The organism is Marilutibacter penaei, from assembly GCF_014145395.1.
Taxonomy (GTDB): Bacteria; Pseudomonadota; Gammaproteobacteria; order Xanthomonadales; family Xanthomonadaceae; genus Marilutibacter; species Marilutibacter penaei.
This window is the reverse complement of record NZ_JACHTE010000002.1, coordinates 113,289-228,631: the sequence shown is the minus strand read 5'-3', so window position 1 is coordinate 228,631 and position 115,343 is coordinate 113,289. Positions and strand designations below refer to the sequence as shown.

At 68.4% G+C, this 115,343-nt stretch carries 95 protein-coding genes, 3 tRNA genes and 1 pseudogene (2 of these 99 cut by a window edge); 35 read left to right on the top strand and 64 right to left on the bottom strand.

Features of this window, described 5'->3' with window-relative positions; translation table 11 throughout:
* Window positions 1-3,148, bottom strand: the 5' portion of a protein-coding gene (locus H4F99_RS03340; protein WP_182668306.1) for a PAS-domain containing protein. Its footprint begins 182 nt before the window's first position; the window shows 3,148 of its 3,330 coding nt (coding positions 1-3,148); the start codon lies at window positions 3,146-3,148; its stop codon lies off the left edge, out of view.
* 78 nt (window positions 3,149-3,226) lie between these two features.
* Window positions 3,227-5,608, bottom strand: coding sequence for an arylsulfatase (locus H4F99_RS03335; RefSeq protein WP_220481012.1), 2,382 nt, complete (start codon window positions 5,606-5,608; stop codon window positions 3,227-3,229).
* Window positions 5,609-5,973: 365 nt separating this feature from the next.
* Between H4F99_RS03335 and H4F99_RS03330 the strand changes: the two genes are divergently transcribed.
* The gene (locus H4F99_RS03330; RefSeq protein WP_182668305.1) at window positions 5,974-6,387 is read left to right on the top strand and encodes a hypothetical protein; all 414 of its coding nucleotides are present in this window, start codon (window positions 5,974-5,976) and stop codon (window positions 6,385-6,387) included.
* Window positions 6,388-6,926: 539 nt separating this feature from the next.
* A complete protein-coding gene (locus H4F99_RS03325) occupies window positions 6,927-10,106 on the top strand; it encodes an arylsulfatase (protein ID WP_220481011.1) in 3,180 nt (1,059 codons plus the stop codon).
* Window positions 10,107-10,287: 181 nt separating this feature from the next.
* Here the strand turns inward: H4F99_RS03325 and H4F99_RS03320 are convergent, their stop codons facing one another.
* Entirely contained in the window at window positions 10,288-10,968 is a 681-nt protein-coding gene (locus tag H4F99_RS03320) for a hypothetical protein (protein WP_182668304.1), read from the bottom strand.
* Window positions 10,969-11,978: 1,010 nt separating this feature from the next.
* Complete coding sequence (locus H4F99_RS03315) at window positions 11,979-14,192, bottom strand: TonB-dependent receptor (RefSeq protein WP_182668303.1); 2,214 nt, start codon at window positions 14,190-14,192, stop codon at window positions 11,979-11,981.
* A gap of 203 nt (window positions 14,193-14,395) precedes the next feature.
* Between H4F99_RS03315 and H4F99_RS03310 the strand changes: the two genes are divergently transcribed.
* Entirely contained in the window at window positions 14,396-15,799 is a 1,404-nt protein-coding gene (locus H4F99_RS03310) for a GntP family permease (RefSeq protein ID WP_182668302.1), read from the top strand.
* A gap of 538 nt (window positions 15,800-16,337) precedes the next feature.
* On the opposite strand, the gene H4F99_RS03305 is transcribed toward H4F99_RS03310, so the two are convergent.
* On the bottom strand, window positions 16,338-18,500 hold the full coding sequence (locus tag H4F99_RS03305) for a TonB-dependent receptor domain-containing protein (RefSeq protein WP_182668301.1): 2,163 nt from the start codon (window positions 18,498-18,500) through the stop codon (window positions 16,338-16,340).
* Between the two features lie 265 nt (window positions 18,501-18,765).
* On the opposite strand from H4F99_RS03305, the gene dinB reads away from it, so the two are divergent.
* The gene (gene dinB, locus H4F99_RS03300) at window positions 18,766-19,872 is read left to right on the top strand and encodes a DNA polymerase IV (RefSeq protein WP_182668300.1); all 1,107 of its coding nucleotides are present in this window, start codon (window positions 18,766-18,768) and stop codon (window positions 19,870-19,872) included.
* Window positions 19,873-19,884: 12 nt separating this feature from the next.
* On the opposite strand, the gene H4F99_RS03295 is transcribed toward dinB, so the two are convergent.
* The 5 genes from H4F99_RS03295 to H4F99_RS03275 all read right to left on the bottom strand — a co-directional run bounded on the left by H4F99_RS03295 (window position 19,885) and on the right by H4F99_RS03275 (window position 27,883).
* Window positions 19,885-20,991 (bottom strand): serine hydrolase domain-containing protein, encoded by a 1,107-nt coding sequence (locus H4F99_RS03295; protein ID WP_246371217.1) that lies wholly within the window; start codon window positions 20,989-20,991, stop codon window positions 19,885-19,887.
* A gap of 49 nt (window positions 20,992-21,040) precedes the next feature.
* On the bottom strand, window positions 21,041-21,691 hold the full coding sequence (locus H4F99_RS03290) for a M15 family metallopeptidase (protein WP_182668472.1): 651 nt from the start codon (window positions 21,689-21,691) through the stop codon (window positions 21,041-21,043).
* Between the two features lie 67 nt (window positions 21,692-21,758).
* Complete coding sequence (locus H4F99_RS03285; protein WP_182668299.1) at window positions 21,759-23,354, bottom strand: serine hydrolase domain-containing protein; 1,596 nt, start codon at window positions 23,352-23,354, stop codon at window positions 21,759-21,761.
* Window positions 23,355-23,357: 3 nt separating this feature from the next.
* Window positions 23,358-26,393 (bottom strand): TonB-dependent receptor, encoded by a 3,036-nt coding sequence (locus H4F99_RS03280; RefSeq protein WP_182668298.1) that lies wholly within the window; start codon window positions 26,391-26,393, stop codon window positions 23,358-23,360.
* 50 nt (window positions 26,394-26,443) lie between these two features.
* Entirely contained in the window at window positions 26,444-27,883 is a 1,440-nt protein-coding gene (locus tag H4F99_RS03275) for a transglutaminase-like domain-containing protein (protein WP_246371216.1), read from the bottom strand.
* A gap of 172 nt (window positions 27,884-28,055) precedes the next feature.
* On the opposite strand from H4F99_RS03275, the gene H4F99_RS03270 reads away from it, so the two are divergent.
* The 5 genes from H4F99_RS03270 to H4F99_RS03250 are packed head-to-tail and all read left to right on the top strand — an operon-like array spanning window position 28,056 to window position 33,685.
* On the top strand, window positions 28,056-29,522 hold the full coding sequence (locus H4F99_RS03270; RefSeq protein WP_182668297.1) for a C40 family peptidase: 1,467 nt from the start codon (window positions 28,056-28,058) through the stop codon (window positions 29,520-29,522).
* Window positions 29,519-30,616: a dipeptide epimerase gene (locus H4F99_RS03265; protein WP_182668296.1), complete on the top strand. Its 1,098-nt coding sequence runs from the start codon at window positions 29,519-29,521 to the stop codon at window positions 30,614-30,616. Before H4F99_RS03270 ends, H4F99_RS03265 begins: the two co-directional genes overlap by 4 nt.
* Window positions 30,613-31,506 carry a MurR/RpiR family transcriptional regulator gene (locus tag H4F99_RS03260; RefSeq protein ID WP_343064124.1) on the top strand — a complete coding sequence of 298 codons (894 nt, stop codon included), beginning with the start codon at window positions 30,613-30,615 and terminating at the stop codon, window positions 31,504-31,506. Before H4F99_RS03265 ends, H4F99_RS03260 begins: the two co-directional genes overlap by 4 nt.
* A gap of 17 nt (window positions 31,507-31,523) precedes the next feature.
* Window positions 31,524-32,339, top strand: coding sequence for a L,D-transpeptidase family protein (locus tag H4F99_RS03255; RefSeq protein ID WP_182668295.1), 816 nt, complete (start codon window positions 31,524-31,526; stop codon window positions 32,337-32,339).
* The gene (locus H4F99_RS03250; RefSeq protein ID WP_182668294.1) at window positions 32,336-33,685 is read left to right on the top strand and encodes an APC family permease; all 1,350 of its coding nucleotides are present in this window, start codon (window positions 32,336-32,338) and stop codon (window positions 33,683-33,685) included. The genes H4F99_RS03255 and H4F99_RS03250 overlap by 4 nt, the downstream gene beginning before the upstream one ends.
* Window positions 33,686-33,761: 76 nt before the next feature.
* Here the strand turns inward: H4F99_RS03250 and pnp are convergent, their stop codons facing one another.
* The 25 genes from pnp to tpiA form a co-directional block, all read right to left on the bottom strand.
* Window positions 33,762-35,870, bottom strand: a complete 2,109-nt coding sequence (gene pnp, locus H4F99_RS03245) for a polyribonucleotide nucleotidyltransferase (protein WP_182668293.1) — start codon at window positions 35,868-35,870, stop codon at window positions 33,762-33,764.
* A 150-nt stretch (window positions 35,871-36,020) separates the two neighbouring features.
* Window positions 36,021-36,281, bottom strand: a complete 261-nt coding sequence (gene rpsO, locus H4F99_RS03240; protein WP_182668292.1) for a 30S ribosomal protein S15 — start codon at window positions 36,279-36,281, stop codon at window positions 36,021-36,023.
* A 218-nt stretch (window positions 36,282-36,499) separates the two neighbouring features.
* Window positions 36,500-37,444, bottom strand: a complete 945-nt coding sequence (gene truB / locus H4F99_RS03235) for a tRNA pseudouridine(55) synthase TruB (RefSeq protein ID WP_182668291.1) — start codon at window positions 37,442-37,444, stop codon at window positions 36,500-36,502.
* A 22-nt stretch (window positions 37,445-37,466) separates the two neighbouring features.
* The gene (gene rbfA, locus H4F99_RS03230) at window positions 37,467-37,874 is read right to left on the bottom strand and encodes a 30S ribosome-binding factor RbfA (protein ID WP_182668290.1); all 408 of its coding nucleotides are present in this window, start codon (window positions 37,872-37,874) and stop codon (window positions 37,467-37,469) included.
* Between the two features lie 5 nt (window positions 37,875-37,879).
* Window positions 37,880-40,450, bottom strand: a complete 2,571-nt coding sequence (infB, locus tag H4F99_RS03225) for a translation initiation factor IF-2 (RefSeq protein ID WP_182668289.1) — start codon at window positions 40,448-40,450, stop codon at window positions 37,880-37,882.
* Between the two features lie 210 nt (window positions 40,451-40,660).
* Complete coding sequence (nusA, locus tag H4F99_RS03220) at window positions 40,661-42,148, bottom strand: transcription termination factor NusA (RefSeq protein WP_182668288.1); 1,488 nt, start codon at window positions 42,146-42,148, stop codon at window positions 40,661-40,663.
* 6 nt (window positions 42,149-42,154) lie between these two features.
* Window positions 42,155-42,751 carry a ribosome maturation factor RimP gene (locus tag H4F99_RS03215; protein ID WP_182668287.1) on the bottom strand — a complete coding sequence of 199 codons (597 nt, stop codon included), beginning with the start codon at window positions 42,749-42,751 and terminating at the stop codon, window positions 42,155-42,157.
* A 229-nt stretch (window positions 42,752-42,980) separates the two neighbouring features.
* Window positions 42,981-43,057: transfer RNA gene (locus H4F99_RS03210), tRNA-Met, on the bottom strand.
* Window positions 43,058-43,140: 83 nt separating this feature from the next.
* The gene (nuoN, locus tag H4F99_RS03205; protein WP_182668286.1) at window positions 43,141-44,586 is read right to left on the bottom strand and encodes an NADH-quinone oxidoreductase subunit NuoN; all 1,446 of its coding nucleotides are present in this window, start codon (window positions 44,584-44,586) and stop codon (window positions 43,141-43,143) included.
* A gap of 11 nt (window positions 44,587-44,597) precedes the next feature.
* Complete coding sequence (locus H4F99_RS03200; RefSeq protein WP_182668469.1) at window positions 44,598-46,094, bottom strand: NADH-quinone oxidoreductase subunit M; 1,497 nt, start codon at window positions 46,092-46,094, stop codon at window positions 44,598-44,600.
* 46 nt (window positions 46,095-46,140) lie between these two features.
* The gene (gene nuoL, locus H4F99_RS03195; protein WP_182668285.1) at window positions 46,141-48,210 is read right to left on the bottom strand and encodes an NADH-quinone oxidoreductase subunit L; all 2,070 of its coding nucleotides are present in this window, start codon (window positions 48,208-48,210) and stop codon (window positions 46,141-46,143) included.
* A 13-nt stretch (window positions 48,211-48,223) separates the two neighbouring features.
* The gene (nuoK, locus tag H4F99_RS03190) at window positions 48,224-48,538 is read right to left on the bottom strand and encodes an NADH-quinone oxidoreductase subunit NuoK (RefSeq protein WP_182668468.1); all 315 of its coding nucleotides are present in this window, start codon (window positions 48,536-48,538) and stop codon (window positions 48,224-48,226) included.
* Window positions 48,538-49,185: an NADH-quinone oxidoreductase subunit J gene (locus tag H4F99_RS03185; protein ID WP_182668284.1), complete on the bottom strand. Its 648-nt coding sequence runs from the start codon at window positions 49,183-49,185 to the stop codon at window positions 48,538-48,540. Before H4F99_RS03185 ends, nuoK begins: the two co-directional genes overlap by 1 nt.
* Window positions 49,186-49,194: 9 nt before the next feature.
* Complete coding sequence (nuoI, locus tag H4F99_RS03180) at window positions 49,195-49,683, bottom strand: NADH-quinone oxidoreductase subunit NuoI (protein ID WP_182668283.1); 489 nt, start codon at window positions 49,681-49,683, stop codon at window positions 49,195-49,197.
* Between the two features lie 7 nt (window positions 49,684-49,690).
* On the bottom strand, window positions 49,691-50,752 hold the full coding sequence (gene nuoH / locus H4F99_RS03175; RefSeq protein ID WP_182668282.1) for an NADH-quinone oxidoreductase subunit NuoH: 1,062 nt from the start codon (window positions 50,750-50,752) through the stop codon (window positions 49,691-49,693).
* 1 nt (window position 50,753) lies between these two features.
* Window positions 50,754-52,997 (bottom strand): NADH-quinone oxidoreductase subunit NuoG, encoded by a 2,244-nt coding sequence (gene nuoG, locus H4F99_RS03170; RefSeq protein ID WP_182668281.1) that lies wholly within the window; start codon window positions 52,995-52,997, stop codon window positions 50,754-50,756.
* Complete coding sequence (gene nuoF, locus H4F99_RS03165; protein ID WP_182668280.1) at window positions 52,994-54,349, bottom strand: NADH-quinone oxidoreductase subunit NuoF; 1,356 nt, start codon at window positions 54,347-54,349, stop codon at window positions 52,994-52,996. Before nuoF ends, nuoG begins: the two co-directional genes overlap by 4 nt.
* 10 nt (window positions 54,350-54,359) lie before the next feature.
* The gene (gene nuoE, locus H4F99_RS03160) at window positions 54,360-54,887 is read right to left on the bottom strand and encodes an NADH-quinone oxidoreductase subunit NuoE (protein WP_182668279.1); all 528 of its coding nucleotides are present in this window, start codon (window positions 54,885-54,887) and stop codon (window positions 54,360-54,362) included.
* Window positions 54,888-54,914: 27 nt separating this feature from the next.
* Window positions 54,915-56,204, bottom strand: a complete 1,290-nt coding sequence (locus tag H4F99_RS03155; protein WP_343064123.1) for an NADH-quinone oxidoreductase subunit D — start codon at window positions 56,202-56,204, stop codon at window positions 54,915-54,917.
* Between the two features lie 5 nt (window positions 56,205-56,209).
* Window positions 56,210-56,935, bottom strand: coding sequence for an NADH-quinone oxidoreductase subunit C (locus tag H4F99_RS03150; protein WP_182668277.1), 726 nt, complete (start codon window positions 56,933-56,935; stop codon window positions 56,210-56,212).
* The gene (locus tag H4F99_RS03145; RefSeq protein WP_182668276.1) at window positions 56,932-57,525 is read right to left on the bottom strand and encodes a NuoB/complex I 20 kDa subunit family protein; all 594 of its coding nucleotides are present in this window, start codon (window positions 57,523-57,525) and stop codon (window positions 56,932-56,934) included. Before H4F99_RS03145 ends, H4F99_RS03150 begins: the two co-directional genes overlap by 4 nt.
* Entirely contained in the window at window positions 57,516-57,872 is a 357-nt protein-coding gene (locus H4F99_RS03140; protein WP_182668275.1) for an NADH-quinone oxidoreductase subunit A, read from the bottom strand. The genes H4F99_RS03145 and H4F99_RS03140 overlap by 10 nt, the downstream gene beginning before the upstream one ends.
* Before the next feature lie 117 nt (window positions 57,873-57,989).
* Window positions 57,990-58,074: transfer RNA gene (locus H4F99_RS03135), tRNA-Leu, on the bottom strand.
* A gap of 112 nt (window positions 58,075-58,186) precedes the next feature.
* Complete coding sequence (gene secG, locus H4F99_RS03130) at window positions 58,187-58,600, bottom strand: preprotein translocase subunit SecG (protein WP_182668274.1); 414 nt, start codon at window positions 58,598-58,600, stop codon at window positions 58,187-58,189.
* Window positions 58,601-58,602: 2 nt separating this feature from the next.
* Window positions 58,603-59,373 carry a triose-phosphate isomerase gene (gene tpiA / locus H4F99_RS03125; protein WP_182668273.1) on the bottom strand — a complete coding sequence of 257 codons (771 nt, stop codon included), beginning with the start codon at window positions 59,371-59,373 and terminating at the stop codon, window positions 58,603-58,605.
* Window positions 59,374-59,489: 116 nt separating this feature from the next.
* Between tpiA and H4F99_RS03120 the strand changes: the two genes are divergently transcribed.
* On the top strand, window positions 59,490-59,996 hold the full coding sequence (locus tag H4F99_RS03120) for a DNA-deoxyinosine glycosylase (RefSeq protein ID WP_246371215.1): 507 nt from the start codon (window positions 59,490-59,492) through the stop codon (window positions 59,994-59,996).
* Window positions 59,997-60,025: 29 nt separating this feature from the next.
* Here H4F99_RS03120 and H4F99_RS03115 read toward each other — a convergent pair whose 3' ends face one another.
* The 11 genes from H4F99_RS03115 to prmB all read right to left on the bottom strand — a co-directional run bounded on the left by H4F99_RS03115 (window position 60,026) and on the right by prmB (window position 72,333).
* A complete protein-coding gene (locus H4F99_RS03115) occupies window positions 60,026-60,976 on the bottom strand; it encodes an isopenicillin N synthase family dioxygenase (protein WP_182668271.1) in 951 nt (316 codons plus the stop codon).
* Between the two features lie 64 nt (window positions 60,977-61,040).
* Window positions 61,041-62,390 (bottom strand): phosphoglucosamine mutase, encoded by a 1,350-nt coding sequence (glmM, locus tag H4F99_RS03110; protein WP_182668270.1) that lies wholly within the window; start codon window positions 62,388-62,390, stop codon window positions 61,041-61,043.
* A 67-nt stretch (window positions 62,391-62,457) separates the two neighbouring features.
* Window positions 62,458-63,345, bottom strand: coding sequence for an acetyl-CoA carboxylase, carboxyltransferase subunit beta (gene accD, locus H4F99_RS03105; protein WP_182668269.1), 888 nt, complete (start codon window positions 63,343-63,345; stop codon window positions 62,458-62,460).
* Between the two features lie 89 nt (window positions 63,346-63,434).
* Entirely contained in the window at window positions 63,435-64,244 is an 810-nt protein-coding gene (gene trpA, locus H4F99_RS03100) for a tryptophan synthase subunit alpha (protein WP_182668268.1), read from the bottom strand.
* A complete protein-coding gene (trpB, locus tag H4F99_RS03095) occupies window positions 64,241-65,458 on the bottom strand; it encodes a tryptophan synthase subunit beta (protein ID WP_182668267.1) in 1,218 nt (405 codons plus the stop codon). Before trpB ends, trpA begins: the two co-directional genes overlap by 4 nt.
* Before the next feature lie 84 nt (window positions 65,459-65,542).
* Window positions 65,543-66,211, bottom strand: a complete 669-nt coding sequence (locus H4F99_RS03090; RefSeq protein WP_182668266.1) for a phosphoribosylanthranilate isomerase — start codon at window positions 66,209-66,211, stop codon at window positions 65,543-65,545.
* 4 nt (window positions 66,212-66,215) lie between these two features.
* Window positions 66,216-67,016: a tRNA pseudouridine(38-40) synthase TruA gene (truA, locus tag H4F99_RS03085; RefSeq protein ID WP_182668467.1), complete on the bottom strand. Its 801-nt coding sequence runs from the start codon at window positions 67,014-67,016 to the stop codon at window positions 66,216-66,218.
* A 61-nt stretch (window positions 67,017-67,077) separates the two neighbouring features.
* Entirely contained in the window at window positions 67,078-69,042 is a 1,965-nt protein-coding gene (locus tag H4F99_RS03080; protein WP_182668265.1) for a FimV/HubP family polar landmark protein, read from the bottom strand.
* A gap of 82 nt (window positions 69,043-69,124) precedes the next feature.
* Entirely contained in the window at window positions 69,125-70,141 is a 1,017-nt protein-coding gene (locus tag H4F99_RS03075; protein WP_425487985.1) for an aspartate-semialdehyde dehydrogenase, read from the bottom strand.
* Between the two features lie 139 nt (window positions 70,142-70,280).
* The gene (gene aroC / locus H4F99_RS03070; RefSeq protein WP_182668264.1) at window positions 70,281-71,381 is read right to left on the bottom strand and encodes a chorismate synthase; all 1,101 of its coding nucleotides are present in this window, start codon (window positions 71,379-71,381) and stop codon (window positions 70,281-70,283) included.
* A 13-nt stretch (window positions 71,382-71,394) separates the two neighbouring features.
* Window positions 71,395-72,333: a 50S ribosomal protein L3 N(5)-glutamine methyltransferase gene (prmB, locus tag H4F99_RS03065; RefSeq protein WP_182668263.1), complete on the bottom strand. Its 939-nt coding sequence runs from the start codon at window positions 72,331-72,333 to the stop codon at window positions 71,395-71,397.
* A 98-nt stretch (window positions 72,334-72,431) separates the two neighbouring features.
* On the opposite strand from prmB, the gene H4F99_RS03060 reads away from it, so the two are divergent.
* Together H4F99_RS03060 and asd are read left to right on the top strand one after the other, a co-directional pair.
* Window positions 72,432-73,082 (top strand): SCO family protein, encoded by a 651-nt coding sequence (locus H4F99_RS03060; protein ID WP_182668262.1) that lies wholly within the window; start codon window positions 72,432-72,434, stop codon window positions 73,080-73,082.
* The gene (gene asd / locus H4F99_RS03055) at window positions 73,079-73,924 is read left to right on the top strand and encodes an archaetidylserine decarboxylase (protein WP_182668261.1); all 846 of its coding nucleotides are present in this window, start codon (window positions 73,079-73,081) and stop codon (window positions 73,922-73,924) included. Before H4F99_RS03060 ends, asd begins: the two co-directional genes overlap by 4 nt.
* An 18-nt stretch (window positions 73,925-73,942) precedes the next feature.
* On the opposite strand, the gene H4F99_RS03050 is transcribed toward asd, so the two are convergent.
* The gene (locus H4F99_RS03050; RefSeq protein WP_182668260.1) at window positions 73,943-75,481 is read right to left on the bottom strand and encodes a transglycosylase SLT domain-containing protein; all 1,539 of its coding nucleotides are present in this window, start codon (window positions 75,479-75,481) and stop codon (window positions 73,943-73,945) included.
* A gap of 158 nt (window positions 75,482-75,639) precedes the next feature.
* On the opposite strand from H4F99_RS03050, the gene H4F99_RS03045 reads away from it, so the two are divergent.
* From H4F99_RS03045 to greB, 3 genes are all read left to right on the top strand, one after another.
* Window positions 75,640-77,166 (top strand): helicase HerA-like domain-containing protein, encoded by a 1,527-nt coding sequence (locus tag H4F99_RS03045; RefSeq protein ID WP_182668259.1) that lies wholly within the window; start codon window positions 75,640-75,642, stop codon window positions 77,164-77,166.
* A gap of 106 nt (window positions 77,167-77,272) precedes the next feature.
* Window positions 77,273-78,811, top strand: a complete 1,539-nt coding sequence (locus H4F99_RS03040) for an AbgT family transporter (protein ID WP_182668258.1) — start codon at window positions 77,273-77,275, stop codon at window positions 78,809-78,811.
* A 3-nt stretch (window positions 78,812-78,814) separates the two neighbouring features.
* On the top strand, window positions 78,815-79,318 hold the full coding sequence (gene greB, locus H4F99_RS03035; RefSeq protein WP_182668257.1) for a transcription elongation factor GreB: 504 nt from the start codon (window positions 78,815-78,817) through the stop codon (window positions 79,316-79,318).
* Between the two features lie 322 nt (window positions 79,319-79,640).
* Here the strand turns inward: greB and rimO are convergent, their stop codons facing one another.
* Window positions 79,641-80,972 (bottom strand): 30S ribosomal protein S12 methylthiotransferase RimO, encoded by a 1,332-nt coding sequence (rimO, locus tag H4F99_RS03030; protein WP_182668256.1) that lies wholly within the window; start codon window positions 80,970-80,972, stop codon window positions 79,641-79,643.
* Window positions 80,973-81,324: 352 nt separating this feature from the next.
* Between rimO and H4F99_RS03025 the strand changes: the two genes are divergently transcribed.
* The 9 genes from H4F99_RS03025 to H4F99_RS02985 are packed head-to-tail and all read left to right on the top strand — an operon-like array spanning window position 81,325 to window position 86,983.
* Window positions 81,325-81,477 (top strand): hypothetical protein, encoded by a 153-nt coding sequence (locus H4F99_RS03025; RefSeq protein WP_182668255.1) that lies wholly within the window; start codon window positions 81,325-81,327, stop codon window positions 81,475-81,477.
* Window positions 81,474-81,896, top strand: coding sequence for an HIT domain-containing protein (locus tag H4F99_RS03020; RefSeq protein ID WP_182668254.1), 423 nt, complete (start codon window positions 81,474-81,476; stop codon window positions 81,894-81,896). Before H4F99_RS03025 ends, H4F99_RS03020 begins: the two co-directional genes overlap by 4 nt.
* Complete coding sequence (gene pxpB, locus H4F99_RS03015) at window positions 81,889-82,593, top strand: 5-oxoprolinase subunit PxpB (RefSeq protein WP_182668253.1); 705 nt, start codon at window positions 81,889-81,891, stop codon at window positions 82,591-82,593. Before H4F99_RS03020 ends, pxpB begins: the two co-directional genes overlap by 8 nt.
* Entirely contained in the window at window positions 82,590-83,561 is a 972-nt protein-coding gene (locus tag H4F99_RS03010; protein ID WP_182668252.1) for a 5-oxoprolinase subunit C family protein, read from the top strand. Before pxpB ends, H4F99_RS03010 begins: the two co-directional genes overlap by 4 nt.
* A 29-nt stretch (window positions 83,562-83,590) precedes the next feature.
* Window positions 83,591-84,343 (top strand): 5-oxoprolinase subunit PxpA, encoded by a 753-nt coding sequence (locus H4F99_RS03005; RefSeq protein ID WP_182668251.1) that lies wholly within the window; start codon window positions 83,591-83,593, stop codon window positions 84,341-84,343.
* Window positions 84,340-85,044, top strand: coding sequence for a 5-oxoproline transporter, DUF969 family subunit (locus H4F99_RS03000; RefSeq protein ID WP_182668250.1), 705 nt, complete (start codon window positions 84,340-84,342; stop codon window positions 85,042-85,044). Before H4F99_RS03005 ends, H4F99_RS03000 begins: the two co-directional genes overlap by 4 nt.
* Window positions 85,031-85,999 carry a DUF979 domain-containing protein gene (locus H4F99_RS02995; protein WP_182668249.1) on the top strand — a complete coding sequence of 323 codons (969 nt, stop codon included), beginning with the start codon at window positions 85,031-85,033 and terminating at the stop codon, window positions 85,997-85,999. The genes H4F99_RS03000 and H4F99_RS02995 overlap by 14 nt, the downstream gene beginning before the upstream one ends.
* 17 nt (window positions 86,000-86,016) lie before the next feature.
* Window positions 86,017-86,676 (top strand): pyroglutamyl-peptidase I, encoded by a 660-nt coding sequence (pcp, locus tag H4F99_RS02990; protein WP_182668248.1) that lies wholly within the window; start codon window positions 86,017-86,019, stop codon window positions 86,674-86,676.
* 13 nt (window positions 86,677-86,689) lie between these two features.
* Window positions 86,690-86,983 (top strand): hypothetical protein, encoded by a 294-nt coding sequence (locus H4F99_RS02985; protein ID WP_182668247.1) that lies wholly within the window; start codon window positions 86,690-86,692, stop codon window positions 86,981-86,983.
* A 57-nt stretch (window positions 86,984-87,040) separates the two neighbouring features.
* Here the strand turns inward: H4F99_RS02985 and dcd are convergent, their stop codons facing one another.
* Both dcd and apbC read right to left on the bottom strand, forming a co-directional pair.
* Entirely contained in the window at window positions 87,041-87,607 is a 567-nt protein-coding gene (gene dcd, locus H4F99_RS02980) for a dCTP deaminase (protein WP_182668246.1), read from the bottom strand.
* Window positions 87,608-87,691: 84 nt separating this feature from the next.
* Window positions 87,692-88,591 carry an iron-sulfur cluster carrier protein ApbC gene (gene apbC / locus H4F99_RS02975; protein WP_182668245.1) on the bottom strand — a complete coding sequence of 300 codons (900 nt, stop codon included), beginning with the start codon at window positions 88,589-88,591 and terminating at the stop codon, window positions 87,692-87,694.
* Between the two features lie 294 nt (window positions 88,592-88,885).
* Between apbC and H4F99_RS02970 the strand changes: the two genes are divergently transcribed.
* The 5 genes from H4F99_RS02970 (at window position 88,886) to rnfB (ending at window position 97,293) form a co-directional block, all read left to right on the top strand.
* Window positions 88,886-90,919: an alpha/beta hydrolase family protein gene (locus H4F99_RS02970; protein ID WP_182668244.1), complete on the top strand. Its 2,034-nt coding sequence runs from the start codon at window positions 88,886-88,888 to the stop codon at window positions 90,917-90,919.
* Window positions 90,920-91,174: 255 nt separating this feature from the next.
* Window positions 91,175-94,078, top strand: coding sequence for a TonB-dependent receptor domain-containing protein (locus H4F99_RS02965; RefSeq protein ID WP_246371213.1), 2,904 nt, complete (start codon window positions 91,175-91,177; stop codon window positions 94,076-94,078).
* Window positions 94,079-94,224: 146 nt separating this feature from the next.
* Window positions 94,225-94,668 (top strand): DUF2147 domain-containing protein, encoded by a 444-nt coding sequence (locus tag H4F99_RS02960; protein ID WP_182668242.1) that lies wholly within the window; start codon window positions 94,225-94,227, stop codon window positions 94,666-94,668.
* Between the two features lie 128 nt (window positions 94,669-94,796).
* The gene (gene metG, locus H4F99_RS02955) at window positions 94,797-96,842 is read left to right on the top strand and encodes a methionine--tRNA ligase (RefSeq protein WP_182668241.1); all 2,046 of its coding nucleotides are present in this window, start codon (window positions 94,797-94,799) and stop codon (window positions 96,840-96,842) included.
* Between the two features lie 37 nt (window positions 96,843-96,879).
* On the top strand, window positions 96,880-97,293 hold the full coding sequence (gene rnfB, locus H4F99_RS02950; RefSeq protein ID WP_182668240.1) for an Rnf electron transport complex subunit RnfB: 414 nt from the start codon (window positions 96,880-96,882) through the stop codon (window positions 97,291-97,293).
* Window positions 97,294-97,347: 54 nt separating this feature from the next.
* Here the strand turns inward: rnfB and H4F99_RS02945 are convergent, their stop codons facing one another.
* The 6 genes from H4F99_RS02945 to H4F99_RS02920 all read right to left on the bottom strand — a co-directional run bounded on the left by H4F99_RS02945 (window position 97,348) and on the right by H4F99_RS02920 (window position 104,747).
* Window positions 97,348-98,283, bottom strand: coding sequence for a TraB/GumN family protein (locus tag H4F99_RS02945; RefSeq protein ID WP_182668239.1), 936 nt, complete (start codon window positions 98,281-98,283; stop codon window positions 97,348-97,350).
* A gap of 18 nt (window positions 98,284-98,301) precedes the next feature.
* The gene (locus H4F99_RS02940) at window positions 98,302-99,240 is read right to left on the bottom strand and encodes a DUF1684 domain-containing protein (RefSeq protein ID WP_246371212.1); all 939 of its coding nucleotides are present in this window, start codon (window positions 99,238-99,240) and stop codon (window positions 98,302-98,304) included.
* Between the two features lie 16 nt (window positions 99,241-99,256).
* Window positions 99,257-101,083 (bottom strand): DNA mismatch repair endonuclease MutL, encoded by a 1,827-nt coding sequence (gene mutL, locus H4F99_RS02935; RefSeq protein ID WP_182668237.1) that lies wholly within the window; start codon window positions 101,081-101,083, stop codon window positions 99,257-99,259.
* Between the two features lie 94 nt (window positions 101,084-101,177).
* Window positions 101,178-102,626 carry an N-acetylmuramoyl-L-alanine amidase gene (locus H4F99_RS02930; protein ID WP_246371211.1) on the bottom strand — a complete coding sequence of 483 codons (1,449 nt, stop codon included), beginning with the start codon at window positions 102,624-102,626 and terminating at the stop codon, window positions 101,178-101,180.
* A 124-nt stretch (window positions 102,627-102,750) separates the two neighbouring features.
* Complete coding sequence (tsaE, locus tag H4F99_RS02925; protein WP_220481008.1) at window positions 102,751-103,248, bottom strand: tRNA (adenosine(37)-N6)-threonylcarbamoyltransferase complex ATPase subunit type 1 TsaE; 498 nt, start codon at window positions 103,246-103,248, stop codon at window positions 102,751-102,753.
* Window positions 103,245-104,747, bottom strand: a complete 1,503-nt coding sequence (locus H4F99_RS02920; RefSeq protein WP_182668235.1) for an NAD(P)H-hydrate dehydratase — start codon at window positions 104,745-104,747, stop codon at window positions 103,245-103,247. Before H4F99_RS02920 ends, tsaE begins: the two co-directional genes overlap by 4 nt.
* A gap of 25 nt (window positions 104,748-104,772) precedes the next feature.
* Here H4F99_RS02920 and queG point away from each other — a divergent pair, with 25 nt between their 5' ends.
* Complete coding sequence (queG, locus tag H4F99_RS02915) at window positions 104,773-105,837, top strand: tRNA epoxyqueuosine(34) reductase QueG (protein WP_182668234.1); 1,065 nt, start codon at window positions 104,773-104,775, stop codon at window positions 105,835-105,837.
* 18 nt (window positions 105,838-105,855) lie between these two features.
* Here queG and pgi read toward each other — a convergent pair whose 3' ends face one another.
* The 6 genes and pseudogenes from pgi to pcnB form a co-directional block, all read right to left on the bottom strand.
* Window positions 105,856-107,373: a glucose-6-phosphate isomerase gene (gene pgi / locus H4F99_RS02910; RefSeq protein WP_182668233.1), complete on the bottom strand. Its 1,518-nt coding sequence runs from the start codon at window positions 107,371-107,373 to the stop codon at window positions 105,856-105,858.
* 18 nt (window positions 107,374-107,391) lie between these two features.
* Entirely contained in the window at window positions 107,392-107,772 is a 381-nt protein-coding gene (panD, locus tag H4F99_RS02905; RefSeq protein WP_182668232.1) for an aspartate 1-decarboxylase, read from the bottom strand.
* A gap of 156 nt (window positions 107,773-107,928) precedes the next feature.
* On the bottom strand, window positions 107,929-108,774 hold the full coding sequence (gene panC, locus H4F99_RS02900) for a pantoate--beta-alanine ligase (protein WP_182668231.1): 846 nt from the start codon (window positions 108,772-108,774) through the stop codon (window positions 107,929-107,931).
* Between the two features lie 5 nt (window positions 108,775-108,779).
* Entirely contained in the window at window positions 108,780-109,613 is an 834-nt protein-coding gene (gene panB / locus H4F99_RS02895) for a 3-methyl-2-oxobutanoate hydroxymethyltransferase (protein ID WP_182668230.1), read from the bottom strand.
* 4 nt (window positions 109,614-109,617) lie between these two features.
* The gene (gene folK, locus H4F99_RS02890) at window positions 109,618-110,112 is read right to left on the bottom strand and encodes a 2-amino-4-hydroxy-6-hydroxymethyldihydropteridine diphosphokinase (protein ID WP_182668229.1); all 495 of its coding nucleotides are present in this window, start codon (window positions 110,110-110,112) and stop codon (window positions 109,618-109,620) included.
* Window positions 110,112-111,410: pseudogene (pcnB, locus tag H4F99_RS02885) on the bottom strand (polynucleotide adenylyltransferase PcnB); the annotation flags it as partial. The pseudogene pcnB and the gene folK, both read right to left, overlap by 1 nt.
* Window positions 111,411-111,579: 169 nt before the next feature.
* Between pcnB and H4F99_RS02880 the strand changes: the two are divergent.
* Together H4F99_RS02880 and fdxA are read left to right on the top strand one after the other, a co-directional pair.
* Window positions 111,580-111,655, top strand: a tRNA-Glu gene (locus H4F99_RS02880).
* Between the two features lie 135 nt (window positions 111,656-111,790).
* Window positions 111,791-112,114: a ferredoxin FdxA gene (gene fdxA / locus H4F99_RS02875; protein WP_182668227.1), complete on the top strand. Its 324-nt coding sequence runs from the start codon at window positions 111,791-111,793 to the stop codon at window positions 112,112-112,114.
* 97 nt (window positions 112,115-112,211) lie between these two features.
* Here fdxA and H4F99_RS02870 read toward each other — a convergent pair whose 3' ends face one another.
* Together H4F99_RS02870 and dapA are read right to left on the bottom strand one after the other, a co-directional pair.
* Window positions 112,212-112,730 carry a hypothetical protein gene (locus H4F99_RS02870; protein WP_246371210.1) on the bottom strand — a complete coding sequence of 173 codons (519 nt, stop codon included), beginning with the start codon at window positions 112,728-112,730 and terminating at the stop codon, window positions 112,212-112,214.
* Window positions 112,731-112,760: 30 nt separating this feature from the next.
* Window positions 112,761-113,666, bottom strand: coding sequence for a 4-hydroxy-tetrahydrodipicolinate synthase (gene dapA, locus H4F99_RS02865; protein ID WP_182668226.1), 906 nt, complete (start codon window positions 113,664-113,666; stop codon window positions 112,761-112,763).
* Window positions 113,667-113,810: 144 nt separating this feature from the next.
* Between dapA and H4F99_RS02860 the strand changes: the two genes are divergently transcribed.
* From H4F99_RS02860 to H4F99_RS02850, 3 genes are all read left to right on the top strand, one after another.
* Window positions 113,811-114,431: a glycine cleavage system transcriptional repressor gene (locus tag H4F99_RS02860; protein ID WP_246371209.1), complete on the top strand. Its 621-nt coding sequence runs from the start codon at window positions 113,811-113,813 to the stop codon at window positions 114,429-114,431.
* A gap of 2 nt (window positions 114,432-114,433) precedes the next feature.
* Window positions 114,434-114,916, top strand: coding sequence for a peroxiredoxin (locus H4F99_RS02855; RefSeq protein ID WP_182668224.1), 483 nt, complete (start codon window positions 114,434-114,436; stop codon window positions 114,914-114,916).
* Window positions 114,917-115,031: 115 nt separating this feature from the next.
* On the top strand, window positions 115,032-115,343 hold the 5' portion of the coding sequence (locus H4F99_RS02850) for a PhoH family protein (protein ID WP_182668223.1). It continues 1,092 nt past the right edge of the window; only the first 312 of its 1,404 coding nucleotides appear in the window; the start codon lies at window positions 115,032-115,034; its stop codon lies beyond the right edge, outside the window.

The window sequence follows — 115,343 nt, the reverse complement described above, 5'->3', positions numbered from 1 at the left end:
CGACGCCGGTGTCGCCATCGTCGAGGTGGTAGTCGAACAGCCAGAGGAAGGCATCCTCGCGCTCGAGGGTGCGCGCGGCTTCGTCGCCCGTGGTCGCGGAGGCGACGCGGTAGCCCCAGCGTTCCAGCAGGCCCACGAGCGCGGCCAGCGCCTGAGGGTCGTTGTCGAGCACCAGCGCGCTGCGGGCCGGGGTGGCCAGTGCGCCGGCCGGTGACGGCACCGCGTCGGGCGCACGGGCACGTGGCACGCGGACGCTGAACACCGTGCCGCGGCCGGGCGTGCTGCGCAGGCCCAATGGCGTGCCCAGCAACTGCGCGATGCGGTCGGCGATCCACAGGCCGAGGCCCAGGCCCTGCCCCGGCGCGCGGTCGCCGCGGCGGAATTCCTCGAAGATCACCTGGCGTTGTGCCTCGTCGATGCCCGGCCCGGTGTCCAGCACTTCGATGCGCAGGCCATCGCCATCGCGACGCACGCCGAGCAACACCGTGCCGGCCGGCGTGTAACGCACCGCATTGGCGAGGAAGTTCTGCAGCACGCGCCGCAACAGCTGCGGGTCCGAGCGCACCCACGCCGCGGTTGGCACGCAGCGGAAGCGCAGCCCGCGTGCCGCCGCGATCGCCCCGAACTCCGAGGCCAGCGGCTCCAGCACGTCGGACAGCGGGAAGTCGCGCGGCTGAGGCACCAGCCCGCCCGCCTCGATCCGCGACATGTCCAGCAGCCCCGACAGCAGGTCATGGGTCGAATCCAGCGCACCGCTGATCTGGTCGACCACCTCGCGCTGCGGCGTGCCCACCTGTGGTCCCAGCGCGTCGGCGAACAGCTGCGCGGCATGCAGCGGCTGCATCAGATCATGGCCGATCGCGGCGAGGAAGCGGCTCTTGGCCTCGTTGGCGCGCTCGGCCTCGCGCGTCGCCGCCTGCAGGTCGGTGGTGCGCGCGACCACGCGCTGCTCCAGCGTCTCGTTGGCCTGGATCAGCCCCGCCTCGGCCCGTCGGAACTCGGTGACGTCGGTGAAGGTGGCGACGAAGCCGCCGCCCGGCATTGGATTGCCGCGGATCTCGACGATGCTGCCATCCGGCAGCACGCGCTCGCTCAGGTGCACGGTGCCGGCCCGCATGTAGGCCAGCCGGCGCTCCAGCGCGCGCTCCAGGTCGCCGTCCGGCGGCACCTGGCGCATCGCCCAGCGCGCGAGGTCGGCGATCGGCCGCCCGACCTGCAACAGCTCGTCGGGGAAGCCGAACAGCTCCACATAGCGCCGGTTCCATGCCACCAGTCGCAGGTCGGCGTCGACCACGCTGATGCCCTGGCTCATGTTGTGCAGTGCCGCCTCCAGCACGCGCTGGTTGAAGCGCAGGTCGGCCGAGGCCTCGCCGACGATCTGGGCGACGGTGTCGAGCCCGCTGCCGGCCTCGCGGCGCGCGGCGTCCAGCAGCACGCGCGCCGAGGCCGAGCCCAGCACCGCCGCCAGCTCGCGCTCGATGCGCGCCTCGGTCTCCGGCGCGACCGGTCCGCTGTCCGGCGCGCCCTGCAGCAGTTGCAGCACCCGTTCGCGCGACAGGAAGCGCAGGCCGGCGTCACGCAGCGCGCGCGCGTCCAGCCCGCGCATTGCCCGCCGCGGCGATTCACGGCGCCAGGCCGACACCAGCACCGTGACCAGGGTGCCGACGAACAGGCTGGCGCCCACCGCCCGGCCCAGCCGGCTCCAGCCGGTCAGTCCGAACAGGCCGTCCGGCGACAGCCACTGCCAGCCGAACGGGCCCGCGCTTCGCCAGCCCGCGGCCGGCTCACCGCCAAGCATCGGCACCAGCAGCACCCAGGCCCACACCGCGAAGGCGGCGACCACGCCGGCCACCGCCGCGCGTGGCGGCGTCTGCGGCCGCCAGACCGCGAAGGCCAGCGCCGGGGTCAACGTCGCCAGCGCGGAGAACGACACCGCGCCGACATCGGCCAGCACGTCGCTGCCGGCCACCACGCGGCTGTACAGCCAGGCCAGCAGCATGATCACGACGATGCCCGCGCGTCGCAGCGCCAGCACCCGGCCGCGCAGGTCGCTGCCGTCGTTGCGCGCCCAGGCGCCGCGCAGCAGCCCGGGCGCGAACCAGTGGTTGCCGATCATCAGGCTGAGGGTCAGCGTGCTGACGACCACCATGCCGGTCGCCGCGCTCAGGCCACCGAGGAAGGCGACCAGCGCCAGGCCTTCATGGCCTTGCGACATCGGCAGCGCCAGCACGTACAGGTCCGACGGCACCTGGTCACCCAGCAGCACAGTGCCGGCCTTCGCCAGCGGCAGCACCGGCAGCGCAATCAGCACCAGGTACAGCGGGAACAGCCAGCGCGCGGTGGCGACGTCACGCTCGCTGCGGCACTCCACCACGCCGACATGGAACTGGTGCGGCAGGATGAACATCGCCAGCGCGCCCAGGAACACCAGCGGCATGAACCCCGCCCCCGGCACCGGTGTTGGCGGCGTCACCGGCGCCGTGGCCGGCAGCGCCACATCGCCCAGCCCCCACCAGACGAAGGCGCCGATGGCCAACATCGCCAGCAGCTTGAACACCGACTCCAGCGCCATCGCCAGCACCAGCCCGCGGTTGTGCTCGGCGGCGCTGGCATGGCGCGCGCCGAACAGCATCGCGAACACCGCCATGGCCAGCGCCACGTACAGCGCGCCATCGCGCCACGGGGCATCCCCGGCCACGGCGACGCGCCCGGCGGTCAGCATCGCGAAACTCATCGCCACCGCCTTGAGCTGCAGCGCGATGTAGGGCACCAGGCCCAGCGCGGCGACCAGGGTGACCGTCGCGGCCAGCCACGCGTCCTTGCCCAGCCGCGTCGCGATCAGGTCGGCCAGCGACGTGGCGTTGGTCTCGCGCGCCAGCCGCACCAGCCGCACCATGAAGGCAACTGCGAGGGCGTAGAACAGGATCGCGCCGAGGAAGGTCGGCGGCAGCGGCCAGCCGTGGCGTGCCGCCTGGGTGACCGTGCCGTAGAAGGTCCACGAGGTGCAGTGCACCGCCAGCGACAGCGCGTAGACATGGCGCCAGTGCCGCGCCCACACGGTCGGCACCCGCTCGGCATACAGCGCAGCACCGAACATCAGCGCCAGCCACGCCAGGCTGGCCAGTGCGACGACGGTCAGCCCGAGCATTGAAGGGACGAAGGCGGCATCGGCGCAGGATAGCGCAGCAGCCCCCGGTGCCGGCCAGGGGATGCCGCAGGATGACGCTTATTCCAGGTACTTCACGTCCAGCCGGTCGATCCGGCCATTGAAGGCGAATGGCTTGCGGTCGAAGTAGGCCAGCGACACCGGCGAGTAGCTGTCGCGGCCGACGTCGAACGCGTCGTTGGCGGTGAACGCGAGCGGCGCGTGCCGGGGCACCCGTCCGCTGGCCACCGCCTGTCCGTTGACGCGCACCTCGACGTCCATCGGACCGGCATGGCCGGTGTCCGCCTTGCGGGTCTCGACCTCGATCGTGACCTTGCCCGTCGGCAGCGGCGAGGAGGACGCCAGGTGCGTCCGCTCGATCTCGAACAGGTTGTACTCGTAGTTCAGCGTGCCGTTGTCCACCCACAGCGCCACGCCACCCGAGAACGCGCCCAGGGCGTACAGGACGCCCTGCGAGTCGGACGCAAGCTCGGCCTGGATGGTGACCAGGCTGTTGCGGGCGCCGATCTTCGGTGCCGCGAACTCCGGGACGCCGACGACTTCCTGGGTGTACTGGAACGAGGTCGCCGGATTGGACGGTGCGTCCTCGGGATGGAAGACCACCGACCACAGGCCGCCGCCGACCGGCCAGACCTTGTTCTCGCGGGCCACCTTGTCGAAGTCGGCCTTCAGGGCTTCGAGCCGGTCCGGATGCGCGGCCGCGACATCGTTCGCCTGCGAGTAGTCCGCGCCCAGGTCATGCAGTTCCCACGCATCCGCGTCCGGCGACCACTTGAAGATCGCCGGATCCAGGCCACTGCTCCAGGGCGTCCGCGGCCCGAACACCGAGGCGATCCAGCCGTCTTGGTAGAAGGCACGGCTGCCCATGATCTCGAAGTACTGACTGGTCTTGCGGCCGGGCTCGGTCGCCGAATTGAACGAGTACGCCATGCTCACGCCATCCAGCGGGTCCTGGCTGATGCCGTCGACCAGCCTGGGCGCGGTGATGTCGAGGACGTCGTAGATCGTCGGCACGATGTCGTTGACGTGGTGGAACTGCGGGCGCGGGGTGTCGTCAGGGGTGATCTTCCCCGGCCACGACACCACCAGCGGCGTGCGCGTGCCACCGAAGTGCGCGGCGACCAGCTTGGTGGAACGGTGCGGGGTGGAGCCCGCCCAGGCCCAGCCGGCGTGGTACATGTTGTCGGCCTTGGGCGAGCCGAGCACGTCCAGGCCGCCCAGCTCGTTCATGGCCCGGATGTGGTCCTTGATCTCGGTCTGGATGCCGTTCTGCGCCAGCAGCTCGCTGATGGTGCCGTTCTGCCCTTCCGCGCTCGAGCCGTTGTCGCCCCACACGTAGAAGATCAGCGTGTTGTCCCGCACGCCCATCTCGTCCAGGGCCGCGAGCAGGCGGCCGGCCTGGGTGTCCGCGTGCTCGGTGTAGCCGGCGAACACTTCCATCAGGCGACGCTGGAAGGGCTTCTCGTCCTCCGGGATGTCCGCCCACGCGGCGAGCGAGTCGGGCCGCGGCGTCAGCTCGGTGTCCGCCGGGATCCAGCCCAGCGCCTTCTGGCGCGCGAAGATGTCCTCGCGCATCTGGTCCCAGCCGCCATCGAACTTGCCCGCGTACTTGTCCGCCCATTCCTTGAAGATGTGGTGCGGACCGTGCGACGCACCCGGCGCCCAGTACATGAAGAAGGGCCGGTCGGGCGTGAGTGCATGCACCTGCTTCATCCACGACACCGCCTTGTCGGTCATGTCCTCCGTGAAGTGGTAGCCCTCCCGGCCGTGCGAGGGATCCAGGCGCACGGTGTTCTCGACCACCGCGGGCTCCCACTGCGAGGACTCGCCGGCGAGGAAGCCGTAGAAATAGTCAAAGCCGATGCCCTCGCCCGCCGGCCAGTCGGTGTACGGGCCGACGGCGGTGGTTTCATTGGCCGGCGTGTTGTGCCACTTGCCGAACGCCGCGGTGGCGTAGCCGTAGTAGCCGAGCACCTTGGCGACCGTGGCCGACGTGCGCGGGATGCGGCCCGAGTAGCCGTCCCAGTCGTTCGCCAGTTCGGCGATCTGGCCGTTGCCGACCCGGTGGTGGTTGCGACCGGTCAGCAGCGAGGCGCGCGTGGGCGAGCACATCGCCGCATTGTGGAAGCGGTTGTAGGACACCCCCTCCTGCGCCAGTTTCCCGAGGGTCGGCGTGTGGATGACGCCGCCATAGACATCCGGCAACGCGGGACCGACGTCGTCGAGCATGATCACGACGATGTTGGGGGCGTTGTCCGGCAGCGGCGAACTCGCCGCCCGCGGGCTGTAGTTCGACTGGGCGATGGTCGGCCCTGCCGTGCTGCCCGAGGGCGTGGGCGGGAACGGCAGCGACTCCTGGGCGGTGGCGGGCAGGGCCAGCATCAGCCCGGTCGCCACCAGCATGGCGACGCCACCCGCGATACGGGGGAACCTGGTGTTCACGGAATCTCCTGGTCAGTTCAGGGGGCCTGACATCGACCCGCGTGGCTACTCCCCAGCCCAGGTCGCGTGTTCATGCTCGGTCGCGGAATGTCGAGGGTTTGTGAAAAGCGCCCTGCCGCACCACGGCATGCACTGCCCCGATGGCATGACGCCCCTCCCGGGGTCCGCGAGGATATCGGAGGAGATGCCGAGGGTCTTCGCCTCCACCTGCTCCCGCTTGGCCGCTACGGCGGCACGCGCCTGCGTTCGCATCGACCGGGGTTCGCCAGCACGCGGGGACGCTTGTTCGTCCACGCGAAGTCGCCCAGGATGGGATTGCCGACGGGGACGCGCCATGCGGGCGCGGGTCGGCCAGGGGAAGACACATGTCGACGGAGAATCCGTACATCGCGCCCACCGCCGAGGTGGGCACCGCGCCGGCCCCGGTGCCGGCGGAGGTGCTGAAGAAGATCAAGCACGCCTGGATCGCCGGCGCCGTCTCCGGCAGCATCACCCTTGCACTGGTGCTGGCCTCCATGGCCGGCATCGAGGCCCTCGGTTTCACCGCCTGGGAGTTGCTCGACGTCGCCCTCATCGCCGGGCTGGTGTTCGGCATCCATCGCAAGAGCCGGACCTGCGCGGTCGCCATGCTCGTGTACTTCATCCTGTCGAAGATCCTGATCATGATCGAGGGCGGGCGACCGACCGGCCTGCTGATCTCCTTCATCTTCATCTACTTCTATTGGGGCGGCATCACCGGCACCTTCCAGTACCACCGGCTGCAGAAGCGGGGTGCTTGAACCCGGCCCGTCGGGCGCGGGCATGCGGTAGCGGGAGCCTGTTCGAGGCGCCGGGGACGGCGGTCAACGGCGGGCATCGGCAGGCTCGCGGTCGGGCGAGCCGATGCCCGCGGCCGGGTGCCGACCCGCTCGCGCACGAGCACTCCCATGCTCGCGGTTGGGCGCCGCCCTGCTCGTCGCCGGGCAGGGGAATGCCCGACCGCGAGCATCCGGCGGCTCGCTTGCGAGGCCCCTGCTGCCCGCGCGCGAGGGGTGGAGTGCTCGCTGTCGGGCGGTGGGGTGCCCACCGTCGAGGGGTGTGGTACCCACCGTTGAGAGGTCGGGTGCCCGCCGTCGGGCGTACCGACGGGGTCGCGCGAGCAGTTAAGGGCTCGTGCGACCCCATGCCGATGCGCGTGCGCGAGCAGGTGGACGCTCGCGCACACGCCTGCCGGGGCCCTCGCGCGAGCATTGCCGTGCCCACGAACAGGGTGCGCCGCTTCCATACGCCACCGGTTTGCCGGTACGGGCCGGCGTGCCCTACCCTCGACACGCCGGCCATGAAGGCCGGTGCCGGTCATGACGACCGATTGGAAACCCCACGCACCCAAGGAGAAAGGAATATGGGTCAGAACCTGGTGGATACCCACCTCACGCCCGACGACTGGGCGATCGTCGACGAAGCCATCGCCCGCATCCAGGCCACCATCGAACCGCTGATGGTCCCGGTCACGCCCACGGACAAGAAGTTCATGGTCAAGATGGGGAACGGTTCGGAGGTGTTCTGCCGCACCGCGCTGGAGGTGATGGGCGAGAACGTCGCGCTGATGCCGCGCAGTTTCGACCTCGAGGAGATGCGCCGCGACCTTACCTCGCATGATGCGCTCAACGCCCGCATCGTCAAGCTCATGCGGCTGTTGGAGAAGATGCGGAATACCGAGATGGCGCTGGGCAGCGACGTGATGGTGGCGTCGCTGGAGGGCTATGCGGTGCTGAAGGCGGTCGGCAAGGGCGAAGGTGTCCGGGCCTTGCGGAAGATGCTGTCGCGACGCTTCGCCGGCAGCGGCCGCGCCGCGATGCGCCGGACGACACGCCGGACGAGAGGCCGGAACCGGCGGGCTGAGCCGGGGCCTCTGCAGGCAGGAAAGCCCCGCGCATGCGGGGCTTTCTCTTGCCGACCTTTCACTGCCCAGGCCTCAATCCCTGTTCACGAACCTTTTACGCGGGCGCCGGCACCCTGCCCAGTGTCTGGACGCGAGGGGACGCGCAGGCACAATCCATATCACTCGAGCGCCGCGACAGCATCCATGGTCGCCCGGCGCATGTGTGTTCCGAGGGCCGCTGCCATGACCAGGATGCATCCGATGAAGCCATGCCTTTCCATGCTGTCGCTCCTGCTGGGCGCCGCCCTGACCATCGCCATGCCGCAGGCATCGGCCCAGACGTCGGGAGCATCAGGACTTTCGTCCATTCCGGACCGGCGTCCCGGAGAATTCAACGGGCATATCAGCGAGTACTTCAAGGACTCCGAACGGGACTTCCCGTTGAACCCGACACCGCCGGCCGGGGCACCCAACGTGATCCTCATCCTGCTCGACGACGTCGGCTTCGGTGCGACCTCGACCTTCGGCGGTCCCGTGGCCACGCCTGCGCTGGACAAGCTGGCGGCACGTGGGTTGCGCTATACGCAGTGGCACACGACCGCTCTGTGTGCGCCGACCCGCGCGGCGATCCTCACGGGCCAGAACCATCACGAGGCCGGCTTTGGCGGCATTCCCGAGGTAGCCACCGGCTTTCCGGGCTACAACGGCATCCTGCCGGACACATCGGTGACCGTGGGCCAGATCCTCCGCGACAACGGGTACAACACCGCGTGGTTCGGCAAGAACCACAACACACCGGATTACGAGACGAGCCAGGCGGGCCCATTCCGCCAGTGGCCCAACGCAATGGGCTTCGAGTATTTCTATGGTTTCATCGGCGGTGACACCAACCAGTGGGCGCCCGCGCTGACGGAGAACACGCGTCCGGTCGAGCCGCCTGCGGACGATCCGGACTATCACCTGACGACCGATCTCGCCGACCGCGCGATTTCGTGGATTCGCAACCAGCAATCGACGGCGCCGAACAAGCCGTTCTTCGTGTACTTCGCGCCGGGTGCCACCCATGCCCCGCACCACGCTCCGAAAGCATGGATAGACCGTTTCAAAGGTCAGTTCGACCAGGGCTGGAATGCCGTCAGCCGGGAGACGTTTGAGCGGATGCGGGAACAGGGCATCATTCCGGCAAGTGCCCGCCATAATCCGCTGCCTGGCGAAGTAACGGACTGGGACGCGCTGGAAGCGGACCGCAAGAAGGTCTATGCCCGCATGATGGAAGTCTATGCCGGTTTCCTCGCCCATACCGATCACGAGATCGGCCGGATGCTGGATGCCGTGGAAGACCTCGGGGCGGCGGACGACACCCTGGTGATCTACGCCGTCGGCGACAACGGCGCCAGCGCCGAGGGGGGGTTCACGGGGACGCTCAACGAGATTGCCGCGGACTTCAACAGTTACCGCCCCGACGTGGTTGCCGACGCGATGGGCCGTCTCGATGAGATCGGCGGCCCGACCACCTACAACCATTATCCGGTGGGCTGGGCCATGGCCATGAATTCGCCGATGCGACTCGCCAAGCGCCAGGCTTCGCACTTTGGCGGTACCCGCAATGGGCTGGTCATCGCCTGGCCGGGCCACATCGACGACGAAGGAGCCCTGCGTACGCAGTTCCATCACGCGGTCGACATCACCCCGACGATCCTGCAGGCCACCGGCATCCAGGCCCCGCGAACGGCGAACGGTATCGAACAGAAGCCCATGGCGGGCGTCAGCATGGCCTACACATTCGATGCAGCGGGCAAGGATGCGCCCAGTCGGCGGACCACGCAGTACTTCGAGATCGGCGGAACGCGTGCCATCTACGACAACGGGTGGATCGCTGCGACCACCCATGGCCTGCTTCCCTGGTCGGACGAAGCCTCGGAGTTCGACTTCGAGAACGATCCGTGGGAGCTGTACGACCTGAGCCAGGACTTCACCGAGTTCGAGGACGTTGCGCGCCAGCATCCGGAGAAGCTGGCCGAACTGAAGGCGAAGTTCATGGACGAAGCCCGGAAACGACAGGTCCTGCCGCTCAATGACCAGAATGCTGCCCTGTTCAACGCGCGGGTTGCAGGGCGTCCAGCAGGGCCCGTGGAAGGCCTGGATACCCTGACCTATTACCCGGGCATGGTCCGGCTACCCGAGGGCAGCGCACCCGATGTAAAGAACCGCTCCTACACGCTCACGGCCGATATCGAAATCCCGGCGGGCGGAGCCAACGGGATTCTTGTCACCCAGGGTGGCCTGTTCTCGGGGTGGGCCCTGATGCTGCAGGACAGCCGTCCGGCCTTCGTCTACAACTGGATGCAGGAGGACTTCACCACGATCTCGGGCGACCCTCTCCCTCCGGGCAAGCACACCGTGGCATTCGACTTCACCTACGACGGTGGCGGCCTGGGCAAGGGAGGTACCGGCGTGCTCACCGTCGATGGCAGGCAGGTGGCCCAGCAGCGCATCGAACGAACGGTTCCCAATCGCTTCTCGCTCGACGAAACGATGGACGTGGGGCAGGACACGGGCACCGCCGTCAGTCCGGACTACCGGGTTCCGAATGCCTTCACGGGCACCCTCGAGAAAGTCGTTGTGGAACTGAAGTAACCCATCCCTGGGGCCAGGGCGGGCTGGCCTCCTGGAAGGGCCCTTGGCAACGACCCAACGAAAACGGCGAGCCTGAGCAGGGGGGCCAAGGAAGCCCCGCGCATTCGGGGCCTCCAGCATGAGGGGTGCGAAAGAAGCAATCGCAAGAGCCAGGGATTGCGCGGAACATACGTGTGTCCAGCTACCCCTCCATGCATGCGGACGCCTTTATAGGCCGCGCGCCTCCTCGCCCCAAGAGCGTCACCGGAGGTGGCTCGTCAAGCACGGGGCGCTTCCAGCGCCGCCACATTTCCTGCGCCTCTCGTTCGGCCATCGAGATCTCACCGGACGTCGCCATCACACGCAACTCGCCCAGGCGACGTTGAATCAATGCACTGACGTTGGTCCACTCAGGCTGGCTTGCAACAGGCGCAATCACGTTCTGCGCGTGAAGGTAGAGCGCCATCGATGCCTCGACATCCTGTCCCGCAGCCGGGGCAAGGAGGGTCGGGAAGTGCTCGTGCGAACGGGGCGAGTACGCTGCGGCGAGTGCGAGGAGTGCCACAAGGTCCCCCTCAGCCGCTGCTCGCCGTGCAAATTCCGGAGCCTCGCCCCGATAGGCGATCATGGCTTCCGCTTCACCCAGCATGTTTGCGCCGTTCAGTCCATTCCCGAGCGCGTAGTTCCGCATCGAAGGCACATGACCTGACTGGGCAGCCATCCTCCAGAGCTTTGCGACCTCACCCGGCGGCGCCGGCAGAACCCCATCGCAGTGTTCGGCATCGGCCAGGATGCGGCCGGCGCTCGGCGGCAGCGTTACCTGGATAGTCACCTCACCCGGAGAGGGCGAGTCGGCCTGTTGGCCGGCTGCGGCGCCATCCATGGACGCAATATTGGAAGCTGCGCGTTCACACGCAGCGTACTCCAGAGCCAGCCTGCAGGCCGCGCGTCCATCCCCTGCATACGCGCGCGCAACCAGCTCGTCCAATGTCGCCCGCAAGGGGCGGCCCAAGGGTGGAAGGGGCTTCACCGATGGAAGTGATCCAACGTCATCCCGCCCACCACTTGGCTCCGACAAGTCGTCTGAATGCTGGTGTTGAGCTGATGCCAGAGCACTGTCGGCTCGAGACCGCTCGTTATCCTTTCGCCAGTCGCGCAACACCAACATCGAGGCCAAGCCAATCGAGAGCAGCCCTAGGAAAGCCCAGCGTTTACGCACCCCGCACCTCCAAGTGAGAAGGGCGCCGACGGACCACTCCGCCGGCGCCCATAATCGAGTGCCACCTTTACTCGTAGTTGATCGTGCAGACCTTCTGACCCGCACTGTCTGAACATACGACTCCAACTGCGTGGTTCTGCCCCGATGGCGGACCTGGGTCCACGACGGTGACGGAGAACATATCAACCCGACTCAAGAAAGAAGCGAGATTCACATCGGTTCGGCCCCAGAATGAGTACCGTCGCGCCGTGTTCGCTCCTCCTGTGACGTCATCGGCAGATTCTGGTATGAGATTACCGTTGTTATCTCGTGCGGAATCTTCGACACGCTCCCACTCTTCCGTGGCACCGTCATACCGGTATTCCGCTCTAGTCCCGTCGACAGATTGGCTCCTCCTTGAACATCTGCCGGTCCCGAGCGCCAACTTAGTAGCTGGATATCCGGAAACTAGTCCATAGGCGCCGTATCTCGCTTTGCCGAAGATGTCGAAAGCCACTCTGTGCGAGCGTCTCCATGGCGAAGTGCGACAGAAGTGCGAGACAAGAAAGCTATCGATGTAAAGGAAGACCAGAAGGGAGGGATCTAATCAAGGCCTTTGACTGAAGGGATTCGTCGGCGTCAAACGAAAACGGCGGGCATGTGCCCGCCGCCTCCGTCCAACCGCTTCGGGCCGGTCAGAACTCGTAACGCGCGCTCAGGCTGATCTCGCGCGGTGCACCGTAGAACCCGGTCAGGATGCCGAGCACCGGGATGTTGTAGCCCGTGGTGCGGTACTCCTCGTCCAGCAGGTTCTTGCCCTGCAGCGCGAAGCTCAGGTCCTCGTTGGCGTTCCAGATCACGCCCGCGCTGAGCAGGCCGTAGCCGTCCTGCTTGATCGCCTCCGACAGGTCGGTGGTCGGGTAGACCTCGCTCTGGTAGCTGTAACCGACGCGCGTCGCGATGTCGCCGCCATTGGACAGCGGGATCCGGTACTCGACGTTGATCGCGCCGGAGAACTCGGGGGCGTTGGTGAACTTCTGGTCGTCGGCCACGTTGACGCCGCTGGTGATGAACTCGTCGTAGCCGGTGTCCAGCCATGCGAGGTTGCCGTTGATCGACCAGTTGCTGGTCGGCAGCCACTGGTACTCGACCTCCACGCCGTTGACCGTGCCCTCGCCCGCGTTGGTGAAGTCGCCGAAGAACGCGTCGTCGACGCCGTCGCCGTTGGAGTCGTAGGCGGTGAACACCGACAGCTGGATGTCCTTGTAGCGGTTGTGGAAGGCCGCCAGGTTCAGGAACAGCGACTGGTCGAGGAAGGCCATCTTGCTGCCGATCTCGTAGCTGTCGACGACCTCGTCGTCGAACGGCTCCGCCGAGCTCGGCACCGCGACCGCGTTGGCGCGGATGTTGTAGCCGCCCGACTTGAAGCCACGCGAGGCCGAGCCGTACACCATGATGTCCGGCGTCACGTCGTAGTTCAGCGCCACCTTCGGCGAGGTGTTCTTGAAGTTGATGGTCTTGTCGAAGTCCGACACCGTGGCGATCGGCGTGGTGAAGGTCGCGTCGCTGTAGGCGCGGTTCAGCACGTCGGCGCGCTTCTCCTCGTCGGTGTAGCGGGCGCCGACGTCGAGATGCAGGCGGTCGGTCAGGTCGAAGGTCCAGTCGGCATACAGCGCCACGCTGTTGGTATAGACCGTGCCCTGGGTGTCGCCGAAGGACGCATTGAGGAAGTTGTTGAGCACCTGGCCGCCGGCCTCGCCGTCGAACCAGTACAGGCCCATCACGCCGCGCGCGCGGCCGCCGGCATCGTAGTTGACCTGAAGTTCGTTGCTGACCTGCTCGTCGCTGTAGAACGCCTTGACGTCGGTGATCGGCGCGGTGGTCAGGTCGAAGTCGATGTTGGTCTCGGTGTCGGACTCGCGCTTGGCGATGACGTACTTCAGCGAGAAGTCGTCGTTGATGCGCCAGTTGGCGGCCGCCGAGATGCCCTTCATCGAAGTGTCGTTGATGTTCGGCATGCCGTTGCGGACGTCGTAGCGGTCGTCCAGCGGCGGGAACGCGCCGTACTGCGGGAACAGCAGTGTGTTGAACGGGTTGGGCGCCAGCATCTTCGCGCCGCGCACCCCGGACTGGTCGTCCATCCAGTCCATGTTGACGTGGATGTCGAAGTCCTCGCTGACATAGGCGCCGAGCTCGACGCGCGCGGCCAGGATCTCCTTGTCGCTGACCTGCTGGTCGGTGACGAGGTTCTCGCCGTAGCCGTCGCGGTTGAGGCTGGCGACCGCGACGCGGCCGCGCAGCGCACCGTTGCCGACGGAACCGCCGATGCCGGCCTTCACGTCCAGCTGGCTGTTCGTGCCGACGGTGATCGAGCCGAAGCCTTCAGTCTCCTCGGACAGGCCGCGCGAGACGTACTTGATCGCGCCGCCGATGGTGTTCTTGCCGTACAGCGTGCCCTGCGGGCCACGCAGCACTTCGATGCGCTGGACGTCGAACACGTCGAGCAGCGCGCCCTGCGGGCGGGCGATGTAGACGTCGTCGAGGTAGATGCCGACGCCGGGATCGACGCCCCACAGCGGGTCGGACTGGCCGATGCCGCGGATGTAGGCGGTGACCGTGCTGCTGGAGCCGCGGGCGGCATAGATGGTCAGGTTGGGGACTTCCGAGTCGAGGTCGGAGATGTCCTCGACGGCGAGCGTGTCGAGCGTGTCGGCAGTGAACGCGGTGACCGCGACCGGCACGTCCTGAAGGGTCTCCTCGCGCTTGCGGGCGGTGACCACGACGGTGTCGAGGTTGGTGGCGCTGGCGCCGCGCGCGGGATCCGTCGAGGTGGTGCTGGCGTCCTGTGCCCAGGCGGCGGGCGCGACCAGCGCACAGGCGATGGCGATGGTCAGGTGCTTGCGGTTCATGCGTGTCCTCTCCCCAGGTGCAAACCGGTGTCGATGCGTGGTGTGAACGTGCCGGCGGTGTACCCCGCCATGCGACACAGCCTAGGCACCGGCCCCGGGGGCGGCATCTGTACCTTCGGACAATGCCCACGGCCGCCGCGGGTGCCGAGACTGCCCCTGTCGCGGGGACCCCAGGTCCCGGCCTGCCACTTGGGGAGCACACGATGGAGTTTGTGGTCGTCCTGGGAGCGCTGTGCTTCCTGATGTTCGTCGCGTACCGCGGCTACAGCGTGATCCTGTTCGCGCCGGTGGCGGCGCTGGGCGCGGTGCTGCTGACCGACGCGTCGCTGGTCGCGCCGATGTTCACCGGCCTGTTCATGGACAAGATGGTCGGCTTCATCAAGCTGTACTTCCCGGTGTTCCTGCTGGGCGCGATCTTCGGCAAGCTGATCGAGATATCGGGCTTCTCCAAGGCCATCGTCGCCTCGACGATCAAGCTGCTCGGCGCGGAACGGGCGATGCTGTCGATCGTCGTGGTCTGCGCGCTGCTGACCTATGGCGGCGTGTCGCTGTTCGTGGTCGTGTTCGCGGTCTACCCCTTCGCCGCCGAGCTGTTCCGCCAGGGCGACATCCCCAAGCGGCTGATTCCGGGCACGATCGCGCTGGGCGCCTTCACCTTCACCATGGACGCGCTGCCGGGCACGCCGCAGATCCAGAACATCATCCCGACGGCGTTCTTCGGCACCGACTCCTGGGCCGCGCCGGTACTGGGCACGCTGGGCGGCATCTTCATCCTGATCGTCGGCATGAGCTACCTGGAGTCGCGTCGCCGCAAGGCGGCGAAGGCCGGCGAAGGCTATGGCGACCCGGCGACGCTGGTGAACGAGCCGGCGGCCTTCACCCACGGGGTGCTGGCCAATCCCTTCGTCGCGATCCTGCCACTGGTGCTGGTCGGGGTGTCGAACAAGCTGTTCACGATGTGGATCCCGCGCGTCTACGGCGACAGCCACAGCTTCGACCCGGCGGTGATCGGCAATGCCGCGCCGGTGGTGCAGGAGGTCTCGAAGATCGCGGCGATCTGGGCGGTCCAGGGCGCGCTGCTGGTGGGCATCATCACCGTCATCGCGTTCGCGTGGAAGCCGGTGATGGCGAGCTTCGCCGAGGGCACCAAGAGTGCGATCGGCGGCGCGCTGTTGGCGTCGATGAACACGGCGTCCGAGTACGGCTTCGGCGCGGTCATTGCCGCGCTGCCGGGCTTCCTGGTGGTCGCGAACGCGCTGGGCTCGATCCCGAATCCGCTGGTCAACGAGGCGGTGACGGTGACGGCGCTGGCGGGCATCACGGGCTCGGCATCGGGTGGCATGAGCATCGCGCTGGCGGCGATGGCGGATACGTTCATCGCGAACGCGAACGCGGTGGGGATCCCGATGGACGTACTGCACCGGGTGGCGTCGATGGCGTCGGGTGGCATGGACACGCTGCCGCACAACGGGGCGGTGATCACGCTGCTGGCGGTCACGGGGCTGACGCACCGGCAGGCGTACAAGGACATCTTCGCGATCACGGTGATCAAGACGCTGGCGGTGTTCGTGGTGATCGGGTTGTTCTATGCGACGGGGTGGGTTTGATGCGTAGTTGCGCTGCGTAGTTGCGCTGCGTAGTTGCGCTGCGTGGCTTCGGACGGAGCCGCCGACCGCCGGTCTGGGGGTTGCTACGCCCTCCTGACGACGTCGTGTCTTTAAGTCGGGGCGCAGGCCATCCATGGCCTGCTCTCCGCAACCCCCAGACCGTCGATCAGCGTCTTTCGTGACCATGAAGGTCGACGCTTCGTGAGCTTTTCCTACAAGCGCTAGCAAACTTCGCGGAAGACGGTGGGGATGGGAGTCTCTTGACCGTGCGCGGCAAGGGTCCGGCGCATTGCGCCGGACGGGTGGGCCATGGATGGCCCACCCCGGTCTTGCCGTCTGCGCAGGATCGCGCAGACGAGCAAGCCGCGCCCGAGCCCCATGGGTGAGGCAGCGCTTTTGCGAAGCATTGCTTCGCGCGCAGCCGAACGCCCGGAGGCTAGGCCGGAGGGCCGGACCCGCGAAGCGGGGGTTTACGGCGTGTCACGCGGGCCCCAGGGCCAGCGGCTTCCACTCAGCAGTCCAGCCGCACCATCCCCACCTACCGCACCCGCCACCCCAGCCCGACCGTCAACGTCCGCCCCGGCCCGGGCTCGAAGTAACGGCCATTGCCCTCGTTGACGATCACCGAGCCGACGTAGTTCGCATCGAACAGATTGTCCACGCGCACGAACCCGTGCCAGCCCCGCGCACCGCGCGGCTGCCAGTCCGCGCGCAGTGCGAAACGCGCATGGCCCGGTGCCCGGTCGCTGTTGAGATCGTCGACCGGCAGGGACGCGCGCGCATGCAGCTCGCCGGCGACCTGCACGCTGCCGTCGAGCGTGGTCCAGGCCAACTCCCCGAAGCCGCTCGCACGCGCCACACCCGGCAGGCGGTTGCCCGACGCCACCGTCTGCGGTGTCGCCACGCCGTTGCGGACCGTGAGGTAGGTGTAGGCCTCGTCGAAGCGGGCGTCGATCCAGTTGCCCACCAGCGTGTACGACCACGCATCGCCGAACGTCCCCGACCACGACGCCTCAATGCCGTTGCGTCGCGTGCGTCCGGCGTTGGCATAGGTCGAGCGCCCGCCCTCGCTGCTGGCCGGGACGATCTCGTCGCGGCCCTCGACATGGAAAAGGGTGAAGCTGGCCTCCCCGCCCGCGTCCCAACGCCAGCGCCAGCCGGCTTCGGCACTGAGCTGCCGCGACGGCACCAGCGCGCGGTTGAAGCCGGATGCGCCGTCCGGACGGTAGGCCAGCTCGGTGATCGTCGGCGTCTCGAAACCCTGTCCCAGACTGGCGAACCACTCGCCCTCGCCGCCCGTCGTCGACCGGCCCCGCACGACCCCCATCGACACGGCATGTTCGCGGTAATCGAGGCGGCCGCTGTCGTCGCCGTTGCCGGGGACGATGTAATGGTCGTCCGTGGACATCCGCACGCGGCTGCCGCGCAGCCCCGCCAGCCAACGCCACTCGCCGGCCAGCGTGCCCTCGCCCACGGCGAACAGGTCGCCGCTGTCGACCCGGTTGTCCTCGTCGCGGCGCAGCCGTCCGCGCACGCCCAGCGTGGTGGTGCCGTCGGCCGCCTCGATGAAGTTCTCGTAGCCCCGGCGGCGCTCGTCGAGCCGTGCCAGATCGATGCCGGCGGTCAGCCGCGCCTCGCCCCAGGCCCAGGTGTGCGCCAGGTCCAGTCCGCCCGAGCGGCGCGCGAGGTCGATGACCCCGCCGCCGCTGGACGGCGCCTGCTGTGCGCCGGGGGGAATGGCCAGCACCTGCACCACGTCGCGCGAGACGCCATGCAGCGCCGCACGGGTGTCGGTGGTGTCGCCGGCGCGGGTCCACTGCAGGCCCAGCTGGCGGTTGGCGATCGACTTGCGGGTGTCGTACTCGAGCGCCTGCGGCGCGACGCCGTGGGCGTCCTGCTGCCACTGCGTCCGGGTCAGGCCCAGCGGATCGTCGGTGTCGGGCTGACGGAGGGCATCCGCGACCAGCCTGAGGCGATGCCCGTCGCGCGGCTGCCATTCCATGACCGCATGGACCATGTCGCGGCGGGCTGCGCTGTGCGGGCGGTAGCCATCGACGTCGAGACGCGTGCCGCCGACGCGCCACAGCCAGGCATCGCCTCCACCGGCCTGGAGCGAGACCTGGCTGTCGCCCGCGTCACTGCTCCAGTAGCCGGCATCCGCCTCGAAGCCCGGCACCAGCACGCTGTCGGCCACGATCACGCCACCGGCCGCATTGCCATGCTGCAGGGCGAGCGGGCCGCGCAGCACCTGCACGCGGTCGAGCACACCGAGGGGGAAGGTCGCTGCCTGGCCCTGCCCGTCCGCCGCCGTCGCGGGAATGCCATCGACCACGAGCCTGAGGCCGCGCACGCCGAAGCTGGACCTTGCGCCGAAGCCACGGCTCTGCACCTGCAGGTCCTGCGCGAGGTTGTGCCGGTCCAGCACGGCGATGCCGGGCACGCGGGCGAGCGGCTCCGCGAGGCTGGCCTCGCGCTGGCCGCGGTGCAGGGCCTCGCCCTCGACCGTGGCGACCGCGCCGGGCAGGCTCGACAGCCGGCGCACCCGTCCCAGCACCTGCACGCTGTCGAGCTCGGTGGCCGCGTCGCCACCCGGCGGGGGCGACGCCTGCGACCGGACCTCCACGGCCGGGAGCAGGCCCAGGGCGATGACCAGGGCACGGGCCAGGGCACGGGCCAGGGGCGAGGTTCGACGGAGGGGCACGGACACGTCCTTACTTTGGAGGGAATCCCGGCGCGCGGGCCAGCCAAGGCGGCCCCGCGGGACAGGCACGCCAGCAGACCGCGGATCGCGCCCCGCCGGGATGGAGGAACGCTGGAGTTCCGCTACGGATTCGCTGCGGGAGAGGCCGCATCTTGCCTGCCACGGCCCGGGAAGCAAACGGCCACCGTCACGGGACGTGAATGCGCATGGCCGTGGCGGCGGGACTCGATTAGTATTTTGACTAATTCCACCTGCCCCGCCCACCTTGCCCATCCCGCTCCGCAAGATCGTGCATGTCGACATGGATGCGTTCTACGCATCGGTGGAGCAGCGCGACGACCCGTCACTGCGCGGCCGCCCGGTGGTGGTGGCCTGGCGGGGTGCGCGCTCGGTGGTCTGCGCGGCGAGCTACGAGGCCCGCAGGTTCGGCGTGCGCTCGGCAATGCCGGCGCTGCGCGCGGAACGCCTGTGCCCGGATGCGGTGTTCGTGCCGCCTGACTTCCCGCGCTACAAGGCCGTGTCGCGACAGGTGAGGGAGATCTTCGCCCGCCACACCGACCTGGTGGAGCCGCTGTCGCTGGACGAGGCCTACCTCGACGTGAGCGAGACCCGGACCGGCATGCCCTCGGCGACGGCAACCGCGCAGGCGATCCGCGACGCGATCCGGGAGGAGACCGGGCTGACCGCCTCGGCCGGCATCGCGCCGAACAAGTTCCTGGCCAAGATCGCCTCGGACTGGCGCAAGCCGGACGGGCAGTTCGTGATCCGTCCGCGCGATGTCGAGGCCTTCCTGCAGCCCCTGCCCGTCGGCCGCCTGCCCGGCGTCGGCAAGGTCGGCGAGAAGCGCTTGTCGGAACTGGGCGTCACCACGGTGGGCGGGTTGCGCGAGCTGCCGCTTGAAACGCTCGAGGCGGCGTTCGGCCGGTGGGGCGCGCGCCTGCACCGGCTGGCGCGCGGCATCGACGACAATCCGGTCCAGCCCGAACGCCCGACGATGCAAGTGTCGTCGGAGGACACCTTTGCCGAGGACCTCGCGCTGGAGGCGCTGGCACCGCGCATCCGCGACCTCGCCCGCAAGACCTGGGACAGCTACCAGCGCCACCTCGTACGCGATCCGGACCGCCGCGCGCGCACTGTGGTGCTGAAGCTCAAGACCGCCGACTTCCGCACCCTGACCCGCAGCCTGACCCTGGCCGCGCTGCCGGACGATGCCGATGGCCTGGCCGAGGTGGCCTGCGAATTGCGCGGCCGGGTCGACCTGCCGATGGACACCCTCTACCGCCTGGTCGGCGTCGGCGTGTCTGGCTTCATCGAGGCCGATGCGGCCGCGCAGAGCGATCTGTTCGGCCCGCGTGCCGGGCAGCGCGGGTAACGGCGAGTCGGGTCATCGCTCCCCCTGGCCTGCACCGAACAGCGCCGCGACCTGCAACGCGGTTTCGTAAGGCTCCGGGTCATTGCGGTTGCTCAGCAGGACCACGGTCAGGCGCCGGCCCGGGTAGCGGACCAGCACGTTGCGGAAGCCGATGCTTTCGCCGGAGTGCCAGAGGCTGTCACCGGTGATGCGCCAGCCGAAGCCGTAGGCCACGTTGGCATCGTCGGTCGGCGTGGCCGCGGTGAACGCCATCGCGCGCGAGGCGTCGCTCAACAGGCGGTCGTCGTACAGGGCCGCGTCCCAGCGCGCCAGGTCGTCGATAGACGCGTAGATGCCACCGTCGCCGAGCACTGCGCTGGTCAGGCTCTGGTCGGTGCGAACCCAGTGGCCGTCCCGTTCGCTGTACCCGTAGGCACGCCGGAGAACCTCCGGCCCCTCCTTCACGTAGGCCTGGGTACCGTGCATGCCCAGCGGGTCGAAGATGCGTTCGCGCAGGAACTGCTCGAAGCGTGTCCCGGAGGCGCGCTCCACGATCAGCGCCAGCAGTGCGTATCCGCTGTTGCTGTAGCGGTAGGCCGTACCCGGCGCGAAGTAGGTCCGGTCCTGCGCCTGCAACAGGGTGAGCACGTCGACATCGCGCAACTGATCGTCGAGGTCGTCGGGATCGAGGCCCGGCGGCATCACTTCTTCGTAGTCGATCAGTCCGGAGGTGTGGGTCAACAGATGCCGGACGGTCACGCCGTCCGTGGCAGCGGGCAACTCCGGCAGCCAGCGTTCCACCGGCGCGTCGAGAGCGACAAGGCCGTCCTCGACGAGCAACAGCACCGCCGCGGCGGTGAACTGCTTGCTGACCGACGCCAGGCGGAAGTTGCTGGCCGGCGTGGCCACGCGCCCGGCCTCGACGTCGGCCAGGCCGTAGCTTCGCCGCACCACCGGTTCGCCGTCGCGAACGACCAGCAACGCCGCGCCGGGCACGTTGCCCTGGTAGCGCGCCATCAGCGCGTCGATCCGGGCGCCCACGTCGGGGTCCAGCCGCCGACTGCCTTCGTCGGCATGCGCAGGGGTCGCGCATGCGCAGAGCCACAACATCGCCAGGATGGCATGCCTGCACGCTTGCATCGTCTGGGCCTCCGTTGTTCCGCCCGGTCGGTCCGGGCAACCCGTCCGGCTATTCGACCGGCACGTCGTGGTACAGGTCCGGCGAGGGTTCCGGCCGGAACGTGTAGTGCCACCATTCCATCGGGTAGTTGTGGAAGCCGTGCCGTTCCATCGCCTCGCGCAACTGCTGCCGGTTCCCGCGCTGCACGGGCGTGATGTCGGGCGAATCCGTGTTCGCCAGCGGATCGAAGAAGTCGAACGGCGTGCCCATGTCGAGCGGCCGGCATGCACCGCCTGCGCAGTCGAGCAGGGTCAGGTCGACGGTGGCGCCGCGGCTGTGGCCGGACAGCGGCGCGATGTACCTGCCGCGGAGCGCGGGCCGGTCGAGATCCGGATGATAGGCGCGACGGATCGCGGCATCCTCGCCCTCCCCGACCCAGCGCATGAAATGCGCCACCGCACGCACGGGGCGATAACAGTCGAAGACGCGCAGGCGCTGTCCGCGGGCCCGAAGCTCCAGCTCGACCTCCCGCAACGCGTCGGCCACCGGGGCCAGCAGGTAGCACCGAGCCGCGCGGTATCCTTCCACGCGCCCGCCGGTGAAGTTGTCGGTACCGGCGTAGCGGATGTCGAGATCGATGCCGGGCACCCGTGCCTGGAGGCCGACCAGCCCCGCCTGCGCAGGCGTACGGGCGTCGGAGAACACCGGCGACGGTTCCATCGCGGACGTCCCGCAGGCGGCCAGCGACAACGCCGCCAGCAGCGCCACGCCGGGCGGCAGCCGGCGCTCAGTCACAGTCGCCGACCCGCACGAAGTCGAGGTCCTCGTAGTCGGAACTGAAATCGCCGTCGGGATCGACCTTGGCCATGCTCATGCGCAGCGGCGCGGCGCCGTCCTCGTGGAAATCCATCCAGGCCTCGAGGTCGACGCCGTCATCGTCCCACTCGACGAGTGCGCGGCCGTCCACGTCCATCATCCGGCCCGCCATCCGCGGCGACATCTCCGACTGGAAGCGCACCTCGTCCGCGGCGGTGCACAGCGAGACGCGGCCGAACCAGGGGTCGCGGTAGACACCGAGGCGCGCATCCCAGGCGGTGGGGTCGACGGGCACACGCGACGAGGTGTCGGGCACGCGCGAGGCGCCGGGGGCACGCGCCTCGTGCGCCAGCACGTCGGCATAGAAATCGAGGCCCGGGCCCTCGCCCGGCCGGGTGAAGTACTTCAGCATCGCCGCGGTCACCGCGGTGCGCGCCGCGCTGCCCTCGCCGTGGGTCATCATGACGAAGCCGGAACGGCGGTCGGGCAGCAGCATCAGCACCGAGTACATGCCCGACAAGGTGCCGGTGTGCGACACCGTCCATTCGCCGTCGACGTCGGCCAGGCGCCAGCCGTAGCCATAGGCGCGGACGTGGGTGTCGTCCCACTCGCGGCTGCGCGCGGATACCGGCAAGGGGGTGTGCGCCGTCCACATGGCCTGGCGCTGCGCCTCCGGCAGCCAGTCGAGCTGCGCGGCGGTCGGCGCCAGCCAGTTCAGCGCCCAGGCCAGCATGTCGTCGAGGCTGCAGCGGATGCCGCCGGCCGCGGCCGAGGTGATCGCGGGCACCACATCGCCGTCCGTACGGATGGCGACGGGTCCCTGGTCGGTGCGCCGGTGCGGCTGGGCGACGCTGCCGGCCTCGTCGCGGCGCCATTCGCCGACGCGGCAACCGTCCAGGCCGAGCGGCGCGAAGACCTCGCGACGCACCAGCGCTTCGTAGCTGTCGCCGCCGGCCGCCGCGGCGACCTCGCCGGCGACCACGTAGAGCAGGTTGTCGTAGGCATAGCCCGAACGGAAGCTGCGCTCGGGCTTGAGGTGGGCAAGCCCGGCGATGATGTCGCTGCGCTGGAAACGGTTGGGCTCCGGCCACAGCATCAGGTCGCCTGCGCCTTCCGGCAGGCCACTGTTGTGGATCAGCAGGTCGCGGACCTGCATCTCCCGGGTCACCCAGGGGTCGTGCACTCGGAACTGCGGCAGGTGGCGCACCACCGGGTCGTCCCAGTCCATGCGTCCATCGGCGACCAGGCGCGCGAGCACGCTGGCGGTCATCGCCTTGCTGTTCGACGCGATCTTGAACAGGGTCGCCCGGGTCACGGGGTCGCCGGACCCGGCGACGGTCTCGCCCGCCGCGCGCGCGTAGGTGACCTCGCCGTCCTCGATCACGCCCAGGGCGATGCCGGGCAGGTCCCAGTTCGCCATTGCGCCGTCGACGACGCGGTCCAGCGCGGCGACGTCGCGGGGCGTGGCGGGCGGGTCACCGGCCCATGCCGTGGGGGCGCCCGCGCATGCGAGCGCGAGCCCCAGGCAGAGGGCGCGCAACGCGCGCCCCCGGTTGCCGCGGTCCATGGCTCAGTACCGCCAGGACACCATCAGCTGGCCATAGCGCGGTGCCTGCAGGAAGCGCTCCTTGCCGAAGAACTCGTCGCGATCGCCGACAGCGGGCTCCAGGTCCTGGTAGACCCAGACCGGCTCCTGCCGGTTGAACAGGTTGAAGATCGAGAACTTGGCCTCCAGCGTGCCCGCGTCGAACGTGCGCTCGTAGCCCAGGCTGACGCCGACGTCGATGACCCAGGGCATGGTGCCTTCGCCGCCGCGCGGCGAGTGCTCGAACACGCGGTCGGCGGTGCTCCAGGTGTCGCCTTCGGCGGCATTTTCCGGCGGCGCGCAGTTCTCCACGCAGATGTAGTAGCTGTGGTAGCCCTTCCAGTTGTAGGGGTTGCCGACACCGAACGCGGTGATCGGGCCACCCGAGCGGGCATCGACCGTGGCACCGATGTTCCAGTGGTCGGTGAACGCATAGGTGCCGCGCAGCTTCAGCTGGTGGCGATGGTCGTTGGCCAGCGGGCCGTCGCCGCGGTAGTTGACGAACGGATCGTCGAAGTTCTCGGTGCGGCCGGTGTCGCCGAAGTTGGTGTCGGTGTTGACGGGCCCCTCGGCGTTGCCCTCGCTCCACGACAGCGTGTACGAGGCGTTGAATGCCCACTTGCCGTCCCAGGCGCGATCGACCTGCAGCTCGATCGCCTTGTAGTCGCGATCGGGCTTCACCCAGCCCCACTGGCCGGTCGGGGTCGAACCTACGTACTCCCACTCGCCGTTGACGTACTGGTAGTCGTCGGACTCGGTCCAGTAGCCCGCGTTCGACGTGTCGACGGTCAGGTAGCCGTCGTCGACGCCGTCGCAGTCGGTGTCGCCCCACACGGTGACGTCCTCGCCCGGGTTCGCCATCACCCAGCGGCTGGCGATCCGGCCGCAGTGGGTGGCGGTCAGGTTGATGTCGTCGATCGCGTTCTCGAGCTTGCGGTAGATGCCGCGCGCCCCCCAGGACCAGGTCGAGTTGATCTGCTGCTGGAAGCCGAGGATCAGCTCGTCCTGGTAGACCGGGTCCATGTCCTTGTCGACCTCGGCACGCAGGTCGCCGACGGTGCCGTCGCCCTGGCTGTTGTCGAAGCCGAACTGGGTGCCGAGGATGGGCGTGGCGTACTGCACGCCATCGCGCTCCTGGATCTCCCAGCCGTCGAAACCGTAGTAGGTGCGCTCATCCAGCAGCGCGCCGCCCTGCTTGATGTTGATCACGTTGGCGACCGGCAGGAAGTAGCGGCCGATGTTGCCGAACACCTTGGTGGTGCCGTCGCCCTTGAAGTCCCATGCGAAGCCGACGCGCGGCGCCCACATGTCCTTCATCTCGATGTAGGTGCGGCCCTCCGCGTCGCGGTTGTCGAAACTCTCGTTGCGGATGCCGAGGTTGAGGACGATGTTGTCGGTGACCGACCAGTTGTCCTCGATGTAGTAGGCCTCGTTGATGCTCTCGAACTCACCGAAGATCGAATAACGGCGCGCACGCACGTAGGCGGTGTACCCCGGGGGCACGATGCCGGCACCCGGCACCTGCGCGCCCGGTGTCGTCGAGTAGACGTTGTACTGGATCCCGCCCGGGCCGGCGTAGTCCTGGCTGAGGTCGGAGGTATTGCTCTCGCGGTCGACGCCGAAGCGCAGCAGGTGGTCGCCCAGCTGCCATTCGAAGTCGGCGCGGCTCTGTTCGCGCTCATCGGCGCGATCGTAGATGGTGGCGTTGGTGGTGCAGCCCAGCGGCACGCCCGGATCGGGCACGCCCGCGCCCGCGGTGACGTAGTTGCAGTCGCCGTCGTTGGGCGACGCGGTGAGTGCGGAGCGCTCGTTGGTACCGTGCATCAGCCGCATCGACAGGTTGTCGGTGAGGTAGGAGTTCCAGCTCAGTGCCCAGTTGCGGCCACCGTTCTCGGAATAGGCCTGGCTGAGGCGGTCGCCGATCTCGCCGGAATCCCAGTCGTAGGCATAGGTGTCGTTGTCGTAGCGGGTCTCGTTGGAGAACGCCATCAGGCTCAGGCGGTTGTTGTCGGTGACCTGCCAGTCCAGGGTGGTGCCCCAGAAGCCGTCGTCGGACGAACCGCGGGTGAAGCTGGTGCCGGTGTTGTTGGTGCTTTCCGGCTCCACGTCGCGCCCTTCGTACATCGCGAAGAAGAACAGGCGGTCCTTCAGGATCGGGCCGGATGCCCATACGTTGGCCCGCGTCTGCGCGGTGCTGTCCTGGCTGCGGCTGATGTAGCGGTCGCCGTCGAGGTAACTGTCGCGCGCGGAGGACTTCCAGGCGCGCGGCTCGGCGACGATCGACGCACCGTAGTGGAACTCGTTGCTGCCCGAGCGGGCGACGGCATTCACCACGCCGCCAGTGGTGCGCCCGTACTCCACCGAGTAACCGCCGGTCTTGACCTGGAATTCCTGGTAGAAGTCGAAGGGTGCCTCGGAGAAGCCGACGCGATTGTAGAAGTCGGTGACGTTGAGGCCGTTGACGTAGAAGGCGTTCTCGGCAACCGACGAACCGCCGAAGGAGACGCCGCCGAAGCTGGCGGAACCGCCGGAGACGCCCGGTGCCAGCAGCGCCACGGACGCGACGTCGCGCTCGACCGGCAGGCGTTCGACTTCCTCGGCGGTGATGTTGGTCGCCGATTCGGTCGAGCTGACGTCGACCGGCGAGATGACGCGCGAGCCGATGACCTGCACGGCGGCCAGGTCGACGGCGCCGCCCGAACCGACGTTGACGGTGGTGGCATTGCCGAGCGTGACACTGACCGTGACGGCTTCTCCCGTCGGCTGCCCGTCCCGGCTCACCTGCAACGCATAGTTGCCGACCGGAAGCTGGGACACGCGGTAGCTGCCATCGCCGGACACCTGCACCGTGCGGGTGAAGCCGGTGGCTTGGTTGGTCACGGTGACCTGGTCGCCCGCGGTCGCGCGGCCGGCGATCGCGCCATCAACGTTCTGGGCGAGGACCGCGCCGGGTGCCATCGCAGCGAGGCCGATGCCCAATGCGGCGCATAGCGCCGTCTTCTTCAATGCCGTCCCGTACATGTGCTTGAACTCCCCCGAGCGTTGGTGTGGTTGAAATGGGTGCGTCCCTGTCAGCGCGTGCCGCCGGTACCGTCGACGACATCCGCCGTGAACCGGTAATCCCACTGGTCGAAGTAGAGGTTGCCCCCCGCCCACTCCACTTCGCCGCGCTGTGAATCCACGGTCTCCGACCTGAAATGCGCCTTGTGCGGGACCAGCTCCCGCGAATAGTCGTCGTTGAACGCGATCCGGTAGGCGTCCAGCCCGCCGAGGTAGAACCACTTGAGCGCCTCGTCGTCGCTGTCGAGCAGACCGGTGGTCACGTCCATCGGCACCCAGCCGTAAGGGGCCAGGTACAGCGCGCCCCAGTCGTGCAGGTTGTCGTATTCCCCGTCGGAATAGACCATCCCCGACTGCCACCGCGCCGGGATGCCATTGAGCCGCAGCAGGGCGACCAGCAGGAGCGTCTGCTGTCCGCAGTCGGCGTGGCCCTGGCGCAAGGCGTAGTCGCTGATGTTGGAGATCGTCGAGTACTCGCGGGCGGACGCCCACGGGATCCGGTCCACCGCGGCGAACAGGCGCTGGGCGATCCGGTAGGGGTGCGTCTCGTCGCCCACCACCTGTCGCGAGAAACGGCGGAGCTCATCGGTGAAGACGACATGCGGCGCGCGCTCCGCGAGGAAGGGCTCGAGCGCGGCGTCGGGCTGCAGCGGCACCACCCGGTCCGGGTCGATCGCGTGGTACTGGGCGCGCACGGTCAGCTCGTACTCGACCTCGAAGACCGTCGGCGTCCCGGCCACCGCGAACTGCTCGAGGTAGGCGGTGCGCTGCAGGGTCGAGGCCGGTGCGATCGTCGCGCCCGTGGGCCGGCTGGCGAGCAGCTGGAGGTTCTCCTGCTGGCCGGGAATCTGGCGCGGATATGGGATCCACGCCCTCACCCGCTCACCGGCCGGCACGGCATCTGCCTCGACTTCGATCGCCTGGGTGACGCGGATGCGCCGGGACGCCGCGCTGCCGTTCGCGACGACGTCCGCATGGTGCGCGTTGAGGACTTCCATCGGCCCCTCGGAGGGCGCAGGGGCACTGCGGCGACGACTGGCGGCCTCGGCATTGACCCGGAACAGGTTCGGCACGGCGCGCGCAAAGTAGATGGGCTCGCCATCGACCACCAGGTGCTCGAGCGCGCCCGAAGCGGTCCAGGCGGCGAACTCGCCGGCGCGCAGGTCGGGAATGGCGTCGCGCAGGCGCGTCTCGGCCCGCGCCGCGTCCAACGGGAAGTCCAGGCGGATCCGCCGCATGCGCTCGCGTTCGAACTGCAGCGCCCGACGCGTGTCCGGAGCGGTATCGGGGGCATCCAGCGCGTGGCCGATCCGTGTCTCGGCCACCGCCCATTCGCCGCCATCGACCAGCGCAACCACTTCACGTACGGTATCGGCATCGTCACGTGCCGAAGCCGACGCCGCCAGCAGGCATAGCGCCGCCATGAGCAATGCACCCCGTCCGGCAGTCATTCCCGATTGGCCCCCTGGTCCACGCCTCGCCATGCTGTCGCCTTGGCCGATGAACACGTCTCGTGTGTAACACGGTGGACATGGGGCGGTCAATAAATTATTCCAATAGCATCACTTTTGTGAAATAACTATTCCAACGCCGGCCCCGCCGGTGCTTCCGGGGATGCCAAAGATGTTTGATCGGGGAGACCCGCCTGCCGCTGCGATCCGCCGCCGGCAATTCGGTCCGGTCGTGTTTGCCACGGCCCTGCTGCTGGCCCTGCACCCCTTTACGGGCATGGCCCGCACGCCTGCCGGCGACACGACCGGCGTCCCCGGCGTGGCACCGTCCCAGCTCGAGGCACGGTTCTGGACTGGGCGCATGGACCGGCCCGACAGCCCAGTGCTGGATCGCGACGGCACGGAGGCGCTGAACGCCCGGCTGTTCGCCGAAGACCGCTCGATGCATAGCCTGGAGGCCATCCCGGACACGCTGCCGGGCGAAGACGTACGCATCCGCGTGTCGTCCGCCTCCCCGGCACCGGCGCGCGCCCTGTTCACGGCGGGAGGCCGTGCCTTCGAAGGCACGCCGGCACTTGTCGAACAGCTGGCCCTGCCCCGGATTCCCGCCGAGGTGGCCGTCCGCCATGGGCTGGTGGTCAAACGCGCGGACATGCGCACGTTCCCCACGGACACCCGCGTCTTCAGCGATCCGGACGACGTCGACATCGACCGTTTCCAGGAGACGGCGCTGTTCCCCGGAACCCCCCTGGCCCTCCTGCACGAGAGCGCGGACGGCGAATGGTGGTTCGCCGTCAGTCCCCGTTACCAGGCCTGGATCCGCAAGTCGAACGTGGCGGTCGGCAGCCGCGCGGCGGTGCTGGGATACCTGCGCCGCGCGCCCTACCTCGTGGTGACCGGTGCCACCGTACGCACCGTGCACACCCCCGAGGAGCCGCGCGTCTCGGACCTTCAGCTGGACATGGGCGTGCGCGTGCCGGTGCTGGACGACTGGCCGGCCGATCGCCCGGTGAACGGCCAGGCGGCGTACCTGGGGCACGTCGTCGAGCTTCCTGTCCGCGACGCGGAAGGCCGGCTGGCGTTCGCGCCCGCCCTGGTCCCGCGCAGTGCCGACGTGTCGACCGACTACCTGCCCTACACCCCGGCCAACCTGGTGGAACAGGCCTTCAAGTTCCTCGGCGAGCGTTACGGCTGGGGCCACGCCTACAACGCACGGGACTGCAGCGGCTTCGTGTCCGAGGTCTACCGTTCGGTGGGCCTGCAGCTGCCGCGCAACACCAGCGCGCAGGGCGTCAGCCCGGTCTACCAGACGATCCGCTTCAGTGACGCCGACACCCACGAGGCACGCGTCGGTGTGCTGCGCACGCTGCAGCCGGGCGACCTGGTCTACATCCCGGGCCACGTGATGATGGTGATCGGCCAGCAGGACGGCGCGCCCTACGTGATCCATGACGTAACCGGGATCAGCGTGCGCGACCCCGACGACACCCTGCGGAGGATCGTCCTCAACGGCGTCTCGGTCACGCCGCTCCTGCCGCTCCAGTCCGGCGAGGACGCCACGCTCGTCGACCGCATCTACAGCATCCAGCGCATCCGGCCCCGTGACAGCGGCCCGGCGCCCGACCAGGACCGTCCATGAAGATCACCGGCCTCCGTATCGGCAAGCTTTCGGTACCGCTCAAGACCCCGTTCAAGACCGCGCTGCGCACCGTCGAGGCGGTCGAGGACATCGTCGTGCTGGTCGACACCGACACCGGCCATGTCGGCCACGGTGAGGCCGCCGCCACGGCGGTCATCACCGGCGACACCCACGGATCGATCATCGCGGCGATCCGGGATTGCATCGCCCCCCACCTGCTCGGCGCGGACGTCGCCGACCTCAATCGCAACACGCGCCTGGTGCAGACCGCGCTGGAACGCAACTTCAGTGCGAAGGCGGCGGTCGAGATCGCCCTGTACGACCTGTTCGGGCAGCTCTATGGCGCCCCGCTCTACCAGCTGCTGGGTGGCGGCGATCCGGTGATCACCACCGACATCACCATCAGCGTCGACTACATCGACAAGATGGTCGCGGACTCGCTGGCCGCGGTGGATCGCGGTTTCGAGTCACTGAAGATCAAGGTCGGCAAGGACATCGGGCTGGACATCGAACGCGTCAAGGCGATCCACGCCGCGGTCGAGGGACGCGCGCTCCTGCGACTGGATGCCAACCAGGGCTGGACGGCCAAGCAGGCGGTTTACGCGATGCAGGCGCTCGAGAACGCCGGCGTGCAGCTGGAACTGCTGGAGCAGCCGGTCAAGGCCCAGGACATCCGCGGCCTGAAGTACGTCACCGACCGCGTGCATACGCCGGTGATGGCCGACGAGAGCGTGTTCGGTCCGACCGAGGTCGTCGACCTCATCAAGATGCACGCGGCCGACATCATCAACATCAAGCTGATGAAGACCGGGGGCATCTCAAACGCGATCCGCATCGCCGACATCGCGTCCATGTACGGGGTCGAGTGCATGATCGGGTGCATGATCGAGACCAGCATCAGCGTCGCCGCGGCGGTCCACCTGGCCGTGGCGAAGTCCGACGCGATCACCAAGGTCGACCTCGACGGTCCTTCGCTGTGCGCCTACGACCCGGTCGAGGGAGGCGTCGATTTCAACGAGTCCGAGATCTCGATCGGCGATGCGCCGGGGCTGGGCATCGGTGACATCCGTGGGCTGGAGATGCTGTCAGCGTGAGCCGCTCCATGCCGGGCCAGGATGCCGCTATGCTGCAGGACATGTCGCCCCTGTTGAAGATACGAGCCGAGCGCGACCGCATGTCGGCGATCGAGCGGCGCATCGGCGACTTCCTGCTGGACAATGCCCACCTGCTGCGCGACTACTCGTCGCAGCAACTGGCCAGTGCGCTCGGCATCAGCCAGTCGAGCGTGGTCAAGTTCAGCCAGAAGCTCGGCTTCAAGGGCTACCCGGACCTGAAGTTCAGCATCGGCGAGGCGCTCGCGCGGGCCGATGCGGGGCCGGGGGTGCCCCATCCCGCGCCGCCGGCCCAGCCGCCGCACATGGCCCTGGGTGACGCGCTTTGGCGTGGAAAGGCACGTGCACGCGAGGAAACCTCGGTCGTGAACCCGGTGGAAAGGATCGATGCCGTCGTTCAGGCCATCGCCGGTGCCGACCGCGTGTTCCTGTGCGGCATGGGCCAGGATGGGCTGCACGCGCGCAGTTTCGGGCTCCGCCTGGCCCTGCATGGCATCGCCACCGTCGCGCACTCCGATCCGCTTTCCATGGCCGCCAGCGTGCACACCGCGCATCCGCGCGACGTACTCGTTGCGTTCTCCGAGCACGGACGGCAGTCCGACCTGTGCCACCTCAGCCGGAGGTTCCGCGAACGCCGTGGTTACATCGTTTCCATCACGCGCCACAGCGCGAACCCGTTGCGTGCCCACGCGGACACGCCGCTTCTGGTCTGCGCGCATGACGAGGAGGGCCTCGTCGAGTCGCTGATCTACCAGGCGGCGCTCGAACACCTGCTGGACATGACGCTGCTGCTGCTGTGCAGGCGCTCGGGGCACCTGTCGGTCGACGAGCGCGATAGGATCGGACAGACGCCGCACGCCGCCGACCCATGACGCCGCATTCCGCTCCGATGTCGACCCCGTTTCCAGCCCTCCGGTGCCGGGCCCTTCGCCGCGCCCTCGCGGTGGTCGCCCTGCTGGTCGCCACCACCGCCCACGCCGGCGTGCCGTGGGAGGACGCGCGCCAGATGGTCGTCGTCGTCCCCCCGGACTGGGACGCGCACGCAGGCGAACTGCACCTGTTCGAGCGCGGCACGGACGGTTGGCGCCAGGTCGGCGACGCGCAGGACGTGCAACTGGGGCGAGCAGGCAGCGCATGGGGCCTGGGGCTGCACCCCGTGCCCCGCGGCGAAACCGCGCCGTACAAGCGCGAGGGCGATGGCCGGAGCCCGGCGGGCGTGTTCGACGTGGGCGAAGCGTTCGGCTACGCCGCCACCGCCGAAACCCGGCTTCCGTACCACGCCATGCAGGCCAGCGACTGGTGCATCGACGTGCCCGGCTCCCCGCTGTACAACACCATCGTCGATGCTGCGACGGTAGGCGACGAGGCGGTAGAGGGCTCTACGGAACCCATGCGTCGCGACCTGCACGCCGATGGCGACCACCGCTACGAGCAGGGTCTCGTCGTGCGGCACAACCCGCTGAATCGCGACCGCGCGGGGAGCTGCATCTTCGTCCACGTATGGAAGGCGGCCGACGTGCCGACGGCGGGCTGCACCGCACTGCCGGCACCGCACATGCGGGCGCTCCTGGCCTGGCTCGATCCGGCCCGCTCACCCGTGTTCGTCCTGTTGCCTGCCGCGGCCTACACGCGGCTGCAGGCCCCGTGGCACCTGCCGCCACTTCCTCCCCGCCGTACCGACCTGCCCCAAGGAGCCGCCGAATGAGCCACCGTGACACCGCGGCCCCCCAAGACGCCAGCGCCCCCCTCGATGCCAGCACCGGGATGGTCCGTGCGGTCAGCCGCTGGCAGATCGTGGGCCTGTCGATCAACGACGTGATCGGCAGTGGCATCTACCTGCTGCCCGCCAGCACCGCGCTGCTGCTGGGCCCGGCGAGCCTGTGGGCGGTGCTCCTGGCAGGCATCGCGGTCGGCCTGCTGGTGCTGTGCTACGCCCAGGCGGGGAGCTACTACGACGACGCGGGCGGCAGCTACCTCTATGCCCGCGATGCCTTCGGCGACTTCATCGGCTTCGAGGTCGGCTGGATGACCTGGCTCACCCGGGTGGCGTCCGCCGCGGCGCTCAGCAGTGGCCTGGCCCTGGCGGTGTCGAAGTTCTGGGCGCCCGCGGGCGAGGGCTGGGGCTGGACCGCCGTGGTGGTCGGCTCCATGGCCTTCCTTACCTTCATCAACGTGGTCGGAGTGCGCACCGCCGCCCGCACCGGCGTGGTGCTCGTGCTCGCCAAGCTGGTCCCGCTGTTGTTCTTCATCGCGGTGGGCGCGTTCTTCGTCGACTGGTCGCAGGCCATCGCGATGGGCGCCCCCCCGACCGACAAGCTGGGCGAGGGCGCCCTCCTGCTGCTCTACGCCTACGCAGGCTTCGAGAACACCCCGGCCGCCGCCGGCGAGTTCCGCAATCCGCGACGCGACGTGCCCTTCGCGCTGATCACGATGATCGTGCTGGTGACCCTGATCTACGTTGCGGTCCAGGTAGTGGCGCAGGGGACCGTCCCCGACCTGGCCGCCTCGAAATCGCCGCTCGCGGATGCCGCCGAGGTTTTCGCGGGGCCCGCCGGCGCGTTCCTGCTGACCATCGGCGCGGCCGTCTCCATCCTGGGCAGCAACAGCAACACCATGCTGTTCGGCCCCCGCTACCTGTATGCGCTGGCGGCCGACGGCTATGGGCCCGCTGCGCTGTCCCGCGTGCACCCGCGCTTCCACACGCCGACCGTCGCCATCATCGTCACCAGCCTGCTCTCGCTGGCGCTGGTGCTCGGGCAACAGTACGGTGGAAGTGGCGTGTCCGAGGCCTTCGCCAACCTCGCCCTGCTCTCGGTCGTGGCCCGCTTGTGCAGTTATATAGGCACGTCGGCGTCGGTCCTGGTGCTGCGCAAGCGGTACAGCGACCGTCCGAACGCGCTGTCGCTGCCCGGCGGCCCGATCATCCCGCTGCTCGCCCTGCTCCTGTCGGTCGCCCTGATGGCCAGCGCCGGCGCGCACAATCTCATCGCGGCGGCAGTCGCGATCGCGGTGGGTGCGGTGGTCTACCTGATGCGTCGCAAGCCCGCCTGATCGCCGCTCCCGCCGGCGCGCATGAAAAAAGCGGGCCGTAGCCCGCTTTTTCCTGGGGTTGGCGATGTCGCCCGGCTTACTCGGCCGAGACGCCCTCGCCTTCCTCCACGGCCTTCATCGACAGGCGGATGCGGCCCTGCTTGTCGACTTCCAGCACCTTGACCTTGACCACGTCGCCTTCCTTCAGCTTGTCACTGACCTTCTCGACGCGCTCGCTGGAGATCTGCGAGACGTGCACCAGGCCGTCCTTGCCCGGGAGGATGGTGACGAACGCACCGAAGTCCATGATCTTGGCGACCTTGCCTTCGTAGATGCGACCCGGCTCGACGTCCGAGGTGATCTGCTCGATGCGGTCCTTGGCAGCGTTCGCGGCGGCGGCGTTGACCGACGCGATGACGATGGTGCCGTCGTCCTGGATGTCGATCTGGGTGCCGGTTTCCTTGGTGATCGCCTGGATGGTCGAGCCGCCCTTGCCGATCACTTCGCGGATCTTGTCCGGGTGGATCTTCAGGGTCAGCAGGCGCGGCGCGAACTCGCTCAGCTCACCACGCGGGCTGGTCAGGGCATGCGCCATCTCGCCGAGGATGTGCAGGCGGCCGGCCTTGGCCTGCTCGAGCGCGACCTGCATGATTTCCTTGGTGATGCCCTGGATCTTGATGTCCATCTGCAGGGCGGTCACGCCGTTCTCGGTACCGGCCACCTTGAAGTCCATGTCGCCGAGGTGGTCTTCGTCGCCCAGGATATCGGACAGGACGACGAAGTCATCGCCTTCCTTGACCAGGCCCATCGCGATGCCCGCGACCGGGGCCTTGATCGGCACGCCGGCGTCCATCAGGGCCAGCGACGAACCGCAGACCGAAGCCATCGACGAGGAGCCGTTCGACTCGGTGATCTCGGAAACGATGCGGATGGTGTACGGGAACTCTTCCATCGTCGGCATCACGGCGAGCACGCCGCGCTTGGCGAGGCGGCCGTGGCCGATCTCGCGGCGCTTCGGACCCATCATGCGGCCGGCTTCGCCCACCGAGTAGGGGGGGAAGTTGTAGTGGAACAGGAAGTGTTCCTTGTACTCGCCCGAGACGGCATCGATGATCTGGCCGTCGCGCGCGGTGCCCAGCGTGGCGACCACGATCGCCTGCGTCTCGCCGCGGGTGAACAGCGAGGAGCCGTGGGTGCGCGGCAGCACGCCGACCTTGGAGCTGATCGGGCGGACGGTGTCGAGCGCGCGGCCGTCGATGCGCACCTTGGTGCTCAGCACGGCGCCACGCATGGTCTCGTACTCCAGCTCGCCGAATTCCTTCGACAGCTCGACGCCGCTCCACGCGTTCGCTTCGGCCTGGTCGGCCAGCGATGCGAGGACGTCCTTCTTCAGCGCGGAAATGGCCTCCCTGCGCTCGCCCTTGTCGCGGATCTGGAATGCAGCGCCCAGGCGGTCGCCGATCGCGCCCTTGAGGGCGGCGACGATGGCGTCGTTGCGGGCGGGAGCAGCCCAGTCCCACTTCGGCTTGCCGGCCTCGGCGACCAGCTCGTTGATCGCGTTGATGGCGACCTGCATCTGCTCGTGGCCGAACACCACGGCGCCCAGCATCACTTCCTCGGACAACACGTCGGCTTCCGACTCGACCATCAGCACGGCACCGGCGGTACCGGCGACCACCAGCTCCAGCTTGGAGCCTTCCAGGTCGCTCTTGGTCGGGTTCAGCAGGTACTCGCCGTCTTTGTAGCCGACCTTGGCGGCGCCGATCGGGCCGTCGAAGGGGGCACCCGACAGGGCCAGGGCGGCGGAGGCGCCGAGCAGCGCCGGGATGTCGCCGTCGATCTCCGGGTTCATCGACATCACCGTGGCGATGATCTGGACTTCGTTGCGGAAGCCTTCCGGGAACAGCGGGCGGATCGGGCGGTCGATCAGTCGGGAGATCAGGGTCTCCTTCTCGGTCGCGCGGCCTTCGCGCTTGAAGAAGCCACCGGGGATGCGGCCGCCGGCGTAGAACTTCTCCTGGTAGTCGACGGTCAGGGGGAAGAAGTCCTGGCCTTCGCGTGCGGTCTTGTTGGCAACCGCGCTGACCAGCAGCACGGTGTCTTCAACCTTGACGATGACGGCACCGCCGGCCTGGCGGGCGATCTCGCCGGTTTCCAGGGTGACCTGGTGCTTGCCGTACTGGAAGGTCTTGGTGATCTTTGACACGTTGGAGTCCTGTCGGTTTTTCGATGCGGGCCGCGCGGTGCCCCTGCCCCGGGCGGTCGGCTGCAGGATGGCAGCCTGGCGGGCGCCGCCACCTGACGGGCCCGGAAAAACGAACCGCGGCGCATTGCTGCGCCGCGGTGGGTGTTCTGCTTAGCGGCGCAGACCGAGCTTCTCGATCAGGGCCTTGTAACGCGCATGGTCCTTGCGCTTGAGGTAATCCAGCAGGCTGCGACGGCGGTTCACCATCATCAGCAGGCCGCGACGGCTGTGGTGGTCCTGCTTGTGCTCCTTGAAGTGACCGGTCAGCAGCTCGATGCGGGCGGTCAGCAGGGCGACCTGGACTTCCGGGGAGCCGGTGTCGTTGGTGCCGCGGGAATGTTCCTGGATGATCTTCTGGGTGTCGATGGACATGGTTCGTCTTGCCTCTGTGTCGCGTGGCCTGCAGAAACCACCGGGCCGCGATGCGTATGACCGCGCCGATGTACCGCTGGGCTCGCCGTTGCTGGAAAAGGCGCACCGGAACGGCGCGCCTTGGGGGAGTGCTCTGGATAAGCGCGCGAATTGTAACAGCTTCGCCATTCCGATTGCGAACACCGTCCGTCGCCGTGCCCGGGACCGGGCGCCCGCATTCAGGAAGCTGTATCGCCCCCGGTGCCGGCCACCGCCCAACGGAACAGCCGCCGGGGCATGACCACCCCGCCCGCTGCATGACCGATGCCGAGGCAGCGCCCGCCCGGCTCGAATATCGCCACTTCGCCTTCATCCGCATCAGCGACATGCGCGCCCTGCCCGTGCGCGAGGCACCGCGCGCCTTCGGCGTCGATATCCACCCGCGCCATGCCCGCAAGCCCTGCCTCCACCGGCAGCAGGCAGGCGTCGAGGGCCGCCTCCCCGTTCGCCGCGATGGCCTGCAGGGCCTCGAACGTATGCATGGTGGGCGTCGTGAAGGGTTCCACCCAGAGCCGGCGCAGGGCCGTGACGTGGGCGCCACATCCGAGTGCCTCGCCCAGGTCACGGACCAAACTGCGGACATAGGTGCCGGAGCCGCATTCGACGTTCAGCCGAAGCGCCGTACCGTCGTACTCCAGCACGTCGAGCGCGAACACGTCGACCTCACGCTCCGGTGCTTCCACCGTTTCGCCCCGCCGGGCCTTCGCGTACAGGGGCTCACCGCCTTGCTTGAGCGCCGAGTAGATGGGCGCACGCTGCTTGATGCAGCCACGCAGGGAAGTCAGCGCCTGATCGAGCCGCTCTGTCGTGATGTCGGGCACCGGCCGCTCGCGCAACACCTGGCCGTCGGCATCGTCCGTGTCGGTGGTGCATCCGAGCCGCACGCCGGCCTCGTAGGCCTTCCGGGATCCCAGCAGGCGCCCGGCGATCTTGGTGGCTTCGCCGAAACAGACGGGCAGCAGGCCTGTCGCCAACGGGTCCAGGCTGCCGGTATGCCCGCCCTTCGCGGCGCGGAACAGATGGCGGACACGTTGCAGGGCCTGGTTGGAGCTCAGCCCCGCCGGCTTGTCGAGGAGCAACAGCCCGTCCAGCGGGCGGAACGTCGTGCGGGGTTTCCTGCTCATGCCATCGCGCGCGAGCCCGGGTTCAGCGGCCGTCTTCGCCGCTGCCGCCGTCGCGTTCTTCGTCGGCCGCCGCACCCGCCACCGTGTCCGGCAGCTCGCGGAGCAGCGCGTCGATGCGCTCGCCACGATCGACGGAGTCATCGTAATGGAAGTGCAGCTCCGGGACGTGCCGCAGCTTCATTGCGCGCCCGAGTTTGTAGCGCATCTCGCGCGACAGCTCCTTGAGCGCCTTCACGGCCTCGTTCGAGCGTTCCTGCTGGAGCGCCGTCACGAATACCTTGGCGTGCGCCAGGTCACGGGTGACCTCGACGTCGGACACGCTGACCGATGGCAGGCCATGCTCGCGCACGGCCTCCCGGACGATCGTGCCCAGCTCCCGGCGGAGCTGGGCGGACACGCGGTCGGTGCGATGGAAGGATTTCGTCGACATGGCGGTCAGAGCGTGCGCTGGACCTCGATGCGCTCGAAGCACTCGATCTGGTCGCCCGGCTTGACGTCGTTGTACTCCTTCACGCCAATGCCGCACTCGGTGCCGTTGCGCACCTCGTCGACGTTCTCCTTGAAGCGGCGCAGCGATTCCAGCTCGCCCTCGAAGACCACCGTGTTGTCGCGCAGGACCCGGATCGGCTTGCTGCGCTTGACGGTGCCTTCGACGACCATGCAACCCGCGACCGCACCGAATTTGGAACTGCGAAAGACGTCGCGCACTTCGGCGATGCCGATGATCTCCTCGCGGATCTCCACGCCCAGCAGTCCGGACGCGACCTGCTTCACCTGGTCGATCACGTCGTAGATGATCGAGAAGTAGCGCAGGTCCACGCCGTGGGTCTCGATGACCTTGCGCGCCGACGCATCGGCACGGACGTTGAAGCCGATGATCGTGGCCTTCGACGTCGCGGCAAGCGTGGCGTCCGATTCGGTGATGCCGCCCACGCCGCCGCCGATGACGTTGATGCGGATGTCGTCGGTGGAGAGCGCGGTGAGGGCCTCCCGAAGCGCCTGCACGGACCCCTGCACGTCGGCCTTCACGACCAGGTTCAGGGTCTGCTGGCCTTCGCCGCTGCCCATCTGGGCGAGGATGTCCTCCATGCGGTTGCCCGCCTGTGCGACCAGGCGCGACTCGCGGCGCTTGGCGTCGCGCTGCTGCGCGACCTCCTTGGCCAGGCGCTCGTCATCGACGACCACGAAGTCATCGCCCGCATCCGGTACGCCGGACAGGCCCAGGACCTGGACGGGGATCGAGGGGCTGGCCTTGTCGACCTGCGACCCGGTCTCGTCGAACAGCGCCCGGACGCGGCCGTACTGCACGCCGCAGACGAGGTAGTCGCCCTTTTCCAGCGTGCCCTGCTGCACCAGCACGGTCGCCACCGGGCCGCGGCCCTTGTCGAGCGCGGACTCGATGACCACGCCGCTGGCGCGACCTTCGCTGACGGCGCTCAGCTCCAGCACTTCGGCCTGCAGCGAAAGTGCATCCAGCAGTGCGTCGATGTTCTCGCCGGTCTTGGCCGACAGTTCGATGAACTGGGTGTCGCCGCCGAATTCCTCGGACACGACTTCCTGGCCCATCAGCTCGGTCTTGACGCGGGACGGATCGGCGCCGGACTTGTCGATCTTGTTGATCGCCACCACCAGCGGCACGCCCGCCGCCTTGGCGTGCTGGATGGCCTCGATGGTCTGCGGCTTGACGCCGTCGTCGGCGGCCACGACCAGCACCACGATGTCGGTCAGCCGGGCGCCACGGGCACGCATCGACGAGAACGCCGCGTGGCCCGGGGTGTCCAGGAAGCTGATGACGCCCTTGTCGGTCTCCACGTGGTACGCGCCGATGTGCTGGGTGATGCCACCCGCCTCGCCCGTGGCGACCTTGGTGCGGCGGATGTAGTCCAGCAGCGAGGTCTTGCCGTGGTCGACATGGCCCATGATGGTGACGACGGGCGGACGCGCGACCTTCTCGCCGGTCACGTCCTCGACGTGCGCCAGCAGTTCGTTCTCGGCATCCTCGGCGTCGGCGCGAACGGCGGTATGGCCGAGCTCCTCGGTGACCAGCACCGCGGTATCGTGGTCGATGCTCTGGGTGATGGTGGCCATCACGCCCATCTTGAACAGCGCCTTCACCACCTCGCCGCCCTTCATGGCGAGCTTCTGCGCCAGGTCGGCTACCGTGATGGTCTCTCCGATGGCGACCTCGCGCACCACCGGTGCGGTGGGCTTGGAGAAGCCATGCGGGCCCGCGCCGGTCCTGGACTGCTCGCTCTGTCGACGGCCCTTCGGCTTTCCACGCGCGCTGGAACGCCGCGCGCGGTCCGAGGCACTGAGGTGCATCTGCCCGGCGAAACGGTTGGCGTCGCCCTCGCGCTCCCGGCCGCGGCCGCGCGCATCGCGGTCATCCGGCCGAGCCGGGTGCTTGGGATGGCCATGGGTACCGGCCTTGCGGGCAGGCTGCGGCGGCTCGGCGCCAGGTTCGGCGGGCGCATCCTGGGATGCCTCGGCGACTTTCTGCTGCCGGGCTTCTTCCTCGGCGGCCTTGGCCGCCTGCTCCGCCTCCAGGCGCTCGCGCTCGGCATCCTCGGCGCGCTGGCGGTCGGCCGCGGCCAGCCGCTGCTGCTCTTCAAGGTTGCGCTGGCGCGACTCCTCCAGCTTGCGCAGGATTTCGGCGCGCTCGTCGCCGGCGCCAGCCGCTCCGTCTTCGGAACCGCGGTTCAGGGTGACCTTCTTGCGGACGACCACGTCGACCGTGGAGCGGCTCTTGCCCCCACCGACCGTCAGTTCCTGCTTGCGACTGCGGCTGAGGGTGATCTTCTTCGCCGCGGCGCCTGGCGCATCGGCCTTGTCGTCCTTGCCATGGAGACGACGCAGGAAGCCGAGCAGCTTGACCTTCTCGGTGCTGGTCACGACCTGGTCCGGGCCGCTGAACTCCATGCCGGCCTCGGCCAGCTGTTCCAGCAACTTCTCGACCGGCGTGTTCACCAGTGCGGCCAATTTGCGAATGGTGGTTTGTTGCGACATTCGGTTTCCGTGTCTTGTGGCGCGGATAGGGTTCCCGCGCAGGGTCTCGCCATTCTAGTCCGGTGTGGGCGCCGAACAAACGGACGCCCTTCGACCGGCCTGGAGTGGCCCGTCCGCGGGGCAGGCCTGCCCGCCCGCTCCGCGAAAGCCGACCCGGCGAGCAGGTCGGCGGGCCGGGCGCATCCAAGGGACGCCCCGGCGGTGCATGTCTTACTCGAACCAGTGCTTGCGCGCTTCCATGATGAGCGCGGCCGCACGGGCCTCGTCGATCTCCTCGACGTCGGTGATCTCGTCCGTGGCCGCCTCGGCCAGGTCCTCCCGGGTGACGATGCCCTTGGCCGCGAGCGCGTACGCCGTGGCTTCGTCCATGCCCTCCAGCGAGAGCAGGTCCTCGGCGGGCTGGTGCTCGTCGAGCTCTTCCTCGGCCGCAAGCGCATCGTTCAGCAGCGCGTCGCGAGCGCGTGCGCGCAGCTCCTCCACGATGTCTTCGTCGAAACCTTCCACCGCCAGCAGCTCGCCCACCGGCACGTAGGCGATTTCTTCGACCGTGGTGAAACCCTCGGAAACCAGGATGCCGGCGATCTCCTCGTCGACCTCCAGCTTCTCCTGGAACAACGCGCGTGCCTCGGCCTGCTCGGCTTCGGACTTCGCGGTGACCTGGTCCTGGGTCATCACGTTGAGCTGCCACCCGGTCAGGCGGCTCGCCAGGCGGACGTTCTGCCCGCCCTTGCCGATCGCCTGAGCGAGGCGGTCCTCGGCGACGGCCAGGTCCATGGAGTGCTTCTCTTCGTCGACGATGATCGACTGCACCTCGGCGGGCGCCATCGCATTGATGACGAACTGCGCCGGGTTGTCCGACCACAGCACGATGTCCACGCGCTCGCCGTTGAGCTCGTTGCTGACCGCCTGGACGCGCGAACCGCGCATGCCGATGCAGGCGCCGATCGGGTCGGTACGGTTGTCATGCGCCTCGACGGCGATCTTGGCGCGGTCGCCCGGGTCGCGCGCGCAGGCCTTGATCGACACCAGGCCCTGGCCGACTTCCGGCACCTCGAGCTTGAACAGCTCCATCATGAACTCGGGCGCGGCGCGGCTGATGAACAGCTGCGGGCCACGCGGTTCGGTGCGCACGTCGAAGAGGTAGCCGCGCACGCGGTCGCCGGTGCGCAGCACGTCGCGCGGGATCCCCTTGTCCTTCTGGATGATCGCCTCGGCATTGCCGCCCAGGTCGACGAAGATGTTGCCCCGCTCGACGCGCTTGACGATACCGGTCACCAACTCGCCGACGCGGTCCTTCCAGGCGTCGACGACCTGCTGGCGCTCGGCCTCGCGAACGCGCTGCACGATGACCTGCTTCGCGGCCTGCGCGGCGATGCGGCCGAAGTCCGGGTTCTCGATCTGCTCTTCGATGAAGTCGCCGACCTCCACGCCTTCCGCCTCGTCGATCGCATCCATCATGCGCAACTGGCGGTCAGGGGACTCCATGACCACGTCGTCCTCGACCACTTCCCAGCGACGGAAGGTCTCGTAGCTGCCGTCCTCCTGGTCGATGGCGACGCGCACCAGCACGTCCTCTTCGTGGTAGCGCTTCTTCGCGGCGGACGCCAGCGCAGCCTCGATGGCTTCGAAGATCACGTCCCGCGGCACGCCCTTCTCGTTGGCGACCGCGTCGACGACCAGCAACAGATCCTTGCTCATTCGTGGTTACTCCGCCGTGCTCGACCCATCGGCCGCCGGCTTGTTGGTTGGTTTCCTGGTGTTCTTTTCGCCCTTGCCGCCCTTGCCGGGACGCGAAGGGGCCATGCCCAAGGCCGCCCAGTCGGGCACCAGCCGGGCCTTCTCGATATTGTCAATGGCCACCGTGAAGGCGGTCCCGTCCAGGTCGAAGACGACCGCGTCGTCCTCGATGCCGGAGATGCGGGCCTGCAGGCGGCGGCGCCCGTCCTGCGGCAACCGCAGCACGACCTTCGCCGATGCCCCGAGGAAGCGCCGGAAATGCGCCGCGGTGAACAGCGGGCGATCGATGCCGGGGGAGGACACTTCCAGGGTGTAATTGCCGCTGATCGGGTCCTCGACGTCAAGCTGGGCCGAAACCTCGCGGCTGACCGCCTCGCACTCGTCGATGCCGACCGACCTCGGGGCCTCGCCCTCGCGAGACGTCTCGGCTTCCGGTATGTCGATGTACAGGCGCACGATGGCGCCGCCGGGCGACGGCAGGTATTCGACACCCAGCAGCTCGAGGCCCAGCGACGCCACCGTCGGGGCCAACAGATCCGAGATTTGGCTTGCCTTGTCCGTCACGCGATCACCGTCTCCTGCGATTACGCCTTGCCATGATCCACGACGGGCCGCCAGAGGCGACCCGGGAAACAACAAAGGGCCCGATGGGCCCCTTGTCCGGCACTGCTGGATTTCGGCGTGACCGCGCGAGCAGAGCGCGATCACAAGCCCAGGCCTTGATCCAAAAAGAGAGCCTCCTTCGAGGCCCTCCTCCGAACCGCCAGAACCTCAGGCGACTCGTGATCGAAGCTGGTAGCGGGGGCAGGATTTGAACCTGCGACCTTCGGGTTATGAGCCCGACGAGCTGCCAGACTGCTCCACCCCGCATCAGGCCGCTCATTATAGCGGCTGGAAAAGACTTGGCAACCCTCGCGTTACATCCGGTTTGCAGGACGGGCGAGTGCCGCGCCTCAGGCGCCCAGCGCCCGCATGCACCACGCCATGATCGGGTTCCACGCCAGGCCAAGGACCAGCAGGCCGAGGGCATTCACGCCGAACAGGATCCCCAGCGGACGCCCCGCACTCGGTGCAGGCAACTCGCCCTCCGGTGCGTCGAAGTACATGGCCTTGATGACGCGGAGGTAATAGAAGGCCCCCACCACCGCAAACACCACGCCGATGACCGCGAGCCACATCATGCCGCCATCGAGGGCCGCGCGAAGCACGGCGAGCTTGGCCCAGAAGCCAAGGAACGGAGGCACGCCCGCCAGCGACGCCATCACGCACAGGACCAGTCCTGCCATCCAGGGATTGCGGACATTGAGCCCCTTGAAATCGGCGATGCGGTCGGCCTCGAAGCCGCGACCGGACAGCATCACGATGACGCCGAAACCCGCGGCTGACATCAGGGCATAGCTGATCGCATAGAACATTGAGGCTGCGAAACCCTGCGCGCCGCCGCCCGCCAGGCCGACCAGGAGAAAGCCCACGTGCGAGATCGTCGAATAGGCGAGCAGGCGCTTGAAGTTGGTCTGTACCAACGCCCCAAGGTTGCCGAAAGCCAGCGACAGCACGGCGAGGCCGGCCAGCATCATGCGCCAATGGGCATCCGCCGGACCCAGGGCCACGTCGAGCAGGCGGTATGCCAGGGCAAACGCGGCGATCTTCGGGGCCGCGCCGATGAACAGCGTGATCGGGGTCGGGGCACCCTGGTAGACATCGGGAAGCCACATGTGGAACGGCGCGGCACCCAGCTTGAACGCGACGCCGGCCACGACGAACGCGACGCCGGTCAGCAGCAGCGTGCGATTGCTTCCGTCCTCGACGGCCGCGGCGACGCCGTGCAGGTCGAGGCTGCCGGTCGCCCCGTACACCAGCGACAGGCCATAGAGCAGCAGGCCGGACGCCACCGAGCCCAGCACGAAGTACTTGATGCCAGCCTCTGAAGCGATGGGGTTGTCGCGATCGCACACCACGAGGGCATACGAACACAGCGCCAGCATCTCCAACCCCACGTAGAGCATGACCAGGGAGTTCGAGGACACCATGAGCATCATGCCCAGGGTCGCGAACAGCATCAGCACGGTGATCTCGCCCTTGTACAGGTCGCGCACGCGCAGGTAGCTCCAGGCATAGGCCATCGCCATCGCGGACACCGCACAGATGGCCACCTTCAGCACGTCGGCGAAGGTGTCCCGGACGAACATCTCGCCCAGCACCACGCCCTGCCCTCCGACGCCCAGGGCGACCATCAGCATGGCGACGAGCAGCAGCGCGATGCCCAGGCCGTGCGTCAGCGCCCGCTGGCGCTCGCTGATGAAGAGGTCCAGCATCAACAAGGTGAACGCACCCGCCACCACGACCAGTTCGGGCAGCAACGGCAGCAGGTCGGCAGCGGAACGTACAGGCATGATCATGCGCTACAACCTCAGAGCTTGGACGTGGCGATCTGCATCGCCAGGTGGGCGATGGAAGGTTCCATCAGGTCGGTGAGCGGCTTCGGCCACACACCCAGCACCAGCACGCCGACGGCGAACACGCCGAGGACGAAAGCCTCGCGCGCATTGATGTCCTTCAGTCCGGCCACGTGGGCGTTGCCCACCTCCCCCCAGATGGTCCGCTTGACCAGCCACAGGGTGTAGGCCGCGCCGATCACCAGCGTGGTCGCGGCACCGAACGCGATCAGCGGGTGCTTCTGGAACGCGGCCAGGATGACCATGAACTCGCCGACGAAGCCCGACGTACCGGGCAGGCCCGAGTTGGCCATCGCGAACAGCACGACGAACGCGGCGAACCAGGGCATGACGTTCGCGACGCCGCCGTAATCCTTGATCATGCGGCTGTGCATGCGGTCGTACAGCACGCCCACGCAGGTGAACATGGCGCCCGACACGAACCCGTGGCTGATCATCTGCACCATCGCGCCCTGCAGGCCCAGGCGCGCGGCATCGTAATTGCCGAAGTCACGGACGAGCCCGAACACGATGAACGTACCGATGGTGACGAACCCCATGTGCGAGATCGACGAATACGCGATCAGCTTCTTCATGTCGTCCTGCACCAGCGCGACGAGGCCGACGTAGATCACCGCGACCAGGCTCAGCGCGATGACCAGCCACGCCCATTCGTGGCCTGCGTCGGGCACGATCGGCAGGGTGAAGCGCAGGAAACCGTAGCCGCCGATCTTCAGCATGATCGCCGCCAGGACGACCGAACCCGCGGTCGGCGCCTCCACGTGCGCGTCAGGCAGCCAGGTGTGCACCGGGAACATCGGCACCTTGACCGCGAACGCCGCGAGGAACGCGAAGAACAGCCACATCTGCTCGGTCGCGTTCAGCTGCAACTGGTACATGTCCGCCAGCTGCCAGCTACCGCCCTTGAGGTACAGGTAGATCAGGCCGACCAGCATGAAGACCGAGCCGAGGAACGTGTAGAGGAAGAACTTCACCGACGCATACACGCGGCGTGGCCCACCCCAGACGCCGATGATGATGAACATCGGGATCAGCATGCCTTCGAAGAAGACATAGAAAAGCATGGCATCGAGCGCGCTGAACACGCCGACCATCAGCCCCTCGAGCACGAGGAACGCGGCGTAGTACTGGTTGACCCGCTTGTCGACCGAGCCCCACGCGCCAATCAGCACGAGGACCGATGTCAGCGTCGTCAAGGCGATCAGCGCCACGGAGATCCCGTCCGCCCCCAGGCTGTACCGGATGTCGTAGGACGGTACCCAGGCGTGGCTCTCGACGAACTGCATGGCCGGGCTGGCCATGTCGAAGCCGGTGAAGAGCAGCAGGCTCGCGGCGAAGGTCAGCACGGCCACGCCCGTCGCGAACACGCGCGCCGCCTGCGCACGCGCATCGCCGAATGCCAGTGTCGCGAAGCCGCCCAGGATGGGCAGCCAGATCAGGAGGCTGAGCAGGTGGGAGGTGCCGGTCAAGGGCTCGGGGGTCACGTCGCGGTCCTTGTCAGGTCAGGTGGCGGATGAGGACGGCCAACAGCACGATCAGGCCGACGATCATCGCGAACGCATAGTGGTAGAGGTAGCCGGACTGGACACGGCGCGACAGCTGTGCCACCAGGTCGACGACCCGGGCGCTGCCATTGACGATCACGCCGTCGATGACGCGGCTGTCGAACAGGCGCGAGACACGCCCGATGAGCACGCCACCGCCAGCGAAGCCGTCGATCCACAGGTTGTCGAATCCGTACTTGTTCTCCAGCACGCGGACCGGCCAGGCCAGGGCATGGCGCGCCTTGCCGGGCAGGTCCGTGCGGAACAGGTAGAGGAAGGTCGCCAACGCGAAGCCGGCGAAGGCCAGCCAGAACGCCGGTGCTTTGAATCCGTGCAGCGCGAACGCAACCGGGCCGTGCCACAGCTCCTTGCCCAGCAGCGCGACCGTGTCGCGCCCGGCTGCCAGGTCGATGGCGCCGAGGAAGAACGGCAGCTTCTCGTGGTGCCCCGTCCAGTCCGTGCCGAACAGCATCGGGCCGACGGTGAAGAAGCCGATCAGGATCGACGGGATCGCCAGCAGGACCAGCGGCAGCGTCACGACCCACGGCGACTCGTGTGGCTCATGTGCGCCATGATGGCCATGGCCGTGGTCGTCGTGCGCGTGGTGATCGTCGTGGGCGTGGGCGTCGCGGAACCGCTCCTTGCCGTGGAAGGTCATGTACAGCAGGCGGAAGCTGTAGAACGCCGTCACGAAGGCGCCGAGCAGCACCGCCCAGTAGGCGTACTGCTGGACCCAACCGCCACCGTGGGCCGCGGCGTGGTGGGCAGCCTCGATGATCGTGTCCTTCGAATAGAAGCCACTGAAGAACGGGGTGCCGACCAGGGCCAGCGTGCCGATCAGCGACGTCCAGTAGGTGATCGGCATGTACTTGCGCAGGCCACCCATCTTTCGCATGTCCTGCTCGTGGTGCATGCCGATGATCACCGAACCGGCCGCCAGGAACAGCAGCGCCTTGAAGAAGGCATGGGTCATCAGGTGGAACACGGCGGCGCTGTACGCCGACACGCCCAGCGCGACGGTCATGTAGCCCAGCTGCGACAGTGTTGAATACGCAACAACGCGCTTGATGTCGTTCTGCACGATGCCGATCAGGCCGGTGAAGAAGGCCGTGGTCGCACCGATGAACAGCACGAACGCCAACGCGGTCTGGCTCATCTCGAACAGCGGCGACATGCGCGCCACCATGAAGATGCCGGCCGTCACCATGGTCGCGGCGTGGATCAGCGCCGAGATCGGCGTGGGGCCTTCCATCGAGTCGGGCAGCCACACGTGCAGCGGCACCTGGGCCGACTTGCCCATCGCGCCGATGAAGAGACAGATGCAGATCAGCGTCGCCACGGACCATTCGTGCCCGTCGAGGATGGCGATCGTGGCGCCGTTGAGCACGTCGGGCGCGTTCGCGAACACCGTGCCGTAGTCGAGCGAACCGAACATCAACAGCACGGCCGCGATGCCCAGCAGGAAGCCGAAGTCGCCGACGCGGTTGACCAGGAAGGCCTTCATGTTGGCGAACACGGCAGTGGGCTTCTTGAACCAGAAGCCGATCAGCAGGTAGGACACCAGGCCCACCGCTTCCCAGCCGAAGAACAGCTGCAGGAAATTGTTGCTCATGACCAGCATGAGCATCGAGAAGGTGAACAGCGAGATGTAGCTGAAGAACCGCTGGTAACCGGGATCCTCGTGCATGTAGCCGATGGTGTAGACGTGCACCAGCAGCGACACGAAGGTCACCACGACCATCATCATCGCGGTGAGCTTGTCGACCATGAAGCCGACGTGCGCGGAATAACCGCCCACCTCGAAGAACGTGTAGAGGTTCTCGTTGAACGGAATGGCATGCTGACCGACCAGTTGCCACAGCACGTGGCCCGACAGCACGCAGCTGATGGCGACGCCCAGGATCGTGACCAGGTGCGCACCGGTGCGACCCACCTTGCGGCCGAACAGGCCTGCGATGATCGCGCCCAGCAGCGGTGCCAGCACGATCGCCAGCAGGATCGGCCTGGAGATGGCGTGTTCCATACCGGTCATCGGATCAGCCCTTCATCGAATCGATTTCGGCCACGTTGATCGTGCGCCGGTTGCGGAACAGCGTGACGAGGATCGCCAGGCCGATGGCGGCCTCGGCCGCGGCCACGGTCAGGATGAAGAACACGAACACCTGGCCGGCCGGATCCCCGAGTTGGCGCGAGAACGCGATGAAGTTGATGTTGACCGCCAGCAGCATCAGCTCGATGCACATCAGCAGCACGATCACGTTCTTGCGGTTGATGAAGATGCCGGCCACGCTGATGCAGAACAGCGCGGCACCGAGCGCGAGGAAGTGACCCAGCGAAAGCGTCTCGAACATCATGCCTGGCCCTCCCCCGTCGGCTTGGCGTCGACACCGCTCGCCTCCGCGCGGACGGCCTCCATCTTCACCATGCGTATCCGGTCGGCGGCACGCACGCGGGACTGTTCCCCGGGATTCTGGTGCTTGGCGCCTTCACGACGACGCAGCGTCAGCATCACCGCCGCGATGACGGCCACGGTCAGGATCACCGCCGCGATCTCGAAAGGCAGCAGGAAGCGGGTGAACAGCGCCCCCGCGAGCCACTCGGTGTTGCTGAGCCCGGCCGCCTCCGCCGCATCCGCCGGCAAGGGCATGGCCAGGCGTGCCTTGACGCCGATCAACACCAGCATCTCCAGCAGCATCACCACCGCCACGACGAGGCCGACCGGCAGGTGCCTGATGAACCCTTCGCGCAGGGGCGCCACGTCGATGTCCAGCATCATGACGACGAACAGGAACAGCACCATCACTGCGCCGACGTAAACCAGGATCAATGCCACCCCGAGGAACTCGGCACCTGCGATCAGCCATACGCAGGCCACCGAGAAGAAGGTCAGCACCAGCGAAAGCACCGCGTGCACCGGGTTCTTCAGGGTGATGACGGCCAGGCCGGACAGGATGGCCGCGGCGGCGAAGAAGCAGAAGGCGAGCGTTACGAGATCCATGCCATGCACTCAGCGGAAAGGCGCGTCGGCAGCGCGGCGCTCGGCGATCTCGGCCTCGAGCCGATCACCGATGGCCAGCAGCTGCGGCTTGGTGACGATGTTCTGTCCGCGCTGGTCGAAGTGGTATTCGTGGACGTGCGTCTCGACGATCGAGTCGACCGGGCAGGATTCTTCGCAGAACCCGCAGAAGATGCACTTGAACAGGTCGATGTCGTAGCGCGTGGTGCGACGCGTGCCGTCCTCGCGCTTGTCGGAATCGATCGTGATCGCAAGCGCCGGGCACACCGCCTCGCACAGCTTGCAGGCAATGCAGCGCTCTTCGCCGTTCGGGTAGCGGCGCAACGCATGGATGCCCCGGAAACGCGGCGACTGCGGCGTCTTCTCCATCGGGTACATCAGCGTGTACTTCGGGCGCCAGAGGTACTTGAAGGTCAGCCACAGCCCTTGCGCGAGTTCGAGCAGGAGCAGGCTCTTGAAGTAGGAAGCGATGCGGTTCATGTCAGTCTCACTGCCCCGGCAGGAACACGTCGTAGTAGGCCATCAGCGCGGTCACCACGATCCACGCGATCGTGATCGGGATGAACACCTTCCAGCCCAGCCGCATGATCTGGTCGTAGCGGTAGCGCGGGAAGGAGGCACGGAACCAGACGAAGCAGCTCGCGAAGAAGAACACCTTGGCCAGCAGCCACCACCAGCCATCGGCCGAGAGGAACGGGATGCCCCAGCCCTGGAAGGGGCTCAGCCAGCCGCCGAGGAAGAAGATCGAGACCAGGAAACTGATCAGGATCATGTTCGCGTACTCGGCCAGGAAGAACAGCGCGAACGCCGAGCCGGAGTATTCGACCATGTGGCCAGCGACGATTTCCGACTCGCCCTCGACGACGTCGAAAGGCGCGCGATTGGTCTCGGCCACGCCGGAGATGAAATAGACGGCGAACAGCGGCAGCAGGGGCAACCAGAACCACTCGAACAGGCCGGCATTGCCGGACTGGGCCATCACGATCTCGCTGAGGTTGAGGCTGCCGGCGGACACCATCACGCCGACCATCGCGAAACCCATCGCGATCTCATAGGACACGACCTGCGCCGCGGCGCGCATCGATCCGAGGAAGGCGTACTTCGAGTTCGACGCCCAGCCGGCGAGGATGATCCCGTAGACGCCCAGCGAGGTCATCGCGAGCAGGTACAGCAGGCCCGCGTTGGCGTTCGACAGGACGAGCTTGGCGTCGAACGGCACCACCGCCCAGGCCGCAAAGGCCGGGGCAAGCGCCAGCAGTGGCGCCAGCTTGTACAGGAAGGGCTCCGCGCGCGTCGGCTGGATGACTTCCTTGAACAGCAGCTTGAAGACGTCGGCGAAGGCCTGGAGGATGCCCTTGCCGACGTACATCGGCCCGTGGCGCACGTGCATCCAGCCAATCAGCTTGCGTTCCCACACGACGTAGAACGCCACCGAGATGATCACCGGCATGGCGATCAGCAGGATCTTCAGGACGATCCACACGACCGCGCCGAACATGCCCAGCGACATGAACCAGTCGTGGATCGGGTCAACGAACGTCGCCAGCATCTCAGGCCCTCCCCCCGTTGACGCGACCGTGGCCGAGCGGCGCGGTTGCACCGTGGCCGGCCTCCACCCACACCGTGCCGGGTGCGACCCGCGCATCCACTTCGACGGGCAGCGTAGCGGTACCCGCGGTGGCGCTGAACTTGCCCATCGCGCCCGCCTGGAGCCCGAGGGCGTCGGCATCGGCAGGGTTGAGCACGGCCCTGGGGGCGATGCTGAGCGGGTGCGACTGCAGCGCCGGCGCGCGACGGACCACGGCATCGGTCCTGTAGATACCGGGGACCGGCACGACCTCAAGCCCCTCGGAGGCCAGGTACGGGGCCAGTCCTGGCGCCGGCACGACCTCGCGGGCCACCATGCCGGCTCGCAGCCCGGCCAGGTCGGTGAACTCGAAGCCGGGGGCCTGCAACGCACCACCGAGGGCGCGCAGCACCCGCCAGCCGGCACGGGCGTCGCCCGGCAACTTGCCGGCCGCCTGGGTGGACTGCTCGCGGCCTTGCAGGTTGGTCAGGGTCGCCTCCACTTCCGGCAGCGCTCCGATCGGCAGGATCACGTCCGCGACGGCACGCGTCGACTGACAGGCGAACTGGCTGAATGCCACCACCTGCGCGGACGCCAGCGCCTTGTTGGCATTGCCGGCCGCGGCGAAATCAAGGCCCGGTTCGATGCCATAGATGACGTACGCCGCGCGAGGCTCGGCCAGCATCGTGCGGGCATCGCGCGAGGTCGGCAGGACCCCCGCGTCAGCCAGGCCCAGCGCATTGGCGCCTTGCGGGATGCGACAGAGCCTGGCGCCGCTCGCTTCGCACAGCGCCTTGGCCGCACGACGGATCGCCGACGCATGCAGGCTGTTCTCGGCGATGCCGCCCACGATGACGGCGCCATGTTTCGCCTCGGCCAGCACCTTCGACAGACCGTCGGCACCGAGCGTATCCGCGATCGCGGACGGCGCCACGATGTGCGTGCCGGCGGCATCGAAAGCGAACTCGAAGTCCACGGGGTTCACCACGTGGACCTGCGCGCCCTTCCGCCACGCCTGGCGCACGCGCTGGTGGAGCAGAGGGACTTCATGCCGCAGGTTGGAGCCGACGATGAGGATGACGTCCGCCTCCTCGATCTCCGCGACCGGCATGTCGAAGGCTTCCGGCACCGCCGCGTCCGTCAGGTCGTTCTGGGTGATGCGGTGGTCGAGGTTCCCGGTGCCCAGCGCGTCGGCGAGGCGTGCCAGCAGGGCGCCCTCCTCGTTCGAGGTCGCCGGGTGCACCAGGATGCCGAGGTTGTCCGCGGCGTTGTCGCGCAGGATGGCGGCGGCACGAGCCAGTGCCTCGTCCCAGCCGGTTTCGCGCCAGGTGTCGCCGTCCTTGACCATCGGCACGGTGGCGCGGTCTTCGGCGTACAGGCCCTGGTGGGAGTAGCGGTCGCGATCCGACAGCCAGCACTCGTTGACGGCGTCGTTGTCGCGCGGCACCGCGCGCAGCACGTCGCCACGGCGGACGTGCAGGTAGAGGTTGCTGCCGAGCGCGTCGTGGTAGCCCAGCGACTCGCGCGCGGTCAGCTCCCACGGACGCGCCTTGAACTGGAACACCTTGTTGGTCAGCGCACCGACGGGGCAGACGTCGATCACGTTGCCCGACAGCTCGGTGGTCAGCGGTTTGCCGTCGTACGTGCCGATCTGCAGGTTCTCGCCACGGCTCATGCCGCCCAGCTCATACGTACCGGCGATCTCCGCGGTGAAGCGCACGCAGCGGGTGCACTGGATGCAGCGGGTCATCTCGGTCGCGACCAGCGGCCCGATGTCCTCGTCCGGCACCACGCGCTTGCGCTCGACGAAACGGCTGACCGAACGGCCATAGCCCATCGACAGGTCCTGCAGCTCGCACTCGCCGCCCTGGTCGCAGATCGGGCAGTCCAGCGGGTGGTTGACCAGCAGGAACTCCATCACGTTGCGCTGCGACTTGAGTGCCTTTTCGTTGCGGGTGAAGACCTTCATGCCATCGGCAACCGGGGTCGCGCAGGCCGGCAGTGGCTTCGGCGAGGCGCGACCGCCCATCTCCGCGTCGACCAGGCACATGCGGCAGTTCGCCGCGATCGACAGCTTGTCGTGGTAGCAGAAACGCGGGATTGGGATGCCGGCCTTGTCCGCGGCCTGGATGACCATCGAGCCCTTCGGCGCGTACATCTCGACGCCGTCGATCTCGATCGTGACGTGGTCCGGCGGCACGTTGGGGTCCTGCGGCTGCGCGCTCATGCGGCCTCCTCCACGGTGCCGGCCGCCTGGTCATCGACCAGGAAGCGCTTGTTCACGATCGCGTACTCGAATTCGTGCCAGAAGTGGCGCAGGAAGCCCTGCACCGGCCACGCGGCCGCTTCGCCGAACGCGCAGATCGTGTGTCCCTCGATCTGGCCGGCGGCGCCACGCAGCATCTCGAGGTCGGCCAGGGTGGCCTGCTTGTCGACGATGCGGGTCAGCATGCGGTACATCCAGCCGGTGCCCTCGCGGCACGGGGTGCACTGGCCGCAGCTCTCCTTGAAGTAGAACCGCGCGATGCGCTGGCAGGCCCGCACCATGCAGGCGGTGTCGTCCATCACGATGACCGCGCCCGACCCGAGGCCGGAACCGGCCTTCTGTATCGAGTCGTAGTCCATCGTCAGGCCCATCATCGTCTCGCCTGGCAGGACCGGCATCGACGAGCCGCCCGGGATCACCGCCTTGAGCGTGCGGCCCGGGCGCATGCCGCCGGCGAGTTCAAGCAGGTCGGCGAACGACGTGCCCAGCCGGATCTCATAGTTGCCCGGCCGCGCCACGTGGCCCGACACCGAGAAGACCTTGGCACCGCCGTTGTTCGGCTTGCCGAGGTTGAGGAACCACTCCGGGCCGTTGCGGACGATCGCCGGCACCGACGCGTAGGTCTCGGTGTTGTTGATCGTGGTGGGCTTGCCGAACAGGCCGAAGTTCGCGGGGAACGGCGGCTTGAAGCGCGGCTGGCCCTTCTTGCCCTCCAGCGACTCCATCAGCGCGGTTTCTTCGCCACAGATGTACGCACCGGCGCCCAGCGCGCCATATATGTCGATGTCGACGCCGCTGCCCAGCACGTTCTTGCCCAGCCAGCCGTGTTCGTAGGCTTCCTTGAGCGCCTGCTCGAAGTGCTCGAAGGGCTCGTGGTGGAACTCGCCGCGCAGGTAGTTGTAGGCGACGGTCGAGCCGGTCGCGTAGCAGGCGATCGCCATGCCCTCGACCACCGAATGCGGGTTGTAGCGCAGGATGTCGCGGTCCTTGGCGGTGCCCGGCTCCGACTCGTCGGAGTTGCAGAGGATGTACTTCTGCGTCTCGCTGCCCTTGGGCATGAAGCTCCACTTCAGGCCAGTCGGGAAGCCCGCGCCGCCGCGGCCACGCAGGCCCGACTGCTTGACCATCTCGATCACGTCGGCCTGCGGGACCTTCTCGGTGAGGATCTTGCGCAGCGCCGCGTAGCCACCGGTCTTGAGGTAGTTCTCGTACGACCACGGGGTGTCGTAGTGCAGCGTCGTGTAGACGACGCTGTGCTCCTGCGGGGCCGGTCCGACCGGGCCATGGCCCTTGGAATAATCGTGGTGCGCCATCGCGTCCGCCTTACTCCAGTCCGTCCAGCAGCTCGTCGACCTTCGCGGCGTCGAGCTTCTCGTGGTAATGGCCATTGATCACGACGACCGGTGCGCCGCAGCAGGCGGCCAGGCATTCTTCCTCGCGCTTGAGGAAAACGCGGCCATCGGCTGTCGACTCGCCCAGCTTGCAACCGAGCTTCTTCTCGGCGTGCTTGACCAGGTCTTCGCCGCCATTGAGCCAGCAGCTGATGTTGGTGCAGAACGCGACGTTGTTGCGGCCGACCTCCTCGGTCTCGAACATCGAGTAGAAGCTGGCCACTTCATAAGCCCATACGGGAGGCAGGCCGAGGTACTTCGCAACCGCGGCGATCAGTTCATCGCTCAGCCAGCCTTCGTTCTGCTCCTGCGCCGCATGCAGGCCCTGCAGCACGGCCGAGCGCTTGCGATCCGGCGGGAACTTGGCCAGCCAGTGGTCGATGTGGGCGCGGGTCTTGTCGGACAACGCGACCATCGGGTCGACGTTGCGGCAAGCCTCGAAATTTCCGGTCGCCTTCATTCGTTACAGTTCCTCAACGGCCGCCCGTCAGCGGTCGATCTCGCCGAACACGATGTCGTAGGTGCCGATCATCGCCACGACATCGGCCAGCATGTGCCCCTTCACGATCTCGTCCATCGACGAGAGATGCGCGAAGCCCGGCGCGCGGAGCTTGACGCGGAAGGGTTTGTTGGCGCCATCGGACACCAGGTAGCAGCCGAATTCGCCCTTGGGCGCCTCGACCGCGGCGTACGTTTCGCCGGCGGGCACGCAATAGCCCTCGGAGAACAGCTTGAAGTGGTGGATCAACGCTTCCATGTCGTCCTTCATGCCTTCGCGCGTCGGCGGCGCGACCTTGAAGTTCTCGACGATCACCGGACCCGGATTGGCCTTCAGCCACGCAACGCACTGCTTGACGATGCGGGTGGACTCACGCATCTCGGCGACACGGACCAGGTAGCGGTCGTAGCAGTCGCCGTTGACGCCCACCGGGATGTCGAAGTCCATCTCGGCGTACTTGGCGTAAGGCTGCTTCTTGCGCAGGTCCCAGGCGATGCCGGAGCCCCGGATCATCGGGCCGGTCATGCCCCAGGCCAGGGCCTGTTCCGGCGATACCACGCCCACGCCGACGGTACGCTGCTTCCAGATGCGGTTGTCGGTGAGCAGCGTCTCGTACTCGTCGATGCGCTTCGGGAAGTCGTCGGTGAAACCTTCCAGGTAGTCGAGCAGGGAGCCCTCGCGCCACGCGTTGAAGTGCTTGAGCTTGCCGCCCTTGCGCCACGGCGACTCCTTGTAGCGCGGCATCTGCGCCGGCAGGTCGCGGTACACACCGCCCGGCCGGTAGTAGGCCGCGTGCATGCGTGCGCCCGAGACCGCTTCGTAGCAGTCCATCAGCTCTTCGCGCTCGCGGAACGCATACAGGAAGACCGCCATCGCGCCGAGGTCGAGCGCATTCGAGCCGATCCACATCAGGTGGTTCAGGATGCGGGTGATCTCGTCGAACATCGTGCGGATGTACTGGGCGCGCTCCGGCGCCTCGATGCCCAGCAGGGTTTCGATGGCGCGCACGTAGGCGTGCTCGTTGCACATCATCGACACGTAGTCGAGCCGGTCCATGTAGCCGATGGACTGGTTGAACGGCTTGGACTCGGCCAGCTTCTCGGTGCCGCGATGCAGCAGGCCGATATGCGGATCGGCACGCTGCACGACCTCGCCGTCCATCTCCAGGATCAATCGCAGCACGCCATGCGCAGCCGGGTGCTGGGGACCGAAATTGAAGGTGTAGTTGCGGATTTCGGCGTTCAGTACGCCCGACTGGCCGGTGGCGGGGAGGGACACGGCGCTCACTGCTTCACCTCGGCACGCTGGACGGCTTCACCCTGGGCGGTCTGGTAGCGCGCATCGTCGCGGATCACCCGGGGCACGCCCACGCGCGGGTCGATCGAGACCGGTTCGTAGACCACGCGCCTGCGCTCGGCGTCATAGCGCACTTCGACATTGCCGATGAGCGGGAAATCCTTGCGGAACGGATGGCCGACGAACCCGTAGTCGGTCAGGATGCGGCGCAGGTCCGGGTGGCCTTCGAACACGATGCCGTACAGGTCGAAGGCCTCGCGTTCGAACCAGTTGGCACCCACCCAGACGGGCGTCAGCGATGCGACCACAGGCAGGGCATCGTCTTCGGCGAACGTCCGCAGGCGCACGCGCCGGTTGTGCTGCACCGACAACAGGTGCGCAACCGCGGCGAAGCGGCGGTCAGGCGACGCAGCGGCACCGTTGGGCGCTTCACCCCAGGTGAAACGGCCCGCGCCCTTGCCTTCGACGCCACGGGAGAAACCTTCCGAGGACACGTCGGTGTCCCACTCGTCGCTCCCGTAGCTCAGGTAGTCCACCCCGCTGACGTCGACCAGCTGTTCAAAGCCGAATTCGTCGCGCAGCGCCACCGCCGCCGCAAACCATGCCTCGGCGGGGACGTCGAGGGTCACCTCTCCGCGCGGTTCCGCGACGTCGACGGCACCCTCGGCGAAGCGCGCGCGCAGGCGTTCCGCGAACTCGTGGATCGCGCTCATGCCTCCGCGCCCTCGCGTCCTGCACCCAGCAACGGATTCTGGCCGCTGCGACGGATCTTCCGCTGCAGCTGCAGGATGCCGTACACCAGTGCTTCGGCCGTGGGCGGGCAGCCCGGCACGTATACGTCGACCGGTACGATGCGGTCACACCCGCGCACCACCGCATACGAGTAGTGGTAGTAGCCGCCGCCGTTCGCACAGCTGCCCATCGAGATCACCCACTTCGGGTCGGGCATCTGGTCGTAGACCTTGCGCAGCGCCGGGGCCATCTTGTTGACCAGCGTGCCGGCGACGATCATCACGTCGGACTGGCGCGGGGACGGGCGGAACACCACGCCGTAACGATCGAGGTCCAGGCGCGCGGCGCCGGCGTGCATCATCTCGACCGCACAACACGCCAGCCCGAAGGTCATCGGCCACATCGAACCGGTCCGCGCCCAGTTCCACAACGCGTCCAGGCTGGTGGTGACGTAGCCCTGCTGCATGACCGGGTTGTCGGCCTCGGGGCGCAGGATGTCGTCCAGCCGCCCTTCCGGAAGCGGGTTGTTGCCGTAATCGGCAACCTTCTGGATGGTCTCGATCACTCCCATTCCAGGGCTCCCCTCTTCCACACGTAGACGAAGCCGAGCAGCAGCATGCCGGCGAACAGGCCCATCTCGACCAGACCGATGATGCCGAGGTCACGGAACACCGTCGCCCACGGCACGATGAAGATGATCTCGAGGTCGAAGATGATGAACTGGATGGCGATCAGGTAATAGCGCACGTCGAACTGGCCGCGCGCGTCCTCGAAGGCCTCGAAACCGCACTCGTAGGGCGAGAGTTTTTCGGCGGAGGGCCGCTTGGGGCCCAACACGTTGCCTACGATGAGCAGGGCGACGCCGATACCGCCGGCGACGATCAGGAACAGCAGGGTCGGCAGGTATTCGGCCAGCACGTGTGTTCTCTCGGCTATGGCCACGCAAGCGCGGCTTGGCTCGGCTCGGCGCAAAGCGCCGCCGGGACCTCCTGCCTGCCCCGCCAAGCGCGGATACCGCCGAAGATCCCGAATGGATGGTGCCCAAGGGGGGACTCGAACCCCCACGACCTAAGTCGCTACCACCTCAAGGTAGTGCGTCTACCAATTCCGCCACCTGGGCAATGTCTTCGTTGACCTGTTGGAACCCGCGCGAACGCCGGTCCCGGTGCGATTATGACTGATCGCCACCCGCCATCCATGCCGGGCGTTTGAAACTGAACGCGACTTGACCGTCACCCGCCCTCGGCGGGGGGTTCCGGGGGAGCCACCGGCACTTCGGCCGGCTGCGCCTGCGGCACCACCGGCTCGCTCGCCGCCGGCGGAACCTCCGGCGCGCCTTGCATGGTGGCGCCCGACGCCTGTGGCACCTCGCCCATGACGCCCAGGTCCGTGCCTGCGTCGGCCGCGGGACGCGCGCCATGGGTGGCCTGCCAGGCCATGTAGAACGTGATCGCGAAGAAGGCGATCGCCAGCCACTTGGTGGCCTTGCTCAGGAAGTTCGACGACCCGCGCGCGCCGAACACCGTGGCGGACGCGCCGGCGCCGAAGCCCGAGCCGGCCGCCGCGCCTGCGCCGCGCTGCATCAGGATCAGCGCGATCATGGCGATCGCGACCAGCACGAAGATGACGTTGAGGAGCAACAGCATCGCTAGGACTCTTGATGGGTTCCGGGTGCCGCCGCCGAGACGATGGCATTGAAATCGGCGGCCACCAGCGAGGCCCCTCCGATCAGGCCGCCATCCACGTCCGGCTGCGAGAACAGCTCGGCCGCGTTGCCGGCCTTCACGCTTCCGCCGTAAAGGATCGGAAGCGAGCCCGCAATTCTAGCATCGCGCGCAGCGATTTCGCTACGGATGAATGCATGGACCTGCTGGGCCTGCTCCGGGCTCGCGGTCTTGCCGGTGCCGATCGCCCAGACCGGTTCATAGGCGATGACGGCGCCGTCGAAGGCATCGACACCCCCCAGCTCGAGGACCGGTGCAAGCTGCTCCTCGATCCGCCATTCGGTCTGGCCGCGCTCACGCTCTCCGAGGCTTTCGCCGACGCACAGGATCGGCACCAGCCCGGCCGCACGCGCGGCCATGAACTTCCTGGCGACCCACTGGCTATCTTCGCCGTGGTACTGGCGGCGCTCCGAATGCCCCACCAGTCCGTACTTCGCACCGACGTCGAGCAGCATGTCGGCCGACACCTCGCCGGTGTAGGCCCCTTGGTTGTAGGCACTGACGTCCTGGGAGCCGAAGTCCAGGCCCTGGCGGCCGTACGCGTGGACGAGTTCGCCCAGGTAGGTCAGCGGCGGCAGGATGACGCGCTCCACCCCACCGGGCGCCGGGACCGCGGCGACCGCATCCAGCAGCGCGGCGGCGAAGCGACGATCGCCGTGCAGCTTCCAGTTTCCGGCAACGATCCTGCGGCGCATGGGGTCTCCTGTCGGGTCACGGTCGCCAAGTCGACCGCGCGCGGCATTCTAACGCAGCAGGGTGCAAAAGCACGGCTAGAATCCGGTCCATGTCACCCCGGCATCCATCACCCCCGATGCTGCAAGGTTTCCCGCCGGAAGCCCGGGGCGACGCGCGCGTACTGGTACTGGGCAGCATGCCCGGGCGGGCCTCATTGCAGGCCGGGGCGTACTACGCCCACCCACGCAACCTCTTCTGGCCCTTCATGGGCGCCCTGCTCGGCGCAGGACCCGATCTCCCCTACGGACGGCGCCTGGCGCAGCTGGCCGACGCCGGGGTCGCGTTGTGGGACGTGCTTTCGCGCTGCGAGCGCGACGGCAGCCTGGACAGCGCGATCCGCGATGCACGCGCCAACGACTTCCGGGGATTCTTCGCGGCGCACCGCGGGATCGGCACGGTGCTGTTCAACGGCGCCAAGGCCGAGTCGAGTTTCCAGCGGCTGGTGCTGCCCACGCTACCGGGGCCGGTACCCGATCGGCGACGCCTGCCATCGACCAGTCCCGCACATGCCGCGCGCACGGCGGAGGACAAGCTCGCGCAATGGCGGGACGCGTTCTCGGACGCCGGTATTTCGCTGCGCTGACCGGCCACACGTTCGGCCCGCGAGTGGCGCTAGGCCAGCTTGATCTCCCGCAGGCGCTCTTCCAGGTAGCCGTGTGCGGTGATGGGTTCCGGATAGCGACTGGGGTTGTCCGCATCCACGCATCCCGGCAGCACGTCGATCAGGAAATCCGGGTTCGGGTGCAGGAAGAACGGCGTGGAATACCGTGGCTGGCGGGCAGCCCCGCCCTTCGGGTTGACCACGCGATGGGTCGTGGACGGATACACGTGGTTGGTGAGGCGCTGCAGCATGTCGCCGATGTTGACGACGATGGTGTCGGCATCGGCGGTGAACGGCACCCATTCCCCCTTGCGAGACCGGACCTCCAGGCCCTCGGCGCTGGCGCCGACCAGCAGCGTGATGAGGTTGATGTCCTCGTGCGCGCCAGCGCGCACGTTGGGAATGTCCTCGACGGTGATGGGCGGGTAATGGATGGGCCGCAGGATCGAATTGCCGCTGTCGGTCTTGTCCCGGAACCAGTCCTCCGGCAGGCCGATGTCCAGCGCCAGCGCCGAGAGGACCGACCCGCCGAGCGCATCCAGCGCCTGGTACAGCCCGTACCCATGCTCGCGGAAGCCGTCCACCTCGTCCGGCCACAGGTTGGGCGGCATCACCGGGCGATAGCGGGAGTCATCGGGAATCTCCCGCCCGATATGCCAGAATTCCTTGAGGTCGTGGTGCCGGGAGTCCTTGGCCGTCTCGACACCGAACGGCGTGTAGCCCCGCGCGCCCCCACTCCCCGGCACGTGGTAACGGAGTTTCACCGCCTCCGGCAGCGCGAAGAACGCCTGGAACACGCCGTAGGCCGCTTCGGTGAGCGTCCCGCCGATGCCGTGTCCACGGATACCGGCGAAGCCCCACTCGCGATAGGCCGCGCCCAGTTCGGCCACGAAGGCGGCACGGTCGGCGGCGGACACCGGCTGGATGAAGCGGCGAATGTCGAGGGTCGGAATCTGGCTCATGGCGAGGACGGGAGGATCGGGCGGTACAGGATGCACCAGTCGGCGAAGCAACGCCCGTGGGCGCTCAAGCCGAGGCGTCTCCCACCGCTGTTGAAAGGGCGTCGAGCGTTTGCTGCATCAGGGTGGCATCGTCCGCTTCGACCGTCACCCGCACCACCGGCTCGGTGCCCGAAGCCCGCAGGAACGCCCTGCCATGCCCCGCCACAGCGGCCTGCGCGTGCGCCAGCGCCGCCTTCACGGACGCCGCTTCCACGGGCTGGCCCTTGGATGCGTCATAACGCACGTTCACGGTCTGCTGGGGGACCTTGGACAGGCCCTGCAATGCCTCGCCAAGACGGACACCACGCCGCTTCAGCACTTCCAGCGCCTGCAGTGCGCTGACGATGCCGTCTCCGGTGCTCACACGGTCCAGGCACAACAGGTGGCCCGACGTCTCGCCCCCGAGGATGCCTCCATGGGAAATCAGCTGCTGGTGCACGTAGCGATCGCCGACCTTCGCCCTCACGAAGCCGATGCCACGGCGCTCGAACGCCTGTTCGAGCCCATAGTTGGTCATCAGCGTGCCGACCACGGGGCCCTGCAGCCGGCCGCTGGCCCGCCAGTCGGTCGCGAGCAGGAACAGCAGGTCGTCGCCGTCGCGGACCTGGCCGTGCTCGTCGACCAGCAGCACGCGGTCGCCATCGCCATCGAACGCGATTCCGAGGTCGGCGCCCCGCGCCTTGACCGCCTCCGCCAGGGCCTCGGGGTGGGTGGAGCCGACCGCGTCGTTGATGTTGACGCCGTTGGGCTCGGCCCCGATCACATCGACCCGCGCACCGAGCTCGCGGAACACCAGCGGGCCGATCTCGTAGGTGGCCCCGTGGGCGCAGTCCATGACGAGGTGCATCCCCTTCAGGTCGAAGCCGCGCGGCACCGAGTTCTTGCAGGCCTCGACATAGCGGGCCACCGCTCCCCGGGTCCGCACCGCCTTGCCGAGCCGCTCCGATTCGACGGTCCGGAACGGCAGGTCGAGCGCGGCTTCGATGGCCTGCTCGGTGGCGTCGTCGAGCTTCTCGCCATCGGCGGAAAAGAACTTGATGCCGTTGTCGTAATGCGGATTGTGCGAGGCGGAGATCACGATCCCACCGTCGGCACGGAGCGACCGGGTCAGGTGGGCGACCGCGGGCGTCGGCATCGGCCCCATCAGCTGGACGTCCACCCCTGCGGCGACCAGGCCGGCCTCCAGCGCGGCCTCGAACATGTAGTTCGAAATGCGCGTGTCCTTGCCGATCACCACCTGCGGCTTGTGGTCGCGACAGGCCAGTTTGAGAGCATGGCCGTAAGCATTACCCAGCCTGAGCACGAAGTCGGCCGAGATCGGTCCCTGACCGACCCGACCGCGGATTCCATCCGTACCGAAATACTTTCGACTCATGTTAAAGCGGTTCCTTCAGCTGGGTTGCACCACGTCACGGCAATGACGACGGGGAGCGGCCACCCGCTCAGGCGGCGTCGAAGTCCACCTCGGGCGCCGGCTGCTTCATCATCAGCGCCAGCAGGCGCGCAAGCTGGTCGCGCAACTCGCGGCGATCGCAGATCTGGTCGATCGCGCCATGCTCGAGCAGGAATTCGGACCGCTGGAAGCCTTCCGGCAGGGTCTCGCGGACCGTCTGCTCGATCACGCGGGGTCCGGCGAAACCGATCAGGGCCTTCGGCTCGGCGATGTTGAGGTCGCCGAGCATGGCGAAGGAGGCCGACACCCCGCCGAAAGTGGGGTGGGTCAGCACCGAGATGAAAGGCAGCCCTTTCGCACGCAGGCGCCCGAGCGCCGCCGAGGTCTTGGCCATCTGCATCAGCGAGAACAGGCTTTCCTGCATGCGCGCGCCGCCGGTGGCGGAGAAGCAGACGAATGGACAGCCCTGCTCCAGCGCGGCTTCCGCCGCACGTGCGAATCGCTCCCCGACCACGGAGCCCATCGATCCGCCCATGTAGGCGAAGTCCATCGCGCAGGCGACCAGGGGCCGGTGCTTGAGGGTGCCCGACATCGCCACCATCGCGTCGCGCTCGCCGGTCGAGCGCTGGGCGGCCTTGATGCGATCGGCGTAGCGCTTCTGGTCCTTGAACTGGAGGACGTCGACCGGAGCCAGGTCGGCGCCGATCTCCACGGTGCTGCCGGCATCGAACAAGGCGGCGAGGCGGGCCCTGGCACGGATCGGCATGTGATGCGCGCATTTCGGGCAGACCTCGACGTTCTCCTCCAGCTCCGGGCGGTACAGCACCGCACCGCACTGGTCGCACTTTTCCCAGAGGCCTTCGGGAACGCTCCGGCGCTTGGCGCTTGCGGCGTCGGTGCGGATGCCGGACGGCATGAGTTTCTTGAGCCACGACATGCGTTGTGGAATTCCTGTGTAACGGTTGGGCCGACCCTGGCATCGGAGCCGGCCCGGGATCGGACCGGCAGTTTAGCGCAGCCGCTTGCTCAGGCCGGAACCGCGTCGAGCGCCGCCCGCAAGGGCGCCAGGAACGCACGCGCACGCGCGGCGGCCTCGGCGGGCGTCGGCGCATCCGCCAGGGCGGAGACCAGGGCGCTGCCGACCACCACGCCGTCGGCCTCGCGGGCCATGGCGGCGGCACTGGCGGCGTCCTTGATGCCGAATCCGGCCACCACCGGCACCCGGCTGCCCGCCATGATGCCGTGCAGGCGGTCGTTGGCCGCCCCGGTGTCCAGGCGATCGGCGCCGGTCACGCCGGCGTAGCTGACGTAGTACAGATAGCCCTCGCCCTCGGCGCAGAGCTGCTCGACGCGGCTGGGCGACGTGGTCGGCGAGGCCAGCAGGACGAGCTGGAGCCCGTGCGCCCGGAACCCGGCGCGGAAATCGGCGGCCTCCTCCGGGGGCAGGTCGACCAACAGGACCCCATCGACGCCCGCGGCGGTCGCGGCACGGGCGAAAGCCTCCGCGCCCCGGATCTCGACGGGGTTCAGGTAGCCCATCAGCACGACGGGTGTGTCGGCGTCGCGTTCGCGGAAGCCGCGCACCGCGTCGAGCACCCAGGACAGACCCGCGCCACGGGCGATCGCGCGCTCGGAACTGCGCTGGATGGTGGGGCCGTCGGCCATCGGGTCGGAGAACGGCACGCCGAGCTCGATCACGTCGGCCCCGGCCTCGACCAGGGCGCGCATGACCGGCACCGTGGCCTCCAGCGAGGGGTCGCCGGCCGTGACGAAGGGCACCAGGGCCTTGCGGCCGGCCGCCTTGAGGGCGGCGAACCTGCGGTCGATGCGGCTCACAGTTCGATCCCCTCCCGCGCGGCGATGGTGTGCACGTCCTTGTCGCCGCGCCCGGAGAGGTTGCACAGGACCAGGGCGTCGCGGGGCAGTTCGCGCGCCAGCTTGATCGCCTGCGCGATCGCGTGGCTGGACTCCAGTGCCGGCAGGATGCCCTCGCTGCGCGTCAGCTGGTGGAACGCCGCCATCGCCTCGTCGTCGGTGACGCCGACATACTCGGCGCGGCCGGTGTCCTTGAGGAAGGCATGCTCGGGACCGACGCCGGGGTAGTCCAGGCCCGCCGACACGGAGTGGGTCTCGGTGATCTGGCCGTCGTCGTCGCACAGCACGTAGGTGCGGTTGCCGTGCAGCACGCCGGGGCGGCCGGCCGCGAGCGAGGCGGCGTGGCGTGACGTGTCGATGCCGTCGCCGGCCGCCTCGGCACCGACGATGCGGACGTCGCGATCGTTCAGGAAGGCATGGAAGACGCCGATGGCGTTGCTGCCGCCGCCGACGCAGGCAGTCACCGCGTCCGGCAGGCAACCGTACTCGGCCAGCATCTGCGCGCGCGCCTCGCGGCCGACGACGGCGTTGAAGTCGCGGACCATGCGCGGATACGGATCGGGGCCGGCGACCGTGCCGATGATGTAGAAGGTGTCCTGGACGTTGGTCACCCAGTCGCGCATCGCCTCGTTCAGCGCGTCCTTCAGCGTCGCCGAGCCGCTGCTGACCGGCACGACCTTCGCGCCGAGCAGGGTCATGCGATAGACGTTGATCTTCTGGCGCTCGATGTCGGTCGCGCCCATGTAGACCACGCACTCCAGGCCCAGGCGGGCCGCGACCGTGGCCGAGGCCACGCCATGCTGCCCGGCACCGGTCTCGGCGATGATGCGGGTCTTGCCCATGCGGCTGGCCAGCAGGGCCTGGCCGATGGTGTTGTTGATCTTGTGCGCGCCGGTGTGATTGAGGTCCTCGCGCTTGAGCAGGATGCGCGCGCCGCCGACCTCGCGGCTCAGGCGATCGGCGGCGTAGATCGGACTGGGACGCCCGACGTAGTGGGCCAGGTCGTCCTCGAAAGCGGCGATGAATTCCGGATCGACCCGGGCGGCGTCGTAGGCCGCGGCCAGTTCCTGCAGCGGGCCGATCAGGGTCTCGGCGACGAAGCGCCCGCCGAACCGGCCGAAATGGCCCTCGGCGTCGGGATAGGCGTGGAAGTCGTCAGGGGCGTCCAGCGTCATGGGTCCAATGTCCTTGCATGCCGGATCGCCGCGCGTTCCGGCCGGGGGAATACGACAGTGTAGCGAAGGAAGGCCGCCCGAACGCTAACCGGCGCGGGTGTCGGCCTCGCGCACGGCCCGGACGAACGCCCGCATCCGCTCACCGTCCTTCAAGCCGGGTGATGCTTCGATTCCGGAGGACACGTCGACCCCCCAGGGCGCGGCCTGCGCGATCGCCGCGCCTACCGTTTCGGGCGACAACCCCCCCGCCAGCAGCATCGGCCGCGACAGGCCGGTGGGAATGCGCGACCAGTCGAAGGACCTGCCGCTTCCACCCGCCTCGCCCGCCGCGTGGCTGTCCAGCAGGAAGCCCGCCGCACCCGGATAGGGACCGAACAGGCGCGCCTCGTCAGCCGGTGCATCGCCCGCCTCCGCGCGGTCGCCCATCGGCACCGCCTTCAGGTAGGGCAGTCCGAACTGCCGGCACCACGCGTCGGGCTCGTTTCCGTGGAACTGCAGCAGGTCCGGTTTCGCGGCTTCGATGACCTTGGCGACGCGCGCCACGGGCGCATCCATGAACAACGCCACCACGCTGACCATCGGCGGCACGGCATGACGCAGCAGTGCCGCCTGTTCGATGCTGATCCTGCGGCGGCTGCGCTCGGCAAACACAAGGCCGACCGCATCCACGCCCAGTTCGCAGGCCAGCCTGACGTCCCCGGGGCGCGTCAGGCCACAGAATTTGATACGGGTCCGGAAATGGGCTCGGTCCATCGCGTCAACGCTCATCCGGGGTGGGCGGCAGGCTCACCTCGGCAGGCAAACCCCAGCTTGCAGGGTACAGCGGATGGAGGAACATCAATCCCCCGGGGGGCGCGGTGGGACCCGCCCGCGTGCGATCGCGCCCTTCCAGCAGCGCGGCGATCCAGCCTTCGGGTTTCTCGCCCCGCCCCACCAGCAACAGGCTGCCGACGATGTTGCGTACCTGGTGGTGCAGGAACGCGTTCGCCTGCAATTCGAACTCGACGACCTCGCCATCGCGGCGAACGGTGATTTCCTGCATGTCGCGGCGGGCATGGGGGGCCTGGCAGTGCACCGTCCGGAATGCCGAGAAATCGTTCTCGCCGATCAGCGCCTGGGCGGCATGATGCATCGCCGCGGCGTCCAGCGGCAGGCGCTCCCAACCGAGGTAGTCGCGCATCAGCGCCGGACGCACGGGACGGTTCAGGAGGCGGTACCGGTACCGGCGCGCGCGCGCGGAAAACCGTGCGTGGAAGTCATCGGCCACGGGCACGCACCAGCGGATGCACACGGACGGGGGCAGACGGGTGGTGGTGCCGAGCATCCAGCCACGCGGATCCCGGTGGACTGGCGTATCGAAATGGATGACCTGCGCGCGCGCATGCACGCCGGCATCGGTACGGCCGGCACATACCGTGCCGATCGGTTGCCCGGCGACGAAAGACAGGGCCGCCTCCACGGACGCCTGCACGGTGGCTTCCTCCCGACGGTCCTCTTCGCCCGGTCGGGTCAGCCGCTGCCAGCCGGAGAACGCGCTGCCGTCGTACTCGACCGCCATCGCCAGTCGCTGGCTTGCAGGGCCGCCGGCCAGGGCCTCGTTCACTGCGTCGTACCGAGGCTCAATCGAGCCCGCGCAGCATCTGCATGGCCTGCTGCCGCGCCGCGAGGTCTCCGTGCACCCGCACCTCGCCGAGCAACTGGCGGGCACTGTCATGGTCGCCCAGGGCGATGTACGCGCGCGCCAGCTCAAGGCGCTCGCTGCCCCCGCCCGTTGCACCGGCGACCGCGCTTGCCGCATCGTCGTCACCCACCCCGGAGGTGCCGGTATGCCAGGCCGGGGTGGCGGCGGTCTCGTCCTCCTCAGCGGCGTCATGCCGGGCTTGGGCTTCAGCTCCACCCGCGCCGCCCGCCGGCAGCCCATTCATGTCGGGGACCGCGCGCAACGGCTGGATCTCAGCGTCCGTCCCGGCATCAGCCTCCGCGGCGTCGTCACGGTCGACAGCGTCGTCGCCTGCGTTGTCGGCAACGTCATCGACCCGATCGTCGTCCTCCCGGGCGACGTCGTGCTCCTCCGCGAGGTCGTCGCTCCGCTCCGCCGGGTCGACACCCACTGCAGCCGCTGGAACCGCACTGCCGGCGGGGAACGCGTCAGCCAACGGGGACCGCGAGGACACGGCGTCGGACGGCGCGCGGAAAACGGCGCGGGCGGGGCGGCGACGCATCAGCAAGCCGGCCACCAGGCCCAGGGCCAGCATCAGGACGCCACCGAGGATCCAGGGCATCACCGGCGCCTCCGCCTGCCCGGTCGCCGCATTCGCCGCCAACTGCTGCTGCGCCGCGGCGAGCTCGCTGTCCTTCAGCTCGATCAGCTGGGCCTGCTTCTGCTGAAGGTCCTCGAGTTCGGACAAGCGGGCCTTCATCTCGGTGATCTCGGCATCGCGTGCCGCGAGTTCTTCGCGTGTCTGCATTTCCTGTCGAAGCATGTCGCCCTCGCCGCCGGCACTGGCGCCGGACTGGTTGCCCGCCTGGGCGGTTTCATTCGCACCCGGCGGGACGATCTCAAGACGCGCATCGGCGACCGCGCCGCCGGCCGTCTGTCCGCCGCCTTCGGCCAACGGAGCACGTTCGCCCCCGTCTACCGCCGCGGGCTGCGGCACCGCCATCCGTCCCTGGCGCCATTGCCGCGTCTGTTCCCGGACGATCGCATTCGCCTCGGCCGCTTCGATGGTGAAGACTTCATCGACGCCGGGCACGCGCAGGACGGCGCCGGCTTTCAAGCGATGCACGTTGCCGTCGATGAAGGCATCCGGATTGGCCTGCAGCAGCGCGACCATGGTCTGGTTCATGCTGAGCCCGCGGACGCCGCGGACTCGCGTGGCCACGTCGGACAAGGTGTCGCCGCGCTCGACCCGGTACTCGTCCCCGGCGATCACCGCAACGGGCCGCGCGGGGCGAGCCGGTGCGGGTGCGGGCGCTGCCGGCACCTGGCCCTCCTCCGCTGTCGGCTCCGCGGGCAGTCCGGCGTCCGCAGGCGCGTCCTCCGAGGCGAGGTCGTCCGGCACCTGCTCCGCGCCCGTGGTCAATGCCGTCTCGGGCGACGGCTCGGACGGGAGCACCTCGCGTTCGATCAGGTTGGGCTGCGACACGACCGGCGCGTCGATCGCGGGCTGCACGGGCGACGAGACCGTGCGGGGAGCATCGAGCAGGGCCGAATACTCACGCACCAACCGTCCCTGCCCCCAGTCCACTTCGACCAGGAAGGTCAGCATCGCCGTGTCAACGGGTTGAGCGCTGGTCACCCGGATGACGGGATTGCCAGCGTCGTCGAGCGCAACCATGAAGCGCAGGTCGGAGACCAGGCCCGCCGGCGGCTCCAGCCCGACGCGGCGGAAGGTGTCGGGCGAGGCGAGCCTCGCCTGCAACTGCTCGAGCTCGGCGGGGTCGCTGGAGATGATCGGGATCTCCGCCAGCAGCGGCTGGTCGATGCGCGAGCGCACGACGATCTCGCCCAGCCCCAGCGCGAAGGCCGTGCCGTGGGCGACCAGCAAGGCCAGCACCAGTGCGAAGCGCACGAGTTTTCTCACGAGCGATCCCGTTTCCATCGTTCCCCTGCCGGCGACTCTAGCCGCCGCCGCCCTTGCCATGCAATGACGGCGGCGACCACGGTCACCCTTCGGCGGCCACCAGCTCGGCGACCTGCACCGCGTTCAGTGCCGCACCCTTGCGTATGTTGTCGGACACGATCCACAGGTTCAGGCCGCGCGGGTGCGACAGGTCGTCGCGGATCCGGCCGACATAGACCGCATCGTTGCCGGAGGCATGGGTCACCGGCGTCGGGTAGCCGCCGGGCTTGCGCTCGTCCACCACCTCGACGCCGGGGGCGGCGCCCAGCAGCGCGCGCGCGCGCTCGACGCTGATCTTGGCCTCGGTCTCGATGTTGACCGCCTCGGAATGGCCGTAGAACACCGGCACGCGGACCGCAGTCGGGTTCACCTGGATGGTGTCGTCGCCGAGGATCTTGCGGGTCTCCCACACCAGCTTCATCTCCTCCTTGGTGAAGCCGTTGTCCTGGAAGTCGTCGATATGCGGGATCAGGTTGAAGGCGATCTGGACCGGGAAGCGCTCAGGCTGCGGGTCCTGGAAATTCAGCAGCGCGCCGGTCTGGCGGCCCAGTTCCTCCATCGCCGACCGCCCGCCGCCCGACACCGACTGGTAGGTGGCGACATTGATGCGCTCGATGCGCGATTCGCGGTGCAGCGGCGCCAGCGCGACCAGCATCTGCATGGTCGAGCAGTTGGGGTTGGCGATGATGCCGCGCGGGCGGTTCGCGACCTGCTCCGGATTCACCTCGCTCACCACCAGCGGCACGTCGTCGTCGTAGCGGAAGGCCGAGGAGTTGTCGATGACGACCGCGCCCGCCGCCGCGAACTTCGGTGCGTACTCCTTCGAAACGCTGCCACCTGCGGAGAACAGCGCGATATCGACGCCGGCCGGGTCGAAGCCCGCCAGGTCCTGGACGATGTACTCGTCGCCGCGGTATTCGATGGTGCCGCCGGCGGACCGCTCGCTGGCGAGGACATGCAGCTGGCTGACCGGGAACCGGCGCTCGGCGAGGATGGCCAGCATGGTCTCGCCCACCGCTCCGGTGGCGCCGACGACCGCGACATTGAATCTCTTGCTCATGGCTGTGATGTCCTTGGAATCGTGTTGGGCCACGTGGCGGCGGGGTCCCATCGGGTATCCCGCTCGAGCCCGTGGCTCGGGAATGGGGCGGGTCCGGGCGGCGCAGTCTGGCGCATCATGCGCCTTGCACGACTGGCCGCTATCGTTTTTTCGCCGGGATCCGCGGCGCGACGTCGCCAACGTCGCCGCACTGGGCGCGGTGGCGCATCGCCTGGTCCATCAGCACCAGTGCGACCATGGCTTCGCAGATCGGGATCGCGCGGATGCCGACGCAGGGATCGTGGCGCCCGGTCGTGACGATCTCGACCACGTTGCCGTGGATGTCGACGCCGTCCGTCGGCAGGCGAAGGCTGGAGGTCGGCTTGAACGCCACCGAGCAGCGCAGGTCCTGGCCGCTGCTAATGCCGCCGAGGACGCCGCCGGCGTGATTGCTCTCGAATCCGGCGGGACTGGCGACGTCGCGATGTTCGCTGCCGGTCTGGGCCACCGAGGCGAAGCCGTCGCCGATCTCGACGCCCTTCACCGCATTGATGCTCATCAGCGCCGCGGCCAGCTCCGCATCGAGCTTGCCGTAGATGGGCGCGCCCCAACCGGGCGGGACGCCCTCGGCGACCACGTCCACGCGCGCTCCGACCGAATCACCGGACTTGCGCAGCGCGTCCATGTAGGCCTCCAGTTCGGGCACCTGCGCGGCGTCCGGCCAGAAGAACGGGTTGCCTTCGACGACGCCGAGGTCGGTCGCGGCGGGCGTTACCGTGCCCAGTTGCGACAGCCAGCCCTGGATGCGGACGCCGTGGCGCTCGGCCAGCCATTTCTTCGCGATCACGCCGGCCGCGACACGCATCGTGGTCTCGCGCGCGGACGAACGCCCGCCGCCGCGCGGGTCGCGGATGCCGTACTTCTGCCAGTAGGTGTAGTCGGCGTGGCCGGGCCGGAACTGTTCGGCGATGCGGCTGTAGTCCTGGCTGCGCGCATCCGTGTTGCGGATCAGCAGGCCGATCGGCGTTCCCGTGGTGACGCCCTCGTAGACCCCGGACAGGATCTCGATGTCGTCGGCCTCGCGGCGCGCCGAGGTATGCCGGGTCTTGCCGGTGGCGCGGCGGTCGAGGTCGCGCCTGAAGTCTTCCGGCGCGAGCGCGATGCCGGGCGGGCACCCATCGACCACGCACCCGATCGCCGGCCCGTGGCTCTCGCCAAAGGTCGTGACACGGAGCAGGCGGCCGAAGCTGTTGTCGGACATCGCGCCTTCGCCCTCAGCCGCGCGCGGCGGCCAGCGCGCGGATCCGGTCGTGGTGCTCGACGAGATCGTGGCGTTCGACGACGAAGATGCCCATTTGCCCGACCTTGAACTCGACCCAGGCCATCGGGACCTCGGGCAGCAGCTCGACCAGCGCGCGTTCGGCCTCGCCGACCTCGCAGATCAGCAGGCCCTGCTCGCTGAGGTGGTCCGGAGCGTCGCGCATGATGCGCAGGGCCAGGTCGAGGCCGTCGTCGCCGGCACGCAGGCCCAGCTCGGGCTCGTGCGCGTACTCCCCGGGGAGCGCGTCGGTCTCGTCGTTGGTGACGTAGGGCGGATTGGTCACGATCAGGTCGTAGACCTCGCCGTCCAGCGCGGCGAACAGGTCCGACTTCACGAAATGCACGTTGTCGGCATGCAGGCGCGTCTTGTTCTCAGCCGCCAGCGACAATGCGTCATCACTGATGTCGATGCCGGTGACGTCCCAGTCCGGGTGGTAATGGCCGGTGGCGATCGCGATGCAGCCCGACCCGGTGCACAGGTCGAGCGCGCGATGGACCTCGCGCCCGCCCAACCAGGGTTCGAACCCGGACTCGATCAGCTCGGCGATCGGCGAACGCGGCACCAGCGCGCGCGGATCGGACTTGAAGCTCAGGCCGGCGAACCAGGCCTCGCCGGTCAGGTAGGCGGCCGGGATGCGCTCGCGGATGCGGCGCTCGAACAGCGCCAGCACCTTCGCCTTTTCCGCCGTCGTCACCCGCGACTGGCCGTAGACCGGGCTGAGGTCGTGCGGCATGTGCAGGGCATGCAGGACCAGCTGGGTTGCTTCGTCGAGGGCGTTGTCGTAGCTATGGCCGAACGTCAGCCCTGCCTCGGCGAACAGGCTGCCGCCATGGCGGATCAGGTCGACGAGGGTGACCTGTTCGAAGTCGGCGATGAGGGGGCCGGCGCTCATGGGGTGTTCACGAAGGACATGGGGTAGCCGGCGATTATAGCCGCCGTGACGCAGGCCGCACGGCTATGATTGCGTCCGCAACCATAGTCGGATTGCTCATGTTCAACCGCACCACTGCTTATATCCTCATCGCGGCGCTGGCCGCCGGCCTGGGCCTGTGGGCCGCGATCGGCCATTTCGGGCCGTTGACGCCGGCACCCGCGCAACCCGACCTGCAGGCCGTGCGCCTGTTCGATCCGCCGCGCACCCTGCCCGACTTCAAGCTCGCGCAGTCCGACGGCACGCCGCTGGAACGCGCCGAGCTGCAGGGCCACTGGACGCTGGTCTTCCTGGGTTTCACCCACTGCCCGGACGTCTGCCCGACCACGCTGGCCCAGCTGTCGCACGCCCAGAAGCAGTGGGCGTCGATTCCGCAACCGACCCGGCCCCGCGTCCTGTTCGTGTCGGTCGACCCGGAGCGCGACAGCACCGAGCTCGTCGGCAAGTATGCCCACGCCTTCCACGCCGACACGCTGGCCGCGACCGGCACCCTGCCCGACCTGGAGGCGTTCACCACCTCCCTGAGCATGGTGTTCGCCAAGGCCCCGATCGCCGGGGTCGACGACCCGGCCGCCTACACCATCGACCACAGCGCGACGATCGCGGTGCTGGACACCGAAGGGCGCATGGCCGGCCTGCTGCGCCCGCCCTTCGAGCCTGTGAAGATCGCTGCCGACCTGAAGGCACTGACGGGAGTGCCGGCCGAATGAGCCTCGTGACCGCCCTCACCTACGCACTGCCGCACCGCATGCTGTCCTCGATGGCGCGTGCACTGGCGTACTCCGACAACCCGCGCACCAAGCAGTGGCTGATCGACACGGTGACGAGCCGGTTCGGCGTCGACCTCGCCGAGGCCGCGCAGCCGGATCCCACCGCCTACCCGACCTTCAACAGCTTTTTCACCCGCGCGCTCAAGCCCGGCGCGCGCGTCGCCGACGCCGACGCCGATGCGCTGTTGATGCCCGCGGATGGGCGCATCAGCCAGTGCGGTGCGATCGATGGCGACGGGCGCATCTTCCAGGCCAAGGGCCAATCGTTCACCGCCGGCGAACTGCTCGGTGACGAGGCCCTGGCCGAGGCCTTCAAGGGCGGCGTGTTCGCGACGGTGTACCTGTCGCCGCGCGACTACCACCGCGTGCACATGCCCTGGACCGGGACCCTGCGCGAAACCCTGCACGTCCCGGGCCGGCTCTTCAGCGTGGGCCCGGATGCCGTGCGATCGGTGCCCCGCCTGTTCGCCCGCAACGAACGGCTGGTCTGCCTGTTCGACACCGACTTCGGGCCGATGGCCTCGGTGATGGTCGGCGCGCTGCTCGTATCCGGGGTGGAGACCGTGTGGAGCGGCGAGGAGATCCCGGCCTATGGGGATGCGATCACCCGCAAGGACTGGCGCGCCGAGCACGTCCGCCTGGACCGCTTCGAGGAAATGGCGCGCTTCAACTACGGCTCGACCGTGATCGTGCTCTTGCCGCCCGGATGCTTCGACCTCGCCCCCGGCCTCGGCGCCGAAACACCGGTGCGCCTCGGCCAGCGGCTGGCGACCCGGCGCTGAGCGCCGGGCCTGAGCGGCTCAGTTCGCGCAGCCTTCGAGCTTGAGGCGCTGGCCCGGCTGGATGGTGTAGCGCGGAGCCCGGATACCGTTGGCCTGCGCGAGCTGGCGGGTCCCGCACGAAAACTTGCGCGCGATCGAAGAGAGCGTCTCCCCGCGTTCCACGCGGTGGGTCCGGGGCGCGCTGGAGGACGCGGGAACGGGTGCGGCAGGCGAAGGCGACCCCGGACCACGGCGCACGATCGCCTGGTCGACGTTGGACCGGATGAGCTCCTGGGCGAGTTGGGCGCGCGCCCCCTGCGCGCACCAGCGACGATAAAGGCGGTCGATGCGCTGGGTGGCGGCCAGCCGCGTACCGGTCGGCAGCATCGTGTCGGCCTGGTAGCGCGGGTTGAGGTTGCGCAGCGCGCGCATGTAGCCGTCGCGGCTGCCATCGTTGCCCAGGCAGATGGTCAGCTCATAGATGGAACTGGGATGTTCCAGCACCAGTTGGACGGGACGTGCGTCGACTTTCGGGAACTCGATGCCGTACTGCCTGGGATGCAGGAACAGCCAGGCGGCGGCAATGACCATCGGCACGTAATCACGGGTTTCCGCCGGGAACTCGTTGTAGACCGCCTCGTCCCAGAAATCCTGGCCGGGATGTTCGCGCGCGACCCGCCGGGCACGTCCTTCGCCGCCGTTGTATGCGGCGAGCGCCATCTCGATGTTGCGGTTCAACTCGCGCATGCGCTCGTCGAGGTAGGCGACGCTGGCCTCGGATGCGGCATAGGGATCGAAGCGGGTGTCGAAACCCGTGGAATCGCGGCCCAGGCCAAAGCGCTGCCCCGTGGCCGGCATGAACTGCATGGGGCCGGCGGCTCCGGCCCGCGACTGCGCGTGTACCTTGCCGTTCGACTCCTTGGCCATGATCCCGAAGAGCAATGCCTCTGGCAGGCCAGCGCGCTCGTAGTGGGGCCACATCAGGTGGCGCATGTACTGGTAGTTCTCGTAGCTGTTCATCAGCGACGGCCGCATGTCGGTCAGCCACCTGCGGATGCCGGCCTGCACGGCCGGGTTGTACTTGACCATCTCGTCGAAGGCATGGCGCTGGTCGGCCAGCAGGGCGGCCGCATGCGCGGTCTCCGGCACGTCGGCGGCAAGCGGGTCGGACTCGCCTTCGGCGAGCGCCACGTGGTCGGGTTCGGCCACGCCCGGGTCGGGCTGGCCGGCGAAGGGGTCGCGGGCGTCCATGTCCTGCTTCAGCAGCCGCTTGTAGGTCGCCAGCAGGGTCATCGGCGAGCAGCCCCGCTGCTCCGTGCAGTCCGCCAGCACGTCCTCCATGTCCTCCAGCGCGGAATCGCCCTCGGTGATGCCAGCCGGATCGGCGTTCGCCGTCATCACCCGCGCCTCCAGGTAACGGGCCTCGGCCGCGTCCATGCGTTCGGCGAGGGCATCGACCGCCTGCTGGTCGCGTCGAGACAGCGCCTCGGCATCGGTGGGAATGGAAACAAGGGCGGCGAGCACCAGCGAGAGCACGGTCGCCAGGCGCGGCGCCGGAAGAAAAGCAACGTCGGACATGGACTGCAAAAGATGAAGACTGCGTGATCGTGCAGGTTAGCGCCTGCGCCACCCGCCCCACAACCACGCGGACCGTGATCACGGAAACAGCATCCGGTCAGGATGACGATCGCATGCCGGCTGCCACTAGAATCGAATCACCCCATACGGAGCCACGCATGGAACCGATCCTCATTGGCAAGTCCCTCACCCCGCCGGATGCCCTGCCTGCCACGCACGGGCACGTGCTGCTGCCGGCGGCGCTGGGCAATCGACACGGACTGGTGGCGGGCGCCACCGGGACCGGCAAGTCGGTGAGCCTGATGGTGCTGGCCGAAGGATTCTCCCGGATTGGCGTGCCGGTGTTCATGGCCGACGTGAAGGGCGACATCGCCGGCCTGGCGATGCCGGGGACGATGAACGATGGGATCGCATCCCGGCTGGATACGATCGGGATCGAGGACTATGCCAATGAGGGCAGTCCGGTCGTGTTCTGGGACCTGTTCGGCAAGCTCGGCCATCCGGTCCGCACCACGATCAGCGAGATGGGCCCCACCCTGCTGTCCCGCATCCTGGAGCTGAACGACACGCAGACCGGGGTCCTCGAGATCGTGTTCCGCCTGGCCGACGACCGGGGCTTGCTGCTGCTCGACCTGGAGGACCTCCGGGCACTGCTCACCCTGGTCGCCGGTGAGCGCAAGGACATTTCGACGAAGTACGGCCTCGTCTCCACGGCGTCCATTGGCGCGATCCAGCGCGCCCTGCTACGGCTCGAGGGCGAAGGCGCCGGGCTGTTCTTCGGTGAACCGGCACTCGACCTGGCCGACCTGATGCGCACGACCGCCGATGGGCGCGGGGTGATCAATCTGCTGGCCGCGGATGCACTGGTGCTCAAACCGCGGCTGTACTCGAGCTTCCTGCTGTGGCTGATGTCCGAACTGTTCGAGCAGCTGCCCGAGGTGGGCGACCTCGACAAGCCGAAGCTGGTGTTCGTGTTCGACGAAGCCCACCTGCTGTTCGACGACGCCCCCCCGGCGCTCCGCCAACGGGTCGAACAGGTCGTTCGCATCATCCGTTCGAAGGGCGTGGGCGTGTATTTCTGCTCGCAGTTCCCGGACGACATCCCGGACGAGATCCTTGGCCAACTCGGCCACCGCGTCCAACACGCCCTGCGCGCCTACACCCCACGCGACCAGAAAGCCGTGAGGACGGCAGCCGAGACCTTCGTCGCCAACCCTGCGCTGGACGTGGTGGACACCATTTCCCGGCTCGGCACCGGCGAGGCGCTGGTATCGACGCTGCAGGACAAGGGCATACCCCTGCCGGTCCAGCACACGCTCGTGGCACCGCCTCGCTGCCGGATGGGAGCGATCACCGGACCGGAACGCGCGGCCGTGCGTGCGGGGAGCCCGGTGGGCACGCGCTACGACGCGGCCGTGGACCGCGAATCCGCGGCCGAGATCCTGGCGGCGAAAGCTGGAAAGGCCACCGAGGACGCTGGCACCCCCGCCGCCCGCACCCGCGAGGCGGACGATGCCGAGGACGGGGGGTTCGGGCAGGCCATCAAGGATGCGGTTTTCGGCACCCGGCGCCGGCAGGGCATGCTGGAGTCCATGGCGAAGCAGACGGCCCGCACGGTCGGCAGCCGCATCGGCAACCAGATCGTGCGCGGCCTGTTGGGCGGGATACTCGGCAGCAAACGCTGACCTGCCGATGCTGCGGACGCAAATGGCGAGCGGCGCCGCTGGGGTATAGTCCCGCGCTTGCCGGCGGCCCAGCGCCGGACCGATCCAACGCAGGCAGACACCGTCCATGAACCAGCCCCCCGCCATTCGACGCTCCGCTATCGACCGTTTCCTCAACGTCATCGAGAAGGGGGGCAATGCGCTGCCTCATCCGGTCACCCTGTTCGCCCTGATGGCGGTGGCGGTGGTAGTGCTCTCCTGGGTCTGCTCGCAGCTCGACCTGTCGGTCGCGCACCCGGTGACCGGCGAGGCGATCCGGCCCGTCAACCTGCTGAGCGTCGATGGCCTGCACCGCATCCTCGACGGCCTGATCACCAACTTCACCGGGTTCGCGCCACTGGGCACGGTGCTGGTGGCGCTGATCGGCATCGGCGTGGCGGAGCACAGCGGCCTGATCGGCGCCGCGCTGCGCCTGCTGGTGCTTTCGGCACCCCGGCGCCTGTTGACCTTCGTGGTCGTGTTCGCCGGCATCATGTCCAACATGGCCTCGGAGATCGGCTACGTGCTGCTGGTCCCCCTGGCCGGCCTGATCTTCATCGCCGCCGGACGCCACCCGATCCTCGGCATGGCCGCCGCCTTCGCCGGCGTGTCGGGCGGTTACTCGGCCAACCTGCTGCTGGGCACCATCGATCCCCTCCTGGCCGGCCTCTCGCAGGAGGCCGCGCGCATCATCGACCCCGCGTACGAGGTGAACGCCGCCGCCAACTGGTACTTCATGATCGCCTCCACGCCGGTGATTGCGCTGCTGGGCACGGTGGTGACGGAAAAGGTGGTCGCGAAGCGGTTCCCGGACGCGCCACAGGTGCAGGGCGAAACGCAGGAAATCGAAGCCATGCGGCCCGAGGAGAAGCGTGGCCTGTGGTTCGCCCTGCTGGCATCGCTGGCCCTGACCCTGCTGGTGCTGTGGGGCACGGTGCCCGCCGATGGCTTCCTGCGCGCACCGGACGGCGACCTGCTGCGCTCGCCGTTCCTGCGCGGGATCGTCGCGATCATCTTCGCCTACGGCGTCGTGGCCGGCATCGCGTACGGGATCGGCGCGGGCACGATCCGCAACGACGCCGACGTCATCCAGGGCATGAGCAAGTCCATGGAGACCCTGGGCACCTACCTTGTGCTGATCTTCTTCGCGGCGCAGTTCGTGGCCTTCTTCAACTGGACCCAGCTCGGCCTGATCTTCGCCATCGAAGGCGCGGGGTTCCTGAAGGCCATCGACCTGCCGGCCGCCCCGCTGTTCATCGCGTTCATCGTGCTCACGGCCACCGCCAACCTGTTCATGGGGTCGGCGTCGGCCAAGTGGGCGCTGATGGCGCCGGTGTTCATCCCGATGTTCATGCTCCTGGGCTACTCGCCGGAAATGACCCAGATCGCCTATCGCATCGGCGATTCGGTCACCAACATCATCTCGCCGATGATGAGTTACTTCGCACTGATCATCGCGTTCCTGCAGCGTTACGAGCCCAAGGCTGGCATCGGCACGGTGGTCGCCACCATGTTGCCCTACTCGATCGCATTCCTGATCGGCTGGACGGTGCTGTTCACGATCTGGATCATGGCGGGCTGGCCGATCGGGCCGGAAGCGCCCCTCGAGTACCTGCCGGCAGGTTGACGGATGGGGCGCTGGAGACCGCCGCCCGAGCGCAGCACGGCGCTGATCACCCGCCACGGCCATGACCGGCTGAAAGCCGAGCTGGACGAGCTGTGGCGGGTGCGACGCCCCGAAGTGGTGGCCGCGCTCGCCGCGGCCGCCGCGGAGGGCGACCGCTCCGAGAACGCCGAATACACCTATCGCAAGAAGCAACTGGGCGACATCGACCGGCGGGTACGCTACCTGAGCAAGCGGGTGCCGGCGCTGAAGGTGGTGGACGCCGCGCCCGGCGACCCCGGGGCGGTGTTCTTCGGCGCCTGGGTGGAAGTGGAGCGGATCGAGGACGGCGAGTGTCGCCGCTACCGCATCGTCGGGCCGGACGAGACCGACGCGTCGCGGGGCTGGATCAGCATCGATTCGCCGCTGGCCCGGGCCATGCTCAAGCGGCGGCTGGACGACGAGTTCGAGGCACTGCTGCCAAGCGGGCCGGCCCGCTTCGTGATCGTCGACGTGGACTACCCGGGCTGACCACCGGGAGACAGCCGCGCCAACGTGCGCTGGGCGACCCGGCAAAGAAAAAGGCGGGGAAAACCCCGCCTTTTGAGCGCGCCAGAAGCAGCATTCCCACCAACGAGGGGCCATGCAGGCGCCTGCGGGCTCTTCGGGATACCCGCGGCGTGGAGCCACTCCGCGCGCCGTGGAGCCATGATACGCCCCCAGACGCCCGATTTCTCCCGAAATGCGCTCCCGATGACACCGGTTGTTCAGGTTGAGGCTTCGGACCGCGTCAGCGGAATGCGGGACGCCTCGAACCCGCCTTCAACCAGACCCGCAACCTCCCGGCGACGCCTCAATCGCCGAAGGCGACCTCGCCGTACAGGTCGTGCTCGTCGCTGCCCATGATCTCGACATCCACGAACTCACCGGGCTTGAGGCCGGCCTCGAAGCCGTTCTGGATCTGCACGAGGCCGTCGATCTCCGGCGCATCCGCCATCGAACGGGCGATCGCCAGGTCGCCGTCAATCGCATCGACGAGGCAACGCTGCGTCGTACCCACCTTGGCCTCGAGCTTCGCCGTGGAAATGTCGGCCTGCAGCTCCATGAAGCGGGCCAGGCGCTCCTGCTTCACCTCTTCCGGCACCGCGTCGGGCAGGTCGTTGGCCGCAGCGCCCTCGACCGGCGAATACGCGAAGGCGCCGACGCGGTCGAGCTGGGCCTCTTCCAGGAAATCCAGCAGCGCCTCGAACTCCGCGTCCGTCTCGCCGGGGAAACCCACAATGAACGTGCTGCGGATGGTGATGTCCGGGCAGATGTCGCGCCAGCGCTGGATGCGCTCGAGCGTCTTGTCGACGGCACCAGGGCGCTTCATCAGCTTGAGGATGCGCGGGCTGGCGTGCTGGAACGGGATGTCCAGGTAGGGCAACAGCTTGCCCTCGGCCATCAGCGGAATGACATCGTCGACATGCGGATACGGATACACGTAATGCAGGCGCGTCCACAAGCCCAGCTCCGACAGGCCCTCGCACAAGGCCTTCATGCGCGTCTGGTACGCCTTGCCGCGCCATTCGCGCTCGGCGTACCTGAGATCCACGCCGTAGGCGGAGGTGTCCTGCGAGATCACCAGCAGTTCCTTGACGCCGCCCATCGCCAGCTTCTCGGCCTCGCGCAGCACCTGGTCGACCGGCCGGCTCGCGAGGTCGCCACGCATCGACGGGATGATGCAGAAGCTGCACCGGTGGTTGCAGCCCTCGGAAATCTTCAGGTACGCGTAGTGCTTCGGCGTCAGCTTCAGGCCGTGGTCGGGCACCAGGTCGACGAAGGGGTCGTGCCTCGGCGGCAACGCGGTGTGCACCGCGCGCATCACGCTGGCGTAGTCCTGCGGGCCGCTGATCGACAGTACGCCCGGGTGCGCCTCGCGGATCACCTCTTCACGCTTGCCCAGGCAGCCGGTGACGATCACCTTGCCGTTCTCGGCCATCGCCTCACCGATCGCGTCGAGCGACTCGGCCACGGCGGAATCGATGAAGCCGCAGGTGTTGACCACGACCACGTCGGCATCGTCGTAGCTCGGCACGAGGTCGTACCCCTCGACCTTCAACTGGGTCAGGATGCGTTCTGAATCAACGAGCGCCTTGGGACAACCGAGGCTGACGAAACCGACTTTGGGATTGGCGATGGACATACGGACCACGAATCAGGAATTGGGACGTTACGGCCAACGCGTGGCCGGAAGGCCTGGACCATCCACAAGGACGCGGACGGACGTGGCGTTGGAGAACCGTACGCGGGGCGCCGCGGAAGGGCCTGGCCTTTCAGGACACGCCGTGAACCCATCCATGGGGGCTCGGACGCGGCATCCATGCCGCGTACGGTCCTGAAAGGCCAGGCCCTCCCACGTCGATGGAGTAGGCGGGCAGGCGAATGCGTCGTCTGGCTCGGATGACGAAGCAGGGCGCGAATTATAGCGCCGGCGCTAGAATCGACCCCGAACACGCCGCGTCCAGCCCTACCCCCACCTGAACGGAGGCATGCCGATGGCCCACCCCGACACGGCCCGCCACGCCCAAGGACACCCGCACGACGCCCGCCATGGCTTCAAACGCGATCGCCACGGCGATCCCGCGACCCGGGCCGCTGAGGGCGCCTGGCCACGCGCGCGGGCGTTCCTGGAGGAGACCCTGCGATGAAGATTCCGGCCCACGAATGGCACCTGCACCCGCAACTGGCCGAGGACACGCACCCGGTCGCGCAGCTGCCCCTCAGCGAGCTCCGCCTCATGGATGACGCCCACCATCCGTGGTTGATCCTCGTGCCGCGGGTCCCCGACGCGCGCGAGCTTACGGACCTGCGCGCCTCGGAACGCGCCGCGCTGACACGGGAGATCGACGCCGCCAGCCGCGTGCTGCTGGCGCAATTCAAGCCCGACAAGCTCAACGTGGCGGCGCTCGGCAACATGGTCGAACAACTGCACGTGCACGTGATCGCACGCTTCCGCAACGATATCGCCTGGCCCAGGCCGGTCTGGGGCACGGCCACCGCGGCCCCCTACTCACCTGAGGCCCTGGTGGTACGCATCACCGCGTTGCGTGGTGCACTGGATGGGTGAGCGTCCCGGACGCCCCCGCGTCAGCTGGCTGTCCGACGACGCGCTTTGCGTGACGCTCGGCGATGGCATCGACGATGCCACGATCGCCCGGGTACACGCCCTGGCGACGCAACTCGCCGCCACGCGGCCGGCCGGGGTGCTGGACCTGGTGCCCGCGTATGCAAGCGTTGGCGTGTTCTTCGATGCCGACGGCATCGGGCCCGACCGGGTATGCGCCTGGCTCCGGTCCGAACTGGAGCGCGACGCACCCGTGTCCGCCCCCGCCGATGCGCGCGTGGTCGACGTGCCAGTCTGCTACGGCGGCACGCTTGGCCCCGATCTCGACGACGCCTCCCGGGCGCTCGGAATGTCGCCGGGCACCCTGATTGAACGGCACGCCGCCGGCGATTACGCGGTGGCGATGATCGGTTTCGCGCCGGGTTTCCCGTACCTGTCCGGCCTCGACCCTGCGCTGGCGCTCCCCCGCCTTGCGACCCCGCGCACCTGCATCCCCGCGGGATCGGTGGCAATCGGGGGCGCACAGACCGGCATCTACCCCCGCGACAGCCCGGGGGGCTGGCAGATCCTCGGGCGCACGCCCCTGCGCCTGTTCGACCCGTCGCGACCGCAACCGGCCCTGCTCCAGCCCGGTGACCGGGTACGCTTCAGGCCGGTCGATGAGGACACGTTCCGGGCCATCGCCGGAGCCGAGCGATGAGGCAGGCGACCCTCGAAGTCATCGTGCCCGGTCCGCTGACCACCGTGCAGGACCGCGGCCGCACCGGCTTCCGCCATGTCGGCGTGGCCCGCGCCGGCGCATTGGACCCTGATGCGGCCGCGCTTGCGAACCGGCTGGTCGGAAACGCCGATGACGCCGCGGTGCTGGAAATGACGCTGGCCGGCGTCACGCTGGCCTTCGATGTTCCCCTCAGGGTCGCCTTGTGCGGCGCGCTCGCCGACATGGCCCATATCGCCCGCGACGGCACCTGCACGAGTCTCGGCCATGGCCGCCCGCTCCGCCTGCCGCCCGGGCGGCTGCGCGTCGGCCGCCTGCGCCTGGGCGTGCGCGCGTGGCTGGCGATCGCGGGGACCGTTTCGCTGCCCCAAGTGATGGGCAGCCGCAGCACCGATCTTCGCGGCGGCTTCGGAGGCCTGGGAGGGCGTGCACTCGCCCGCGGCGACCGCGTCTCGATGCGGGTCCCGGCACTGGACGTCGATACGCCGTCAGGTCCGTCCTGGTGGGTGGAGTTCGACGACCCCATCGACCACGGCGTCGACCTGCACTACGTCCCTTCCGCGCATCCCGCCGCGGCCGGACTCGCAGCCGGCGCGTGGACCGTCGACCCTCGCAGCAACCGCCAGGGCCTGCGCCTGCAGGGGCCGGCGCTGGAATCGCCGCGCATGGACATCGTCTCCGGGCCGGTCGCACCCGGCACCCTGCAACTGCCGCCGGACGGGCATCCCATCGTGCTGCTGGCCGATGCCCAGACCACCGGGGGTTATCCACGCCTCGGGCATGTGTGTGCCGCCGACCTCCCGCGCTTGGCGCAGGTCGCGCCTGGGCAGCGCATTCGCTGGACGCCGGTCGACCTCGAGGGATCGCGCGTGCTCCGGCGGCAGCGGCAGGCGCGCTGGAAGCGGCTCGCGCACCTGCTCGATACCCGGCTCGATCCATGGATGGGCTAACCTGTCGGATCAAGGGAAGGCCCGACGACATGCGGCATATCGACTTCAATTGCGACCTGGGCGAGGGCTGCGGCGACGACGCCGCGATCATCCCGCTGCTCAGCTCCGCCAGCATCGCCTGCGGCGGCCACGCCGGGGACGACGCCACCATGCGAGCCACGCTGCGCCTGTGCCGGGACCATGGCGTGGCCGCGGGTGCGCACCCGGGCTTCGTCGACCGGGAGCACTTCGGCCGTCGCGAACTCGACGCCGGCCCCGGCCAGGTGATGCTCCTGGTCACCGCGCAGCTGCGCCGCCTCACGCGCATCGCGGACGAGGAAGGCATGCGGTTGGCGCACGTCAAGCCGCACGGCGCGCTCTACAACATGGCCGCCCGCGACCGCGCCATCGCGGATGCGATCGTCGAAGCGGTCGCCGGATTCGATCCCGACCTGATTATCTACGGCCTGTCGGGATCGGCGCTGACCGATGCGGCGGGCGCGAATGGCCTGCGCGTCGCCCACGAGGTGTTTGCCGAACGGGGCTATGGGCCCGATGGCCGGCTGCTGCCGCGAACCGCCCCGGGCGCGGTGCTGGACAGCATCGAGGCCGCCGTGGCCCAGGCCTGCGCGCTGGCACGCAACGGGACGCTTACCTTGCCCGACGGAGAAGTCCTGGAGTTGCAGGCCGACACGCTCTGCCTGCATGGGGACCGGGCGGACGCCGCCGGCTTCGCCCGTGCGTTGCGCGCGGCACTGGAGGCCGAGGGTCTGGACATCCGGTCCCCCGGGGCGCCCGCGTGAACTACTGGCCCCTGCTGGGCGTGCTGGTGGTGGTGCTCGGCTTCGTCCTTCGTTTCAATCCGGTGGTGGTGGTGGTCTCGGCCGGACTGGTCAGCGGTTTGCTCGCCGGCATGTCCCTGCCGGACCTGCTGTCGCTGCTCGGCACCAGCTTCGTCTCGAACCGTGCCCTGCTGCTGTTCGTGTTCACCCTGCCGACGATCGGCCTGCTGGAACGCGCCGGGCTGCGCGAGCATGCGATCCAGTGGATCTCCACCTGGACCCGTCTGACGCTGACCCGGTTGCTGGTGGCCTATCTCGGCGTCCGCCAGGTGCTGAGCATGCTCGGGCTCATCGACGTCGCGGGCCACGCGCAGACCGTCCGGCCGCTGCTCGCCCCGATGTCGACGTCCGCGGCGACGAAGGATCACGGCAGGCCGCTGGACAGCCAGGAACTGCAGCGGGTGCATGCGCTCGGCGCGGCGACGGACAATGTCGGCCGGTTCTTCGGCGAGGACGTGTTCCTCGCGTTCGGCGCGGTGCTGCTGATCCAGGGCTTCTATGCCGAACACGGGATCAGCCTCGAGCCGCTGCAGATCGCCCTGTGGGCCCTGCCCACCGCCATCGCCGCCTTCGTCATCCACGCCGTGCGCATCCAGGTATTCGAGCGCGGATTGCGGCGCCGGCTCGCCGCCTCCGCGGAGGCGGACGATGCTGGGTCTTGAGCTCTTCTACTGGATCCTCGGCGGCATCCTGCTGTACGCCGGCCTGCGAAACGCGCGCGAGCGACGCTATGCGCATGCCGCGTTCTGGTCGCTGGTCGCCGCGCTGTTCGCCGGCGGGCGGTACGTTCTCGAGGCCAATGCCGCAGGCGATCCCCTGCCCTCCCGGGTCGCGGGCGCCACCGTCCTCGCACTGGCCGTGTTGGCGCCGCGCATGCGCCGCGAACACCTCGAAGAGGCGCCCGAGGCCCAGCGACGCGCTTCCGCCGCGCGCCTGGGTCACCGGTTGTTCGGGCCGGCCCTGCTGATCCCGGTGGTCACCGTCCTGGTGGTGCTGTTCGGCGAGCGCGTGGGCTGGGGCGGATATCGGCTGTTCGGCGCGGGCAGCATCACCCTGATCGGCCTGGCCCTGGCCAGCATCCTGGCGGCCCTCGCCGCGATCCGGGTGACCGGGGAGACGCCTCGCATGGCACTCGTCGAAGGCCGCCGCCTCCTCGACACGATGGGCTGGGCCGCGTTGCTGCCACTCGTGCTCGCGACGCTGGGCGGCGTGTTCGGTGCCAGCGGCGTCGGCGAGGCCGTCGCCCATCTGGTGTCCGGCGTGATCCCCACCGACAGCCGGTTCGCCTGCATCGTGGCGTACGGGCTGGGCATGGCGCTCTTCACCATCATCATGGGCAACGCCTTCGCGGCGTTCCCGGTCATGACCGCGGGCATCGGCCTGCCCCTGCTGATCCTCCAGCATGACGCCAATCCGGCGATCCTCGGTGCGCTCGGCATGCTGACCGGATACTGCGGCACCCTGCTGACGCCCATGGCGGCGAACTTCAACCTGGTCCCGGCGGCGCTGCTGGAGCTCGACGATCCCAACGGCGTGATCCGCGCACAGGTGCCCACCGCGCTGCCGCTGCTGCTGGTCAACCTGCTGCTGATGTACTGGCTGGCATTCACGTTCTGAGCCGGAGAATCGCGTCCATGCCCCCCGTCCGCGTCGCCACCGTCCTGCTGACCGGCTTCGAACCGTTCGGCGGCGAGGCCGGCAATCCCAGTTGGGACGCCGTACGCGCGCTCGACGGTGCACGCATCGCCGGGCATCGCGTCGTGGCGCGGTGCCTGCCGGTCGAGTTCGGCACCTCGCTCAAGGTCCTGCGCGCTGCGCTACGCGAACTGAAGCCGGCCCTGGTGATCTGCGTGGGCCAGGCCGGAGGCCGCGCGCAGCTGTCACTCGAACGGATCGGCATCAACGTGGACGATGCACGCATTGCCGACAACGCCGGCGCCCGGCCGATCGACACCGCCGTCGTCGAAGGCGGCCCCGACGCCTACTTCAGCACGCTGCCGATCAAGGCCATGCGCCAGGCCCTGAATGCGGCGGGGATTCCAGCCGAGATCTCGCAGACCGCGGGGACCTACGTCTGCAACCACGTGCTGTATGGCCTGATGCATGCGTTGCGTCGCCAAACGCGCGTACGCGGCGGCTTCGTCCACGTACCGTACTCGCCGGCCCAGGCCAGCGGCCATCCGGGAGCCCCCAGCCTGCCCGTTGAGACCCTCGTGGCCGGGCTTCGCATCGCCGTGCGCTGCGCCCTGACCACGCCGCACGACATCCGCGTCGCCGCCGGCGCCACCCACTGACCCTGGAGCCCCCATGCACCGCCCACTCCTGACCGCCTGCCTCCTGATCGCCTGCACGCTGCCGGCCACCCATGCCGCCACGCAAGGCCACTACGACCGCAAGGCAGAGGAAGCCCGCCAACTGCAGCAGCGCAACGTCACGATCTTCATCGACGTCGACTTCGGCGCCCGGAAGACCGGTGCGGCCGACGAGCTCAACCAGTCCCACCAGGCCTTCAATCGCCAGGGCTTCCGCGTGGTCGACGTGGTCGGCTACACGGAAAACGGCGACCTGCAGGGGTTCTTCGTCACCTACGCACGGGACTGATCCCGGAGACCCGGGCCAGGGGGTACGGCCGGGCAATCGATACCCCTATCGCACCGCTCAGGTCCGCGGCAACGTCACTCCGGTCTGCCCCTGGTACTTGCCGCCCCGGTCCTTGTACGAGGTTTCGCAGACTTCGTCCGACTGGAAGAACAGCATCTGCGCGACGCCTTCGTTGGCGTAGATGCGCGCAGGAAGCGGCGTGGTGTTGCTGAACTCCAGCGTCACGTGGCCTTCCCACTCGGGCTCGAGCGGGGTGACGTTGACGATGATGCCGCAGCGCGCGTAGGTGCTCTTGCCGAGGCAGACCACCAGCGTGTCGCGCGGGATGCGGAAGTACTCCACCGTGCGCGCCAGGGCGAAGGAGTTCGGCGGGATGATGCAGACGTCCGACTCGACGTCGACGAAGCTGCCCGGGTCGAAATGCTTCGGATCGACGATCGTCGAGTTGATGTTGGTGAACACCTTGAACTCGCGCGAGCAGCGCACGTCGTAGCCGTAGCTGGAGGTGCCGTAGCTGACGATGCGTTCGCCCGCGACATGCTTGACCTGGCCGGGCTCGAAGGGCTCGATCATGCCCTGCTCCCCGGCCATGCGGCGGATCCAGCGGTCAGACTTGATGCTCATGCCTTGCGGTCCATCTGTGAGGTTCACCCGGTGATGCGGAAACCGCGATTCTAGCCTCCGCGCGCACCGGGGCGCACGACGGGCTCAATCCTGGACGAGCGAGGCGGAGATCGAAGCCGCGGCGCGAGGCCGCCGTGCAAGGGCCGCCGCCACCGCCCGGGCCGCCTCCCGATAGGCCATGGCCACGGCCGAGTCAGGCGCCGCGGCCACCACCGGCACGCCCGCATCGCCCTGCGTCCGGATGGCGACGTCGAGCGGCAGGCTGCCCAGCAGTGGCACACCGTACTGGTCCGCCATCGCGCACGCGCCCCCGCTGCCGAAGACGTGCTCGGCATGGCCGCAGTGGGAGCAGACGTGCACGGCCATGTTCTCGAGCAGGCCCAACACCGGCACCTCCACCTTTTCGAACATCTTCAATGCCTTGCGGGCATCGAGCGTTGCCACTTCCTGGGGCGTGGTCACGATCAGCGCCCCGGCGACCGGAATCTTCTGGGACAGGGTCAACTGGATGTCCCCGGTCCCCGGTGGAAGGTCGACCACGAGGTAGTCCAGTTCCCGGTCACCGCCCCACCGCGTCTGCTCCAGCAACTGGGTCAGCGCAGAGGTCGCCATCGGGCCGCGCCAGATCATCGGGGTGTCCTGGTCGACCAGCAGGCCGATCGACATGGCTTCCACCCCATGGGCACGCATCGGCTCGATGGTCTTGCCATCGGGGCTGTCCGGACGCCCCGAGAGGCCCAGCATGGCCGGGATGCTGGGGCCATAGATGTCGGCGTCGAGCACACCCACCGCCGCGCCATCGGCCGCGAGCGCCAACGCCAGGTTGACCGCCGTCGTGGATTTGCCGACACCTCCCTTGCCGGACCCGACCGCGAGGATGTTGCGGATCCCGGGGCGCGGCGTGAGGTTGGGCTGGACGGCGTGGGCGGGAATGGGCATTGCGATCCTTGAGTGCAGTCGCCGCGCGTCGCGGCAAGCGCTCATTCTACGCGCGCAGCACTCCATACCCCACCGAAGGTCCACACGTCATGTGGACGCCAGCCTGTCCCGTGGGATAGGGTCGGTTTCAGGGGGAACCGTTCAGCCGTGATGCAGGTAGGCCACTCCGATGCGGGCATGGCCGCGCCGGACAGGCAGACAGGCATCCAGGGGGCTCATCCACACGCATTGACCGCCCACCGCGGTCGATGACCCGGGCTGCATGCCGGGACGTGGGCCCATGCGCATTCCTTCCTACATGCAGGAAAGCAGACCCATCCCAGAACGAGCCAAGGATTCATGAAGATCAACACACACAGCCTGCGAATCGCAGCCGCGTGCCTGTCGCTGGCAGCCGGTTGCGCATTCGCCCGCGAGCCCATCCCGGCGGATTCGTTCGCCCGGGTACCGGCAATCCAGTCGGTAACCATGAGCACCGACGGCAAGAACCTCGTCGCCCTGATCGCCTCGCCGGACACCGACTACCGGGAAACCGCGATCGCATCGTGGAACCTCGACGCGCCGGATCGTGGCCCCGTCATCACGCCCTCCGGCGACCGGATGAAATTCGTTTACGCCGGCGCCATGAAGGCGGACCGGGTCCTGGCCGTGGCCCGCCAGGAGTGGACCGGCGCGCTGGGCGGTTGCGGCGAGGGTCGCACGACCGGCTCGACCCGCACGTTCGTCACCAAGACCTACCTCACCGACACCGGCCTGGAAGAGTTCGACGAAGCCTTCGCCGACAAGCGCGGCGGTGCCGGCGTAGGCGTGAGCGACGCGATGCAGCGCTGCTTCGAGCTGACCGGGTCGGCGAGCCTCGTGAACACGCTGCCGCTGGATCCCGAGAACGTCATCATCTCCCAGACGAACATGCTGACGCTGGGGTCCAACTTCCTGCTCTACAACCTGCGCACCGAGCAGACCAAACTGCTCTTCAAGGGCGGTCGCAGCGAACAACCGGGCCTGTTCGACCCGCGTACCGGCGACCTGCTGACGCAAACGAAGCTGGAAGCGATCTCCGGCACCGAGTACGAGCAGCAGATCCTGATCAAGAATCCGGAGAGCGGCGAATTCGAAACCCACGACAACCTGACCACGAAGCTCAGCGAGCGGCATTCGCTGGACATCGTGGGACGGGACGAGCAGAGCGGGAAGTTCTATGTGCTGACCGACCTGTTCTCCGACCAGGTGCAGGCATGGATGTACGACCCGAAGGCGCGGAAGTTCGATGCCGAGGCGCTCGTCGCCCATCCGCAGTTCTCCATCGGCAGCATCATCCTGGGTTCGCAGCCGAGCAACTTCAACAAGGTGCTGGGCTTCACCGTCAGCGGTCCGCAAACCGAGGTGGTCTATACCGACCCCACGATGAAGTCGATCCACGACGGCCTGAAGGCGGCATTCCCGGGGCAGAGCGTTTCCCTCCAGGGTTACAACGACGACCTGTCGCGGGTGCTCTTCGCCACCTCCAGCGCGCAGAACCCGCCGTCCTACCACCTGCTGCTTGATCGCAAGCAGGTCAAGCTGCTCGGCAACTCGCGTCCGTGGATGGACACCGCCTCGATCGGCACCCAGGAGTGGGTCACCTACCCGGCCCGCGACGGCATGCAGATCCCGGCGATCCTCGACCTGCCGGCCGGGTGGTCGCGCGGCGACGGTCCCCTGCCGACGATCATCCATCCGCATGGCGGCCCCTGGGCACGCGACGGCGCCGGCTGGGACGGCTCCGGGTGGGTTCCGTTCCTGACGTCGCGCGGCTACGCCGTGCTGCGTCCGCAGTACCGTGGCTCCGCCGGCCTGGGCCGCGACCTGTGGCTGGCGGGTGACGGCCAGTGGGGCCAGACCATGCAGGACGACAAGGACGATGCCGCCGCCTGGCTGGTCCAGCAGGGCATTGCCGCCCAGGACCGCATCGCGATCTTCGGCTATTCCTACGGTGGCTTCGCCGCCGCGGCCGCGGTCGTCCGCCCGAACAGCCCGTACCAGTGCGCAATCTCCGGTGCGCCGGTGACGGACCTGGGGCGGATTGGGATGTCGTGGTCGGACAACCGCCTCCAGCGCATCCTGCAGGGCAACACGGTCAAGGGCATGGACCCGATGCGCAACACCGACAAGGCCAACATCCCGGTCCTGCTGTACGTGGGCGATCGCGACGTGCGTACGCCGAAGTTCCATGCCGAGGACTTCTATGCCGCGGTGAAGGGCCGGGTGGACGCCAGGCTGGAGATCATCCCGGACATGCCGCACAGCATGCCCTGGTACTACCGACACCAGGTCCAGACCCTCGATCTGATCGAGGACTACCTGGCCAACGATTGCGGCCCGGGCGGTCTCTGACCCGTCCGGACGCCGTGCGGCGGGCCCCCGGGCCCGCCGTTCATTCCCGCGGGCGGGATGCCTCGCGGACCATGAACAGGCCCCTTTACGAGAACCCGGTTACGGGATCAAGACATCCCGGGCCAGGCATTTGATTTTCGTTAATGGACCTGCTTACACTCCCTTAACACAGGCAAACCGTCGTCTGTGTTTTCGGGGATCCACCACATTAGGGGAAGCACCACCATGCAAGTTGCTGGTAAGAAGCGCCTGACCATGAACAGGCTCCCGCTCTTTGTCGCCATGCTCGGCTGCCTGTACGGCGCGCCGGCCCTGGCGCAGGACGCGAATGAAACCGAGACCGAGGCCCAGGCCGAGGAAGCGCCGGCCCAGCCGGCCAATGCCCAGCCGACCGAGCTCGAGAAGATCACGGTCACCGGCTCGCTGCTGCGCCGCGTGGAGTACGACTCCATCTCGCCGGTCCAGGTCATCACCGCCGACACCGCCGTGGAAATCGGCCAGATCGATGCCGGTGAGTTCCTGCAGCAGTCCAGCGTGGCTGCCGGCTCCACCCAGATCAACAACCAGTTCGGCGGCTTCGTGATCGAAGGCGGCCTCGGCGTGCAGACCGTCGGCCTGCGCGGCCTCGGCGCCAACCGCACCCTGGTCCTGCTGGACGGCAAGCGTCCCGGCCCGTCCGGCACCCGCGGCCAGGTCCAGGCCTTCGACCTCAGCGTCCTGCCGACGAGCGTGATCCAGCGCGTCGAGATCCTGAAGGACGGCGCCTCGTCGATCTACGGCTCCGACGCCGTGGCCGGCGTGGCCAACTACATCACCCGTCGCAACATCGACCGTCCGGAAGTCACCATCAACGGCCGCATGCCGTTCGACGGCGGCGGCGAGACGTTCTCCATCTCCGGCGCGACCGGCTGGAACTTCGACAACAGCAGCATCGTGGTCGGCGCCGAGTGGCAGAAGTACGAGCCGCTGAAGGTCGGTGACCGCGACTTCTTCAGCTGCCCCGAAGACCTGTTCTGGGACGAGAACGGCAACCGCCTGGACCGCGAAGACCGCTCCATCCTGGCGGGCACCGACCTGGCCGGCTGCAACAACCTCTACGCCAACACCGTCATCGACGCCATCACCGGCACGCGCTACATCCCGTCGCCGGACGGCAGCACGGTTGGCCTGATCCCGGGTTACCGCCCGCGTTACAGCGGCCGCTACGACACCGACGGCGCCGCCTGGTACGAAGACGTCCTGAACTACGACTTCTACAAGAACCAGTACATCCTCAACGAGTCCGAGCGCTTCAAGTTCTACGGCGGCGCCAACATCTCGTTCGACAGCTTCAACTGGGACAGCCAGATCATGGCCTCGCGTCGCGAGACCAGCAGCGAGCGTTTCCGCCAGTTCTTCCCGCTGGTGGGCGGCGCAACCGCCGTGATCCCGGTCTACAGCTATGCCAACGACCCGACCTATGCCGCACCGGTCCCGTCGGGCATCGCCCAGCCGATCATGCCCTTCCGCTCGAACAACAGCGAAGAGGTCGACTACTTCTACGTCAACACCGGCCTGAACGGCATCTTCGGGTTCACGGACACCTGGTCCTGGCAGACCAACCTGTCCTACACCCGCTCCGACGGTGAGTACACCGGCCTGGGCATCGTGGCCTCGCGCTCGGGCGACGTGCAGTACGACGACGACGCACCGGTCATCGACTATTTCGACCCGGCCGTGCTGAACGGCGACCGCATGGACGAGCTGGAAGCCCAGATCGGTGAGTACAACACCGGTAGCACCGTCTATGACCAGGTGCTGTTCACCGGCATCCTGACCGGCGACCTGTTCGAGCTGCCGGCCGGCCCGGTCGCCAGCGCGATCGGTGTCGAGTACCGCGACTTCAGCATCGACGACCAGCCCAGCGAGCTGTCGCAGAACGGCGACCTCTGGGGCCAGTCCTCGGCGCAGGTCACCAAGGGCGACGACCAGGTGACCGAACTGTTCATGGAAGTCGAGGCCCCGCTGCTCGCCGGCATCCCGGGCATCGAGTCGCTGACCGTCAACGCCTCGGCCCGCTGGTTCGACTATGACTCCGTCGACGGTTCCGACTACGTCTGGAAGACCGGCCTGAGCTGGCAGGTCACCCCGTCGTTCCGCATGCGTGCGACCACCGGCACCTCCTACCGTGCCCCGGGCCTGTACGAGCTGTACCTCGGCAACCAGACCGCGTTCCTGAGCCAGCTGGCCATCGACCCCTGCGTCGACTGGCAGAACAGCACCAACACCAACCTCCAGGCCAACTGTGCGGCCGCGGGCATCCCGGGCAACTACGCCGGCGGTGGTTCCTCGGCGACGATCGTGTCGGGCGGTGGTGCGGGCGTGCTCAACCCGGAGACCTCGCAGGCCGATACGATCGGTATCGTGTTCACCCCGGAATTCGCCGACTTCAGCGTGGCCCTGGACTACTTCTCGATCGAAGTGAACGACCAGATCGGCCAGCTGGGCGCCGGTGCGATCCTGGGCGGCTGCTACGGCTCGCCGAACTACCCGAACGCGTTCTGCAACCTGTTCGACCGCAACTCGCCGACCGACCCGACCGCGCCCAACGCGATCACCGAGGTCCGCGATTCGTACATCAACATCAACAAGCAGCGCACCCGGGGTTACGACCTGCTGGTCCGTTACGAGAAGGACTTCGCGGCCGGCAGCCTGGACGTCCAGGGTGAAGCCACCTACGTCTTCGAGGACTTCCAGCAGCTGTTCGACTCCAGCCAGGCCAGCGGCTTCGATACCGACGACTTCAACGGCGACATCAGCCGTCCGAAGGTGTTGGCGAACGTGATCACCTCGTTCGAGCGCAACGACTGGACCTACACCTGGGGCATGAACTACGTGCACGGCACCAGCGCGCTGGAGCTCTCGCCGAACACGACGTACTTCGGTTACCCGACCGCCACGCGTGACGTGGTGGCCGAGCGCGCCGTGTACCACTCGCTGTCGGTTCGCTACGACCAGCCTGACTGGTCGGTCCTGGTGGGCGTCCGCAACATCCTCGACCAGGATCCGCCGCAGGTCTCCAGCGGTGCTGCCACGCGCTATGGCAACGTCCCGGCATTCGCCACCCAGTACGACTGGTACGGTCGTACCGGCTTCGTCCAGTTCAACTACAAGTTCTGATAGAACCGGACATCGCAATGCGTACGGAAAGGGGCGGCAGCGATGCCGCCCCTTTTTTTGCGCCATGCCCCTCGTCCATACGCCAACGAATGCGTTATAAAGGCCTGACGCCGCGCCAGACGGCCTTACCTGCCAACGGAGGGAACATGCGCCACCGATTGCTCGCCCTGCTCGCCCTGCCACTGCTCGCGGTATCGAGCGCCGCCATGGCCCAGTCGCCGATCGGCGAGTGGACCACCATCGACGACGAGACCGGACAGCCCAAGTCGGTGGTCGAGATCTACCAGGCCGCCGACGGCTCCCTGGCCGGCAAGGTCAACGACATCCTGCAATCCGACCGCGGGCCGGACCCGATCTGCGAGGAGTGTCCCGGCGAACGCAAGGGCAAGCCGGTCAAGGGCATGGTCATCCTGTGGGGTCTTAAGCAGGACGGTGATGCGTGGGAGGACGGCAAGATCCTCGACCCCGCCAGCGGCAAGCTGTATTCGGCGAAGCTGCGGCTCGCCGATGGGGGCGACAAGCTCGAAGTGCGCGGGTTCCTGGGCTTCTCCCTGCTCGGCCGGACCCAGGTCTGGATGCGCCGCGAATGAGCTGCGCGCGGCCCGCGTCACGATGAACATGGAGGCCCGGGCAACCGGGCCTTTGCTTGGGTCCCACGCTGCCGCCCCGCTCCGGGCGGCCATGCGATAATCGGCGCCCTTCCACACGCCCGGTTGCCATGTCCCGCGAGTTCGTCGTCACCTGTGCCCTGCCCTACGCCAATGGCCACCTGCACCTGGGCCATCTGGTCGGCTACATCCAGGGCGACATCTGGTCGCGCGCCCAGCGGCTGTCGGGGCATGCGGCGCACTTCGTCTGTGCCGACGACACGCATGGCACCCCCATCATGCTGGCTGCCGAGAAGGCCGGGATGACGCCCGAAGCCTACATCGCCGGCATCCAGTCCAGCCATGAGCGCGATTTCGCCGCGTTCAACGTGGATTTCGACCACTACGACTCGACGAACTCGGCGCGCAACCGCACGCTGGTCCACGCCATCTACCGCAAGCTCGATGCGGCCGGCCACATCGGCCGGCGTTCGGTCGCCCAACTGTACGACCCCGACAAGGGGATGTTCCTGCCCGACCGCTACGTCAAGGGCATCTGCCCGAACTGCGGCACGGCCGACCAGTACGGCGACAACTGCGAGCACTGCGGGGCGACGTACGCGCCCACCGACCTGAAAGAGCCGCGCTCGGTCCTGAGCGGCGCGACCCCTGAGCTGCGCGAGTCCGAGCACTTCTTCTTCGAGGTCGGCGGCTTCGAGGCGTTCCTGCGCGATTGGCTCGCCGGCGACGTGGCCCTGCCGGGCGTGAAGTCCAAGCTGATGGAATGGCTGGATGCCGAAGGGGGCCTGCGTGCGTGGGACATCTCCCGCGATGCGCCCTACTTCGGTTTCGAGATCCCCGACCAGCCCGGCAAGTACCTGTATGTCTGGCTGGATGCACCGATCGGCTACCTGTCCAGCTTCCAGGCCCTGTGCGAGCAACGCGGCCTGGACTTCGACCGCTACCTGGCACCGGGTAGCGACGTCGAGCTGCACCACTTCATCGGCAAGGACATCGTGAACTTCCACGGCCTGTTCTGGCCGGCGGTGCTGCACGGCGCGGGCATGCGCGCGCCGACCCGCCTGCACGTGAACGGCTACCTGACCGTCGACGGCGCCAAGATGTCGAAGTCGCGCGGGACCTTCGTGATGGCGCGGACCTACCTCGACGCCGGGCTCGACCCCGAGGCGCTGCGCTACTACTACGCCGCCAAGACCTCGGGCGGCGTGGACGACATCGATCTCAACCTCTCCGACTTCGTCGCGCGCGTGAACGCGGACCTGGTCGGCAAGTTCGCCAACCTCGCCAGCCGCTGCGCGGGTTTCATCGGCAAGCGCTTCGATGGCCTGCTCGCCACCGCCCTGCCCGACCCGGCGATGTACGCGCGCTTCGTCTCGCAGCTCGCGCCGATCGCCGCGGCATACGCGCGCAACGAAGCGGCGACCGCCCTGCGCCTGACCATGGCACTGGCGGACGAGGCCAACAAGTACGTCGACGACCACAAGCCGTGGGTGATCGCAAAGCAGGAAGGCGCCGACGCCGAGTTGCATGCCGTCTGTACCCAGGCACTGAACCTGTTCAGGGTGCTCAGCGCGGCACTGAAGCCGGTGCTGCCGCGCGTCACGGCCGAGGCCGAGGCCTTCCTCGCTTCGCCGGTATCGCACTGGGACGACGTCGCGACGCCCCTGCTCGACCATCGCCTGGCACCCTACACGCCACTGTTCACCCGTATCGACCCGAAACTGATCGACGCCATGACCGACGCCAGCAAGGAATCCCTGAAGCCCGCGGCCCCGACCGCGGCCCCCGCCGCCTCGCTTCCCCCTTCGCAGGCGACGGCGCCCGCGACGATCGGGATCGACGATTTCGCCCGCCTCGATCTCCGTATCGGCAAGGTCCTCGCCTGTGAGTTCGTCGAAGGCTCCGACAAGCTGCTGCGGTTCGAACTCGACGCGGGCGAACTGGGCACCCGGCAGATCTTCTCCGGGATCCGCGCTTCGTATCCGCAGCCGGACGCCCTGGTCGGGCGCAGCGTGGTGTTCATCGCCAACCTCGCCCCGCGCAAGATGCGCTTCGGCCTGAGCGAAGGCATGATCCTCTCGGCCGGCTTCGATGCCGGCCAGCTGGCCCTGCTGAGCGCCGACGACGCCGCCGCCCCGGGCATGCCGGTCAGGTGACGTGAAGCCCTGGCCGGGCACGACCCGGCCTGCGCCGATGCAGACGCCCCTCGTCGAACGCCTCGACCGACTGCTGCCGCAGACCCAGTGCCGGCAATGCGGGTTCGACGGATGCCGGCCCTACGCGGAAGCCATGGCGCGTGGCGAAGCCGCCGTGGACCGTTGTCCACCCGGCGGCGATGCAGGCGCGCGTGCTCTGGCCCATTGCCTGGGCGTCCCGGCGGTGCCGTACGACCGCGAACGCGGCCTCCACCATCCCACGCCTCCGCTCGCCCGGGTCGTCGAGGCGGACTGCATCGGCTGCACCAAGTGCATCCAGGCCTGCCCGGTGGATGCGATCATCGGCGCCAGCAAGCTGATGCACGTCGTCATCGAGCCCCTGTGCACCGGCTGCGAGCTCTGCGTACCGGCATGTCCGGTCGACTGCATCGTCATGGTGCCGCCGGGCTGAGCCCCCATGCAGGGCGGCCCCGCCCCTGGACGCGCCCCGCCGACTCCCTTGCGACTAGGGCGCCTCGCAGGCGGAACAGACACGTACGACGTCCAGGCCTTCCGCGCGCAGCTTTTCGACGACACCGTCCTCGCCGAGCAGGTGCATGGCGCCCACCACCACCAGGACATCGTCCTCACCCGGCGCGTCGAGCATCGCGCGGAGCTGCGGCACCCAGGCGTCGTTGCGGGCCACGTTCACCAGGCGATAGGACTCCGGGGTCTTCGCACGCATCTCATCGACCGCGAGTGCATGCATCGCATCGACATCGCCCGCCCGCCACGCGTCGTGCATGCGGAGCAGGTCCGTCTTCAGGCCCTTTGGATCGTCGATGAGCTCGACCAGGGCACTGACTTGCTCGTCCATCGGCATGTTGTCGAGCGACGCCAGTTGTTCGTCGATCGTCTCCAGTCCCGACGCCGGCTTGCCGGCCTCGGCCGAACGCCTGATCAGGTACTGGTCCAGGCCCTCCTCTCCGCTGAAGCCCAGCCGCTGGGACATGCCGATCACGATGCTCAGGTTGACGAACCAGGGCTCGAACGCCTCGAGCATGGCGGCGCTCTGGCCGGTGGGCTCGAGCAGCGCGTCCAGGCCTGCGAGCTGCTTGGCATCCAGCACCTCGCTGAGGGTGCGTCCGTCCTCGAAACCCGATGCGGTCAGCATCTTCATCCCCGTGGAGGGGTCGGTGAGTTCGGCCGGCGCGACCTCGAACACCAGGCGCTCGGCATCGCTGAAGGCGGCTTCGACGTCAGCGGAGACCGGGTAGTCGGTGGACTTGAGGAGGTGGAACGAACCCAGCAGGTACAGCGAATTGTCCGCATCCGACACCTGCCACAGCAGGGGCACCGGTGGCGTCGTCCCTCCGGCGTCCGGCGCCGGGACCGGCTGGGCAGCGAGGGGCAGCGCGATCAGCGCCGCGGTGGCGAGTGCAAGGGCTTGCAGGCGACGCATGGGCATCCTTCCGGAAAGTCAGCGGGAAACGTTGGGATCGTACTTCTTCTCGCCCGCCGTGACCGCGAGTTCAAGCCGGTTCTCGAGCGGGGGCAACGGACAGGTCGCGAAGGGCGTGAACACGCAGGGCGGATTGTAGGCGCGGTTGAAGTCCACCACGACGCGACCCTCGGGCGTGGGCGCGTCGGCATAGACGAAGCGTCCCGCGCCATAGCTTTCATGGCCGCTGGTCAGGTCGGCGAAGACCAGGAACAGGCGCCCGTCGCCTTCGTCCAGCGCTTCCAGCCGAAAGGGTTGTCCGTCCTTCTCGAACTCGACGACGCCCGGGTTCGGTGTCTCGTCCAACGTGCCGATGATGTTGCCGATCGGCAGGGTGGTGCCGGGAGGGTGCGCAACGAAGCGCCCTTCGATGCGCCAGCCGGGATCGGCAGGCCAGTAGTCCAGTCCCTTGAAGCGCGTGCGTGTCGCGGCGTCGGCATGCTTGACCCGCAACGCATGGCGATCCCCGCGCTTGAGCACGGTGATGAGGCCCTTGCCTTCGTCGAAACCGATGACGCTCGGCCCGGCCGCCTCGTCGTCGGCACGCAGCGTCACGCTTCCTGCCAGCGGCTCGCCGTCCAGGGTCAGCGCCTGGCCGGCCTCGGGAACGAAACGCAGGGTGCCTGCGCGCAGCTCGATCATGCCGAGGTGCGCGGGGCCGGCCCCCAGCACGATGCCGTTGTCCGCGTCGCTGCCCAGGTAGTGGGGGCCCGGATCGAGCCAGTGCAGGCCGATCAGGCTGGTCCAGCCATCGGGCAGGGTCAGGGTTTCGACGCGCTGGCGGCGCCAGCGCTGTTGTTCGGCCTCGAAGGCCGCGTGCTCCGCACTCATCGCCTGTGTCCTCGTATCGTCCGGCGGCGCGTCGCCACCGCAGCCGGCGGCCGCCATCCCCATGGCCAGCACGCCACTCAACATCATGCCCCGTGTCATCCGCTCAACGCCCCCTCAAGAACCAACGGTCGATCTCGGGCAGGCTGAAGCGTGCCCAGGTCGGTCGCCCATGATTGCACTGGCCGGAGCGCTCGGTCGCCTCCATTTCGCGCAACAGGGCATTCATCTCCGGCAGGGTCAGCCGCCGGTTCGCGCGTACCGCGCCATGGCAGGCCATCGTCGCCAGCAGTTCGTCGCGCGCCGCGGCCACGCGTCGTGACTCGCCGTGTTCGCGCAGGTCGGCGAGCACGTCGCGCAGCAACGCCTCGACGTCGCCGTGGGCCAGCAATGCCGGCACGCTGCGCAGGGCGAGCGATTGCGGTCCGCTGCGGGTGACCTCGAAGCCGAGTTCGGCCAGGGTGGCGGCCTCGCGTTCGGCAACGTCCGCCTCGCGCTCGGATACCGCCAGGCTGGACGGCACCAGCAGCGGCTGGGTCCGCAGGCCCTCGCCATCGTGGGCGCACTTGAGCTTCTCGTACCCGATGCGCTCGTGCGCGGCGTGCATGTCCACGACCACCAGCCCTTCTGCGGTCTGCGCGAGGATGTAGATGCCGTGCAGCTGGGCCAGTGCGTAGCCCAGCGGCGGCAGGGTGGCGTCTCCACTGTCCGGCAAGGCCTGTGGCGGCCCCGCAACCGTGCTCGCGTCGTGCGTGGCCTGCGCAGGCAGCCCTCCGTAAAGGGCCGCATAACCGGCCCGCGTTTCGGCGACCTGGAGGCCCAGCGGGGCCTGCGGCATGTAGCCCGACGCAGACGTCATTCCACCGATGCCGGGCGAAGCCGGGCTCGGCGCCGGACCGTTGTCGGCCGGCATGACCCCGGCGCCGGAAGGCGTGCCGGCCCGGGTGCCGGCCAGTGCTTCGTGCAGTGTCCGGTATACGAAGTCGTGGATCAGGCGCACATCGCGGAAACGCACTTCGTGTTTCGCCGGGTGTACGTTTACGTCGACCCGCCGCGGGTCGAGCTCGAGGAAAAGCACGTACGCCGGATGCCGGCCATGGAACAGCACGTCGGCATATGCCTGCCGGACGGCATGGGCCACGCTGCGGTCGCGCACCGCCCTGCCGTTCACGAACAGGTACTGCTGGTCGGTGCTGGCGCGGTTGTAGGCCGGCTGCGCGATCCAACCGTGCAGGCGCAGGCCGGCCGCTGCGTGGTCCACCCGCAGCGCGGCGTCGCGGAACGCCTCCCCCAGCGCCTCGTGCAGGCGCATGCCTGACAGCAGGTCACTTTCGCCCTTCCAGCGCCTGGACACCTTGCCGTTGTGGCTCACGCGCAGTTCGACGTCCGGCCGCGCCAGCGCGAGTTGCCGCAACCAGTCCTCGATGTGGCCCAGCTCGGTGCGTTCGGCGCGCAGGAACTTGCGTCGCGCCGGCACGTTGAAGAAAAGGTCGCGTACCTCCACCGTGGTGCCTTCCGGATGCGCAGTCGGCACCACGTCGCCCACGCGCCCTCCGTCGATCTCGAGGACGTGGCCATGGTCGTCGTCCGTCCGCCGGCTGCTGATCGAGAACCGGCTGACGGAGGCGATCGAGGGCAATGCCTCGCCCCGGAACCCCAGCGTCGCGACACCTTCGAGATCGTCCAGGGACGCGATCTTGCTGGTGGCATGCCGCGACACCGCGAGCGGCAGTTCGTCGCCCGGCATGCCGCCCCCGTTGTCACGGATACGTATCAGCCGGACACCGCCCTCCTCCAGGTCGATGTCGATGCGGGTGCCGCCGGCGTCCAATGCATTCTCGACCAGTTCCTTGACCACGGACGCCGGTCGTTCGACCACTTCTCCGGCGGCGATCTGGTTGACGAGGGTGTCGGGAAGCGGGCGGATCGTCACGGCATACCATCGGGCGATGAAGGGAAACGGCACCTTGCGGTGCCGTCCGGTGTCGCATTCGATGATAGCGGAGCGGGGTGCGCGCGTGTGCGTCTCAGGGGCTGCCGCCACCCGCCGCGGCCATCTCCGCGCTGGCACGGGCCGCGTACATCGTTCCCGGCGGCGGCTGGCGCTCGAAGTAAGTGTTCACGCCGTCCAGCACCGCGGCGGCGACCTTGCGCTGATGGGCCGGATCGGCCAGCAGCCGCTCTTCGTCGTGGTTGGAGATGAAGCCGGTCTCCACCAGCATCGCCGGCATGTCCGAGGTCCGCAGCACGGCGAAGTTGGCCTTCTCCACGCGGCGCGTATGGCCGACCCTGCCAAGGCTGGTGAGCACATGGCCGGCCGCGTCCTCGGAAGCGCGCATCTGGCCGCTCTGGGTCAGGTCGATCAGCACCGAGGCCAGCGTGTCGTTGGTGGACTCGATGCGCACGCCACCGATGAGGTCGGCCGCATTCTCCTTGTCCGCCAGCCAGCGGGCGCGCTGGGAGGTAGCGCCCCGCAGGGACAGGACGTAGACCGAGGCACCGTGCGCGCTTCGGTTCTCGGCGGCATCGGCATGGATCGAAACGAAGATGTCGGCCTTGGCCTGGCGCGCAAGCACGGCCCTGCGATTGAGCGGAATGAACACGTCCGAATCGCGCGTCAGGTAGGCGCGCAGACCCGGCGTGGCGTTGACCTGCCGCGCGAGCTCACGCGCGACGGCGAGCGTCACGTCCTTCTCGCGCTTGCCATTCGGACCGATGGCGCCGGGGTCCTGCCCCCCATGGCCGGCGTCGATGGCGACCACGAGCGGACGGATGGCACGCTCCGCGACCAGTCGCTGGACCTGCGCCGGCGCTGGCGCCGCCGCCGGTGGCGTGCCCTGCACCGTGGGAGCCGCACTCGGGACGGTCGTGGTTACCGTGGCCGTGGCACCGGACGCGGCCTGGGATTCGGTGGCGCGTGCCGCAAGTTCGGTGATCAAGCGGGTCGTCGCGGCAGCAGAGGCTGCGCGGTCGACCTCGGTAACGGCGGTTGTCGGAGCCTGCTCCGGATCGACGGCAACGACGGCCGGGACCTGGGCCGCTCCCGTTGCAGGGGTGGGCGCACTGGCGACGCGTCCTTGGGCAGCCGGGACCTGGGCAGCCGGCTGTCCGTCGCCGGGCCATTCCAGCACCAGGCTGGGGCCCCCCATTCCGGGTTGCATATGGGGGCGCAGCGCGGCCACCGGCTGGGCCAGGTCGAACACGATGCGGGTCGTGCCCGGCTCCGGCTGGCCGGCGCGTACGGCCTTCACGATGCCTGCCGGACCCGGCAACTGGATGCCCTTGGCAAGCTGCGCGCCGGGAAAGTCGACCACCAGGCGGTCCGGCCCGCTCAGGCTGAGCGTTCGAACCTCGGACTCGATGTCCAGGCGGATTTCGGCCCGGGTGCCGGTGGCGCCGCTGGTCAGCCGCAACTCATTGATTTGAGAGGCATGAGCGAGATTCCACGCCAGTGCGCCCAGCAGCGCTGCTGCCATCAGGACCTTCTGGACGGTGGCTCCCCTCGCTCGCATGAGGGCTAGTCAAGCACCACACCGACGCTTTTGCAAGCCCTTTTCCCTTATTAATCCGTCACCTGCCAGAACTTCCTTGAAGAACCGGTCAGGAAGGCGGCGCAACTGACGGTTCGACCGTTTCCGTCCGCACTGCGTCTACCCATGCACCGCCCGCCTCGCTCGCCGGCACCAGACGCGCCTGCCGTCCCGCCCCCTCGACCCGCAGTTCGACCACCAGGTCGGCGGGCGGCAACGCGCCGCCGCCCCGCTCGGCCCACTCGACCAGCCACAAGGTCACGCCATCGGCATCGAGGCCCAGGTATTCCAGCTCGCCCGCGTCGGCGATCCGGTAGAGGTCCAGATGCCAGGCCTCGCCGTCGTCCGCGAGCGGGTAGCGCTCGACGAGCGTGTAGGTCGGACTGCGGATGGTGCCGGTCACGCCGAGGCTACGGAGCAGGGCTCGTGCCAGCGTGGACTTGCCGGCCCCGAGGTCGCCGCGCAGGTAAGCCACGGCCGCAGGCGGGCGATGCCGGGCCAGCCGCACCCCCAGCGCCTCGGTGGCGTCGGGGTCCGGCAGCGGGATCTGGACGATGTGGTGGCTCATCTCGGGTCCGGGAAGTCGGGGTTCGCCAGCCGGCGCAACCAAGGGGAAAGGTCGGTGGGCAGCAGTCCGCGCGCGCCCCCTTCCAGGACCGCGCGATCACCGGCCGCGGCATGCAGAAGCGCACCCGTGCAGGCCGCTTCGAACGCATCGAGTCCCTGCGCCCGCAAGGCCGCGATGGTACCCGTCAGCACATCGCCCATCCCGCCGACGGCCATGCCGGGGTTGCCCGCAGCGATCACGACCGGCCTCCGGCCGGGCGATGCCACCACGGTGCCTGCGCCCTTGAGGACGACGGTGCAGCCGTGTCGCTCGGCCAACTGGCGGGCCGAGGCGAGCCGGTCGCGCTGGATATCCGGTGTCGTCACGCCAAGCAGGCGCGCCGCCTCCCCCGGATGCGGCGTCAGGATCGTATCGGAGGGCACGACGGGCCACGCGCTTTCGGCGAGCAGGTTGAGCGCGTCGGCATCCAGCACCAGCGGCTTGCCCGCGCGCGACACCCAGGGCACCGCTTCGCGTGCCCACTCCGACTGGCTGAGGCCCGGGCCGATCGCGACGACATCACAAGCCGCGAGGCTGCCTTCAAGCGTGACGCCACCCAGCACATCACAACCGCGCGCCATCGCTTCGGGTCGCCGGGCCAGCAGCGGCGCCACGTGCGCCGGGCGGGTGGCGACTTCGACCAGGCCCGCACCGACGCGCAGCGCCGCCTCCGCGACCATCACGATCGCCCCCCCGTGGCCATGGTCGCCCCCGATGCACAACACCCGTCCGTGCTGGCCCTTGTGGCTGTCGCGCCGGCGTGCCGGCAACGCATGCGCCAGCGCGTCGACGGTCCAGCGCATGGCGACGGCCTCCACGCCGTCGAAGTCCGTGGTTTCGAGCTCCAGGGTGTCCAGGGAGGCCGTGCCCCGATGGTTCAGCGCCGCGCCCGTCCAGAGGCCGGCCTTGCGGCGCATGAACTCCAGCGTGTGCGAGGCCTGGACCGCAATGCCCGGCACCGTGCCCGTCCCGGCATCCACGCCACTGGGGACGTCCAGCGCCAGCACCGGGGCGCCATGGCTGTTGATCGCTTCGATCAGGCGCGCCGCATCCCCTTCGGGTGCGCGATGCAGGCCGATGCCGAAGAGCGCGTCGACCACCAGGTCTGCGTGGGGCAAGCGTCCGTCGAACACCTGCGAACGTCCGCCTGCTTCCGTGTAGCGCCGGACGGCCTCCGCGGCCGTCCCGCCTGCAGGCGATGTGGCGGGGAGGCCCACGACGCTCACGTCGCGCCCACACGCCAGCGCATGCATTGCCAACTCATGGCCATCGCCGCCGTTGTTGCCGGGGCCGCAGGCCACGACGATACGGCGGGCATCCGGCCAGTGCGCCAGTACCGCATGCCACGCGGCGAGGCCTGCCCGGCGCATCAAGGCGCGGTCGTCACCCAGGCGACGCGCCGCATTGGCTTCCAGCCGTCTCAGGCCATCGATCGAATGGAGGGTGCCGTCCTCATGCATGGCCCGATTCTATACTTGGCCCGGCATGCACCCTTCCGCCACTCCCGATCCCGACGCCCTGGCCCGGCGCGTGCGCGAGCTCGCCGGCGCGCACGGCTTCCAGCGATGCGGCATCGCGCCGATCGAACTGGGCGAAGACGAAGCCCACCTGCGCAGCTGGCTGGCGGAAGGCCTGTACGGCTCGATGGACTGGATGGCCCGGCATGGCGACAAGCGATCCCGCCCGGCCGAACTGATACCGGGGACGCTGCGGGTCATCTCGGTCGGACTGGACTATGGGCGCAACGACGGCGACGAGGCGTGGGACACCCTGTCCGACGGCGAGCGCGCCTATGTCGCGCGCTACGCGCTCGGCCGCGATTACCACAAGCTGATGCGGCAACGCCTGCAACGCATGGCCGCGCAGCTCGCAGAAGAAGTGGGTGCGTTCGGTTACCGCGTATTCGTGGACTCCGCGCCGGTGCTCGAGCGCGCGCTCGCGCGCAACGCGGGGCTGGGCTGGATCGGCAAGCACACCTGCCTGATCGACAAGGACGGCGGCTCCTGGTTCTTCCTCGGCGAGATCTACGTCGACCTGCCCTTGCCGGTCGACGAACCGGCCACCGCGCATTGCGGGACCTGCACACGCTGCATCGACATCTGCCCGACGCAAGCGATCATCGCACCGAACCGGCTGGATGCGCGTCGATGCATTTCCTACCTCACGATCGAACACGAGGGCGCGATCCCCGAGGACCTGCGCGCACCGATGGGCAATCGCATCTTCGGCTGCGACGATTGCCAGCTGGTGTGCCCCTGGAACAAGTTCGCCCGGCGCAGTGACGAACCCGATTTCCGGGCGCGCAACCACCTCGACCGCGCCACGCTGGCCGACCTGTTCGCATGGGACGAGGACGAGTTCCTGCGGCGCACGGAAGGCTCGGCAATCCGCCGCAGCGGCCACGAACGCTGGCTGCGCAACATCGCGGTGGCACTGGGCAATGCGCCGACATCGCCGGCAGTCATCGCCGCGCTGCGGTCACGGCAGCAACATGCCAGCGCACTGGTGCGTGAGCACGTCGAATGGGCACTGCAGCGGCACGGCGCCTAGTGCCCCGGCTTCACCGGATCAGCCGGCCCGCAACTGCGCCAGCAGTTCCCGCGTCACCGGATCCTCGGCCTCGGCCTCGCCGGCCAGCGCGGGCAGCAGCCGGTTGGCGACCTGCTTGCCCAGCTCCACGCCGAACTGATCGAAGGCGTTGATGCCCCAGAGCACGGATTGCAGGTAGACGCTGTGCTCGTACAGCGCGAGCAGCGCGCCCAGCGAGCGCGGGGTCAATGCGTCAAGCAGCAGGGTCGTCGTGGGACGACCGCCGGGATAGACGCGGTGCGGGTCTTCGCTGGCCTGCCCGTTGGCGAAGGCCTCGGTCTGCGCCAGCAGGTTGGCGTGCAGGGCACGATGATTGTCGGGGTGCGTGGCATCGGCCCGGACCACGCCGATGAAATCCGCGGGCACCACCGAGGTGCCCTGGTGCAACGCCTGGAAGAAGCTGTGCTGGGTATCCGTGCCCACCCCGCCCCACCAGACCGGCACCGTCGCGTCCAGCACCGGCGATCCATCCCGGCGCACGGACTTCCCCAGACTCTCCATCACCAGTTGCTGCAGGTAATTGGACAACAGCTTCAGGCGGTCGTCGTAAGGCAGCACGGCGTGGGTCGCGTGGCCGAGGCCGTTCCGGTTCCAGATCGCCGTGACTGCATGCCAGGCCGCGAGGTTGCGCTCGAGCGGTGTCTGCAGCACGTGCGCATCGATCTCCGCCGCGCCGGCCAGGAAGGCCTCGAAGCCGTCCATGCCGATCGCCAGTGCGATGGGAAAACCCACCGCCGACCACAGCGAATAGCGTCCGCCGACCCAGTCCCACATTGGCAGGATGCGTTCGGCGGGAATTCCGAAGACCTCGGCGGGACGCTCGACGTTCGCGGATACCGCGTACAGGCGTGTCGCCGCGGCTTCGCCCAACCAGTCGGCCAGCACGCGCCCGTTGAGCAGGGTTTCCTGGGTGCTGAAGGTCTTGGAAATCAGGATGCCCGCGGTGCGCCTCGGGTCGAGCCCCGCCAGCACGCGATCCGCCGCGTGGCCATCCACGTTGGACAGGAAATGCACGCGCAGCCGGCGTCCGTCGGCCAGCGCATCGACGGCCAGGCGAGGGCCGAGGTCCGATCCACCGATCCCCACGCTGACGACATCGGTGACCTCGCTCCCCTCCAGCGCCTCGACCAGCGCGCGCATCCGCGTCCGCGCCTCGAGTGCCTGCTGGTGCGCCGCTCGTGCCGCCGGCGCCGGCGACAGGTCGCTGCGCAATGCGGTGTGCAGCACCGCGCGGCGTTCCGTCAGGTTGATCGGCTCGCCATCGAACTGGGCGCGGATACGGCCCTTCGCGTCCGCGTCGGCCAACAGGCCGAAAAGAGCCTCCAGCGCCGCTCGGTCGTAGCTTTGGCGGGCGAAGTTCGCGTACAACGGTCCGGCCCGCAACGCGAGGTCGCGCGCACGGTCCGGCTCGGCAAGCAGCAGTTCGGGAGTGCGCGTGTCGCGCAGGCGCGCCGCATGCGGGCGCAGGGTGGACTCAATCTTTTCCGTAAGACTCATCAGTCGGCCTGGCGGCCGTCATGCGGCCTGTGCGGGAATCGACTGGTTGGTATGCGTCAAACGGTTCTCGCGGTCAACGTAGACCAAGGTCGGCTTGAACTCCGCCATCTCCTGCTCGTCGCACTGGCCGTAGGCGCAGATGATGACCAAGTCGCCCGGCTGGGCGAGGTGCGCGGCCGCGCCATTGACCGAGATCACGCCACTGCCTTCCTCGCCACGAATGGCATAGGTGACGAAGCGGTGCCCGTTGTTGATGTTGAAGATATGGACCTGCTCGTACTCGCGGATCCCCGAGATGTCGAGCAGCCGCCCGTCGATCGCGCACGACCCTTCGTAATGCAGCTCCGCATGGGTGACGGACGCGCGGTGGATCTTGGCCTTCAGGACGTTCAGCAACATGGCGGTTCCCCGTCTGGCGACGGTCGTTGAGCGGTAAAACCGGGATTCTAGCAGCCGGTGGCGCAACGCAACATGGCTGTACGTCCACAGCTTGGGGTGCCGGCGTGACAGTGCAGGCGCCGCACGCGCCTTCCGTTCCAGGCCGTCAGCTACGGTTCACGTTCTGAATTCGAGGTTGTCGATGAGCCGGGTCTTGCCGAGCCGGGCCGCCAGCAGGGCCACCCAGTTGCCCGCTCCCCGCGGTTCTTCGGAAAGATCGGGACGGCGCACGACCGAGTAATCCACCTCGAAACCCGCGGCAGTCAGCCGGCCCCGCGCCATCGCCTCGATCGCGCCGATCTCATCGCCCGCGAGGAAGGCGTCGCGCATCGCCAGCAGGGTCGCATGCAGCATCGCCGCCACCGGACGTTCCTCGCCGGACAGGTACTGGTTGCGCGAGCTCATCGCGAGGCCATCCGACTCGCGCTTGATCGGCGCCGCGACGATCTCCACGGGGAATGCGAGTTCGACCGCCATGTAGCGGATCACCGCGAGCTGCTGATAGTCCTTGCGCCCGAACACCGCGACGTCCGGCTGGGCCTGCAGGAACAGGCGCGCAACCACGGTGGCGACGCCGTCGAAATGTCCCGGCCGGTGGGCGCCCTCCAGTACCGAAGTGACGCCCGGCACGCGGACCTGCACCGCGCCTTCGATACCGAACGGATACATGGTCGCAACGTCCGGCAGCCACAAGGCATCGCATCCTGCCGCCTCCAGTCCCGCCGCATCGGCGTCCGGCGTGCGCGGGTAGCGGCTGAAGTCCTCGTTCGGCCCGAACTGCGTCGGGTTGACGAAGACGCTGGCCACCACCCGGTCCGCATGCCGGCGCGCCAGTTCAACCAGCGAATGATGGCCGGCATGCAGGTTGCCCATGGTCGGCACGAGCGCTACCCGCAGACCCTCGCGCTTCCAGGTCGCCACGCGCGCACGCAACGCGGTCAGCTCGGTCAAGGTCTCAAGCATGGCGGTCAGGCGTAGGAATGCCCGGCATCGGGGAAGCGACCTTCGCGGACGGCGTCGGCGTAGGCCATCGCCGCGCCCTCCACCGATCCGCCCTCGGCCAGGAAGTCCTTGACGAAGCGCGGCCGGCGATGGCCGCTGTCCAGGCCCAGCATGTCGTGCAGGACCAGCACCTGGCCGTCGCAGCCGGGGCCCGCACCGATCCCGATGGTCGGAATCTCGAGGTCGCGGGAGATCTCCTCGGCCAGGCCACTCGGCACGCACTCCAGCACCAGCAGCGACGCACCTGCGGCCTGCGCGGCACGCGCATCCTCTCGCAACCGGTCCGCGGCGGCATCGCTGCGCCCCTGCACCTTGAATCCGCCGAATCGCAGCACCGACTGCGGCGTCAGCCCGAGGTGCGCGCACACCGGGACCTCGCGGTCGACGAGGTGGCGGATCACCTCGAGCTTGTGACCGGCGCCTTCCAGCTTGACCATTCCCGCGCCCGCCTGCAGGAACGCCACCGACGCGTCGAGGGCACGTCCCGGGTCGGCGTCCGCAGCGAACGGCAGGTCGGCGACCAGCAGCGCGCGCGCCAGGCCTCGTGCAACGCAGGCGGTGTGGTAGGCGATGTCCTGCACGGTCACCGGCAGGGTGCTGTCGCGTCCCTGCACGACCATGCCGAGCGAATCGCCGACGAGGATGAGGTCGATGCCCGCCGCGTCCAGCGCGCGCGCGAACCCGGCGTCGTAGCAGGTCAGCATGACCAGCTTGCGGCCCTCGCGCTTGGCCCCGGCCAGCGCCGGCACCGTCCACGGCTTGCCTTCGCCGCGGCGTTCCTGGGAAGTGGATGCGTACATGCGCCTAGCCTAGCGCCTCGATGTCCCCGACCGCCATCGCGTCGAGCAGCCGGCGCGCCGGGCCGTGGCCCGGGATGACCGCGCCGGGGACGATGTCCAGCAGCGGAACCAGCGCGAATGCGCGCGCATGCAGGTGCGGATGCGGCACCTGCAGACCGGGCACGTCGATGGTCTCGTCGCCATACAGCAGCAGGTCGAGGTCGAGCCGGCGCGGCCCCCAGCGCGGGTTATCCGCCGTACGGTCGCGGCCGGCCTCGCGCTCGATCCTCAGCAGGGCCTCGAGCAGGTCCATTGGCCGCAGGCGGGTGTCGACGAGGGCGACGGCATTGATGAAATCCGGCTGGCCCTCGAACCCCCAGGCGGGTGTCCGGTACAGGGGGGACGCCGCGAGCAGGCGCGTGTGCGGCAGCGCCGCCAGCGCATCGAACGCAGCACGCACCGCGCCGGCGGCATCGCCGAGATTGGCGCCCAGTCCGATGCAGGCGCGCGTGGATGTCATCAGCGGGGCTTGCGACGCCGCCGCCGGCGTCGCCGACGCGTACCCTCACCCTCTTCGCCGTCCTCATCTGCTTCGGCGGCGGCAGCTTCCTGCGCTGCGAGGACGTGGGCCGGATCCTGTTGCGCCTCGCGCCAGAACTCCACGTCGGCACGGTGCTCGTCCGACGCGGCCAACCGCAGCCCGAGGAAATCGAATGCCGCGCGGAACCGCGGGTGCCCCAGGAGCTTGAACACACGCTTGCGCTGGCGTGCCCCGAACCGCGACTGCAGCAGCCAGATGTCCTGCATCGGCAAGGAGAACCGCCGCGGCAGCGCAATGGTGTCCAACTGGTGGACGGTCACCCTGTCCGCCGCCCGGCGCTGTGCCTCGACCGCGTGCATGCCCTGCGACTGCAACTGGTACAGCGTGCGGCAATAGGCCGGCCACAGCAGCAGTGCGAACAGGAAGGCCGGCGAGACCGGGTCGTCGTTCGCGACCCGCTCGTCGGTATTGCGCAGGCCCGCGAGCACGACCCTGCGCAGGGCGCCACTGCGGTTCGACGCGATGGCCTTCGCGCTTTCCGGCAGCAGGACGCCCAGCAGGCCATGGCGTTCGAGGCCCAGGAAACTGTCGACGGCATGGCCCGACAGGAACAGCTTCAGGCATTCCTCGAACAGCCGTGCGGGTGCCGCCTCCGAGATCAGTGGCGCCAGGCGCGCGATCGGCTCCGCGGTCGCGGCTTCTATCTCGAAGCCGAGCTTCGCGGCCAGCCGCACGGCGCGCAGCATTCGCACCGGATCCTCGCAATAGCGCGTCTCAGGATCGCCGATCAGGCGCAGCAGGCGGTGCTCGACATCGTCGTACCCGCCGACGTAGTCGCGGACCGAAAAATCCTCGATCGAGTAATACAGCGCATTGGCGGTGAAGTCGCGGCGCACCGCGTCGTCCTCGACGCTGCCGTAGACGTTGTCGCGGACCAGCCGCCCGCCCTCGACTTCGCGGTCGCCGCTGCCGTCGTCGCTGTTGGCGCGGAACGTCGCGACCTCGATGATCTCCCGTCCGAACACCACGTGCGCGAGCCGGAACCGCCGGCCGATCAGGCGGCAATTGCGGAAGAGCTGCTTGACCTGTTCGGGCGTCGCGTCGGTGGCGACGTCGAAGTCCTTCGGGTGCCCACCGACCAGGAGGTCGCGCACCGCGCCGCCCACCAGGTACGCCTGGAAGCCCCCGTCGCGCAGGCGGTAAAGCACGCGCAGCGCGCTCGAACTGATGTCCTTGCGCGAAACGCAATGCTGGTCGCGTGGGATGACCCGGAGCGTGACGTCCGGCGCGGGCTGTTCGGTGTCGGTATCGGCTGCCATTCGGAGCGGACTTTGCCGCAGCTCAACGGAATCTGAAAGAGTCGGACGGAACCGTTGCCATACGCAACGGAAGCCCTCTATACTAGCAGGCCGCCAGCGATCCTGCCGGATCGGCGGAAAAACCAATGCTCCCTTCGTCTAGAGGCCTAGGACGTGGCCCTCTCAAGGCTAAAACAGGGGTTCGAATCCCCTAGGGAGCGCCATATACCGGAGCCCGCGCAGCAATGCGCGGGCTTCCTCGTTTCCGGTCCGCGCATGCCTCCACGCGCACTCGCCGCCGCACTGGGCGCGAGCCGGTCCTGCCGATAAAATGCACCGGCTCAGCCAAGGAACACGCCATGCCCTTCGTCGTCACCGAAAACTGCATCAAGTGCAAGTACACCGATTGCGTGGAGGTGTGCCCGGTCGACTGTTTCCACGAAGGGCCGAACTTCCTGGTGATCGATCCGGACGAGTGCATCGACTGCACGCTGTGCGAACCGGAGTGCCCGATCAACGCGATCTACCCCGAAGACGACGTCCCCGCCGGCCAGGAGGGGTTCGCCTCCTTGAACGCGGAGTTGTCGCGGGACTGGCCGGTCATCACGGCCCGGAAGGACCCGCTACCTGACGCCAAGGACTGGGAAGGCAAGCCGGACAAGCTGCCCCTGCTGGAGCGCTGACCGCCTGTCCCGGCCACCGGGGCAGGCACCGCCCCTGCCACACCGACCACCGCGACAGGGGCGCGTCAGCCCCGGTCGCCCAGGGCTTGGATGCGGCTTACGGCTGCGACGCGCCGAGCGCCTCGGCGAGGCGCGCGACCAGTGCCGTGGGCGCATCGCCCGTCGCCGGCACGCCACGGGGGTCCACCGCGGAGACATAGGTGCCCCCCTCGATCTCGCTGACCCTCAGCAGGAAACTGCTGCCCTCGTAGCTCACGTCGTAGGCGCCCAGCAACTGCGCACGGCTGGCGATCGTGACGCCCTCGATGGCGTCGAGGGCCGTGCCGACGTCGGCGTAGACCGCGTCGCGCTCACCCGCCAAGCGGAAACCGTTGGATGCCGGCGCACCGGCCTGGCGCGCTGCCACCACGCCACTCGCGGTCACGCTACCGCTGACTTCTTCGGAGGCATCCGGCAACGGCGGCGGGACCTCCAGCGGACGCAGGGCGGGATCTCCGCCATACAGTTCGTTGCTCTTGCGCAGCCAGCTGCATCCGGAGGTCGCGACGAGGACCGCCAGCAGCAGGCTGCCCATCGCGGCGCGGGAGGGGAAAAAACGGGGCGTGGTGACGGACATCGATATCTCCAGGGAGCGGGACCGCGCGAATCAGGCCGCAACGGAAGGGCCGAGCGCGCCCTCGATCCCGCGGATCGAAGCGAGCATGGCGATGGCGGCGTCCTGGTGCGCAGCGGACAGCGGCAGCAGCGGCAGGCGCAATTCATGGCCCAGGCCCTGCAATGCCAGCAGGGCCTTGACCGGCGTGGGGTTGGGCTCGACGCCCATGAAATCGAGGATCGGCTCCAGGCGGGCATCGAGCTCCATGGCGGCAGGCGCATTCCCGCTGCGCGCAAGGTCACTCAGGCGCCGGAACGCGGCCGGCAGGACGTTGGAGGCGACCGACACGATGCCGCGGGCGCCGGCGAGCATCGCCCGGCATGCGGTCGGATCGTCGCCACTGAGCACGCTGAAGTCGCCCGCCTGCAGGGCCAGCAGGGCCTGCATGCGCTCGGGCTCGGCGCGGGCTTCCTTGATGCCCATGATGCGCGGGTGGCCGGCGAGCGCGGCCACGGTTTCCGGCAACATGTCGCAGCCCGTGCGCGCTGGCACGTTGTAGAGCACCACCGGCAACGCGCCGTCATCGGCCACCGCCCGGTAATGCGCCAGCAGGCCGGCCTGGGTCGGACGGACGTAGGGCGGCGTGACCACCAGCGCCGCGTCCGCGCCCAGGGCCGCGGCACGGCGGGTGGACTCCACGGTCTTGGCGGTGTTGGATTGCCCGGTGCCGGCCAGAACCGGCACGCGCCCGGCGACGAACTCCACGGCGCTGCGCAGCAGCAGGTCGTACTCGGCATCCAGGAGTGCCGCCGCTTCGCCGGTCGAGCCGGCCACGACGAGGCCCTGGGTGCCCTGCTCCAGCTGGAGTGCGAGCAGGCGCTGCCAGGCGCCCATGTCGATTTCGCGTGCGTGGTCGAACGGCGTCGCCAGCGCGGTGATGCTGCCGGATAGTTGCAAGTCGGGACCTGTCGGTGGGGGTGGGGCGCCGTGCGGCGCCCGGCACCCGTGATGTTACTTGCGGCTCGAAAGCACGGGCAAGTATGCTGCCGCCATGCACATCCGGTCCGCCCGCCACAGCGCCAGCGCCGTCCGGCGGCACGGATGCCCATCGGTGCCGCGAATGCGGGCCGATCGCCCCCCAAGCACCCCGCAGGCGCTGCCTTGACCGATCCGACCCCCCGACCCTCGCCGCACGAGAACCACCTGCTGATCAACGCGTATACGACGCACCCGGAGTCGCCGTTGCTGGCGGTCTCCCGGCGCATCAGCGACAGCGGCTGCAACCTCGTGGACGCGCGCCTGTCGACGGTCGGGCGGGACGTCTCGGTGACCGCATTGGCGGTCGGCTCCTGGGACTCGGTCGCCAAGCTCGAAGCCATGCTCACGCGGCTGGAGCGCGAGGAAGGCCTGAAGCTCGTCTGGTACCGCACCGGTGCGAAGCAGGCCCAGTCCAACCTCCTGCCCTACGTGGTCGAAGTCGTCGCCGCCGACAAGCCCGGCATCCTGTTCCAGCTCGCCGACTTTTTCGACCGCCAGGGCATCACCATCGAAAGCCTGCACTGTTCGCGTTACCGCGCCATGCAGACCGGTGCCGACATGTTCTCCGCCCAGCTTACCGTCGGGGTCCCCGCGAACATGCACATCGCCGCGCTCCGCGACGATTTCCTCGAGTTCTGCGACCACCTCAACCTCGACGCCATCATGGACCCGATGAAGTTCTGACGATGATCGAAGACGGCAAGAAACTTCCCGCGAAGACGCTGCGCCTTCCGCTGTCCCTGTCGGGCGACCAGTCCACCACGCTGGCCGAGCAGGCCGGCTCGTGGGTGGTGCTGTATTTCTATCCGAAGGACAGCACGCCGGGCTGCACCACCGAGGGCATCGACTTCAATGCGCTGCTGCCACGGTTCAAGCGCCTCGGCGCCGTCGTCATGGGCGTTTCAAGGGACTCGGTCAAGTCGCACGACAACTTCTGCGCGAAGCAGGGCTTCCGCTTCCCGCTGGTCAGCGACCCCGACGAAGCGCTTTGCGCGGCCTTCGACGTGATCCGGGAAAAGAACATGTATGGCCGCAAGGTCATGGGCATCGAGCGCAGCACCTTCCTGGTATCGCCCGACGGCGTGCTCGCCCAGTCGTGGCGAAAAGTGAAAGTTCCCGGCCATGCCCAGGCCGTGCTGGATGCACTCAAGGCCCACGCATCGCAGTGACCCCCATCGCCCGCCACCGCCCTCGCCGTCCCGCCCCGCGGGCCACGGCGGTTTTGCGGTGCGCGTCCGGCGCAGTCGAACCCCGGCCCAACCGCCCAACCCGCAGGAAGTCCGCATGACGCGAAGCAAGCGCATCTACGTGCTCGACACCAACGTCCTGATGCACGACCCCACCGCGCTGTTCAAGTTCGAGGAACACGACGTGTTCCTGCCGATGCAGGTCATCGAGGAGCTCGACAACGGCAAGAAGGGCAATTCGGAGGCCAGTCGCAACGCCCGCCAGGTCAGCCGGTTCCTGAACGAGCTGATCGAGACCCAAGGGGGCAATGACGGCAGCATCCACGAAGGCATCACCCTCGCCCACCCGCAGGGCCTGCAGCTGCGCGGCGAGAGCAGCAGCGGGCGACTGCTGTTCCAGACCGACAAT

Bases quoted from the DNA above. Each gene is read 5' to 3' on its own strand.
- panD (WP_182668232.1), bottom strand. From the start codon at position 107,772: ATGTTGCTGAACGTCCTGAAGGCCAAGATCCACCGCGCGTCCGTCACC.
- H4F99_RS03075 (WP_425487985.1), bottom strand. From the start codon at position 70,141: ATGAGCAAGAGATTCAATGTCGCGGTCGTCGGCGCCACCGGAGCGGTG.
- H4F99_RS03315 (WP_182668303.1), bottom strand. From the start codon at position 14,192: ATGAACCGCAAGCACCTGACCATCGCCATCGCCTGTGCGCTGGTCGCG.
- H4F99_RS03005 (WP_182668251.1), top strand. From the start codon at position 83,591: ATGCGGCATATCGACTTCAATTGCGACCTGGGCGAGGGCTGCGGCGAC.
- H4F99_RS02985 (WP_182668247.1), top strand. From the start codon at position 86,690: ATGCACCGCCCACTCCTGACCGCCTGCCTCCTGATCGCCTGCACGCTG.
- accD (WP_182668269.1), bottom strand. From the start codon at position 63,345: ATGTCGTGGCTCAAGAAACTCATGCCGTCCGGCATCCGCACCGACGCC.
- nusA (WP_182668288.1), bottom strand. From the start codon at position 42,148: ATGAGCAAGGATCTGTTGCTGGTCGTCGACGCGGTCGCCAACGAGAAG.
- H4F99_RS02855 (WP_182668224.1), top strand. From the start codon at position 114,434: ATGATCGAAGACGGCAAGAAACTTCCCGCGAAGACGCTGCGCCTTCCG.
- H4F99_RS03150 (WP_182668277.1), bottom strand. From the start codon at position 56,935: ATGAGCGCGATCCACGAGTTCGCGGAACGCCTGCGCGCGCGCTTCGCC.
- panB (WP_182668230.1), bottom strand. From the start codon at position 109,613: ATGTACGCATCCACTTCCCAGGAACGCCGCGGCGAAGGCAAGCCGTGG.
- H4F99_RS02965 (WP_246371213.1), top strand. From the start codon at position 91,175: ATGAACAGGCTCCCGCTCTTTGTCGCCATGCTCGGCTGCCTGTACGGC.
- H4F99_RS03330 (WP_182668305.1), top strand. From the start codon at position 5,974: ATGTCGACGGAGAATCCGTACATCGCGCCCACCGCCGAGGTGGGCACC.
- H4F99_RS03250 (WP_182668294.1), top strand. From the start codon at position 32,336: ATGAGCCACCGTGACACCGCGGCCCCCCAAGACGCCAGCGCCCCCCTC.
- H4F99_RS03045 (WP_182668259.1), top strand. From the start codon at position 75,640: ATGGAACCGATCCTCATTGGCAAGTCCCTCACCCCGCCGGATGCCCTG.
- nuoN (WP_182668286.1), bottom strand. From the start codon at position 44,586: ATGATCATGCCTGTACGTTCCGCTGCCGACCTGCTGCCGTTGCTGCCC.
- truA (WP_182668467.1), bottom strand. From the start codon at position 67,016: ATGGCGGTCGAGTACGACGGCAGCGCGTTCTCCGGCTGGCAGCGGCTG.
- truB (WP_182668291.1), bottom strand. From the start codon at position 37,444: ATGAGCAGGAAACCCCGCACGACGTTCCGCCCGCTGGACGGGCTGTTG.
- H4F99_RS02995 (WP_182668249.1), top strand. From the start codon at position 85,031: ATGCTGGGTCTTGAGCTCTTCTACTGGATCCTCGGCGGCATCCTGCTG.
- H4F99_RS02945 (WP_182668239.1), bottom strand. From the start codon at position 98,283: ATGCGTCGCCTGCAAGCCCTTGCACTCGCCACCGCGGCGCTGATCGCG.
- fdxA (WP_182668227.1), top strand. From the start codon at position 111,791: ATGCCCTTCGTCGTCACCGAAAACTGCATCAAGTGCAAGTACACCGAT.
- queG (WP_182668234.1), top strand. From the start codon at position 104,773: ATGCACCCTTCCGCCACTCCCGATCCCGACGCCCTGGCCCGGCGCGTG.
- nuoI (WP_182668283.1), bottom strand. From the start codon at position 49,683: ATGAACCGCATCGCTTCCTACTTCAAGAGCCTGCTCCTGCTCGAACTC.
- H4F99_RS03145 (WP_182668276.1), bottom strand. From the start codon at position 57,525: ATGGGAGTGATCGAGACCATCCAGAAGGTTGCCGATTACGGCAACAAC.
- H4F99_RS03120 (WP_246371215.1), top strand. From the start codon at position 59,490: ATGCTGCAAGGTTTCCCGCCGGAAGCCCGGGGCGACGCGCGCGTACTG.
- H4F99_RS03040 (WP_182668258.1), top strand. From the start codon at position 77,273: ATGAACCAGCCCCCCGCCATTCGACGCTCCGCTATCGACCGTTTCCTC.
- asd (WP_182668261.1), top strand. From the start codon at position 73,079: ATGAGCCTCGTGACCGCCCTCACCTACGCACTGCCGCACCGCATGCTG.
- H4F99_RS03115 (WP_182668271.1), bottom strand. From the start codon at position 60,976: ATGAGCCAGATTCCGACCCTCGACATTCGCCGCTTCATCCAGCCGGTG.
- H4F99_RS03280 (WP_182668298.1), bottom strand. From the start codon at position 26,393: ATGTACGGGACGGCATTGAAGAAGACGGCGCTATGCGCCGCATTGGGC.
- H4F99_RS03050 (WP_182668260.1), bottom strand. From the start codon at position 75,481: ATGTCCGACGTTGCTTTTCTTCCGGCGCCGCGCCTGGCGACCGTGCTC.
- H4F99_RS03320 (WP_182668304.1), bottom strand. From the start codon at position 10,968: ATGGATGGCGCCGCAGCCGGCCAACAGGCCGACTCGCCCTCTCCGGGT.
- nuoE (WP_182668279.1), bottom strand. From the start codon at position 54,887: ATGAAGGCGACCGGAAATTTCGAGGCTTGCCGCAACGTCGACCCGATG.
- H4F99_RS03285 (WP_182668299.1), bottom strand. From the start codon at position 23,354: ATGGACCGCGGCAACCGGGGGCGCGCGTTGCGCGCCCTCTGCCTGGGG.
- H4F99_RS03270 (WP_182668297.1), top strand. From the start codon at position 28,056: ATGTTTGATCGGGGAGACCCGCCTGCCGCTGCGATCCGCCGCCGGCAA.
- H4F99_RS03310 (WP_182668302.1), top strand. From the start codon at position 14,396: ATGGAGTTTGTGGTCGTCCTGGGAGCGCTGTGCTTCCTGATGTTCGTC.
- infB (WP_182668289.1), bottom strand. From the start codon at position 40,450: ATGTCGCAACAAACCACCATTCGCAAATTGGCCGCACTGGTGAACACG.
- H4F99_RS02970 (WP_182668244.1), top strand. From the start codon at position 88,886: ATGAAGATCAACACACACAGCCTGCGAATCGCAGCCGCGTGCCTGTCG.
- pxpB (WP_182668253.1), top strand. From the start codon at position 81,889: ATGGGTGAGCGTCCCGGACGCCCCCGCGTCAGCTGGCTGTCCGACGAC.
- H4F99_RS02920 (WP_182668235.1), bottom strand. From the start codon at position 104,747: ATGCATGAGGACGGCACCCTCCATTCGATCGATGGCCTGAGACGGCTG.
- tsaE (WP_220481008.1), bottom strand. From the start codon at position 103,248: ATGAGCCACCACATCGTCCAGATCCCGCTGCCGGACCCCGACGCCACC.
- H4F99_RS03265 (WP_182668296.1), top strand. From the start codon at position 29,519: ATGAAGATCACCGGCCTCCGTATCGGCAAGCTTTCGGTACCGCTCAAG.
- panC (WP_182668231.1), bottom strand. From the start codon at position 108,774: ATGCTTGAGACCTTGACCGAGCTGACCGCGTTGCGTGCGCGCGTGGCG.
- secG (WP_182668274.1), bottom strand. From the start codon at position 58,600: ATGCTGTTGCTCCTCAACGTCATCTTCGTGCTGGTCGCGATCGCCATG.
- pcp (WP_182668248.1), top strand. From the start codon at position 86,017: ATGCCCCCCGTCCGCGTCGCCACCGTCCTGCTGACCGGCTTCGAACCG.
- metG (WP_182668241.1), top strand. From the start codon at position 94,797: ATGTCCCGCGAGTTCGTCGTCACCTGTGCCCTGCCCTACGCCAATGGC.
- tpiA (WP_182668273.1), bottom strand. From the start codon at position 59,373: ATGCGCCGCAGGATCGTTGCCGGAAACTGGAAGCTGCACGGCGATCGT.
- nuoH (WP_182668282.1), bottom strand. From the start codon at position 50,752: ATGCTGGCGACGTTCGTTGACCCGATCCACGACTGGTTCATGTCGCTG.
- rimO (WP_182668256.1), bottom strand. From the start codon at position 80,972: ATGTCCATCGCCAATCCCAAAGTCGGTTTCGTCAGCCTCGGTTGTCCC.
- glmM (WP_182668270.1), bottom strand. From the start codon at position 62,390: ATGAGTCGAAAGTATTTCGGTACGGATGGAATCCGCGGTCGGGTCGGT.
- rpsO (WP_182668292.1), bottom strand. From the start codon at position 36,281: ATGTCCATCGACACCCAGAAGATCATCCAGGAACATTCCCGCGGCACC.
- H4F99_RS03290 (WP_182668472.1), bottom strand. From the start codon at position 21,691: ATGGAACCGTCGCCGGTGTTCTCCGACGCCCGTACGCCTGCGCAGGCG.
- nuoL (WP_182668285.1), bottom strand. From the start codon at position 48,210: ATGGAACACGCCATCTCCAGGCCGATCCTGCTGGCGATCGTGCTGGCA.
- H4F99_RS02940 (WP_246371212.1), bottom strand. From the start codon at position 99,240: ATGATGTTGAGTGGCGTGCTGGCCATGGGGATGGCGGCCGCCGGCTGC.
- nuoF (WP_182668280.1), bottom strand. From the start codon at position 54,349: ATGGCGCACCACGATTATTCCAAGGGCCATGGCCCGGTCGGACCGGCC.
- rbfA (WP_182668290.1), bottom strand. From the start codon at position 37,874: ATGTCGACGAAATCCTTCCATCGCACCGACCGCGTGTCCGCCCAGCTC.
- nuoK (WP_182668468.1), bottom strand. From the start codon at position 48,538: ATGTTCGAGACGCTTTCGCTGGGTCACTTCCTCGCGCTCGGTGCCGCG.
- folK (WP_182668229.1), bottom strand. From the start codon at position 110,112: ATGACATCCACGCGCGCCTGCATCGGACTGGGCGCCAATCTCGGCGAT.
- H4F99_RS02860 (WP_246371209.1), top strand. From the start codon at position 113,811: ATGCCCATCGGTGCCGCGAATGCGGGCCGATCGCCCCCCAAGCACCCC.
- prmB (WP_182668263.1), bottom strand. From the start codon at position 72,333: ATGAGCGCCGGCCCCCTCATCGCCGACTTCGAACAGGTCACCCTCGTC.
- H4F99_RS03020 (WP_182668254.1), top strand. From the start codon at position 81,474: ATGAAGATTCCGGCCCACGAATGGCACCTGCACCCGCAACTGGCCGAG.
- H4F99_RS03295 (WP_246371217.1), bottom strand. From the start codon at position 20,991: ATGCAAGCGTGCAGGCATGCCATCCTGGCGATGTTGTGGCTCTGCGCA.
- H4F99_RS03185 (WP_182668284.1), bottom strand. From the start codon at position 49,185: ATGGATCTCGTAACGCTCGCCTTCTGCTTCTTCGCCGCCGCGGCCATC.
- trpB (WP_182668267.1), bottom strand. From the start codon at position 65,458: ATGACGCTGGACGCCCCTGACGACTTCCACGCCTATCCCGACGCCGAG.
- H4F99_RS02960 (WP_182668242.1), top strand. From the start codon at position 94,225: ATGCGCCACCGATTGCTCGCCCTGCTCGCCCTGCCACTGCTCGCGGTA.
- greB (WP_182668257.1), top strand. From the start codon at position 78,815: ATGGGGCGCTGGAGACCGCCGCCCGAGCGCAGCACGGCGCTGATCACC.
- aroC (WP_182668264.1), bottom strand. From the start codon at position 71,381: ATGTCCGACAACAGCTTCGGCCGCCTGCTCCGTGTCACGACCTTTGGC.
- H4F99_RS03010 (WP_182668252.1), top strand. From the start codon at position 82,590: ATGAGGCAGGCGACCCTCGAAGTCATCGTGCCCGGTCCGCTGACCACC.
- H4F99_RS02870 (WP_246371210.1), bottom strand. From the start codon at position 112,730: ATGTCCGTCACCACGCCCCGTTTTTTCCCCTCCCGCGCCGCGATGGGC.
- H4F99_RS02930 (WP_246371211.1), bottom strand. From the start codon at position 102,626: ATGGCAGCAGCGCTGCTGGGCGCACTGGCGTGGAATCTCGCTCATGCC.
- nuoG (WP_182668281.1), bottom strand. From the start codon at position 52,997: ATGAGCGCGCAGCCGCAGGACCCCAACGTGCCGCCGGACCACGTCACG.
- dcd (WP_182668246.1), bottom strand. From the start codon at position 87,607: ATGAGCATCAAGTCTGACCGCTGGATCCGCCGCATGGCCGGGGAGCAG.
- H4F99_RS03090 (WP_182668266.1), bottom strand. From the start codon at position 66,211: ATGGACCGAGCCCATTTCCGGACCCGTATCAAATTCTGTGGCCTGACG.
- H4F99_RS03255 (WP_182668295.1), top strand. From the start codon at position 31,524: ATGTCGACCCCGTTTCCAGCCCTCCGGTGCCGGGCCCTTCGCCGCGCC.
- H4F99_RS03275 (WP_246371216.1), bottom strand. From the start codon at position 27,883: ATGACTGCCGGACGGGGTGCATTGCTCATGGCGGCGCTATGCCTGCTG.
- rnfB (WP_182668240.1), top strand. From the start codon at position 96,880: ATGCAGACGCCCCTCGTCGAACGCCTCGACCGACTGCTGCCGCAGACC.
- H4F99_RS03060 (WP_182668262.1), top strand. From the start codon at position 72,432: ATGTTCAACCGCACCACTGCTTATATCCTCATCGCGGCGCTGGCCGCC.
- apbC (WP_182668245.1), bottom strand. From the start codon at position 88,591: ATGAGCGCTTGCCGCGACGCGCGGCGACTGCACTCAAGGATCGCAATG.
- H4F99_RS03025 (WP_182668255.1), top strand. From the start codon at position 81,325: ATGGCCCACCCCGACACGGCCCGCCACGCCCAAGGACACCCGCACGAC.
- pgi (WP_182668233.1), bottom strand. From the start codon at position 107,373: ATGAGTCTTACGGAAAAGATTGAGTCCACCCTGCGCCCGCATGCGGCG.
- H4F99_RS03325 (WP_220481011.1), top strand. From the start codon at position 6,927: ATGAAGGCCGGTGCCGGTCATGACGACCGATTGGAAACCCCACGCACC.